The organism is Ruegeria sp. CDSB013, assembly GCF_059611165.1.
Window position 1 is genome coordinate 1 of the sequence record NZ_JBXWPA010000013.1, and the last position, 113,923, is coordinate 113,923.

The window sequence follows — 113,923 nt, forward strand, 5'->3', positions numbered from 1 at the left end:
AAAACGGCCTGCGTTTCGCCATCCGCGAAGGCGGCCGCACCGTCGGCGCCGGCGTCGTGTCGAAAATCGTCGAGTAATCGCTCTCGAGATATCAAACGAAAAGGGCGTCCCTCGGGACGCCCTTTTTTGTTTGCATTCCTGCTATGGTCAGCACGCGTTGCGCGGACAGCAATTAATCGTAGGCCGCGTCGACGATGAATTCCACCTTCAGCTCGGCACGCGCCAATTTGGCTTCGCCGCAAGCCCGCGCTGGGGCATGGCCCTTTGGAACCCAGGCATTCCAGACCTCGTTCAATCCGGCAAAATCTTTCATGTCCGCCAGCCAGATCGTCACGCGCAGCATCTTTTCGCGCGATGAGCCAGCCTGTTCGAGAAGGGCGTCAATCTTCTCGAGGCAAATCCGGACTTGTTCCTGAATAGTCTCGCCCTCGGCGACTTGCCCGGTCAGGTAGGCCACGCCGTTGTGTTTCACAATTTTTGAGGACCGTTCGCCGGTGTCGATGCGTTCAATCATGGGGGTATTCTCGTTTTTTGGTGTCGGATACGGTCGTTCATGGTCACAAACCACCCAGTATGGCAAACGGAAACCGTTTGAGTGCGTTTCAGAGAAGTTTAATACGCAGAAAAAACGTGATCAGAAAGCGCGTGGGTCTATCTCGCATTCGTGCCGCCTCGAGTGCTTGTTTTTGCCTCCTTCCGTTCAAACGCGAACGGGCTTTTCCATCCCGGCGCTGAGTGGCCTCGGCGTGGATTGTAGAAGCCGTTGATACCGAAAACAAAATTGCCAGCGCCAACCCCGCAGCCCTTCCGCATGTTCTCTGAAAATCTGCAGGCGATTACTTTCGGCACACAGGCGAAGTATTTGGCCGCGTCAACCGGGGCGGCCTTTTTCTTTTCACAATTGTCAGTATTCTGGCGGTAGACATTCAGATTTTCGATAACATGATAAAATCGTTAACTAAATTCACCGGGTTTTCCCTAGCAGCAATGATCGCAGTCGCTGGCGTAGGGCAGGCCAAGCCTTTGCTTACGAATTCACAGGAAACCTATGTTTCCGCCTGCCTGGATCAGAGTGACACGCCAGAGCGTATCATCGAAATCTGCCAACACGGGCTGGGTGGTGTCGGTGCGTCTGATCGGCAGCGTATTGAGATGTTGGATAAGCTGGCATGGGCCTATTATGATCTCGATGATATGGATCAGGCCGATGACGCGTTTGCCGAAATTCTGGCCTTGAATCCCGATGCCGAGCTTGGGCTGCAGGGGCGAGCGTGGGTGCATTACAATCGCGATGATTACGCGGCTGCGAGTGCGTTGTTTAGGCAAGCCGTATCGCGCAAGCCTAATGCAAGCAACATGGCTGGTCTGGCCGCCAGCGCGCGCCGGGCCGGAGAGATGGATTTTGCCGAATTCGAAGAGATGATGCAAACCGCTCTGGCCCTGAACCCCGAATACACTTGGGCGATGCGGGAGCTGGCCTGGAAATTGGTGGACCATCACCGGCAGGACGAAGCACTGAGCTTGTTCAGAACCGCCAGCGAACTGGATCCATATGACCCGTATGCGGAATACGGCGTCGCCTTTCTGTTGTCCGAGCAGAACGATTGGGAAGCCGCGTTTGACCATGTAAGCCGGGCGTTGGAACTGAAACCGGATTTTGTGACCGCACTATCGCGCCGGTCCCTTATCCTGCTGATGCTGGATCGACCCAAGCAGGCATTGAAAGATGCCGAAGCGGTGATTGAGGCCAATCCTGATGACACGGACGGCTATGTGCGAAAGGCGCGGGCGCTGTCAGACTTAGGCCAAAGATCACAGGCGCATGAGGTGTTAGAGCTGGCGGAAAGTCGGGTGGGGCCGGGCAGCTATCTACTTTATTGGCGGGCCAGCCTGTTGGCGGACGACTTCGAGTATGAAGCCGCTCTTTTTCACATTCGACGCAGTGTTGCGCTTGAGGGCGCCGACCGTTTTGACCACCGCCTGCATGCGGATATTGCGTTAGGTCTGGGTTATACGGATGAAGCCCGAGATGCCATTGATCAGGCGCTTGGACTCTTTCCCGATGGAGAGTTTGAGCAGTATACGAATGCGCTGGTGATGCTGGGCGAAGACAGGTTCGATGCAGCAGAAAGCATGTTCGATTCTGCCACTGCCGCCGGTCTGCATCAGGACTTTTTGGGCGATTTTCTGGCCGCTTTGGTGGCCGAGGGACGGTTCATGCAAGCGATCAAGATGCGTGCTCGGTACAAAAACCGCCAACCGGATGCGACAAGTGACGCGCAACGTTCGAACTAGCGCGTCACTTCGAATGCAGTGATATTTACGACGTCGCCGATTCCGCCGCGCTACGCACCGCTTTGATGTTTGCGCCGTAGACGTCCGGGTTATCGACCGAACCGCCCTTGAATACGGCGGAACCTGCGACCAGCACATCCGCACCAGCTGCGGCCACCAACGGGGCGGTCTTGGGGTCGACGCCACCGTCAATCTCGATATGGATCGGGCGGTCTCCGATCATCGACCGCAGCCTGCGAATCTTGCTGGTCATGTCGATGAATTTCTGGCCACCAAAGCCGGGGTTCACTGTCATGACGCAAACCAGATCGGTCAGGTCCAGCAGATGTCCAACCGCGTCGGCCGGAGTGCCGGGGTTCAACGCAACGCCCGCCTTCATGCCAGCGGCGCGAATCGCCTGCAACGTACGGTGGGTATGGGCCCCGGCCTCGACATGTGCAGTCAGGATATCGGCGCCTGCATCCGCGTAGGCCTGAATGTAGGGATCAACCGGCGTGATCATCAGATGCACGTCCATGACCGTTTTGACATGGGGGCGGAACGCTTTGACGGCGGGCGGGCCAAAGGTCAGGTTGGGCACAAAATGGCCGTCCATTACGTCGATATGGACCCAATCCGCCCCCTGGGCTTCGATTGCCTGAATCTCGGCACCGAAATTGGCGAAATCTGCGGACAGGATCGACGGGGCGATCTTGATGCTGCGGTCAAAGCTCATGAATGGCCTCATATGGATAGCGTGTTGGCACAGCGTATAGCGGCGATGCGTGCCAATGGGTAGGCCCTCGGTGCGCAGGGGTGTTTACAAAACTTTCACTGTGCCGACACAAAGCCGTTGAATCCCGCCTGTAGCTGGTCGCCAACACGAATTGGGGGTGGCACGTGCTGCGGATAGAAAAACTGACCAAGCGCTTTGGCGACAACGTGGCCGTTGATGCAGCGACGCTGGATGTAGACAAGCCATGCATGATTGGCATCATCGGGCGGTCCGGCGCGGGCAAGTCGACGTTGTTGCGGATGATCAATCGTCTGACGGATGCAAGCGGCGGCGAGATCCTGTTTCAAGGTCGTGATATCACCAAGCTGAAAGGCCGTGATAAACGCGCATGGCAGGCTGATTGCGCGATGATCTTTCAGCAGTTCAATCTGGTGCCGCGCATGGATGTGGTGTCGAACGTGCTGCATGGCACGTTGAACCGCCACTCGACACTGGCGACCATGTTTAACCTGTTCCCGATGGAAGATATCCACCGTGCGATTGATATTCTGGATCGCCTCGGCATCGCCGCGCACGCGCCCAAACGCGCCGAAGCGCTGTCGGGTGGTCAGCAACAGCGCGTCGCCATCGCGCGCGCCCTGATGCAGGACCCTAAGATCATTCTGGCGGACGAACCCATCGCCTCGCTGGACCCGATGAACGCGCAGGTGGTGATGCAGGCGCTGCGCCGCATCCATGAAGAAGACGGCCGCACCGTCATCGCCAACCTGCATACGCTGGATACCGCCCGCCGCTATTGTGACCGGGTCGTCGGTATGCGCGACGGACGTATCGTTTTCGACGGGTTGCCCGAGCAACTGACAACTGGCGTGGCCCGCGAAATTTACGGCGCCGACGCCAGCTTCTCGGAAGAGGCAACTTCGACCCAGATTGAAACACTCGACGCGACCTCAAAAGCGTTGATGGAAGCCGAGGCGACCATCTAGGCCCAATTCACCCCTTTCATCGACCGGCCGATGAAAGGCCGGCATATCAAACCGGAGAGAGACAGATGAAAAAACTGATTGCCGCCCTGGTGGCCACAACTGCGATAGCCGCGCCAGCCATGGCGCAAGATATTTCCGAATTCCGCATTGGTATTCTGGGCGGAGAAAACGCACAGGACCGTCTGAGCAAGCAGGAATGCCTGCGCGAGCAGACCCAGGAATTGCTGGGTGTTGAAACCAAACTGTTTGCACCGGCGGACTATAACGGCGTCATTCAAGGGCTGCTTGGCGGCACTATCGACATGGCTTGGCTGGGTGCATCAGGGTACGCCAAAACCTACCTGAGCGATCCTGAGGCGGTCGAGCCTGTTCTGGTCAAAGTCAACACGGATGGTAGCTATGGCTACTATTCGATCGGATTTGCCCGCAAGGATAGTGGCATTGCCTCGTTGGAAGACATGAAGGATAAGACCTTTGGCTTCGGCGACCCCAATTCGACCTCGGGCTTCCTTATCCCGTCGATCGAAATTCCGCAGGCAACCGGTGCAACCATGACCTCGGGTGATTATTTTGGTGAAGTCAAATTCACCGGTGGTCATGAGCAGACCATTGTGGCCGTAAACAACGGTGATGTCGACGGTGGCGTGACATGGGCCGACGGCCTTGGGGACTGGGAAGACGGTTATCAGTCCGGCGCGCTGCGCCGTGCCGTGGATGCCGGTCTGGTCGACATGAACGATCTGGTCGAGATTTGGAAATCCGCTCCGATCCCTGAAGGCCCGTTTGTTCTGCGCACCGAACTGCCTGAGGATGTCAAAATCAAGATGACAGGTATGCTGGCCTCGATGAACTCGATTGATCCGGACTGCATGTACAACGTTCTGGGCGGTGAATCCAAAGGCCTTATGCCGATCACCCACGACGCCTACGAAATCATCATCGAAGCGCGCAAGCTGAAGTCCAACTAATCTTGCACCTCCAATGATCGGGGTCCGGTGGCAAACCGGACCTCTTTTTTGCCACTCAGGAGCATTCCATGACAGACCTGACTGTAGGGTCCCCCAGTGTCGACCAGATCCGGGCCGACTATTCCGAGATGACACGACGCAAGCGGGTCTATGGTGGTATCCTTCTGATCGTATTCGTGGCGATGATGGCCGCGGGTTTCCGCACTGCCGACGACCGTAATGCCGGTAGCTTTGTCGACGGCTGGCACCGTATCCTCGACTACCCGACCGAGGTTATGTCGGAAGCATGGGAAAAGATCGGTGCGATGCCGGAGAACCTTGTGAAGTTTTTCCCGGCTCTGGTCGAGACACTCAATATCGCTGCGGCCTCGACGCTGATAGGGGCCATCGCCGGGACGTTTCTGGCGCTGATGTCCACGCGTGGTATGGCATTGTGGCCCGCGCTTATCCCGCTGTTTCGTCGCATTGCTGATATCTTTCGCGCGGTGCCTGAAATCGTTATCGCTTTGGTTTTGATCTTTGTGCTGGGCGGTGGTCCGGTGCCCGCAATGATAGCCATTGCCATTCATACGGCGGGTGCGCTTGGCAAGCTTTTCTCGGAAGTGAACGAAAATGCCTCGCTGAAACCGGTCGAAGGGCTGCATTCCGTCGGCGCGAACTGGTCTCAGCGGATGTATCTTGGCGTGATCCCACAGGTTGGACCGAACTATGTCAGCTATGCGCTGCTTCGGTTCGAGATCAACATTCGCGCCTCGGCCATTCTGGGTTTTGTTGGCGCCGGCGGGCTGGGATATGAGCTGCGCAACGCGATGTCCTGGGGGCAGGGGCGATATGACGAAGCTGCCGCCATCTTCCTTCTGCTGTTCGCCACGATTGTTGTTGTCGATCAGATATCGGGTCTGCTGCGTGAGCGCCTGACCCACGGTTCCGAGAAAGGAGCACGGGCATGAGCACTTTTGCCACCGACCTGACCGCCGATGAGTTGAAGGCTGAGGCTGCCCGTTTGTTCAACCGCAAACGGCTGACCAACTTTGGATTGCCCGCGCTTGTTTTTGTCTATCTGATTTACGTGTTCTTTGCTTTCGACGTGTCTGGAATGGCCGAGCGTGCGAACTGGGAGAACGGCAAAACGCTGATTGCAGACAGCTACAGCTACAAAACGCATGTTTCGCGTGACAATCGCACCGGTGAGGTTTCCACCGCCATCGAAGGTGAACGCAAGGGTCGCTACCCCGACGGTGAGGCTCCGGGCTGGGTGAGTTTAGGCGAGACTACGGTCATTGATCTGGAAGACGGCCACATCGTCCGCTTTGGCCCCGAGACAGTGGAATACGATATCCCCGGCTATGGCACCGTCCGCGCGACACCGACCCGTTCTGCAGGTGTTCAGGCTGAACTGCCCGCGGGCGAGGTGCCGGATTGGATCAACGTCTCAAAAAACCGCATGGCGATTACAACGGATGCGGGGCGCCTGACCGTGACCCGCAACCGGTCCGAGGTCTTCCGCTATTTCAATGGGTGGGAGCTGTTCTGGTTCACGCTTGATAGCCCTTACTATGGTAAGTCGTTCCCTGAATTGGCCGGTCTGGCTGCGCAAGGCGAGGCCAGAGCGATCTTGAATGACTTCTGGACCAACAAGATGTGGCGGCATCAGGATGTTGTCTGGGCCATTTTTGAAACCATCCTGATGGCATTTCTCGGCACGTTAGGCGCAGGTATGATCGCATTGCCTTTGGCGTTTCTCGCCACGCGAAATTTCAACCCGCTCAAATCCGTCCGGTTTCTGACACGGCGTGTGTTCGACTTTGTGCGCGGTGTGGACGCGCTGATCTGGACGGTTGTGTTGGCGCGTGCCTTTGGACCTGGTCCACTCACCGGCGCGCTGGCCATTCTGGTGACCGATACCGGCACCTTTGGCAAGATCTTCTCGGAAGCGCTGGAAAATGTGGACCAGAAACAGATCGAGGGCGTGCAGTCCACAGGGGCCAATGCACCGCAACGCTATCGTTATGGTGTGATCCCACAGGTGACGCCGGTGCTGCTAAGTCAGTTGCTCTACTTCCTTGAATCAAACACCCGCAGCGCCACGGTGATCGGTGCGATCACCGGCGGTGGCATCGGTCTGTTGCTGACGCAAGCGATCATCACCCAGAAGGATTGGGAAGAGGTCGCCTATTACATCGTTCTGATCATCCTGATGGTGATGCTGATGGACTGGTTCTCGGGCTGGCTGCGCCGACGGCTTATCCAGGGAGAGACAAGCAAGATACGCAAAGCACGGGACACAAAGGCAAAGTCATTCTTTTTGCCGTGACTCATGACCAAGAACCACAAAACCATGGCACGACTGCGTTCTGACCAACCGTTTATCCATCCTGATTGCCAAATCTCGGGTAGTTCCTTCGGTGAATTTGTCGAAATTGGTGCGGCAAGCCGCGTTGTGAATTCAGTCTTCGGTGACTATTCGTATTGCGACCGGACCTGTGACGTTGCCAATGCCGAGATCGGGAAGTTCGCCAATATCGCCAGTTTCACTCGGATCGGCGCAACGGATCATCCGATGGAAAAGGCATCATTGCATCACTTCCTGTATCGCTCGGCAGATTACTGGGATGATGCCGAGGATGATGCGGATTGGTTCAATCATCGCGCCAGTCGCGTCGCCCGGATCGGCCATGATACCTGGATTGGGCATGCGGCAATTATCAAACCTGAAGTGACCATCGGGCACGGTGCGGTGGTTGCCTCGGGGTCTGTCGTCACCAAGGATGTCGCGCCTTACACAATTGTAGGCGGTGTGACGGCCAAACCGATCCGCAACCGTTATCCGGTTGGCGTGGCCGAGCGGATGATGGATTTGGCGTGGTGGGATTGGGACAATGACCGTCTGCGCGCGGCCCTGCCGGATTTCCGAACATTGAGCGCCGAGGCTTTCCTGGAAAAATACGAACCGATTTGAATAGGCAAGAGCTGAAATCTCCCGCGCCTGCACTTGCATCGGCTTTGCAGATATAGGCTGGCGGCCTTGGGCATAGCGCCGCGTTTTACGCGGCGCTATGCCCAACGGGATATGACCACCGTCAGGAGGTCGAAGACGGGCGGGAGGGCGCTGCGGCCTAGTCCTCGTTCAGGGTCAGGGTGACCCGATCTCCGGCAAATACGGTTCGCCCGAATTCAACCGGCAGACCATTGGGATCTGCGTTTATGCCGACGGAATACAGAACAGGCGCACCTTCGGTCAGTCGCAGGTGCAGGGCCTGTGTTGCCGTCGCCGCGCGCGCAGTCAGGCGCGTCGAGACGCGGGTATAGTCCTTAACACCGCAGTGCTGCAAAGCTTTCGTTACTGATTGTGTTTCGGACAGCGCCTCAAGAATGCCGGGCAAGCGGTCCGCGGGAAAGACACTTTGGAATAGCCCGATCGGCTGCCCATCCGCCAGAGACAGCCCATCATAAACGTGCACCTGATCGCCTGAAGCGATCTCCAGGGCCTCTGCTTCTGTTTCATCTGCGGCGCGCGTTGTGAGTGTCAGGATCTTTTTGCCGGGGATTTTACCGCTGGCCGAGATGCTCTTGTGGTATCGGACGCGCTTGCCGATGGCATAATCGGTCGGACGTGCCGCCACAAAGACACCGGCGCCGCGACGGGCATGCACCAGACCTTGGTCTGCCAGATCCGACAGTGCACGCCGTACCGTGTGGCGGTTGACCCCGTGTTTTGCTGCCAGTTGTGCCTCGGTCGGCAGGCGGTCGCCGGTGTCGTACCGACCCTCTGCAATGTCCGATGTCAGATTCAGCGCGATGCCTTTCCAGACGGGTGTTTTTCTCATGTCACCAAAACTTCACAAGGTTGCGGATTGCCAGATGTGGTGGCGGGATGTAATATTTGTCTAGTTGTATAGTTCAGATAGACAACCCGGCCAAGAGGCTTTGATGGCAGATCAAACAAATATTTCGAATGCGGCGCGGCAGGATTGGATGAGCCTGTTGGCGCGGGCACCTGAAGGCGCATTGATGAAGCTTTGGGGTGGCTACGAAGACCGCCCGGACTTTGAATGGCTGCGCAGCCCCGAAGTAGGCGGTGTCATGATGCGCGGGCGCACGGGTGGCACGGGTGCCCGGTTCAATCTTGGCGAAATGACCGTCACGCGGTGTTCGCTGGTGTTGCAGGACGGAACGATTGGGCATGGATACGTGCAGGGCCGGTCCAAGCCCAAGGCCGAAACGGCCGCCTTGATTGATGCGCTGATGCAGACCCCTGCTGCGGATGCGATCCAGGATCAGGTGATTGCGCCGCTCAAAAAGCAGATGCAAGCCGCCAGAACAGACCGCGCTGCCAAAGCCGCCGCGACAAAGGTCGAGTTCTTCACATTGGTAAGGGGAGAAGATTGATGACGGCACAGCTTCAGTATTCCGGTGGATTTCAGAACGCACCAGTGCAGGCTGCACATGCGTTCCGTGCCGCGATGACCGTGATGGCCCGGCCCGGCGAAATCCGTGAATTGAAAGGCGTGCAGCCGCCGAAACCCTTGTCGATCGCAGCAGGAACGCTTTTGCTGACGTTGTGTGACCCCGAGACAAAGGTCCATCTGGCTGGCACTTTCAACACCGATGCGGTGCGCGCATGGCTAACCTTTCACACTGGAGCGCCCCTGTCACAGGCAGCTGACGCGGATTTTGCTGTTGGGACATGGACCCAGCTTGGGCCGTTGGGCACATACCGCATCGGAACAGCAGAGTACCCGGATCGCTCGACCACCTTGATTGTTGAATGTGACGCGCTGCAACAGGCGGGTGTCACACTGAGCGGCCCGGGAATCAAAGACACCGCGTGCCTGTCCTTGCCGGATGATTCGGCGTTGCAGGCCAACGCAGCTCTGTACCCGCTTGGATGTGATTTCTTTTTCACGTGCGGTGACCGGGTTGCGGCCCTGCCTCGCAGTACTCAGATCAGCACGGAGACCTAAGCTATGTATGTTGCAGTCAAGGGTGGCGAAAAAGCCATCGAAAACGCGCATTCTTGGTTGGCAGAAGAGCGGCGCGGCGCATCCGACATTGCCGAACTGAGTATCGCCCAAATCCGCGAACAGCTGAGCCTTGCGGTCAACCGGGTGATGGCCGAGGGGTCCCTTTACGACCCCGATCTGGCAGCCTTGGCAATCAAACAGTCGCGCGGCGATCTGATCGAGGCGATCTTTCTTATCCGAGCCTACCGGACGACATTGCCGCGATTTGGCTATTCGAACCCGGTTAAGACTGATGAGATGGCGTGTGATCGCCGGATTTCGGCCACGTTCAAGGATGCGCCGGGCGGGCAGGTGCTGGGGCCAACCTTTGATTACACGCACCGCTTGTTGGACTTCAAATTGGCCGCCGAAGGCGAGGTTCCGGCTGCGCCTACGGCGCAACCCCGCACCGAGGCGACGCCCCATATCACTGAATTCCTTAAGGGTGAGGACATCATTCAGGATGAACCCGTGAGTGACACCAACCCGGGTGATCTGACCCGCGAACCGATGGAATTTCCGTCGAACCGCCCCCTGCGTCTGCAATCCCTGACCCGCGGGGATGAGGGGTTTGTGCTGGGCATGGCCTATTCAACCCAACGTGGCTACGCCCGTAACCATGCATTCGTCGGTGAGTTGCGGATCGGCAAGGTCTCGGTCGAAATGGAGATCCCGGAACTGGGTTTCGCCATCGACATCGGCGATATCGAGCTGACCGAATGCGAGACGGTGAACCAGTTCAAAGGGTCCAAGACTGAACCGCCGCAATTCACCCGTGGCTATGGTTTGGTTTTTGGTCAGTCTGAACGGAAGTCCATTGCGATGGCCTTGGTGGACCGCGCATTGCGTTGGGAAGAGTTGGGCGAAGATAATCTGGGTGCCCCCGCGCAAGATGAGGAATTCGTCTTAAGCCACGCGGACAGCATTCAGGCGACCGGGTTCCTCGAACATATCAAGCTGCCGCATTACGTAGACTTCCAGTCCGAGTTGGAACTGGTCCGCAAACTGCGCCGTGAAGCCGAAGAGCGGATCACGCCAAAAGAGGCTGCAGAATGATGGCCGCCGTGTTCGATATCGGTGATCTGTCGCTCGACTGGCCGCCCCACGCACGGGTCAAGGCGTTGGCGGTCGAGCATTGTGTAAGGGGTCGCTAATGAGCTGGACTGCGTTTGCATCCCCACTGGGGCACACCAGGATGACGAACTGCCAAACCCGCCTTACGGGCGTCGCAGGTTTCTATGGGGCGGCGAGTCCGTGCGCGCGCCAACCGAACTCCATTCTCCAATTGAATCCCGCTTTTGCGCACGACGTCGTCGCTTCGCATGACGAGAGTGAAAGAAAAGATACACCAATAGCGCCAATAACAGTGCGCCCAACAGAAATACGTCCACAAAAACACCAAAAACAAAGTGATACATCAAAATGAATGAGTATAACTTCGCATATTTGGACGAACAAACCAAGCGAATGATCCGACGCGCCATTCTGAAAGGTCTGGCTGTGCCCGGTTATCAGGTGCCATTTGCCAGCCGCGAGATGCCGATGCCATATGGCTGGGGCACCGGTGGGGTGCAGGTTTCAGCCGCTACATTGACACCCGAGGACACGTTTAAAGTGATCGATCAGGGTGCCGATGACACCACCAATGCTGTGTCGATCCGAAAGTTCTTTGAGAACACGGCAGGTGTGGAAACGACCGAGGAAACCGAAAAGGCCACAGTCATCCAGACCCGCCACCGCATCCCCGAGGCGAAGCTGCGCGAGGATCAGATTATCGTCTATCAGGTGCCGATCCCCGAACCTCTGCGCTTTCTGGAGCCGCGTGAGACCGAGACACGCAAGATGCACAGCCTTGAAGAATATGGGCTGATGCATGTGAAGCTGTACGAGGACATCAGCCAGCACGGGGCGATTTCGACCGCGTATGCCTATCCGGTGAAAGTGTCGGACCGCTATGTGATGGATCCGTCGCCGATCCCGAAATTCGACAACCCAAAACTTGAGATGGACGCGATCCAGCTGTTTGGTGCGGGACGTGAACAGCGGATTTACGCGGTTCCGCCGCATACCAAGGTCGTCAGTCTGGATTTCGAGGATTACCCGTTTGAGGCCACCAAAGCCGATCACCCATGCGATCTTTGTGGGGCAGAGGATAGCTATCTCGACGAAGTGATCATGGATGATGCAGGCAACCGGATGTTCGTCTGTTCCGACACCGATTATTGCCGGTCACGCCGCGAAGCGGGCCACAAGGGCCGACTGGCCGAGGAGAATGCGGCATGACCCCCTTATTGCAGGTCAAAAGCATCGAAAAGCGCTATGGCGCGCGGATCGGGTGCTCGGATGTGAGTTTTGATCTCTTCCCCGGAGAAGTAATGGGGATCGTGGGTGAAAGCGGATCGGGCAAGTCGACGCTGTTGAATTGCATGGCCGGTCACCTTGAGCCCGACGCCGGACAGGTGATCTTTAACACTCGCACCGATGGTCCGGTGGATACAGTCACCATGTCCGAACCGGAACGTCGGATGCTGAGCCGTACGGACTGGGCCTTTGTGCATCAGCATGCGCGCGACGGCTTGCGGATGTCGGTCAGTGCTGGCGGCAATATCGGTGAGCGTCTGATGGCGGTGGGGGATCGTCACTATGGCGACATCCGGGACCGTGCGATCGACTGGCTGGGCCGGGTTGAGATTGAGGAATCTCGTGTGGATGACCGTCCGTCGGCCTTTTCTGGCGGGATGCAGCAGAGGTTGCAGATCGCCCGCAATCTGGTCACAGGGCCGCGCCTGGTGTTCATGGATGAACCGACCGGCGGACTGGATGTTTCCGTTCAGGCGCGTCTGCTGGATCTGCTGCGCGGGTTGGTGCGTGAGATGGGGTTGAGCGCGATCATCGTCACCCATGACCTCGCCGTCGTACGCCTGCTGGCGGATCGACTGATGGTGATGAAAAGCGGTCAAGTGGTTGAGGCCGGGTTGACCGATCAGGTTCTGGACGATCCGCAACATGCCTACACGCAGTTGCTCGTGTCCAGCGTTCTGCAGGTTTGAGTATTTGGAAAAAGATGAAGTGCTATGATTGAGCTTATCAATGTCAGCAAAAGCTTTACTCTGCACAATCAGGGTAGTGCCGTAATTCCGGTGATGCAGGGTGCATCTCTGAATGTCGCCGCAGGTGAATGCGTCGCCCTGACCGGGGCTTCAGGCGCAGGGAAATCAACACTGATGCGGGTGGTCTATGGAAATTATCTGGCCGCATCAGGCCGGGTCCTTGTCGGTGGTCTGGACGTCGCCAAGGCCGAACCGCGCGAAATTCTGACTTTGCGGCGCGAGACGCTCGGCTATGTCAGTCAGTTCTTGCGTGTGGTCCCCAGAGTGCCGACGCTTGAGGTGGTGGCCGAGCCGCTGTTGGCCGTTGGCTGCGACAAGCAAGCGGCGCTGGACAAGGCGGCGGGTTTGTTGCGGCGGTTGAACATTCCCGAAAGGCTATGGAGCCTGAGCCCGACCACTTTTTCGGGTGGTGAGCAGCAGCGGGTGAACATCGCACGTGGATTTGCGCATGATTACCCTGCAATGCTGTTGGATGAACCGACGGCCTCACTGGATGCGCAAAATCGCGAAACGGTGCTGTCTTTGATCGAAGAGGCCAAAGAACGCGGCGCGGCGATTGTTGGCATTTTCCACGATATCGAAGCGCGCAACCGGGTCTGTGATCGCGAGATCAACGTGTCTGAATTCACCCCGGGGATGGTCGCGTGAGCCTTGCGCCGGTCATAGCCGTTGTTGGTCCGTCAGGTGTCGGCAAAGACAGCGTCATGGAGGCGTTGGTCGCGGCGTCGTCAGGTATCCTGCGGGTTCGCCGGGTGATAACCCGCCCCGAAGGCGAAGAAGGCGAAGATTTTGATCGCGTGTCGATTGAAATCTTCGAGCAGATGGTGCTGGACGGAGCCTTTGCGTTGCACTGGAGCGCGCATGGGCTGCACTACGGCATCCCGATTGAAATCGAAGACCAACGGCAAACGGCGAATGCGCTGTTGGTCAATCTGTCCCGTTCGGTTTTGTTGAACGCGCAGGTGGTTTTTGGCGACCTGATCGTGATTTCGCTGACAGCGGACCCTGAGGTGTTGGCGCAGCGCCTCTTTGCGCGCGGGCGGGAAAGCGCCTCTGATCAGGCGCGTCGTCTGGGACGGGCTGGCACGCCCCTGCCGGACGGGCTGAACCGCGTGATCGAAGTTGATAATTCCGGGCCGCTGGAAGTCACGATTGATGCGATCCTTGCCGGGCTTCAACCGGAAAGGGCGTAGCGATGGATCAGATGAAACCTCCCATCTTCGGCTTCGCCCATAAGCGCCAAATCCTTAATCTGAAACGGCGCGGGAAGCAGGGGGACCAGATGGCCCTCCAATGCGACCTGCACGGTTTTCAGCGTGGGTTTGTCCAGTTTTCCGCTGAGGGTGATGTGAAAGCGGAACGTGTCCATCACGTAAGGGTAACCCCAACGCAGCAGGTTGGCGTCCTGTTCCGGCGTCAGTCCCGAGGCACGTCGGCGGTCCAGTTCCGCGGCGGACGCGGGGGCGCGAAAGCTGTCAAGTTCGCGGACGCAAGCCGTTGCCAGCGCGTTCAGAGCGTCGGTATCGCCCAAGGGCCGCAGGGCCAGAAAACGACCCAGCCGGGCGATCTCGAACCCGTCCAGCGTGACGGGCGGTTGCGTTCCGGCCAACCGTTTGCAGGCATCTTGCAAGTCGGTCAGAGATTGCCCCTTGTTCAGGCGAAACGGCGGCTTCAACGTCGCGTGAAGACCGTATTTTCGCGGGACATCGGTCGCGGCTCCGACGTCCACGCCGTTAATGACAGGATGCGCAACTTCAGTTCCAGTATCCATGTCCCAGCCCAACCATTGGGTCGCAAAGATTGTCCATTCGGCCTGAGCCGGTGGCGCAAAATAGATCGCGTATCGCGTGAATGTCACATTGGCCTCCTATGCGTGGCCTTTCCAATTGCTCCAACCTTGTGAAGTTCAGATGACAGAAGAAATGATACTTGCCAATGCCACGCTTGTTCTTCCCGATGAGACGGTCGTGGGCAACCTTCGGTTTGTGGGGGATACGATTGCTGAGGTCGCGACCGGCGCAACTGTTCCCGCTGGTGCAATTGACTGTGAAGGCGATTATGTCTGCCCCGGTCTGGTGGAACTTCACACCGATAATCTTGAGCGTCACATCCAGCCGCGGCCCAAGGTCGACTGGCCACATGCCGCCGCAATTCTGGCCCATGATGCCGAATTGGCCAGTACCGGGATCACGACCGTTTTCGACGCGATGCGGATAGGCTCGATCCCGTCCGGGCAGCGCTATGTCAAATACGCGCGCGGTCTGTCGCGTGAGCTGTGGCAGTTGCGGGAACAGGATGCGCTGAAGATCAGCCATTTTCTGCATTTGCGGGCCGAGGTCTGCTCGGAAACCCTGGCCGAAGAATTAAACGAATTTGGGCCCGAAGACCGTGTTGGCCTGGTCTCCCTCATGGATCACACCCCCGGACAAAGGCAGTTCCGCGATATGTCGAAACTGGAAGCGTATCTGAAAGGCAAACTGGGGCTGGAGGGCGATGGATTTCTGCAACACGTGGCCGACCTTAAGGCTATGCGCGACCGCTATGGTGATCTGCACGAGGTTGAGACGGTAAAAGCGGCCAAACGGTTTGGTGCTATGCTGGCCAGCCATGACGACACGACGGACGAACAGGTGCGCGTATCGGCCGGTCACGGGATCACCCTTGCCGAATTCCCGACCACGGTCGAGGCTGCGCGATCCTGTCATGATCATGGTATCAGGGTGATGATGGGCGCACCCAATGTGATCCGGGGCGGGTCGCATTCCGGCAATGTCGCTGCGCATGAATTGGCGCAGCTGGGCCATCTCGACATACTGTCCTCGGACTATGTGCCATCCGCATTGTTGCTGTCTGCTGTGAAACTGGGCGAGATGTGGGGTGATTTCGCCCGCGGTCTGAAAACCGTGACAAAGACACCGGCAGAGGTCGTTGGGCTGGATGATCGTGGTGAGCTACGGGCGGGTGCACGTGCAGACGTCATCCGGTTCCGGATGCGCGAAGGCACCCCTGCGTTGAATGGCGTTTGGTCGCGTGGACGGCGCGTGGCCTGATCAGGCCCTGTAGAACAAGTAACGGTCCGGCGCGATTGTGTCCGGGCCGCTTATCTGTTCAAAGCCAACCAAAGGTTGGCCCGAGATTAGCAGACCACCGGGCACCATCACCTGCGCAATCAGTGGGCTGAGACGCGAGGCTTCGGCGACGTCCTCTTCCTTGACACCTCGCCCGAAATCGTAGTGACCGAAAGCGATCCTGGGTCCACCTTCTGCCAGCTTCTGCAGCATCGGCTCGGCCTCACCCTGCAAAAAATCCTCTGCTGGCGGTGTGCTGGACGGATGGCACTGCAGCACCCGGTCCATGACCCAGATCCTCCGATCCGGCAGAATTTCCCGCAGGTGATCATAAGTGCGCCCGTTTCCAAGGCCCATATCCAGCACGTCGCCCGCAGTGTCTGAGATCTGATCGACAGCCCAATTCAAACCGTCACGTTGTGCGGTCAGTCGGCGCAGCATGGAATCCAGTCGGCTCATTCAGATCTCCGTTTTCAATCGGCTTGGGGGCAGACCAGACAAAGCCCGGCCCGTTCAGCAGCCGGTGCAGCAGGTCGTGGGTAAAGGCCCAGATGTCCTCATCATGAACCAGATGGTGGGTCAAGATGCCAAAGGGTTCGGCGTTGTCTGCGCGACCCTCGCGGCGATCTTGCAGCAGTTGAGTGGTTTTGACGATCAACATGTCGGGGTCGGCCAGTCCGCGTGATCCGCGCCAGTCGATTGGATCAAGATGCGTGTTGATCTGGGCCAATCCGGGTGCCGCCTGCGGGCTGTATCGTGGCGTGGCGGTCGATAAGATGCGATACCCTGCCGCGGGCAATTCCTGCACCACCTCTGGCGCTATGCGGTTCCATGGCGGCACGAACATCGGGCACAATCGATCTGCAAACAGGGTGCGCAGCCGCGATATCCCCGAGCCGATATCCCCAGTGATATCGTCCATGGGCCGGTGCAGGCGGAATTCGGATTTCTTTTCATCTGGTGGTGCGTGGTTCTGATGGGCCCATCCGTGCACGACTGGGATCAGGTTTGGCCGGGCGGCAACATATTCGATCAGCATTTCTTGGGCATTACGGGGGATGATAGCCAAATGGACGGGCACCCCAAGGAGGTCTGACATCGTGGACAACCGGTCGAGTTGCGGCGTTGTGGAAACCGCGTCATCGTCACGCCACCACAAAGGCAGCGCCAGTTCTTGTTGACGCCAGAGTTCTAGCTCATCTGTCAAAACGCTCCAGTCAACACTCATCCGCGGCGCTCCAAAAGTTCTTTGGCGATGCGTACGGATTGTGCTGCGCCATCGAACCCCTGATCTGAGACTGGACGGGGTTCCGATGAAATCACACGGCCCACAGCCTCGGCCAACAGATCTCCGTTCAAATCTTTGCTTGGGATGACATCTATGGCGGGCATTTCCGCAAGGGTGCGGGCGCGCAGGCTCTGCTCGACCTCATTGCCTTCATCAAATGGGATAAACACGGCAGCGGTTCCTGCCTGCAGAATGTCCAATGCTGTATTGTAGCCACACATGCTGACCGAAGCCGCCGCGTGGGGCAGCATCTGGCGAAAATCGGGCCGCACCGGTTCCAAAGTGACAGGGGCACTCTCCACATGCTTCTGCAGCTCTGTAATGCGCGTCTTTGCGTCTTGCCCGCCGACCAACAGGCGCCAGCGCCTGTTGGACATCTTTTGGGCGGCCTCGATGGCCGCGTGAAAGATCGGTTGCCCAACCGAACCGCCGCCTGCGCTGACAAGCACCTCGCCTTTGCCGGTTGCATCCTTGTGCGGTGCTGGGGCCAGTGGAGCCACGAAACCCGTGTAAAACAGGCGGCCCTCCAGTTGCTCAGACACAGGCCAACTGACGTTCAACGGGACAACGCTCTGGTCCGAATGGACAAGGATGCCGTCGTAATGCTCTGCGATAATCTGCTCCGCCCGCTCTGCCTTTGAGGGTTTTGACGGCGGTGCCAGAATGTCACGGATCGATCCCAGAATTATCGGGCGCGGGCGTATTTCACGAGCGGTCTCCAACGCGGCTGAAAATTCACCTGCCAGAGACCTGCGGCCAAACGGATAAAGCTCGGTGATCAGAACATCCGGTGCAAAGCTGCGAATTGCTTCAACCAGAGCAGTCTTGCGCGCCGCGAAATACCCCTCATCCGCCACCGTTCCGGCTTGTGTCAAAAGACGGGTGAAATCAGTGCCATCCGAGCGCAAAGGGGGCAGTCCCAACAACGTCATTCCGGACGTGTCCAATTGAGGAGCAGGCATCCCGCCAGAGACCACGAAGGTATCATGCCCATCCGCGACAAAGGCCCGGCCCAGCGTCAACGCTCGGCTCAGGTGCCCGGTGCCCAACAGGTGGGTGACAACAATCATGACCTTCATAAGCGGGGGCCTTGTCGCAACAGGCGAACCGGTTCGGGTTGCGGCTGAAAATTATCCAGATCAATGACGTAAAGGCGGTTTCGCTTGATCTTGAATGGGGCGGTGCCGTCAAAGTCCCATCCCCAGGCCGAGGCCAGAATGACGCGCATGATCCCAATGTGACACACGGCGACGGTGTCGCCCTGCAAACTGCCCAGCCAGGGTTGCAATCGCGCCCGCACGTCCGCCGGGCTTTCGCCGTTTGGTGGGCAATAGTCCCAGCCCCAATCCTCGATATGGCGATATCCGCTGTCTGCGTCTGCAATCAGGTCAACGCCGCGCTTGCCTTCCCAATCGCCCCAGTTCATCTCGGTCAGGGCTTCGGACACCATAGGCTCTCGCCCCGCGACCAATGCGGCGGTTTCGCTGGCGCGCTGCAGGGGGCTGGACCAGAGCGCTGCCTTTTTCCACGACTCGGGCAATTCATATCCGGCCAGTTCGGTGCGCGCGTCATCGTCCAGCGGGATGTCACTGCGGCCCTGAATACGGCCAGCGCGGTTCCAATGGGTGTGGCCGTGGCGCAAAAGAGCAAGTTGGCTCATGCGGTGCCTCCGATCAAAGGCCGCGCAGCCTGCCAGAACCGTTCGGTTGCTGCGGGCATCAGGTGGCGGTTGGACATGTATTCCCGGGCTGTCGTACCAAGCGAACGACGCAGGGCAGGGTCGCCAATCAGCGTCTGTAGCCTGACGGCAAGCGCTTCGGGTCCTGCTTCGACCTCGGGGTAGTCGGCCGGCGCCAGAACATCGCGGACACCGGGCCTGTTCTGCGCAACAACCGGAACTCCGCTGGCCTGCGCTTCAAGGTAAATCATGCCATATGCCTCATTCACGCCGGGCCACACTAAGATGGACGCATTTGCGTATAAGTTTTGCAAGGCGTCGCGATCCAGTTGCCCCAGAATCCGCACCTTCGAGCCAAACGGCACCATTAGGTCTTTGATCTCAGCCCGCGCAGGTCCATCCCCTGCAATATCCAAAGCCCAATCCCCGTTTAAATGCGACAGGGCCTGCGCCAGCAGTTGGTACGACGCCAGTTTGTCGCCATGCCGCATCATTCCCACCGCCAGCATTGGCCCGTCACATGAGGAAGCGGGCGGCAGGCTCGAGATTGGCAAAAAGGGCGGCAATTCGACCAGACGCTGATCCTCGAATTTTTCACGTTCCAGCGTGATTAGATCGTTGGCCGTGTGGTAAAAAATGACGTTCGCCGCGTCGCAGGCTTCATGTGCGGCTTGTGCAAAGCCGGACCATGGGCCGCGTAACCTGCTGGTTGCACGGGTACTTTCCAATTGCACATAAGGGATGCCTCGAGCGGCGCACACTTTAGGGCCCAGCAGATCGGGGGCCTTGTAGTAGTTGTGATAGGTCACCCACAAATCCGTGTCGTGGATCATGTCCGCGATCAGTCGCCGGGATTCGGCATCGGCGTCAGAGCAGAGACGTTGTTGAACCGCCGGATCGCCCGTTTTGTCATAAATGCGCAATTCCGAGACGAGATTGACCTCATCGCCCTGTGCCCCGATCGCCCTGATCAGATTGCGCGCCATTTCCCTGTCTCCCGACGGCACCGGGCTGTCCGGTGATTTCATCGGTGAGAAAAAGGCGACGCGGGCCATCAGTCTTTGCCCGCGCCCAACGCGCTGAGCCTTTTGGACAACAGGGCTATGCCGGGGTTCATACGGAACTCGGCGATCAAGCGGGAATAGGCAGCGTTGGCCATAGATGCAGTACGCTCAGGAGCGGCGGCCAATTCGGTGATCGCGCTGGCAAGTGCGGCCGGGTTGTCATCGGACAAAACGCCATGCGTCCCGGTTTCTATGAATTCCGGAATGGCGGAAACCGGTGTCGACAGGATCGGCAACAGCTGCGACGCAGCCTCCATCAGAACATTTGGCAACCCGTCGCGATCTCCGTCAGCCGCGATCCGGCTGGGCAGCACGAACAGATCAGAGCCGCGCATCGCCTCGATCACTTCGGGCTGGTCACAGGCCCCCTTCCAGGTGATCCGGTCTGCGATACCTTGGGCCTCAGCCCGTTCGCGCAGCGCATCACCAAGCGCACCGCCACCAATATGCGTCCAGTGCCAATCCAGCGAATTGCGTAGCATGGCGAACGCATCGATCAGGCGATCAAAGCCCTTTTTCTCGACCAGACGGCCGACTGAGAGCATGTGAAACGGCCCGTCCGGTGCCCGAGCTGCGCGGATCGGCGGGTCAGGAAAACGGTTCAGGTCCAAGCCATGATAGATCAGATCGACCCGAGCCGGATCATCGGCCAAACTGCGCAAGTGTTCGGCCCCGATTGCAGTACAGGTTGCGCCAAAAGCGGCCCCATGTGTGCTGGCCTGCAATTTTTCGGCTTTCTCCCAGTCGGGTGACGTCCAGATGTCTTTGGCGTGTGCCGAAAAGCTCCAGGGCAGGCCTCGCATGATGGCGGCATAGCGTGCGACCGACGACGGCGTGTGCATGAAATGCGCATACATCACCTGCGTTTCCTCGGGCAACTCGGCGGCCAGAACACAGGCCTGCCCGAAACGCCGGATGCGGTTATGTGTCGGGTCGCGCCGCAGATCAGAGCGCCAGACCTTATAAGCCTCGGTATAGCCGGGTAGGGTCTGCGCGAGGTGGCGCGCGGCCCAGACGCGATCAGGTTCTTCGTACAGGTACTCGGGCAGGTAGTGGACCTGCCCCTTAAACCGATCATGCAGCGGGTGGCGTTTGATGTCGGTCGGGTGGCGCAGGGACCAGATGTCAAAGCTGTGGCCCGCGTCCTGCAAGGCGACCAGTTCCTGTGCAATAAACGTCTCTGAAAGGCGCGGCCATCCTTTGACCAGCACCGCGAGCTTGGGTTTTCCTGACGTCATCCGGTGGCTCGTTCCCGTTCCCCACCAAGCAGCGCGTCCACGCGGCTTGTGACATAGTCCAGACCATCAAGCAGGCCGTCGCGGATTGCCTGAGAAGGCAAGGGCTGATCGGGCAGATTGCGAATAGCCTCAATCATCGCGTCCGCCGTCAACCCGTCACGGTTTTCGTCCAGCATTCTGACAAGACCCAGACCTTCGGCGCGTGAGGCGCGGATCCACTGCTCCAGCCGCGGAGTCGTGCGCGGAACGATGACGGCGCGTTTGTCGAACGAGAGCACCTCGCAGAACGTGTTGTAGCCGCCCATGCAGACCACACCTGCAGCGCCGGCAAACAGCGTTTCGATCTGCGATTCAAAGCCAACGGCCGTGACCCGACCATTCAGCGCAGCAACGCGGGTTTCGAAATCGTCGCGCAGCTCGCCCGACAGGAAGGGGCCGTAGACAAGGACAGCGCGCGGTGACAGGTTGGGGTCTTTTTCATAGGCGCACAAAACCTGGTTCACCATGGCTTTGCCGTCTCCGCCGCCACCCGGGGTAATCAGGATGTAGGGTTGTTCAGGCGGATCGCCTATCGGCCCAAGATCGCGGCGCAAATAACCAGTCCAATGGATACGCGACTGCGCGGCAGGGCTGAGCGGCAGGCCCTCGGTCGGATCATAGATCGAGCGTAGCCCGTAAACCCAGATTTCGTCGTAGAACCTTTCGGTCGCTGCAATTGCTTCTTTCCGCTCCCACTCTGCGGCCAGCACTTCGGGTTCATCCAGAACATCCCGCAGGCCCAGGACCATTTTGGTGCGGCGGGACCGCAGCAAATTTTCCAGGGTGGGCAACAGCTCGCTGCGGAAACCGGTTGGTTCCTTGTCGACGATAAGGACGTCAGGATCGAATTGCTGAACCGCCGTCTGGATCAGACCCGCCCGCAACTCCGTCACTTCCTCGATGCCCATGCCAATTGTCTGGGATGCATAAGATCCATCGGCGCGTTTGGTCACACCTGGCAAACGCACGTGGTCGACGCGACGCGGAAAGGTGAACCGCCCGGCCACGGGTGACCCGGTCAGGATCAGCGCCGATGCCGATGGGTCAGCCTGCGTCATCGCACCAGCCAGTGCACGGGATCGGCGCAAGTGACCCAACCCGAACGTATCGTGGCTGTAGAACAAGATGCGCGGCGCACGGCCGGTTGTATCGTTTTGTCTTCCTAGGCTCATGCCTTTGCCCAATTCAGTGTTCCGGTGCAACTCCGCGCGCTTGCACCCGTATCGTATATATTTTTTTTGGCCGCGTGCAAAATCACTGATCCCACCAGTCGTTACCGGCTTGTTTCGGTTTTAGCCGTGGGTTTCGCATCTGCGCCCTGTTCTATATCAAATTTCCTGCCCATCCGTCATGATGACAGCGTCAGGTTGGTCATATTCAGTTTTTTCCGGGTTGCAAACACTTCTGTTCATAGCATGGTGCGGGGAACACGGCTTGATAAGATGTTGAGGCTGCGGGGGTTGAATATTTGAACCCGCCACCGGGCTTCGATAACCTGTGTTACGAATGGCGAACTGGAAAAATATCCGATGACACGAACATTGCTGGCTGGATTAACGTTTGTAATCTGGTCCCTTACTTTGGCGCTGGTCACTGGTGCAGTTGCGCAGACCTCTCTGATACCGGGGTATCCCTCAGCCGGGGGCAGCAGTTCGGACACAGCCAGCGACAGCGATCTGGCTACGGCGATCCGTTCCGCGACCGAAGCCGGGGCCAGTGTGATCGTCATCGACAGCGCCGGGCAAATCGTGTCTTCCGGCCAGCAAAACAGCGCCACCCCCGAGGCTGCACCCGGGGATCCGATGGGCGACGGTTCGCAGCTCATGAAAGCGCAGGAGCGGTTTTCGAGATTTCGCGACTCGATGAATTCACGGCTTCAGGCGCTGCCTTATTCGATCTTCGAGGTGCAATACATCCTGCGTCAGACCAGCCCGGATGGTCGAATACAGACCTATGTCGAGGTCCTGTTCTGGAACGTTCTCTTCCTTTTGATCGGACGATGGTTGTCGATTGAAATCTACGGCAAGCGTATCGCAAAGCGAATCGTCGTCGCGCGATCCAAGGAAGATCCGCAAGGCTATCGCGAGAAGATGCCGTTTTTGGTGTTCCGATTCCTGATGGGGATAGGCGCCACGATTTTCGCCATGGTGATGGCGCTTATCGTCGGTTTCGTGTTTTTCGGTGAGGCTGAGGACATCTCGATCCAGTTCACGGTCACAGCAATTTTTACCGCCTTCTTCCTGTCGCGTACCGTGTCTGATCTGTGGCGCATGGTTCTATCCCCGTATCTAAGCCAATATCGCTTGCCGCCTTTCTCAGATCGTGACGCCAAACGCCTGTATATCTGGGCTTCGGCGCTGGCGACCTACGACATTACCGTGGTGCTTTTTGCCACTTGGGTCGCTGATTTTGGGCTGAACTATAACGTCTACGCCTTGGTCTATGGCGGCCTGACCATGTTTGGTGCGATCGGCAATGTCCTGATGATCCTGTTCAATGCCCGCGCCATTTCGAACGCTATTCGCGGCGGGCGAACTCCGGATCAGGTGTCGTGGATTCTGCGCCTGATCTCGTTCGCATGGGCGCCGGTGCTGATCCTGTACATGGTGTTCAGCTGGTTCAAACTGGCCGTCGACCTGGTGCTGGAAAATCAAAACTCAATCCCGATCGTGGCCAGCAGCTATGCCATCTTCATGTCGGTCGTGGTTGCCTATGGGGCCATGAATTATCTTCTGGAACGGTATTTCAATCGCAACAACCAGCTGGACGCGATGAATGCCGATGGTGATGAGGCGGATGCCGAGGTTGAAGCGATCGAAACGCCGCAGGCCGAGATGCGTAAGCACTCGATCCTGACCTACGAAGATCTGGCGCGGCGGGTTGCCGGTATTCTGGCTTTTGTCGTCGGTCTATATGCGCTGGTGGTCATCTGGAATCCGGATGCCAGCTGGAGCGAGGACCTGCCGATCGAGCGGGCGCTGGACGTGATGGTGATCCTCTTCATGGGTTATATCCTGTTCCATTTCTTCCGCATCGGGATCGACTCGAAGATCGCGCAGGAGATTGACGACGGCGGTGGTGAGGCTGAGCTTGGCGATGAAGGCGGAGAAGGTGGGCAGAGCCGGCTAGCGACACTGTTGCCCTTGTTCCGCGGGGCCATTCTAGCTGTAGTTGTTGTGACCATAGCGCTGATTGCCCTGATGGAATTGGGTATCAATGTCAGTCCGCTATTCGCGGGTGCTGGTGTCGTGGGTCTGGCCGTGGGCTTTGGATCGCAGACATTGGTCCGCGATATCTTTTCGGGGGCGTTCTTCCTGATGGATGACGCGTTCCGCAAGGGTGAATACATCGACATCGGCGACGTGAAGGGAACGGTCGAAAAGATCTCGGTCCGGTCGTTCCAATTGCGTCACCATCTGGGCGCGCTGAACACCATCCCCTTTGGTGAGATCAAGGTTCTGACCAACTATTCCCGCGACTGGGTGATCATGAAACTGCCGTTACGGGTGACGTATGACACCGATGTCGAGAAGGTGCGCAAGCTGATCAAGAAGTTGGGTCAAGAGTTGTTGAGCGACCCGGTGATTGGCGACAACTTTATCCAACCGCTGAAGTCGCAGGGCGTGATCGAAATGCAGGACTCTGCAATGATCATTCGGGTCAAGTTCATGACCAAGCCGGGGGATCAATGGTTGGTGCGCAAGAAAGTCTATCAGGATATCCGCGAATTGTTCGCCCGCGAAGGCATCAAGTTCGCACACCGTGAGGTCACCGTGCGCCTGGCCGAAGGCAAGGACCCCGAGGATCTGACACCCAAGCAGCGCGAAGCTGTTACGGGTGCGGTCCAGGCGGCGATTGACGAGGATTATCTGGACGATATCGGTCCGGGTGGGGACGATCGCTGACGGGGTCTCCCGCCCCTTTGGGTGACGTCTTTGGCGAGACGTGACCCAAAGCGTTGGGCCGGGCCGCGCGTACCGCGCGGCGGTTGGCTCAGGTGATGGCCGTGGCCCAGACCGGAGCCGACGTGCCTAGTCTAGGTGCAGGCTTGTCCCAGAACATCTTGGCCTCGCCAACGGTCAGAGCAGGTTTCAGCCGGTGACCAGAGCCCCAGCCAGAGTCTTCGAGAGCTTGGCTGTAGTCTGACGGGCTGGCACCGGTGATGACTTCTTTCGCGTCGGACTTGCCGAGAATGGCCAACAACTCGGCCGTGCGTGCGAGCGAGAGCTGGCCCAGCATGATCGCGTTGCCCGAGGCGGCCTCAGCCAAGGCGGATAGCACGGCGGCGGCCATCAGATAGCCGGTTGCATGATCCAGCGCCTGAACCGGCAATGGTGTTGGTTTATCCGCATTTGCCCAGTCACGGCCCGCATCCGCTATACCCGCGCTCATCTGAACGAGGCTGTCGAACCCGCGCCGCGCGGCCCATGGGCCCTGCCAGCCATAAGCGTCCAATGTGACTTCGACCCGGTTTGGGGCCAATTCATCGCGCTTGGCCCTGGTCAGGCCGAGCGCATCCAAAGCACCGGGGCGATACCCGTGGACGAACACATCGGCCTGAGACAACAACTCTTGCAGCTTTTCCAAACCTGAGGGCGATTTCAGATCGAGGTAAGTGCAGGATTTACCCAATGAGATGTCGGGTATGACACCGGGTTCGTCCCAACCGGGCGGGTCGACACGCAGAACGTCAGCGCCAAAACCGGCGAGGGTTCGCGTTGAAACCGGCCCAGCCAGCACGCGCGTCAGGTCGAGGACGCGCAGCCCTGCCAAAGGGCGCTCAACCGTGGCCTCGGATCGATCTCGCAGTTTGATCTGTCGCGGGCTGTGCCAACCGATCAGTGGATCGCGGGACACGGCCCGACCTTGCGGATGCTCTAACCACACTGCCCGGCTGCGCATGGCCGCGGAAACGCCACCCTGGGCCACGATTGCCGATTCCAGCTCGCTGGCGGACCATCGCCGCACCGCCTGAGAGACCGCGTCCCGATCTGCTTTGACCTCAAGGACCTTAAGTGCCGCCGCCCGGTGGCGGGGCAGGTTAGTGTGCAGCCTGATCCAACCATCCGCAGTCTGGTAATCCCCCGCGACCGCATCCCAGAGACTAGGCATCTCCCAACCATTGGGCTTGAAGGAGTATTGATACCAAAGCGAGGCCAGCCGGTGATCCACAGACACATCCGGGGCACTGGGCGACAGGTTCAGCGCCGTCATCAGACGAGCCAGTTCCTGACCCACCGCGCCAAAGGTTGCCGTCGCCAGTTCAGACACCGCGTAGACGCTGGACCAAGCCCCGGCGCCCGTTTTGCGGTATCCGTCGGTTGCAGGAAGGGCTGAAATCAAGCTCATTGCTGGTATGGATCCAGACTGTCACGCAGCCCGTCACCCAGAAAATTGAATGCCAGCACGATCACGATAATCGGTAGCATCGGGATTGCCGTCCAGGGGTATATCTCGATCGAGGCCAGGTTCTGCGCATCGTTCAACATCACACCCCAACTGACGGCCGGGGCCCGCAGGCCAAGACCCAGGAAGCTGAGCGCGGTTTCCCCGAGGATCATGGCCGGTATTGACAATGTGGCCGAGGCAATCAGGTGAGACATAAAGTTCGGCAGCAAGTGCTTACGGATGACACGGCCCGAACTTGCACCCATCATCTCGGCGGCGCGGACGTATTCCTCTTCCCTGAGGGACAGGAATTTTGCGCGTACCGAACGGGCGAGGCCGGGCCAATCGAGAATCCCGAGGATGATCGAGATGATGAAGAAAACAGCAACCGGGCTCCAGTTTGAGGGCACCGCCGCCGATAGAGCAAGCCACAGCGGCAGTTCAGGTAGCGAGCGCAATACCTCGATCACGCGGTTGATGACCCAATCGATCTTGCCGCCGAAATACCCCGCGATTGATCCAAAAAAGATGCCAAGGGTGAACGATACCGAAATGCCGATCAGGCCGACAGTCAGCGACAGCTGCGCACCGTACAGAATGCGGCTGAACACATCGCGGCCCAGACGATCGGATCCCCAAAGGAACAGTGTCGCGCCCTCTGGCGCGCAGAACAGGTGGGTGTCCGATTTTACAAGCCCAGCAAGCCTGTACTCGGCTCCCTCGCAGAAAAAGCGGATCGGGCGAGGGTCTTCTGTGTCGGGCACGAATTTCCACTGAAAGGTCTCAAGATCAGCTTCGGCCACGATCGGATAGACATGCGGGCCGATGAAGGAGCCATCGTGGAACCAATTGATGCTTTGTGGTGGGGCGTAAAGGTGTTCACCGTTTCGTTCATTCGGACCGTAGGGGGCGATGAATCCAGCAAAGGGCAGCATCAGGTAGCAGAACAGCAGGAAAACGCCTGAAATCAAACCCAGCTTATGGGTTTTGAACTTCCGCCAGACCAGAACCCAGTTGGGTGCGTCCAGATCGGCGCGCTCTAACTGCTGTAAGGCGGCATCCGCGTCGAAAGGTGCATCGTCGACAAAGCGACCGTCGGTGTGTTTGGTCACGCTTCACGCCCCTCGTACCGAATGCGCGGGTCCAACATGACCAGCAAGATATCAGAGATCATGGTGCCGATCAGGGTCAGCAAGGCCACGAACATCAAAATGAAGGCAGACAGAAATTGGTCCTGGGTTTTGAGTGCCGTCAGCAAGGTCGGGCCGATGGTTTGCAGGCCAAGCACGACCGAAACCAGAACCGATCCGGATACCATCGACGGCAGCAGGTTCCCGATATCCGCAACAAAGGGGTTGAACGCCACGCGCAGCGGGTACTTTGTCAACATCCGCGACGGGGCCATGCCCTTGGCGATGGCCGTCTCAACATAAGGCTTGCCGAGCTCATCCAGCATGTTCGCGCGCAGGCGTTGCATCATGGCTGATGCGCCAGATGTGCCAATGACGAAAGTCGGCACGATCAGGTGGACAAGAATGGACTTCAGCTTTTCCCAGCTCATGGCCTGGCCTTCGAACGATGGGTCCATCAGGCCGCCGATGGGCAGGTTGAAGTAACGGTGGCCGTAGTAGAACAGGATTAACGCCAGCAGGAAATTGGGCGTCGCCAGACCAAGATAGCCAACAAAGGCCGACGTATAGTCGATCCAGGTCCGCGATTTTGCTGCAGCGAGGACACCCAGCGGCAGGGCAACGGCGTAAACAAACAGGATAGCGGCCAGATTGACCACAACCGTCAGCCACAAAGTATCACCAACGATTTCGGCCACGGGGCGGTCGAATTCAAAGGACCAGCCGTAGTTGCCTTGCAGCAGGCCTTCGAACCCGTGCGGACCGGGCCAGAACCCCATCCAGATCAGGTATTGCTCCCATACGGGGCGATCCAGAGCGTACTCCGCGCGCAGGAACTCGGCCTTGGCCACCCCGGCGGACTGGCCGGATGCCTGCAATTCCGCGATCTGATTGCTCAGATAATCGCCGGGTGGAAGGTTGATGATCACGAAGATCAGAACCGACACCACCAGCAAAGTCAGCAGCATCGTGAAAAAGCGATACACCGCATAGCGCAGCATTACCATTTAGCTGCTCCTGATTAGTCGGCGAAAAAGAATTCGTCGGGGCGGTGAATGCCAAAATGTGCGCCGGGCTCCCATGCCCACATGCCTTGCTCGGGCACGTTGCGCAGACGGTTGGACACTACGATAGGCTGCGGTGCGCCGTTCAGAATTCCGATGGCGAAAAGCTGGTCAGCGTGGATTTTCAACATCTCGGTCCAGACTGCCTTGCGCTCTTCGTCGGTGGTGGCAACCTCCCAATCATGTGCCAGTTGCATCAAACGCTCGGCCTCGGGCATGTCAGGCGCTTCACCAACGTCGCCGCCGGTCTGGTAAAATTGTCCCCATTTGGGCCAGGCCAGAAACACCTGATCCGTGGGGGCCAAATAAGCAGGGGATGTGTGCGCCTGCGGTATACCGTCATCCCAGCCGAACCAAACTGAGGCCATGGTGTTGCCTGAAAATACGCGGTTGCGCAGAATGTCCCGGTCCAGTGGGCGCATGATCAGGTCCACACCGATTTCACGCCATGTATCGGTGACGATCTGAAGCGCGTTCTCAACTTCTTGCCTTTCACCGGCGGTTTCGATGATCAGTTCCATCGGGCGGCCATCCGGCAGCAGGCGAATGCCGTTTTTATTGCGCTCGGCCAGGCCAGCCTCGTCCAGAAGGGCATTGGCCATCTCAACGTCGTACTGCGCCCAGGCCTTTGCGTTTTCCTCGTCATAGAACGGAGACGCGGGTAAAACGGACATCGCACCGGGATGGGCCAGCTTGAAATACAGCGCTTGATTGATGGTTTTGCGGTCGATAGCCAGGGACAGCGCCCGCCGAACACGAACATCGCGCAGAACGTCGCGCCAGATCTCATCCGAGTAGTTCAGGTTCGGGTAGATCGCGATTTGCGATGCGACACCGGTTTTCCACAACAAGGTTTTGTAGTCTCCGCCGGCTTCGCCCTTTTTCAGGATAGATGCATCGCGAAACGCCAGACCGCGCCCCTGCAGATCAGTCTCGCCAGCGTTGGTCTTGGCCGCGACCAAGCCAGCCGCGACGATTTCCATTTCGACGACGTCGATATAGGGCAACTGAATGCCGTTGGAATCGATGCGGTGATAATATGGGTTGCGAACGAAATTGTGGCGGATCTTCTTGCCCGAACTTGCATTCAGCCAAGGCTGCAGCGTCGGGAGTTCGTGGTTGTCGAACTTGTAGAGGTTGTCCAGCTTGTTGTGCAGCGCCGCCCAGCTTTTGACCCGTGCGTCTTCGACCTGAAAGGCGAGGTCTTCAGCATCTGCAAACTTCTCGTGATACTGTTTGAGGAATTCAGACGGTCGGTAAATGAATGGCGGGCGCGCTTGGGCCAGCGATTGCAGGAAATCAGGATTTGGGTCTTCCCACGCAAAGACAATAGTCGTCTCGTCCGGGAAGGTCACGGTTGGCGTTTTGCCTTCAACAATAAGGAAATCCGGTGGGCCAGACGGGCTGAGCATTTCATTGTTGGCAACGTCTTCCCACCAATAACGAAAGTCTTCGGATGTGAACGGCGATCCATCGGACCACTTGTGCCCGTCACGCAGATGCAGTGTGAACTTTCGATTGCCTTCGTTTTCATAGGACTCCAGCAGATCAGGGACGATTTCGTAGTTTTCGTCAAACCCAACCAATCGCGCATACCCGTAAACGACCATCTGGCGGATGTCTTTTGACCGGGTCACCATTGTGCGAAGCGTGCCGCCAGGGGCACCAAACTCGCGGCCTTTGGCTGCCAGATCCACGATCAGAGGTTCGGCTGGCAGGCGCTCTGCGACCGGTGGCAGGTTCCCGGCGTTTACTTCGGCTTTCCAGAATTCGCTTTCTTGAGGGGTCGGTGTTCCTGCCGTGGCGGGCAGGACCAAAGTGGCAGCCAACGTGGCAGCCAGAATAAGCGGGCGAGTGGTTTTAAACATGGCATCGTACCTTATGGCCGGGCTCCATCTCTACCAGTGAGGGTATCACGGAGTCCGTAAATCGGAAGGTGTCATCCCAACTGTCTGGTGAACCAGCGCCCAACGCAACCAGTTTAAGGTCGATGGGCCGGTTGATGTCGGGTTCTGGTTGGGCGGCAATCAGCGCCTTGGTGTAAGGGTGTCGGGGGTTATAAAACAGTGTCTCGGGCGGGGCCTGTTCGACGACAAGACCCCGGCGCATCACGGCCACTTCGTCGGCAATGCGCGCCACAACCGCAAGGTCGTGCGAGATGAACAGGTAGGACAGGTTCAACCGGTCCTGCAGGTTTTCCAGCAAGGTCAGGATCTGTTCCTGAACCGATACATCCAGTGCCGATGTCGGTTCGTCACAGACAATCAGCTGCGGGTCCAGCATCATCGCCCGCGCAATCGACAGGCGTTGCCGTTGTCCGCCGGAAAAGGCGTGTGGGTAGCGTTTGAGCATATCACCATTCAGTCCCACACGCTGCAGCATCTCGACCGCTTTGTCCCGCTGTTCGGCGGTCGAACCAATGGAGTGGATTTCCAAAGGCTCGGTCAGCGCGTCTTGAATGCGCATCCGCGGACTGAGCGAGCTGTACGGGTCCTGAAACACCATCTGCGCCTTGCGTTGAAAGGCCGTGCGCTGAGAGCGGTTCATGTGGTGCACGGTGATCGGGTCTTCGCCTGGCGAGGTGCGAAACAGAACCTCGCCACCCGGATCGGGCAGTTCCGCGCCAAGGGCGATCCGCGCCGCCGTTGTTTTGCCCGAGCCACTTTCGCCGACGATTGCCAGTGTTTTGCCGCGGGCCAGATTCAGGTCCACACCTCGGCAGGCATAGATCAGCTTGTCCCCCTGCCAGCCCCTGCTGGACCGCATAGTGTAGGTCTTGGACACCCCCTTCATCTGTAGAATGAGGTCCTCATCCGGCATCGGCAGCCCGACCGAATCTTCGTCTGGAATCGCAGGGGCCGCGTTGAACAATTGTTGTGTGTAGGGGTGCGCTGGGGCGCTGAGGATTGGCGCGGCGGCACCAGCTTCCATCACCCGGCCTTTGTGCATGACGACAACCTGTTCCGCCATATTGGCAACAACCCCAAGGTCGTGTGTCACAAGGATCAGGGCCATGCCCGTCTCGCGCTGCAACTCCTTAATCAGCCCCAGGACCTGCGCTTGTGTCGTTACGTCCAGCGCGGTCGTCGGCTCATCTGCGATCAGCAGTTCCGGCTTGGAAACCATTGCCATCGCAATCATGGCGCGCTGGCGCATGCCGCCCGACAACTCGAACGGGTAAGAATCATACGCACGCTGCGGATCAGGAAAGCCCACGCGTTCGAATTGGGTCAGGACCTCTTTGCGGGCTTGCGCCTCGGACGCGCTCCGATGCAGCCACAAGACCTCGCTGACCTGATTGCCGATCTTGTGCAACGGGGATAGTGATCGCATCGGTTCTTGAAAAATCATCGAAACCCGATTGCCGCGAATGTCGCGCATCTGGCGTTCGCTGATCTTGGTCAGATCCTCGAAGCCTTTTGAATCGTTCAGGGTTATCGTGCCACTGCGGATTTGCGCGGCACGTGGCAGAATACGCAAGGCCGCCCGGCACGAGATGGTTTTTCCCGATCCGGATTCACCGACCAGAGCCAATGTCTGCCCAGCCTCGACATCAAAGTTGACACCTTTGACAACTGAGTCGCCCGCACCAAAACCGATGCTGAGGTCTCTGACGGACAACAACGCAGTCATGCGGGTTTTCCACCCGTTCGTCCGTGGTTCGACATCGGCGTATTCAACTCCCTGTGTTTTTTGACTTAGTCTCGCGCGGTTGTGCCTGTGTAGTCAAACCCGTTCTTGGGCCGAATTGTCGCGAAAATGTGAAACTTAGGCCAATTTACCTACACAAATCCTTGAGGATTTGTCATCACATGCGGTGTCGGCCCCAAATCATGAGCTGACTGATATCAAGGAGAGATTTCCCCGTGCCCGACAACCAAAGCCGCCTGGATCTGTTCATCGACCGTATGGTGTCCCAACGGGCCTGTCTGGATTTCGCCATCTCTGAAACCAAAGGAATGCCTGGGCCAGTGTTCGAACTGGGGTTGGGCAACGGGCGCACCTATCATCACATGGTGCAATATATTTCAGGTCGACCTGTTTATGTGTTCGAGCGCGCCGTGGCGTCGCATCCGGATTCCACGCCGCCCGCAGATCGGGTGATTTTGGGGGATGTGCGAGAAACACTACCGGCCTCGGTGGATCGGTTCGGAGCCACGGCCAGTCTGATCCACGCGGACTTGGGCGGTCACAACCGCAAAAAGAACGACGACTTCGCCAGATTTGTCTCACCATTGATCGAGCCGCTATTAGCCGAGGGTGGTTTGATGGTGTCCAGCGACCGGATGTATTTTGATACCTTGACCGAAGTGTCCCTTCCTGAAGGGGCCGTCGAGGGGCGCTGTTTCATTTATCGCCGCTGACAGGGTGGGAGAACCTGATGCTTTTTTATGATTGTTCCACGGCCCCCAACCCGCGGCGCGCGCGCATGTTCATTGCCGAAAAGGGTTTGGATATCGAAACCCGAGAAATCTCGATCGGCAAAGGCGAGCAACTCAGCGACGAATTTCGCGCGGTGAACCCGAACGCAACTGTCCCCGTGTTGGTGACGGATGAGGGCAGCACGCTAACCGAGAATCTCGGGATCGCCGCTTATCTTGAGGCGCGGTTTCCTGAGCCACCTTTGATGGGCCGCACTCCGGATGAAAAGGGGCAGGTTCTGATGTGGAACAGCATTGTCGAACAACAGGGCGGCATGCCTGTTGCCGAGGCCTTGCGCAACACGCATCCGGCCTTTGCCGACAGGGCGATTCCGGGTCCAGTGAATCACCAGCAAATTCCGGAACTGGCTCAGCGAGGGTCCGCGCGGGTTGATCATTTCTTTTCGCTGCTCGAACAGCGGCTGGGCGAAAGCCCGTTTATCGCAGGTGCCGACTTCACTCTGGCGGACATTTCCACCTTTGTCTTTGTGGACTTTGCCCGCGTGATCAAGAAACGGATTCCACAAGAAAATACTGCCACTTTAGCATGGTTCGACAAGGTCGCATCCCGTCCCAGCGCTCAGCTCTAGAAACTGCTGATCCGAGGCCGTTTCTTCGCTTGCGCGGAACTGTACAGAAATGTCTAGACAGAAGTGAACAGTGCCACTAGCGTCCTTCCTTAGTCATGCAGTGGAGGACGGGATGAAATCTCAGTATCGCGTTGTGGTCATCGGGGGCGGCGTCGTGGGCGCCTCGGTTCTGTATCATCTGGCCAAGTTTGGCTGGACGGATGTGGTTATGCTGGAACGGCGGCGGCTGGCGTCCGGCTCGTCCTGGCATGCGGCTGGCGGCATTCACGCTCTGAATGCGGACCCAAACATGGCATCCTTGCAGGCGTATACTATCGACCTGCTCAGCGAGATCGAAAAGGAATCCGGCCAGAATATCGGTCTGCACATGACCGGTGGTCTGACGTTAGCGGGAACGCCAGAGCGTTGGGAGTGGTTGCAAGCAAACTATCGCATTTTCCAGTCTATCGGCATTGACGACTGCGAATTGCTTTCTCCGGAGGAGGCGCAAAGGCGCTGCCCGATCATGTCGACCGACGGCGTATTGGGCGCGATGTGGGCTGACCGCGAGGGCTATATCGACACGACCGGTACGGTGCAGGCCTATGCAACAGCGGCCAAGAAACGCGGCGCGGAATATTATGAAGAAACCAAGGTCGAGGAACTGATCCAAACCGACGATGGCTGGCAGGTTGTCACCGACAACGGCACGATCACTTGTGAACACGTGGTTAACGCTGCTGGCCTCTGGGCCAAGCAGGTGGGGCGCATGGCGGGGGTGGAACTGCCGGTGTCTCCGCTGAAGCACCACTACTTGATCACCGATACAGTGCCTGAGGTCGCTGAGGCCAAATTCGAGATGCCAATGACCGTCGATCTCGAAGGGTTCACCTATATGCGGCAGGACCAAAAAGGCGTTCTGGTCGGGATTTATGAGGTCGATCATGAACACTGGGCGATGGACGGCGCGCCGTGGAGCTATGGTGAAGAGCTGTTTCAGGAACAGCTCGACCGGATCGAGAATGAGCTGACGCTTGGCTTTGAACGTTATCCGTCGATCCAGAACGTGGGCATCAAGACTTGGGTAAACGGTGCCTTCACCTTTGCCCCCGATGGCAATCCGCTGGTCGGTCCGGTGCCGGGCAAGCGCGGCTACTGGTCGGCCTGCGCGGTTATGGCAGGTTTCCTGCAGGGCGGGGGCGTCGGCAAGACACTGGCCGAATGGATGATCCATGGCGAGCCCGAGGCGGATGCCTGGCCGATGGATGTGGCACGCTTTGGCGATTTTGCACAGAACAAGCGATACATCCGTGAAACCACGGGCCAGTTTTATTCCCGTCGCTTTGTTATGACCTACCCGAACGAGCAATTGCCCGCGGGTCGACCGCTAAAGATGGCCCCGGCGCACGACGCGATGACGGATGCGGGTTGCAAATGGGGCGTCAGTTGGGATCTTGAAGTGCCGCTGTATTTCGCGCCGAAAGGGTTCGAGGAAACACCGACGCTCAAGCGCTCGAACGCGCATGACATCGTCGCCGAGGAATGCAAGGTGATCCGCGAAGGTGCTGGTTTGTTGGACATCTCGGGCTTTTCGCGGTTCGAGGTCTCGGGACCAAATGCAGAAGTGTGGCTCGACAAAGTCATGGCCTCGAAACTACCTGCGCCGGGTCGCGCAAAGCTGGCGCCTATGCTGGGTGAAAATGGGCGGCTCAAGGGGGACTTGACCGTTCTGAACTGGGGCGATGGTACCTGGTGGATCATGGGCAGCTATTACCTGCGGGCTTGGCACATGCGCTGGTTTGACGATCACATGATCGACGGCGTTACTGTCCGGGATCTGGGCGAGGAATATTGCGGTTTCGCCGTAGTCGGTCCCAAATCGCAAGCGGTTGTGGAAAAACTGGCCGAACAGGACATCTCGGACCTCAAATTCATGGGCTGCGGTGATTTCGACATCGGGCTCGTTCGCGCACGTGTTGCCCGCATGTCTGTGACCGGCGAGAAAGGATACGAGATCAACTGCCGCTACGGAGACCACATCAAGCTACGCCGTATGTTGCTGGAGGCCGGGGCAGATGAAGGTGTTCGCGAATGTGGCTTCAACGCGATGCTGTCAACGCGGCTGGAAAAGAGTTTTGGCATCTGGTCTGCAGAATTCACGCAGCTCTACACTCCGGGCATGACCGGAATGGATCGCTGGATCGACTGGGACAAGGATTTTGTCGGAAAGGATGCGGCAGTCGCAGAACGTGACGGCAATGGTCCGGCGCAGGTTCAGGTAACACTGGAAGTGGACGCCGCAGACGCGGACGCCAGCGGATACGAACCCGTTTGGGCAGGCGATGAGCGCGTGGGCTTCGTCACTTCGGGCGGGTATGGACACTACACTGGAAAGTCGCTGGCAATGGCGTTAGTCAACCGCGAAAAGGCCGAGCCGGGGACAGAATTGTCGGTGCACGTAGTTGGCGTTGAGCGCTCGGCGCGGGTCATCCCACCTTCGCCTTACGATCCTCAAGGCAAAGCGATGAGGGGCTGACGATGATGTCGCAAACACCTGAACGCGGGCGACGAAGGCGCGGACGTGGAGCCGATGTCGCCAGTGGCCCGACACGCGATGTGAACTACCGACAACTCAAAAATCCGTTTCCTTTGATGGAGGTTTTCCCGGCGGATCAGATTGCGGAAATGCACGAGACAGCACTGCGGACACTGCAAGAGCTAGGGGTCAAATGTCTGTTGCTTGAAGCGCGGCGCATATTTGAAAAGGCTGGCGCGCGTGCAGATGAAGATACCGAGATGGTCTTCATCGGCCGCGACATTGTTGAGGCGGCCGTCGCATCGGCGCCAAAGTCGATTGCGTGCAATGCTGGCACGCGGCACAGGGACTTCACACTTGAGCTGGGCAGCCTGGTGTTTCAACCGGGGGCGGGGGCACCGAACGCGACGGACCTTGAACGCGGGCGTCGCCCGGCCACTGGACAGGACTATCTGGAGTTCCTCAAGCTGACGCACCATTTCGATGTGTTCCAGATGATCTCGCCTCAGGTCGAGCCGCAGGATGTTCCAACCCATCTGCGCCACTACTTCACGACGCAGGCGCAGATGGAGCTGACCGACAAGTTCCCGTTCTTTTTCTCACGCGGGACGCCGCAGGTGATGGATTGCTTTGAAATGCTTTCTATCGCGCGTGGTCTGTCGGACGATGAGTTTCAGGCGGGCGCGCATTGCTATACGATCATCAATACGAACAGCCCGCGCACGCTGGATATTCCAATGGCGCAGGGGCTGATTGATTTCGCTCGCAATGGACAGATGTCGATCATCACGCCGTTCACCCTGATGGGCGCGATGGCCCCGATTACAGTGGCCGGGGCAATAACGCTTTCACATGCTGAGGCGTTAGCGGCGCTGACGCTGACACAGCTGACCAAACCGGGTGCGCCGGTGTGTTATGGCACGTTCACCAGCAACGTAGATATGAAATCGGGTGCGCCCGCATTTGGAACACCCTCACATTTCCAGGCTTCGCTTGCCGCAGGCCAGTTGGCGCGGCACCTTGGGCTGCCTTGGCGGTCAGCTGCCGGATCAGCGTCGAACATCAACGATGTACAGGCAGCGAATGAAAACCAGTTTGGTCTTTGGGGCTGTCTAATGGCAGGGGCGACGGTAATCATTCACTCAGCTGGTTGGCTCGAGGGTGGCTTGACCGTTTCTTTTGAGAAAATGATCTGTGACGCCGAGGTCCTGAACATGGTCGCCGAACTGTGCGCGGGGGCGCAGGCGGGCAAAGCTGAGATCGGTTTCGATACAGCGCTGAGCGAGGTCGAACCAAGCGGGCACTTCTTTGCCTCGAGCCAGACGATGGAGCGGTACAACACCGAATTCTATGAGCCGCATCTGCACGATTACGCAAATTTCGGAACCTGGACGGAACGCGGGTCAGTGGATGCCAATCATCGCGCAACCAGGGTTTGGAAAGGCATTGTGAATGACTTTAAGGCCCCGCCCACAGACAGTGACCGCATTGGTGCCTTGCGAGACTATATTACGCGCCGTACGGCTGACGGCGGCGCACCGCCGGAGAGTTGAATGAGCACAAAACCCATCCTGCACCGGGATGACCCCGAAGCGGAACCCTTGGTTGGTAACATCAAGGTCACGCGTGACGACTGGCTGAACGTGGCTATGGATGTGCTGATCTCGGACGGTGTAGATCAGATCAAGGTCCTGAACCTGGCTGAACGGATGGCCGTGTCGCGGTCGTCTTTCTATTGGTACTTCAAATCCCGGCAAGAGCTTTTGGATGCCCTGCTAGCGCGCTGGCATGCGACGAATACAGCGGCTTTGGTTGCGCAGGCCAAGGCCCCAGCGGATACGATAACCGCAGCCGTCTGCAACGTGCATCGTTGCGTGGTGAACACCGAATTGTTCGATACCGCGCTGGATTTTGCCGTCCGGGATTGGGCGCGCAAATCGGGGAAAGTACGCCGGGCGCTCGATCAGTCGGATGCGCGCAGGCTCGAAGCGCTTCACGACATGTTCGCGCGGTACGGCTATTCCGAAGTTGAGGCCGAAACCCGCGCGCGCGTTCTGTACTACATGCAGATCGGGTACGATCTGGCCCAGTTGAACGAACCAATGTCCACGCGGATCGCAATGGTTCCGCATTACCTTTATGTCTTCACCGGGGTTGAGCCCAAGCCCGAAGAAGTTGAAGAATTCAGCGCCTATTCAACGCGCTATTGGAAGGGAGAAGCCTCATGAGTCAACCTGACGCAATCATCATCGGAACCGGTGTGATCGGCGCGGCCATCGCCTTTGAAATGGCGAAAGCGGGCTGGAAAACCCTGTCGCTGGACCGAAACAGTCAGGTCGGTCACGGCTCGACTGCCGGATCCTGCGCCATTATCCGCATGCATTATTCGACCTTCGACGGAACGGCATTTGCGTGGGAAGGCTACCATTACTGGCGCGATTGGGCCGACTACCTCGGCCTGCCCGAGGATGCTAATCTGGCGCAATTCCGCGAGACCGGCTGTCTAGTGATGAAGACTGATGCCAATGGCTTGCTTGAAAAGCACATGAAGAACAGCGCCGATCTGGATTGCCCGTTCGAAGAATGGTCACCTGATAAAGTCAGTGAGCGCCTGCCGATCTACTCGCAGGACAGTTTCACACCGGCGCGCCGGATGGATGATCCGGAATTCGGGCACCCGAACGGGCGCAAGATGCAGGGCGGTGTGTTCTGGCCGCAGGCGGGATACGTCACGGACCCGGCTTTGTCGGCGCAGAACTTGGTGGATGCTGCCAAGCTGCATGGCGCAGAAGTGCGCACTGGTGCCGAAGTGGTCGAGATATTGTCCAGCGACGGTCGGGTTTCGGGTGTCAAACTTGCCTCGGGCGAAGAAATCTACGCGAAAGTCGTCGTGAACGTCGCGGGCCCCGGCTCGGCGATCATCAATAAGATGGCGGGTGTTCTGGATGACATGACGATCGAAACCCGCCCCTTGCGGCAAGAGGTTGTGCACGTCCCCGCACCCGAGGGGTTTGATTTCGAAAACGACGGAACGATTGTCTCGGACAGCGATATTGCCTGCTATTGCCGACCCGAGCACGGCAACCACATTCTGGTTGGCTCGGAAGACCCCGAATGCGATCCGCATCAATGGTGCGAAGACGATGTGAACTATAATCACGATTTCACCGACCAGTGGACAACGCAGGCCATGCGGTATGCACAGCGCGTCCCAAGTCTTGGCATCCCGTCTAAAACACGCGGAGTTGTGGACCTGTATGACGCATCCACAGACTGGATTCCGATCTACGACAAATCCAGCCTGCCGGGGTTCTACATGGCCTGCGGGACCAGCGGGAACCAGTACAAGAATGCTCCGATTGCGGGCAGGATGATGACCGCCCTGATCGCGTATTGCGAAGGTGGCGCGGATCACGATGCGCAGCCGCTGCAATACGAACTTCCCTATATCGGGCGGAGCATTGATGTCGGGTTCTATTCCCGCAAGCGACCCATCAACGAAGAAAGCAGTTTTTCTGTACTGGGGTAGTTAAGGAAAAAAATCGCCCTATCCTTCCAGGGAACTGAAAAAAGACAGGACCCAGGATGGCCGAGCTGACACATCGCGTTCTGATACTAGGCAGTGCACCGGCCGCCGCTGCAGCTCGGGAGTGGTCGCGGGATCCGTTTACCCACATCGTTGCAATCAACAACGCCTGGCGTATCCGCGACGATTGGGATTTCCTCATCCATCCCGAGGACTTCCCTATCTGCAATCGTCCGGACGAACTGGTCCGCAGCCAAAGCATCGTCGAGGCGGATGAATACGTTCCGCATCAAAACAAGTTTGGCGGATTTGTTTATGCCGGTGGCACGATGGCGTTTACGGCTGGTTATTGGGCCTTGGCCGCGCTGCAGCCAGCCGTCTTGGCCTTTTTTGGCTGTGACATGATTTACCCGAATTCCGGCCAGACCCACTTTTACGGCAACGGAGCAGCCGACCCTTTGCGCGCTGATGTGACGCTGCGATCGCTTGAGGCGAAATCCGCCCGGTTGGCTTTGTTCGGTGCCGCGCAGAACTGCCGCGTGGTTCGCCTGTCGCAGGGTGAAAGCCGGCTGGTCTTTCCTTCTGTGACGACTGACACCCTAATGTCTGACAGGCTGCTTTCGACAAAGGGTATGCAAGCGGTACTGCAGGCAGAGGCACAGTTGAATTACTTCGTTTCGTCTGGTCGCTATTGGGAGGAAGAAGAACGTTTCGACGCCGCTAGAATCGACCATTTGGATCGAATGTGGCTGGACGCGTATTGTCCGCAATCCCTGGAAAACGTCGCCTGAAGCAATCGCTGATCAGGTCGCGAATTCAGCCCAGGCCCAGACCATGGCGATGTAAGTCAGGTTGTGCAGGCACTGGTCCAGTCCAGCCGCGCGCCAAAACGCGGCTTGCGTTGGCATCAGTTGTTTTTTGTCCGAATAGCTGGCCTTGGCAAAATCAATATTGAAATGAACAATCCATTCCAGCGCCGCAATGATCAATATAAAAGACCACGGCGCGCCAAAAATCAAAAAGACGATCACTGACCCGATGACATGCACACCCGCATGCTGCGCGCGGCCCAGGTGGAAATACTCACCGCGCCCTGCCAACATTTTCGGAGTCTGGAGAAAAAAATCCGCAAACATATGTTTGATCTGCAACAAGCAGAGCATCAATAGCACTGCGCCTATACTGGCAGTCAAATGAGTCCTCCCGATATCGTCCCAGACAGAGTCTAGGCACTAATCTGTGGTTGCGCAAATGAACTTGTTCACACTTGGCAATTAACTGTTCAAACTGGAAACTATTTGCCTCTTTTGGCTGGACTAACGTAAATTCACAGTGTTGGATTTACTGCACTTTCGTCAAGACTGTTTCAGTGATCCGTAGTAGGGGCAGGTTCCATAGAACGTTCAATTTTCCAGTTTATTTGGAAATACTCGAAGCGCGACCAGTTGATTCTGCTGGCCGTGACGTCCACGTTGTTTCCACTACTCTATCTGACGCTCGAACTTCCCAAACGCATCATCAACGATGCAATAGGTGCTGCCAGTCCGATTGTGGATGTTTGGGGCTATAGCCTGCCGCAGACCACATTTCTGATTGTTCTGTGCATCGGGTTCCTGATTGCGGTGCTGGCGCATGGCCTGATGAAAATGCGCATCAACACCATGAAAGGCGTGCTGAGCGAGCGTATGTTGCGCCGGTTCCGGTACGTGCTGATCAGCCGCGCGTTGCGTTTCCCTCAACCCTATTTCGAACGCGTCAGCCAAGGCGAGCTGGTGTCGATGGTCACCGCCGAAAGCGAGCCGATGGGCGGGCTAATGGGTGATGCTATCAGCCAGCCGGTTCTGCAGGCGGGTCAGATGATCACCATCCTGTCCTTCTTGTTTCTGCAAAGTTTCTGGTTTGGGTTGGCGGCAGTTGCGCTGATCCCGCTGCAGGCCTGGTTGATTCCGAAACTGCAGCGTCAGATCAACCTTCTGAACAAAAAACGCATTCAAGAGGTTCGGTTGCTGGCCGCCCAGATTGGCGAGAACGCGGCGGGCGCGTCCACGTTGCGAGCCAATGGCGGCTGGCGATACCGCCGGGCGATGGTGTCCGATCAATTGGGCCGCCTGTTTGGTATCCGGTTCGAGATCTACCAGAAAAAGTTCTTTATGAAGTTCCTCAACAACTTCATCTCGCAGTTGACACCGTTCCTGTTCTATCTGGTTGGGGGTCTTCTTGTCTTGCAGGGATCGGTTTCGCTGGGTGCGCTGGTTGCGGCCCTGGCTGCATATAAGGACCTCAGCTCGCCGTGGAAGGAACTGCTGACCTATTATAACCAGACACAGGATATGTCGCTGCGCTGGGACGTGGTGACGGAACGGTTTGCACCTGCCGGAATGCATGAGGAAAAACTGTTCGATGGCGAACCCGAGACCACGCCAAGGCTGAACGGTGACATAGTGCTCGACCATGTCTCGGTTCGCGATATGGACGGTAACCAGGTTCTGGATGATTTGGATCTGTCCTTTCCCAGCGGGAAAATCATCGGGATCGCGGCCCCCAGCGAAGAAGATCGCCGCGCGATGGCCGAGTTGCTGACACGGGAAATTCTGCCCAGCTCGGGCCGGGTGCAGATCGGTGGTATCCGTTTGTCAGAGCTGCATCAAAGCGTCGTGGCCGCCCGTATTGGGTATGCTTCGTCACGGCCTGTGATGTTCCAGGGCACGCTGGGCGACAACGTCATGATGCCGATGCGGTTCAAGCCGCAAACAACCGAAACAAACGACCCTGGATATGATGAGACGTTGCGGGCCGGCAATAGCTCGGACCCCTTCAGGGCAAATTGGCTGGACCCGACGACTGCGGGATTGGACAGCGCCGAAGAGGTACGCGACTGGTGGTTGAAACTGATTGACGGGATGGGTTCCGGCGCGGCGCTGTTTTTGCGCGGGGCCGAACAGGTCTTCGATGCCGCCGAGCATCCCGAGCTGGCCGACAAACTGGTCGAACTGCGACCTTTGGTTCAGGATGCGGTGAAAGCATCAGGGCTGGAGCAACAGGCCCTGATCTTTGATCGCAACAGCTATAACCCTGCCTTGCCAGTTGCGGAGAACTTGCTGTTCGCCACGCCCAAAGTGCCGGTCACGCAGGAGCTTTTGGCGCAGCAGACCGTGTTCCTTGAGCAATTGCGCGAATTTGGTCTGGATGAGACTCTGGTGAGCCTGACACGCGATGTGATTGAGATGCTGCGCCAGATTTTCGGCCTGGACGGCACCGATCACCCGCTGTTTCGAAAACTGGGACTAGAGGCGCAAACGTACGAGGCTGCGGTCGAGCTGGTCGAAAAGACCCGGAACGAGGGCGTATCGGGGCTGAATGATGAACAGCTGGCAAACCTGTTGGCCGTTCCGTTCGTGATTTCGGCGGAACAGATTGGACCAGCCTTCACCGACGACCTCAAAGACCGCATTCTTGAGTTGCGGCATAGCCATTCCGAAAAGCTGTTGGAACGGTTGCTCGATGTATTTGTCCCGTTAGACAAAACGAAGTTCGCGCCTGGCTTGACGGTTCTGGAAAACGCTTTGTTCGGAAAGGTCAGTCAGATCGGCGGCGCCCGTTCGGACGAGGCGCGCAAACTGATCGTGGATGTATTGAACGAAAACGGTGCGCGCCCGTTGGTGGTCGAACTGATCTATGACGTGCCGGTGGCGCTTGGCGGTCAAAACCTGCCCGCGGTTTTTGCTGAACCTCTGTCATTTACGCGCGCGACGATCAAGAAACCGGATATCCTGATCCTTGAGGATGCGCTGGCCAGTTATGACATGGCCTCGAAAGTGGCCGTGTACAAAAATCTACGCGCTTTGCTGCCGGATACCACGGTGATCTACCTGAACGACCAGTTCGAAAACCCGAGCGTGTTCGACATGTATGTGGAAATCAGGCAAGGTCGGGTCGTCTCGGACGAAGGACCTGCGGACGTGGAAGAAGACAGTGCCGCCTCAGCTGACCTTTCGCGCAAGCTGCGCGCGCTGGAACAGACACCGCTGTTTTCCGGGCTGGACCGTCGACAGCTGCGCCTGCTGGCCTTTGGTGCGCGCTGGTTCGATGCCAAAGCAGGAGAGGTTGTTTTCCTTAAGGACGATCAGCCAACCGACGGCGCCTATGTGGTGCTGGACGGGGAAGCCGGGCTGTACCTTCCGCAAACCGACGGAGTGGATCAGTTGATTGCCACGGTCGGCCCCGGTGCCCTGGTCGGAGAGTTGGGCCTGATCCGCAAGGAACCTAGGGCGCTGAGCATGATCGCCGAGACGGAATTGTCGTGCCTGCGTATTGGTGAAGAGGAATTCCTGGCCGTGGTCGAAAATGATGCCGCAACCGCGTTCAAACTGTTGCAGGTGATAGCGGGCTATGTATCGAACTAAGGGTTATTCGCTGTCGGGGCCGCAGAACATATCGTAAAGAACGGCGATCACCTGCGCCGCGCCGTCGTTGTTCAGCGAGTAATAGATGGACTTTCCGTCCCTGCGCGTTGCAACAATGTTTTCAGCGCGCAGGCGCGCCAGCATCTGACTGACTGCAGCTTGACGGATATGCAGCAAGGCCTCCAACTCACCCACGGATTTTTCGCTGTCGGCCAGATGGCACAAGATCATCAACCGACCCTCATGCGCGAGCGTTTTCAGAAACGCAGAGGCCCGAGCCGCGCTTTCTTTCATTTCAGATAGCGCGGCTTCGGTTTGTTGGGTTTGGTCGTCTTCAAGTGTCACGTGTGGCCTTTTTAACGCCCATTGGTTGGGTCAATGTGCCCCAAGACCTATTGGGTTGTCACCCCTCGGTTGCAGGGGCACCACCTTGAAAGGCGTTTCCGTTCACGTAATCACAGGGCTCTTCCTGCATCTGCAGATGCAAGCCATCACCGTTAAAAGGGTGCGCCCGGGCAAGATCTTCGTTCACCTCGATGCCAAGGCCGGGTGCGGTCGGCGCAGGGACAAATCCGGCCTCAACCTGCAATGAGTTGTTAATGAGTTGATCGTGGAACGGCGTGTCTATGGTCTCAAGCAGCAGCAGGTTGGGGATGGACGCGGCCAGATGGATATTCGCGGCCCATTCAACCGGACCGGCATACAAATGTGGGGCCATCTGGGCGTTGAAGACTTCAGCGATGGCCGCGACTTTCTTCATCTCCCAAATCCCGCCGGCACGACCCAGCGCGGGTTGAAGGATTTCTGCCGCCCCAGCCCGCAAAACGGCCGCGAATTCGGCCTTAGTGGTCATGCGTTCACCGGTCGCGACCGGAATCCGAACATTTCGCGCGACACGAGCCATGTCTTCGATCATGTCGGGGGGGGTGGGTTCCTCGAACCAAAGCGGTGAATAGGGCTCGAGCGCTTGACCCAGACGAATTGCGCCCGCGGTGTTGAACTGGCCGTGGGTGCCGAACAGCAGATCGGCTTTGTCGCCCACGGCCTCTCGGATCGCTTTGCAGAACGCAACAGACATCGAGATATCGGACATCGCAGGCATGTGCCCGCCCCGAACAGTGTAAGGCCCGGCGGGGTCAAACTTGACGGCTGTGAACCCGCGCCGGACCATTTCGGCGGCACATTCGCCAGCTTGTTCAGGCGACGTCCAGAAATCGTTCAGGTTATGTTGGGGCAGAGGGTACAGATAGGTGTAGGCCCTTATGCGTTCGTTCACCAATCCCCCTAGCAAGGCATAGACCGGGCGATCGCGATCCTTGCCCAGAATATCCCAACACGCGATTTCCAGTCCGGAAAAGGCGCCCATGACCGTCAGATCAGGACGCTGTGTAAATCCGCTGGAGTATGTTCGGCGGAACATCAGTTCGATGTTTTCGGGGTTCTCGCCCTGCATGTGCCGTTCGAACACGTCTTGAATGACATAGCGCATTGCCTCGGGTCCAACTGAGGATGCATAGCATTCGCCCCAGCCGGTGATCCCGGTATCGGTCGTGACTTTGACCAGTATCCAATACCGCCCGCCCCAACCAGGCGCAGGAGGGGCTGTGACGATGATGTCGAGGTCTTGCAGCTTCATCAGGTGATCTCCTGCCCTGCTGGGTTAAGCCCTGTCGAAAACGATCACGTTTCGCTTGGCAGATCCGGTTTTGGTGTCCTCGATCGCTTCGTTGATCTGCGATAGCGACCATCGGCCCGAAATCAGTTCATCCAGTTTCAGGCGACCTTGATCGTAAAGGTCGATCATCCATGGAATATCGCGCTGAATGACAACATCGCCCATTTTCGACCCGATCAAACCCTGACCCAGTGCAGCCAGAACGACCGGTTCGTAACTTGCCATACCCCCTGAGTGGGGCATTCCGATCATAATCGCCTTGCCACCGGGGCCCAAGTAACGAGGGGCCTGATCATAGGCAGGGATTGCTCCGACAGTAATCAACACAGCGTCTGCGCCACGACCACCAAGTGCTTTGTAAGCGGCCTTCCAGGGGGCTTTCTGATCGGCCAATACGCCGTGGGTCGCGCCGAATTCCTTGGCAATGGTCAGCTTCTCTTCGGTCATGTCCACGGCCACAATACGTCGTGCACCGGCGATGCGGGCGCCCTGAATTGCGTTCAGCCCGACACCTCCGGCACCGATCACCACCACATCCTGTCCGGGCCGCAGCCCGGCGGCGTTGACGGCGGCGCCGACGCCCGTGATCACGCCGCAGGACAGCAGGCTGGCAATGTCTTTGGGCATCGACTGTGGAATTTTGACAATCTGCCGGTGGCTGACCACAACCTTCTCTGCAAAAGCTCCGCAGGCCATTGCCTGCTCCAGTGGTCCGCCATCTGCTGTGCGCAACGGCCCGTTGACCTTATCATAAGGCGTTTCGCAGACAGTTGGTTTCCCCCCCGCGCAAGAGGGGCACGAGCCACATGCCCGGATCAGGGTAACGACAACCGGGTCCCCAACCTGAAATTCGCCTGCCGAGTCGCCAACCGCAGTGATAATGCCCGCTGCTTCGTGCCCGTAGACGGCAGGAAGATGCCCGCCCCACGCACCACCGGCAAATGAAATGTCCGAATGGCAAATTGCCACCGCATCCAGTGTCACCTCGACCTCATCTGACTTGGGCGGTGCGATCTGAATATCTTCGATGACCAGAGGTTCACCGAACGCCCGGCAAACGGCGGCTTTGATGGTTTGCATGCTGTCCCTCTCTCACTTTGCGCTACGGTGGCGCGCTTATCGGGACGCTGCAAGGCGGAATCCGTCAAAGGGATGTCGTAGTTATGCCATGACCCCACGTGAACGGGAAAACACAAGAAGACAGATCACCATCATGACGAATGCCAAGAGGAATGGTGCGCCCGGCAAGTAGATCGCCGCGTCGGGCTTGATGAACTGAGCGAACACGCTGGTCATGAGCAACGGTGCGATGACCATCGACAAAGCGTGCAAGGATGTCAGTACACCCTGCAGTTCACCCTGTTGCGAGTCGGGCGTCTTGCGCGACATCAGGGCCTGCAGGGCAGGGGTCACAACCGCTCCGATGGCGGTGATCGGGATCAGCATCAAGGCAATGATCCCATTGGTCAGGAAGGCCAGAAGAAAAAAGCTAAACAGCTCGAACCCCATGCCGTAGATGATTGTAACGCGTTCCCCCAGATACTTGGTTGCGGGACGGATCAGGCCGCCCTGAACAGCCGCCATGCCGATCCCGTAGACGCCCAGTGACAGGCCGATCATTTGTGGTGACCAGCCGAACCGTTCGGTTGTGAAATACGCCCAAATTGCCGGGTAGACATATATCGAGATGGAGTACAGGAGATAGACCCACAGCATCGGCCGGATACCGGGCAACGACGCAATCGCGCGCAGCGAGTTCACTGGGTTTGCGCGCCGCAGGCTGAAGGCCCGGCGCGTCTTGTCGGTGACCGTCTCGGGCATGACGAAAACACCGATAACAAAGGCCAGAGCAGACAAACCAGCTGCCGCCCAAAACGGCGCACGCGTACCATATTCGCTCAGTAGCCCGCCAAGTACCGGACCGAACACAAACCCCACCCCAAACGCGGCACCCAGCAAACCGAAATTCGCTGCTTTTTCATGAGGTTTGGACACATCCGCCATAAAGGCTGCTGCCGTCGCATGCGTGGCCGCTGTAATGCCTCCGACGATGCGGCCAACCAACAGTAACCAGATGCTGCCTGCAAGCGCCATGACGACGTAATCCAGTGACATGACGAACAGCGAGACCAGCAAGACCGTCCGTCGCCCATACGCATCTGAAAGGTTGCCCAGAACCGGGCCGAACACGAACTGCATTGCGGCAAACGCGGTGCTTAAAATACCGCCCCAGATCGCAGCCGTCGCCAACGTGCCGCCCTGAACCTCGACGATCAGTTCCGGCATGATAGGCAAGACAAGGCCGATGCCCATAGCGTCGATCATGACCGTGAGAAGGACGAAGAAAAAGGGAAGGCGCATTTGAACCGCAAGGATGAGAATTTGGGCGGACCTTATCCGCAGAAAATGCAGGTTGAAAGGGACACGCTCAGACTTGTGATCCTGGCAGGTCTTTTGCGATTTTGTCCAACAATTCAGCCAGTTTTTGCGGTTGTGCAAAGAATGGGGAATGCGACGTGTCAATCGTATGACGCATCGCCTCGGGGGCGCTGTGGCTCATCTGTTCCTGGTATTCGGTCGGGATCGTCCGGTCATCGGTCGCCCGGATATATGCCTTGGGAACCCGGTCGAAATTGCCGGTCAGGTGCAGGGGGGTGTCCTGTGGCGCGATGGCTTGCGGGCACAAGCGTGCAAATGCGAATGGCACGGTTTCGGGCGGGCAATCGTGATAGAACAGGTCATGCACCTTGCTTGGTATCACCGTATACGAGAGGCCATCGGTTGATTTTTCAACCGCATCTTGGATCGTTTGCCGGGGCGACCGTTTGCGCATTTCCACCATCGAAAGACCATCCTGCGGGACGTAGGCGGCAAGAAAAACAAGGGCGCGCATGGCCTCCGGCGCGGCTTCGGCCGCAGCACTGATTGGGTACCCACCCCAGGAATGCCCGACAATGATTGTATTGCGCGAGGTCGCATCCAAAATTGTGTTGCGACAGCTGTCCAGCGTCACATCGGCAACGGGCGTCGAATCCGATCCGTGGCTGGGCATGTCAATGGCGCGTACCTCGTGCCCCAGCGCTTCCAACGCCGGGATGAGGTCGCGCCAACACCAGGCACCGTGACAGGATCCGTGGACTAACAGAAGATCGGCCAAACCAATTCTCCTTCACACATGTCCGATATCAGTCAGAAAGCTGTGGAGTAGTGCCGCGTATTCTGCCGGTTGTTCCACACAAGGCAAGTGCCCAACGCGCCGCATCAGTTCGAATCGGGAACCGGGGATCAGGTCAACGGTTTCCCGCACAAGATCCGGTGGGGTCGATCCGTCCTCGCTGCCGGCGATGCCGAGTGTCGGCAGACGCAGGCCGCTGGTGGGGGTGTAGAAGTCCGTACCTGAGATTGCCGCGCAGCAGCCCAAATAGCCGTCAACCGGCTGGCGCACCATCATGTTGCGCCACAGTAGATGTTCGGTTGACGCGCGGAATGCCTTGGAAAACCAACGCTCCATGGTGGCATCAGCCAGGGCCTCGATCCCACCCTTTTGTACCGCGTCCATGCGGTCCTGCCAGATCGAGGGTATGCCGATCTTGGCTGCGGTGTTGGACAGCACCAAGGCGCGGACCTGATCCAGACGTTTGACAGCCAGTCCTTGCCCGATCAGCCCGCCGATCGAAAGGCCGACAAATACACAATCGCGCACTTCAAGAAAATCAAGTAATCCTTCCACGTCCCGCACAAGCGCACCCATCGAATAGGGGGCCGGGGGTTGCGACGAAAGACCGTGCCCGCGCTTGTCAAAGCGGATCACACGCAGTCCTGCGGGCAGGTGCGGCAACACATCGTCCCAAAGCCGCAGATCGGTTCCTAAAGAATTGGCAAACACAATTGGTGCGCCGGCTGGATCACCATCGATCCGGTAGTGGATTTGAATGTTTCCAATGTCTGCGATCTGCACGACTCAATCCCCTGGCGTCACACGCCCACATGTCAGGTTGCCCCAGCCTAAACGACTTGTCAGGTCAGGTATTCCAGCGCTTTTCCAAAGACTTCGGGGTCGGCGTTGCCACCCGATGCTACCACGATCACTGCTTCGCCTTCGATTTCGTCCGCGCGGTGCAGGGCCGAGGCAAGCGACACCGCCCCGCCCGGTTCCAGAACGATTTTGAGGCGCAAAAACGCATGCGCCATGGCGCGCAGGGCGTCTTCCTCGGACACCGACAAGCCCGGACCGCACAGCCGGTTCAGAATCGGAAATGTGATCTGGCCCGGTTGCGGCGTCAGGATAGCATCGCAAATATTGCCCGATGCGGCGTTGTTGCTTTGGATATGCCCCATGGCCAAAGACCGTTTGACGTCGTCGAACCCCTGAGGTTCGCACGGGCGGGCCCGCAGCCCCGGCGCGTGACCTTCCAGTGCCAGCGCAATGCCCGAGGTCAACCCGCCGCCGCCGCAGCACACCAGAACATCCGCCTTCTCGATACCCAAATCGGCCGTCTGTCGCGCCAGTTCCAGCCCGACGGTGCCTTGACCTGCGATGACCAAAGGTTCGTCGTAAGGCCGGATCAGGGTCAGGCCGCGTTGGGACGCCAACGCCTCACCAATCTCTTCGCGGCTTTCGTTCGCGCGGTCGTACAAGACAACCTCACCCCCCAGCGCCCGGGTGTTGTTGATCTTTAGCTGCGGTGCGTCAGAGGGCATGACGATGACCGACGAAATCCCATGCTGAGCTGCAGCAAAGGCCACGCCCTGCGCGTGATTGCCCGAAGAATAGGCAATCACGCCGCGTTGTCGTTGCGCGTCGCTGAGCGCCGAAATGGCCGACCAGGCACCGCGAAACTTGAAGCTGCCGGTGTGTTGCAGGCACTCGGGTTTCACCAGCACGCGTCGGCCCGCGATTTCGTCCAGAAACGGCGAGGTTAGAATCGGTGTTTCGCGAACATGCCCTCTGAGGCGCTCGGCGGCGGCCTCGATCATTTCAAGTGTGCTCATGCGGTGACCAGTACCTTGCGAATGAGTTCTACCGACTGTGGTTCATCCAGAAACGGGGGATGACCACGGTCGGGTATTTCTGCCGATATAAGATCGGGGTGGCGATTGTGCATTTCAGTCAGCGTGTCTTTGCCCAAAACGTCCGAATTCTCGCCGCGCAGGACGCCTGCCGGAATGCCCTGCAGCGCGTCAAAGAGCGGCCATAGGTCCGGGGCAGGTCCAGAAGCGGCCTGTTCCAGAAGCGCGGTGCGCAGCGCGGGGTCATAGCTGAGTGTCAGGCCATCAGCCGTTTCATCGAACTGGAATTCAGCCTGCTGCCGCCAACGCTCAAGTGGTACACCGGGGAACTGAGGTTCCATGACATGTTGCAGCGCACGTGCCGCCAGATCGTATGTTTTGGACACGGGCTGCTTGCCGACATATTCCATGATCTTGGTGATGCCCGATGGTTCCAGCACTGGGCCGACATCGTTCAGGACAACACTCAACAGTCGTTCGTGATGGCTGGCGGCAAGCGCCATGGCGATCAGCCCGCCACGAGACGTCCCGACCACGTTCACCCGGTCCAAGCCAAGATGGTCCAACAATTCGGTCGCGTCCTGAGCTTCGCGAAGGACGTTGTAGTTCATGAAATCCGGGTCATGCTCCGAGCGCCCGCGCCCGCGGTAATCCATCGCGATCATCCGCATATCGCCCAGATGCGGCCCGAGGAACGAAAAATCCTTGCTGTTGCGGGTTAACCCGGCAAGGCAAAGCACCGGCGTACCAGATCCAGAGTCCTCAAAGTAAAGACGTCTGTCATCAGAAGTTGTGAAAAATGCCATTAAAGTCCAGCCAGTTGCGGAATCGTCGTTAGGTCGGACAGTACATGCGCAGGCTTCCATGGCAAGCGGTCCATCGGTTCCCCGGCGCGATTGACCCAGGCGGTGACAAAGCCGTACCCGCTGGCCCCAGCCGCATCCCAGCCATTCGAGCTGACGAACAGAACCTCGTTCCGGGCACAGCAGAACCGTTCCTGCACAAGGTCATAGACCCGCGAATCCGGCTTGAAGACTCCGACGCTTTCCACGGACAACACGTCGTCCAAAACGTCCCCGATACCCGCTGACTGAACCGCGCCATCAAGCATCGGTGGCGAGCCATTTGACAAGATCGCTGTTTGCAACTCACCCGCTTTTAGTGCGCGCAGCATTTCTGGAACTTCGGGATAGGCCTGCAATTCCCAGTACAGATCCAGAAGCCGTTGTCGCAGTGTTGCGTCGCCGTCCAGGCCGGTCGCCTCAAGCGCCCAGTCGAGGCCATCCTGTGTAACATCCCAGAAATCCGCATGAGCATCCGTGACCGCGCGCAGCCAGGTGTATTGCAGCTGTTTCAGGCGCCAATGATTGGCCAGTTCGGGCCACTTTTGCTGCAGTTTCTCAAAGCCCGGTTCCCCGGCTGCTTGCCGCGCGGCGGCGGCCACGTCAAACAGCGTTCCATACGCATCAAAAATGCAGGTTGTGATTGGCATCCGGTCCCCTCCTGATCGTCCGGGGCAGGTTTGCACAACAATAACGGGCATGAAAGAGGGCGGGGTTTACAATGTCGTGTTACCTCCTAGGCTTGGCCGCTAAACCCCAAATGAGGCCGGAGACCAATATGACCGAAATCAAACAAGGCGACACGGTTCGCATCCATTACACAGGAACGCTGTTGGACGGAAACGTCTTTGACAGTTCCGAAGGACGTGACCCGCTGGAATTCGTCGTTGGCACGGGCCAGATTATCCCGGGTTTGGATTCGGCGATGCCGGGTTTGAACATTGGGGACAAAAAGCGGGTCGAGATCGCCTGCGTTGACGCCTATGGCCCTATTAACCCCGCGGCGCGCCAGCAAATCCCGCGCGAAGGCATTCCGGACGATATTCCGTTGGATCCCGGCACCCAATTGCAGATGCAAACGCCGGATGGACAGGCCGTTCCGGTAACGGTGGTAGAGGTCGACGAAGCAACCGTCACGCTGGATGCCAACCACCCATTGGCCGGTCAGGATCTGATTTTCGATATCGAGGTCGTTTCGATCAACTGACCCATGAAACGAGTCGGATCAGCCTGATATGAGGCTGATCCAGGCTTTAACGGTTTCCTGCATTTGCGGCTGTGTGAAAAACACAAACAACAATAGGGTGGTCAGGGCCAATAGCGCGACGAGACCGCGCGTGCCCAGAAACCCGGATCTGCGGCGTGACCGGATGCTGCGAGTGTTGCTGGTAAGGATATGTTCGGCTTTGCTCATGCCGATATCCCTGCCCGTGAAAGATGGTGAAATCTTGGCACCGGCAGGGAAAGATCGGGTCACATGTGATCTGGCTGCGGCATACCCAGAACGTGGAAGCCGCCATCGACGCGAATGATCTCACCCGACGTGCAAGCCCCCGCGTCTGAAGTGAGGTAAACGGCCGTGCCGCCAACAGCCTCGAGCGTTGCGTTCGAGCGCATCGGCGCATTCTGGTCGCAGAACTTGTAAGTCTTGCGGGCACCGCCGATTGCAGCACCTGCCAGCGTCTTCATTGGGCCGGGCGAGATCGCATTGACGCGAATGCCTTCCGGGCCCAGATCGTTGGCCAGATAGCGGGTCGCCGATTCCAGCGCGGCCTTGGCCACACCCATGACGTTATAGTTCGGTACAACCTTGTTCGATCCCTGATACGTCAGGGTCAGCAGCGTGCCGCCATTCTCTTGCATCAGGGGATAGGCGCGGCGCGCGACCTCGATGAAGGAATACGCCGACACGTCCATCGAGTGTTTGAAGTTGGCCCGCGTTGTGTTCAGGAAACGACCCGTCAGTTCGGACTTGTCCGAATAGGCAATGGCGTGGACAACGAAGTCGATGGTGGGCCAGCGCGCGCCAAGCTCTTCGAATGCGCGATCAAGTGAGGCGTCATCCGTGACGTCCGCGTCCACCATGAAATCACTGCCCAGGCTTTGGGCCAACGGCTCAAGGCGCTTTCCGAAGGCTTCGCCCTGATAGGTGAATGCCAGTTCAGCACCGGCCTCATGCATGGCTTTGGCAATGCCCCACGCGATCGAGCGGTCATTGGCCACGCCCATGATCAGGCCGCGTTTACCTTTTAGAAGATCCGACATTACATTCACCCGTTATACTTCGACAGGATCATGGACCCGTTGGTGCCGCCAAAGCCGAAGCTGTTGGTCATCACACTGTCCAATCCTGCGTTTTCAACTACTTGAGTTGCAATTTCACCGGGCAAGATGCCTTCGGCAAGCGTGTCGACATTGATCGACGGCGTAATAAAATCATTGTCCAGCATCAGCAGGCAGAAGATCGTCTCAAGCGCGCCTGCCGCACCCTGTGCGTGTCCGGTCATCGACTTGGTCGATGAGATCGGGGGCACATTGCCTTCACCAAAGATGCGGCGCACGGCTTCAACTTCGCCAACGTCTCCGACCGGGGTCGAGGTGCCATGGGCGTTGATATAGCCGACTTTGCGCCCTTCGGGCATGGTCGACAGAGCCAGACGCATCGCGCGCTCTCCACCTTCACCGGACGGGGCCACCATGTCGTGGCCATCCGATGTGGCCGCATACCCGGTCACTTCGGCGTAAATCTTTGCGCCGCGGGCCAGCGCGTGTTCCAGATCCTCTAGAACGACGATCCCGCCACCGCCCGAGATGACGAATCCATCACGGTCCTGGTCAAACGCACGCGAGGCTTTGTCCGGCGTGTCATTGTATTTGGATGACATCGCACCCATTGCGTCGAACAGGCAGGACAGTGTCCAGTCCAGCTCTTCTCCGCCGCCAGCGAACATGACGTCCTGCTTGCCCAGCATGATCTGTTCGGCCGCGTTACCAATGCAATGCAGCGAGGTCGAGCAGGCCGAGGTGATCGAGTAGTTGATGCCCTTGATCTTGAATGCGGTCGCAAGGTTGGCCGAAATCGTCGAACACATGCATTTTGGCACTGCGAACGGGCCGATACGCTTAGTCGCACCAGTTTTCAGAACTGTCTGATGCGCTGTCAGCATTGCGCTGGTTGACGGACCACCGGAACCGGCAACCAAACCGGTACGCGGGTTCACGACCTGGTCTTCTGTCAAGCCCGCGTCGGCGATAGCCTGGTTCATGGCGATATGTGCGTATGCTGCACCAGGACCCATGAAGCGAAGGGTACGCTTGTCTACATGCTCAGCCGGATCAATCTTAAGCGTTCCGGCGATTTGGCTGCGAAAGCCGTGTTCGACCATCTGCTCGTTGGCCTCGATGCCGGACTTTCCGGCCTTGAGAGAGGCCATTACTTCCTGGGCATTGTTCCCGATGGAGGACACGACCCCCAAACCGGTGACAACTACTCGACGCATGTGCGTGCTCCTTATTTCGGGCCGGTCAGGCTCAGGCTTCGGACAGAACGACTTTCATGTCTTTGACATCGTAAATCATTTCACCGTCCGCTTCGACGATACCATCCGCCACACCCATGGTCAGGCGGCGGGTCTGGATCGCTTTTTTGAAGTCGATCTTGTAGGTCAGCATCTTGCGGTCAGGGCGGACCATGCCGGTCAGTTTGACCTCGCCTACGCCTACGGCCATGCCGCGTCCCTGCCAGCCACGCCAGCCCAGGTTGAAACCGGTCAACTGCCATAGGCCGTCCAGTCCAAGACAGCCGGGCATGATGGGGTTGCCGGGGAAGTGGCAATCAAAGAACCACAGGTCAGGGGTGATGTCGAATTCGGCCAGTATGTGGCCTTTGCCATGCGCGCCACCATCGGCCGAGACGTCGGTGATCCGATCCATCATCAGCATCGGAGGTGCAGGCAATTGCGCATTACCGGGGCCGAATAATTCGCCACGGGCGCATTTCAGCAGATCGTCCTTGTCAAAGCTGCTCGGGAATTGGGCCATTCTGCCGCCTCTCCTGCCAGGGGTCCGTTCGTTATATCTGGCCTCGTCTAGCACCCGTATGCAAGGTCCTGCAAGAGCAGCACGTCACATCCTGTTGTGCAGACGGCATTCTTTGCGAATGAATTTCATTTGAAATTACCCGAACACAGCACCTATATATGGTTCAGCAACAATTGGGTTTCGGATTGATGACACCTCAGAGCCAGAACAGAGCCACAGATTGGTTGGTTGACGCGGGGCTGCGCCCAACGCGCCAGCGTGTCGCTTTGGCCGAGCTTTTAGTCGGCGATGGTCGCCATCGGCATGTCACTGCCGAAAGCCTGTTTGAGGCGGCCAAAAAGAATGGGGACGCCGTATCTCTGGCAACGGTCTACAACACGCTGCGCGCGTTTTGTGAGGCCGGGGTTCTGCAGGAGATCACGGTTGATGGCTCGAAAAGCTATTTCGATACCAATACCCACGATCATCCGCATTTTTTCTGGGAAGACGAAAGCCGCCTGAGTGATGCGCCGTCGGATCAATTGGTGATTCAACGCCTGCCCGAAGCGCCCGAGGGCGTTGAAATCGCGTCGGTCGACGTAGTGATCCGTCTGCGGAAAAAGTAACTCAGGCCAACAACTCCATCAGAATCTGTTCCGCCTGCGCGATGTGCGGCTCTGTAGGGCCGATGCCGTGGCGGGCCAGAACCACAGGTTCCGCAGCGATGTCATCCAGGATTCGGCGACTGACCAGGGGGATTCCGTCATAGCTGACGTTCGAGGGCGGGGTGGCATAGCTGATCGCGACCCCCTCATGATGAGCGGCAAGACTGCGCTGGATTTCCAGCGTTGCCGCCCGGTGTGCCACTGAAGGCCGCAATCCGATCTGCCGAAACAGTCCAAGCACGTGCTGTGATGAGAGGCCTTCGTTTGACAGGATCAGCGGATGGGCGGCCAGCTCGCTCAGCGAAACAGACGGCGCTTGCGCCAATGGGTGATCCGGGGCCATGATGGCATTTGGCCTGCTGGGGAAAAGGGTCTGCTGTCGAAATCCGGTATCCATGCTCAAGCCGTATGTCAGCGCCAAATCTATGGCCCCGTCGATCAGGCCGGTTATCAGCCCTTCGAACCCGTCCACTTTGTACGAAATGGTCAAATCCGGCAGTGCCGCACGCAGAGGGTGCAGCGCCTTGGCCAGCAAAAACGGGGCCAAATCCACGAAACACCCCAATCGCAACTGTGCCCTGGTTGCGCTGACCTGATCCGCTTTCTCAAGCCGGGCCGCATTGGTCAGCAAGTTTTCCGCGTCTTCGATAAATCTGCGTCCTTGCGGGGTCAGCGCCAGCGCGGCCCCGCGTTTTCGCGAAAATAACGGATGGCCAAGATGCGATTCGACGCGCGTCAGAGCGGTGGACAGCGCAGGTTGTGAGACATTCAGCTGTTGCGCCGCGGCAGACAAGCTGCCGAAGCGGCCGATAGCACAGACATATTCGTATTGGCGAAGTGAAATATATAACATGAAATTAAACCTATCTTAGAAAGATATTATTTGAACAGAGGGGTCATCCATGTGCAGATCGTCCTACCACCGACACGGAGACAGACATGACGCACCCCTTGGTTACTCACGAAATGATCGACACCTATCAACGGGACGGCGTTGTCCTGATCAAAGGGCTATTTGCCGATCACGTTGAGGCCCTGCGCGAAGGGGTGGCAGCGAATATGGCGGATCCCGGGCCGTATGCTTCCGAGAACAAGAAAGAAGGCCAGACGGGTCGGTTTTTCGACGATTATTGCAATTGGTCGCGCATTGAACAATTTCAGACGGTCATTCACGAATCCCCGGCGGCAGAAGTCGCGGCAGATTTGATGCAGTCGGATACAGTGCAGATGTTCCACGACCACGTTTTGGTCAAAGAGCCCGGAACCTCGATGGCGACGCCGTGGCATCAGGATGGGCCCTATTACTTTGTTGAAGGGCAGCAAACGATCAGCTTTTGGTCGCCGCTTGATCCGGTCACGCAAGCCACACTGCGCTGTGTGGCAGGCTCGCACCGGTGGGAGAAAGAGGTCTTGCCGACCCGCTGGGTTTCGGAAGACGGGTTCTTTCCCGACGAAGGCCAGTACATCCCGGCCCCGGACCCGGATGCCGAAGGGATGCGGGTTGTCGAGTTCGAGATGGAGCCGGGCGACGCGGTTGCTTTCAACTATCGCACGCTTCACGGCGCGCGAGGAAATCAATCCGACAGCCGCCGCCGCGCATTTTCACTGCGTTTGGTTGGTGACGATGCGCGATATGTCGAGCGGCCAGGCCGGACATCGCCGCCGTTTCCGGGGCATGACATGATTCCAGGCCAGCGCTTGCGCGAGGATTGGTTTCCGATGTTGCTGCGGCGGTGATCAGACACCGAAGAGGTCAAAGAGGCGGGTCAGAACCACTGGCCCGTTTCGATCAACCCCATCTCAAGCAACTGGTTTGACGACCATTCGAACGGGATCGAATTGCGCCAGCGGAATGTTGGAATGTCGAAGGTAGATCCTGCGTTGGTTTTCAAGGCTTTGGCTGCCCGGAACGAGCACACCGCAGCAGTCAAATTGTGGTGCCACGGGCAAGAATACGTATTGTATTCTTCGTCGTTAAACGTGTGATCCGGCCGCAATAACAATCCACTTTTGGATTTGAACAGGGCGATCCGGTCAATTCGGCGGTTTTGTGCGGGAACGTGTTCTTCGAACCGCCATCGTAAACCACCAGACATATCCAGCTGGCGCTCCTTCGGGTGCTTCATTGAATCCAGACGCGCCTGGGCAAAATACCCTGTGCGATCCATCATCGCGCGTTGAGGTGCGACGCCATTCGGGAATTCGTTCAGATCCTCGGCATACAGATCGACAACATGGCTCAGCATCGAGTCGCGGCGCTCTTCAGTGTGAAACGCCAGCATCTCTCCGATTGAACGCGTCTCGCAAAAGGGAAAGAAGAGGTACTCGGCGTTAAAGCAGTAATACATCCACAAACCTGGTGCCGCCTGAATGATCTTGTTGATCGTCTCAAACACGATGGTGCGGGGAACGCAGCTGAGAGTGACGCGGTGAACTTGATCCCCAAGTTCGGGGTCCAGCACAAATTCCTGCGGCATGAATACGATCAAAGACTCAAAGCCCAGATTCAGATGGTGACGGATGGTGCTATCAATTTCGACGTCATCTTCGACGAAAACCAACGCGAGGGGTCCCTTTGCCAAAGCGGCCTTGCCCGTTTGCAAAAAAGAGTCGAGAGATTCGTATTGCATTGCCTGTCCGCTGCCGCCTTGCTGGAGTTTCGGGTCAAAATCAGGTAATCGCGTCGCCATTGCAAGCGGCGTTCGTTGGGTATAGACGACGCCGATCCCGCGAATGCAAAGGCCGTTTTCATGTCAGAACCCAAAAAGCTGTACATCAAGACCTATGGTTGCCAGATGAACGTATACGACAGCGAGCGTATGGCGGAAACGCTGGGCGGTCAGGGTTACGTGGAAACCAAAAGCCCCGATGATGCGGATATGATCCTGCTGAACACCTGCCATATTCGGGAAAAAGCCGCGGAAAAAATCTATTCCGAGCTTGGCCGGTTCAAAGGTTTGAAGACTGAAAAGCCCGACCTCAAGATCGGTGTTGCGGGATGTGTTGCGCAGGCGGAAGGCGAAGAGATCATGCGTCGCCAGCCGATGGTCGACCTTGTTGTTGGCCCGCAAAGCTATCACCGCCTGCCCGAGATGGAGGCGAAGACGCGCACCGGTGCCAAGGCACTGGACACGGATTTCCCCGAAGAGGACAAGTTTGAGAAACTCAAAGGCCGACCAAAGGCCAAACGTGGTCCGACTGCGTTTCTGACGGTGCAAGAGGGCTGCGACAAGTTCTGCGCCTTCTGCGTGGTGCCTTATACGCGCGGGGCCGAAGTCAGCCGTCCCGCTGATCGTATCCTGCGTGAGGCGAACGATCTGGTCGAACGCGGGGTGCGCGAGATCACTCTGCTGGGCCAGAACGTCAACGCCTATCACGGCGCTGGTCCGAATGGTGACATGACGCTGGCCGGTCTGATCTGGGAGCTGAACAAGGTCGACGGGCTGGAGCGGATCCGGTTCACCACCTCACACCCCAACGACATGGCCGACGACCTGATCGAGGCGCACGGGACGTGCGACAAGCTGATGCCTTATCTGCACCTGCCGGTTCAGTCGGGTTCGGATCGCATCCTCAAGCGAATGAACCGCAGCCACACCGCCGAGAGCTATCTGCGCCTGATAGAGCGCATTCGCGCCGCGCGCCCGGATATCGTGATGTCCGGCGACTTCATCGTCGGCTTCCCTGAAGAGACCGAAGAGGATTTTCAGGCCACCATGGATTTGGTGGAAGAGGTCAAATACGGATATGCGTATTCGTTCAAGTACTCGACCCGCCCCGGAACACCGGCGGCTGAGCGGTCTCAGGTTGATCCCAAGGCTGCGGACGACCGTCTGCAGCGGCTTCAGGGGCTGATTACCCGTCACCAGCGCGAGATTCAGGACGCGATGGTTGGCCGGGACGTGAAAGTGCTGTTTGAAAAACCGGGTCGTCTGCCAGGTCAGATGGTCGGAAAATCCGAGTATCTTCATTCGGTTCACGTGTCCGACGCTGATGTCGCGGTGGGCGAATTGCGCGATGTCCGGATTATGTCCTCGGGTGCAAATTCACTGGCGGGTGCGTTGCGGTAACGCGTCCGTTATTTGGATTTTGGAAACCATACGGTTTTGTTAATTCCAAATTTACCCTTGATTTATTACTCGGAATTATGTTCCGAGAAAAATCAGGTTGCCTAGGGGGCGAGTGTTTTGCGCCTTTGGGAAACCTCATCTCTTGCCGGCGGGATGAGCAGGTCGGTGAATGGAAAGGGTACGAGTGAAGACTTTGAAACGTTTTTCAGGGCGGCTGTTGAAATCCGCTCTTACCACCGCGATCGCTATTACGGCGCTTCCCGGTGTGACCGCTGCAGGCAATCTGGATCAAGGTCTCTCTGACCCTCCTGTCGTCAACCCCAAACGGTTCGGCAGTGACGTCAGCGCCTTTTACCTGGGTGCTACGGGCGCGTACGCTTTCGGAGGCGACGATCGATTTGGACTGACTGGACCCGGCGGAACCTCGGCAGTAGGTGACCTGGACCTGAGCGGTTCGTTGGGTGGCGTACGGGCCGGGTGGCGCGGCGTTTTGCCAGCGCGCGGTGGGCGCGACTATGTGTATGGGTTTGAGCTTGGATACGAGTTCGGCTCGCTTAGCGATGACGCCTCCAACCAGATCAACGGCCAGACAGTCACGGGCGGGTCTGAAATATCTGACGTGTTCTCGATTCGGCTGCGCAATGGTCTGACCAACAAAAGCGGTACAGTGTTGTATTTTGTGTCGGCTGGATATGTGAATGGCGACATCAACACAACAAGCAGACAGGCCGTCCAGGGGGGGTCTCAATTCTTCGAAAGTGGCGGCCGACGCAGCGGCTTTACCGCCAGCATCGGGGCCGAACATAACCTGACCGACCAATGGTCGATCACGGGTGAGTTCGAATACGTTCAATTCAGCGCGGAAAACGTGGATTTCGGCAATGGAACGTCGACCAGATCGACGCCGAAGTATCGCGGTCTGAAGTTGGGTTTGAATTATCGGTTCTGACACGCCGACTGAAACAGCGGCACCAACAGGAGCCGCGCACGGGCCGGGCGCATTGGCGGTTTTGCCATTTGGGCGGAAAAAATGAAACTGTGGCTTGCGCCCACCAAGACTTCCTGTCTACGCTCAAGGTGAAACGCCAAGACAGGAGAGCGGATTGGCCATCGGTGCCCTAAACCCACCGCAAGATGAAATGCCTCAGCGCGAAGCGTTTGTTGAGTTTCCAGACAACCGATTATTAATTGACCTGTGCGGGGAATATGACCGCAATCTGACAGATATTGAGCAAAAGTTATCTGTTCAAATTGTACGTCGCGGGAATCAGCTGGCTGTGATGGGTGACGAAGACGCCCAAAAGCAGGCCATTGAGGTTTTGCAGGCACTGTACACGCGCCTGGAAGGTGGGCGTGACGTCGAAGCGGCCGATGTGGATCGCGAGCTGCGGATGGGGGGCTCCGAGACGGGAACCGGCAGCCGCGACGGTGATCAGCTTGAGATGTTCAGAGGCGGCACGGTCGAAATCAAGACGCGCAAGAAACTGGTCGAGCCGCGCACGGATGCGCAAAAGGCATACGTCCAATCCTTGTTTCAGAACGAACTGGCCTTTGGGATTGGCCCTGCCGGTACGGGTAAGACCTATCTTGCCGTAGCCGCTGGCGTATCGATGTTTATCGGTGGCCATGTAGATCGGATCATTCTCAGCCGCCCTGCAGTCGAAGCTGGCGAAAAGCTGGGCTATCTGCCCGGTGACATGAAAGACAAGGTCGATCCGTACATGCAGCCGTTGTACGATGCCTTGAATGATTTTCTGCCGGGCAAGCAACTGGCCAAACTGATTGAAGAAAAGCGAATCGAAATCGCGCCGCTGGCCTTTATGCGGGGACGCACCTTGGCGAATGCGTTTGTTGTGCTGGATGAAGCTCAGAACGCCACGACCATGCAGATGAAAATGTTTCTGACGCGTCTGGGTGAAGGAAGTCGAATGGTGATCACCGGTGACCGCTCGCAGGTTGACCTGCCGCGCGGTGTTCAGTCAGGGCTGGCCGATGCCGAGCGTTTGTTGAGCACGATCCCGAATATCAGCTTCAACTATTTCACGTCCAAGGATGTTGTGCGCCATCCGCTTGTCGCCGCCATTATCGAAGCGTATGAGGCCGACTCGGGCCGCGAGAAAGCATAGTCGGCCCGGGTGCGGCCACAGGGCTTTGGACACGGTGAGATGAACCTGGAAGTGACGATCGAAGATGCGCGCTGGCAACAGCTTGAACCGTTGGCCGCGCGCGCGACAAAGGCTGTATTGGACTTTTGCGATCTGGACGCCGAGCTGTGCGAAGTCAGCCTGCTGGCCTGCGATGATGCGCGAATTGCTGATCTGAACGCGGAATTTAGGGAAAAGCCCACTCCGACCAATGTGCTGAGTTGGCCTGCCGAAGATCTGGCCGCTGATGAAGCGGGGCAGAGACCTGCCCGACCCGCGCCAGACTTTACGGGCGAAATCGCGCTGGGCGACATTGCGATTTCCTTTGACACTTGCGCACGCGAAGCGGCCGACGCCAACAAAACTATGGACGATCACGTCACGCATCTGATCGTTCACGGAGTGTTGCACTTGCTGGGCTATGATCACATTCGTGACCCCGACGCCACTTTGATGGAAGGGGTCGAGGTCGAGATACTTGGCAAAATGGGTATAGATGACCCATATAGTATGTAATAGTGGCCGCATTGGCCGATCATTTGGAACAGGATTATGGGCGATACAGACGGCAGTTCTATGGCGGCGCAGAGCGCGCAACCGAAGGACAGCGGTGAAAATGCCAGCGAAAAAACTGGCTTCTTTTCTCGAATAGTGGACGCGTTCTCGCCGCAGAGCGACGAAGAGGTCAACGCGACCAATGGACATGAGGTCGACATGGTTCAGCCTCGCGGCATGATCAACCTGCGGCGAATGCGGGTCGAAGATGTGGCTATTCCCACGGCGGAAATCGTGTCCGTGCCATCAACGATCAGCAAAGATGAACTGGCCCAGGTTTTCCGCGACAGCGGCCTGTCCCGTATCCCGGTCTACGAAGGAACACTTGATACTCCTTTGGGGTTTGTGCACCTCAAAGACTTTGCTCTGACACATGGTTTTAATGGCACCGGGTCTGAATTTGATCTGGTCTCGATGCTGCGGACGTTGCTGTTTGTGCCGCCGTCGATGCCGATTGGCGTGTTGTTGACGAAGATGCAGACCGAACGCCGCCACATGGCGCTGGTGATTGACGAATACGGCGGTGTTGATGGTCTTGTGTCGATCGAGGATCTGATCGAACAGGTGGTCGGTGAGATCGCCGATGAGCACGATGCCGACGAAGGTCAGCTTTGGATTCAGGACAAGCCCGGTTGCTATGTCGTGCAGGCGCGCGTTCCGCTAGAAGATTTCGAGGCCGAGATCGGGCGTTCTCTGACAAGTCACGAAGACGTGGACGAGGAAGAAATCGACACGTTGGGCGGATTGGTCTTCATGCTGTCTGGTCGCGTCCCCGCACGAGGCGAGGTCGTGTTGCATCCCGAAGGTCCCGAGTTCGAGGTGATCGACGCCGACCCGCGCCGGATCAAACGTCTGCGTGTCATGTTGCCGGATCGCGTTGAATGAACCCTGCACAGGGCTGGCCGTTTTGGCTTCGGTTAATATCCGCAGCTCTGCTGGGCGCGATCGCGGCGTTTGGGCTTGCTCCGTTCGGCATTTGGCCGGCAACAGTGATCGCATTGGTCCTGCTGTCGCCTCTGTTTCTAACGACTGAGACGCGGGTGAAGGCGGCCTGGTTGGGCTGGGCCTTTGCGACCGGATATTTCGCGCATGCGCTCAGTTGGATTGTCGAGCCGTTCCTTGTTGATGTCCAACGTCACGGATGGATGGCGCCTTTTGCCCTAACATTCATGGCAGGCGGCCTCGCGCTGTTTTGGGCGCTAGCTTTTTGGCTGGTGCGGCGTCCCGACAGCGATGGCGTATCACAGGCCGTGTTTCTGGCGATTTCAATCTCATTGCTGGAATTTGCGCGAGGCTATGTTCTGACGGGGTTTCCCTGGGCGGGGCTGGCGCAGGTCTGGGTGGACACACAGGGCGCACAGCTTTTGTCTCTGTTCGGTCCATATGGGCTGGGCGCGGTGACTTTGCTGGCGACTTTGCCGCTTGGGGCCGCGCTGTCGCAGCGCGATGGCTATGTGGTTCCGTTAGTCCTAACTGTTGGAACCGCGTGTTTCGCATTGATTTATGCCGCATCGCGCCCGGCCATTGCGGACACTGAGAATGTTGTTCGCCTCATTCAACCAAATGCGCCCCAGCATCAGAAATGGGATCCGGATTACGCCCCGCTGTTTTTTACCCGTCAACTAGAGTTCACGGCGGCGTCACCGCGACCAGATTTGATTGTCTGGCCGGAAACCTCGGTTCCTGCATGGCTGGGCAGTGCGCAGCCTTATCTGACCGCAATCGCCGATGCCGCGCAGGGGACGCCCGTATTTCTGGGTATTCAGAGAGGGGACGGCCCGCGCATTTTCAATTCGATGATCTATCTGGATGAAGATGGCCGGCAGCAGGGGCTTTATGACAAGCATCACTTGGCGCCCTTTGGCGAATATGTCCCGTTTGGTGAGATTCTGGCCCAGTTCGGAGTTTACGGAATGGCTGCCACCACCGGTAATGGCTTTAGCGCGGGACCGGGGGCTTCGCTGATGGACGCTGGCAAGCTGGGAAAAGCTTTGCCGCTTATTTGCTATGAGGCGGTTTTTACCCAAGACGTCTTGTCAGCACCGGGTCGTGCCGATTTTCTTTTGCAGATCACCAACGACGCGTGGTTCGGAACGCGCTCGGGGCCGTATCAGCATCTGGCCCAGGCGCAAATGCGCGCCATCGAGCAGGGGTTGCCGATGATGCGGTCGGCCAATACCGGAGTATCAGCGATGATTGACCCGCTGGGTCGGGTTACCGAGGCATTGCCCCTGGGCCAGGCCGGTTTTGTCGATGCGAGATTGCCCAATGCGCTGGCTCCGACTGTGTACGCCCGGCTGGGTGATGCACCGGTCTTTGTCGCGCTGTTGGCGTTTTTTGCGCTGCTTTGGCGCAACGCCAGAGTACAGCAATAGTATTTTCGGATTGACGCTGTGTTTCATGGTGCGTATCGGGTTGCATGCTCATCACAACGGCTTCCTGGCGTGATGGAAAAATTCAATGGAGCACTTTCATGTCCCGACAGAACTATACATTTACATCGGAATCCGTTTCCGAAGGGCACCCGGATAAGGTTTGTGACCGGATTTCCGATGCCGTGCTTGACGCCTTTCTGAATGAAGAACCCGAAGCGCGCGTAGCGTGTGAAACCTTTGCTACGACCGACCGGGTCGTCATCGGTGGCGAAGTAGGTTTGTCTGATCAGGAAAAGCTGCACGATTACATGGGCCGCATCGACGAAATTGCGCGCGCCTGTATCAAAGACATCGGGTACGAGCAGGACAAGTTCCACCACGAAACCGTTGAGGTAACGAACCTGCTGCACGAACAGTCCGCGCATATCGCCCAAGGTGTGGATGCCGCCGCAGACAAGGACGAAGGTGCCGGTGACCAGGGCATCATGTTCGGTTATGCGACCACGGAAACGCCTGCGTTGATGCCGGCACCGATCCAGTATTCACACGCGATCCTGCGCCGTCTTGCCGAAGTGCGCAAGAATGGCAGCGAGCCGGCGCTTGGTCCCGACGCGAAATCGCAGTTGTCGGTCGTTTACCGTGACGGCAAACCTGTGGGTGTCAGCTCGATCGTGTTGTCGACACAACACCTGGACGAAGCGCTGAGTTCCGCCGACATCCGCGCGATTGTTGAGCCTTACATTCGTGAAACACTGCCCGAAGGGTGGTTGAGCAACGAAACCGAGTGGCACGTGAACCCCACTGGCAAATTCGTGATCGGTGGCCCGGATGGTGACGCAGGTCTGACCGGGCGCAAGATCATCGTAGACACTTATGGTGGCGCAGCCCCGCACGGCGGCGGCGCGTTCTCGGGTAAGGACCCGACCAAGGTGGACCGTTCGGCCGCGTATGCCGCGCGTTACCTAGCCAAGAACGTTGTGGCCGCCGGAATGGCAGAACGCTGCACGATCCAGCTAAGCTATGCGATTGGTGTTTCCAAGCCGCTGTCTATCTATGCCGACACTCACGGCACTGGTGAAATCCCGGACGCAGAAATCGAAAAGGCTGTTGGCCAGGTCATGGATCTAACCCCGCGCGGTATCCGGCAGCACCTGCAGATGAACAAGCCTATCTATCAGCGCACGGCGGCTTACGGCCACTTTGGCCGCGAACCCGAGGCGGATGGCGGTTTTAGCTGGGAACGCACCGATCTGGTCGACGCTTTGAAAGCAGCGGTGTGATCCAAATTAATCGAAGCGCGCCGTAACCGGCGCGCTTTTTCGTTCAGGCATCGGGGTTGCAACACTTCGACCAGCGCATTATGGGCACCGCCATGAGCACCCAGACCCCACAACGCCCGCGCAGAAACTTTTATGGCCGCTTTAAGGGAAAGACCTTGAAGCAGAGTCAAAAGACGTATCTGAACGAAGACCTTGACGCCCTGTCGCCGGGTGCTGTCGACTGGGAAACCAACCCCGAGCGGCATCCGCTGGACCTGCAGGCGCTGTTCGGCGGCAAGAATGTCTGGCTCGAGGTCGGCTTCGGCGGCGGTGAACATCTGGTGCATCAGGCTGCGAGCAACCCTGATATCGGCATTATTGGGGCCGAGCCCTACATCAACGGCGTCGCCATGCTGTTGGGAAAAATCCGTAAAGCCGGGGTCGGAAACCTGGCCGTGCATCCAGGCGATGCGCGTGACCTGTTCGACGTTCTGCCCGAGGCCAGTATCTCTCGAGCCTTTCTTCTGTATCCCGACCCGTGGCCCAAGACGCGGCATCACCGCCGCCGCTTTGTGACTCAGGAGCATCTGGAGCCTTTGGCCCGCGCCCTGAAACCCGGCTCAATCTTTCGCGTCGCGACGGACATTCCCGACTATGTGCGCCAGACGCTGGAAGAAGTGCCCCGCGCCGGTTTTGAATGGCTGGCCGAGCGTCCCACAGACTGGCGCGAACCGTGGGATGACTGGATTTCCACCCGCTATGAACAAAAGGCCCTGCGTGAAGGCCGTACGCCACACTATCTGACCTTCCGCCGCAAAGACTGATTGCGGCTGGACCAATCGGCCCCAATTCGCTAATCCGCCTTGAACTGATAGCGAAAACAGGAGCCCCCATGTCCGGACACGGCACGCCCATCCCGATGACCTCGCATCCTTGCGGCCCGCTGACCGGAACGGCAGAGGTGCCCGGTGACAAGTCAATCTCGCATCGGTCGTTGATCCTGGGCGCGATGGCCGTGGGCGAGACCCGGATCTCGGGCCTGTTGGAAGGCGAAGATGTTCTGGACACCGCCAAGGCCATGCGCGCCTTCGGGGCCGAGGTCACCGATCACGGTGGCGGCGAATGGACCGTGCACGGCGTGGGCGTCGGTGGCTTTGCCGAACCCGATCAGGTGATCGATTGCGGCAACTCGGGTACCGGCGTTCGGCTGATCATGGGCGCGATGGCTACCTGTCCGATCACGGCGACTTTTACTGGCGACGCCAGCCTGAACAAACGCCCCATGGCGCGGGTCACAGATCCGCTGGCGCTGTTTGGAACACAATCGGTGGGCCGTTCAGGGGGGCGCTTGCCGATGACTATCGTCGGCGCGGCTGACTCCACGCCGGTGCGATACGAGGTGCCGGTGCCTTCGGCCCAGGTGAAATCTGCGGTGCTGCTGGCTGGCCTCAATGCTCCCGGCAAAACTGTGGTGATCGAGAAAGAGGCCACACGCGACCATTCCGAGCGTATGCTGGCGGGCTTTGGCGCGGAAATCACCGTTGAGGACACTGATGAAGGCCGAGTTATCACCCTGACCGGTCGCCCCGAGTTGAAACCGCAGGTCATCGCCGTTCCGCGCGATCCGTCCAGCGCGGCCTTTCCGGTCTGCGCGGCGCTGCTCACGCCTGGGTCGGACGTTCTGGTGCCGGGCATCGGCCTGAACCCCACTCGTGCGGGGTTGTTCACTACGCTGCGCGAGATGGGTGCAGAACTGTCCTATGAGAATGAGCGCGAAGAGGGCGGCGAACCTGTCGCCGATCTGCGCGCAAAGTACTCGCCGAATATGAAGGGGATCGATGTTCCACCCGAACGCGCGGCCTCGATGATTGATGAATACCCGGTTTTGTCCGTGATTGCGGCAAATGCCACCGGCGTCACGATGATGGGCGGCGTAAAAGAACTGCGCGTAAAGGAAAGCGACCGGATCGACGCAATGGCTCGGGGCCTGCGCGCCAATGGTGTAACTGTCGAAGAAGGTGATGAATGGTGGTCGGTTGAAGGGCTGGGCATCGGCAACGTCTCCGGTGGCGGCACCTGCGAAAGCTTTCTGGACCACCGGATCGCCATGTCGTTCATGATTTTGGGGATGGGGGCCAAAAAGGGTGTAACCGTCGACGACGCGGGCCCGATCGCCACGTCGTTCCCAATTTTTGAACCTTTGATGGCCACGTTGGGTGCGAAACTGCAACGAAATAATCGGTAGGTTTGATGTCGGATTCACAATTCACTATCGCCATTGATGGACCAGCTGCGGCAGGGAAGGGCACGATCTCAAAGGCGGTCGCGGCCCGGTTTGGCTTCGCGCATCTGGACACCGGGCTTTTGTACCGCGCGGTCGGCAGGCGGACTTTGCAGGGACTCGAGCCGATTGCGGCAGCGCACGCCCTGACCCCCGAAGAGTTGGAGCAGGGCGATTTGCGTACGGCCGAGATTGCGCAAGCAGCCTCAAAAGTAGCCGTGATCCCCGAGGTTCGGGCCGCGTTGGTTGACTTTCAGCGGGCGTTTGCGCGCCGCAGCGGGGGCGCGGTGCTGGATGGTCGGGACATCGGTACTGTGATTTGTCCCGAGGCCGAGGTGAAACTGTTCGTCACCGCCAGCCCCGAAGTTCGGGCCGAGCGTCGGTTTCTTGAGCTCACCGCGAAGGGCAATGATATCTCGCGGGAACAGGTGCTGTCGGACGTAAAAGAGCGCGACGCGCGGGATACGGAACGCAGCACCGCGCCCATGAAGCCAGCAGAGGATGCAGTCCTGCTGGACACGTCAGATCTGAGCATCGAAGCCGCCTTAGCAAAGGCTGTCGAGGTCATCGAGAAGGCAAGGCCCGCAAAATCGTAACTTCGCGGGCCTTTGGCTGTTAGATTACAGCTCTCCGACCGCGATGCTTTTGATCTTGGACCACTGATTGTCAGCGGTTTCAGATGTGGCAGAGACATCTTCAAGGAACGCCGCGCGGGTATCTGCGTTCAGGAACAGATACAGCTTTCCGTCAGCCACCAGGTATTGATCCGGATCGCCGTCGAATTTTTTGCCGACAGAAACGCCGAACGAACAGAACCCGCCATGTTGTGGCAGGTAGGCCGCCGGGTTGGCCTCGAACGCTTCGCGGTTGGCGGCGCTGGTGAAGTAATAAGATGCGCCGTCGTAAGTGGCCGAGTGTGTGGCAAAGCCATCGACCGGGTTGCCGTCGTTAACGAGTGTCACCAGATCGACCCCATGCGCGGCAAGCGGCGCACCGGCGGCAGAAATACCGTTTGATACGTTGATTTCATCCGCAGCAAAGGCCGGGGCCGCGATCAGGGGCAATGTGGCGATCAGGGTGGTAAGAACGATAGATTTCATTTGTGTTTCCTTTCCGGTTCAGAGTCCGGCCAGCAGGTCTGCCAGCCGCTGAACCAAAGCTAGGAACTCGGTTCTGAACGAGCTATCGCAGAAAGCCCCGAGTATCTTGCAGATCGTTCAAAGCTGTCAGTGCCTTCGAAATACTGTTCACCAAGCTTTGTTTGGTCAGGTCTGCGCCCCGACCCTATTGTCGGTCTATAGCCTGCAGGAGCGATGCCATGATCCGACTAGCCTTTTTGATGTTTTTCCTTGCCGGAGGTGCGTTGGCTCAAGAGACGGCTGAGCCGGAACCCCCAATGACGTATGAGCGGTTGGGAAAGATCATCTTTGCGCTCGATCCTGACGCGAAACCGTTTGGACCGGGGTTTGAGCTGAAGGTTGCGGACGTAACGGTGCTGGTCGTTACGGATATCAATGCAGACCGGATGCGGGCCATGGTCGCGATTGGTAGCGCCGAAGATTTGTCGCCCGCTGACCTTGAACGCGTGATGCAGGCGAATTTTGACAGTACGCTGGACGCGCGTTACGCGATTGCGAATGATATTTTGTGGGCTGCGTACATCCATCCGCTATCCCGGCTGGACAAGAACCAGCTGATCTCGGGGCTGGCCCAGACAGTGAACATCGCCAAGACCTATGGCACCTTGTACACCGGCGGCGCGGCGGAGTTTGGAGGGGGCGACAGCCAGGATCTGCGGCGCGATCTGATCGAAGAACTTCTGAAAAAAGGCGAGGAAATCTGACACGCGCCCAGGAATTACGTTTGCTCTGATTTCAAGTTGCCTCGCAGAAGCTTCGGTGCATTGGCGGCCCGGTTTGCCTTTAACGCATCGCGGTTAAGTGTACTGCCCAGGGCAGGGTGCCGTGACCGAGCGTCGCTTGCCGAAAGAAGGAAAGTACATTGAGGTCAGGGCGCGCTAGACCCTAGCTGGACGCAGGAAACCTGCTATGCTTTGCCCATGCCAGAAGGGAAGGCTGCCATACAATCCTCAAAAACAAAAAGGGGAAGCAGCCAAGAAATCCCTCAAGCCAACAGGGACAGAACAATATGAATAATCGTTTGCGTAAGATCACTATCGTGGGTGGTGGCACGGCGGGTTGGATGACCGCGCTGATACTGGACATGGTGTTTTCACGCACCTCGGCCCCCAAGGTTCGCCCGCGCATCTGCCTGATCGAAAGCCCCAATATCGCCACCGTTGGCGTTGGTGAGGCCACGGTGCCGCGCATGCCGGTCACTCTGCGTCAGGCGGGCATTTCCGAGCGGGATTTTTTTCGCGAGACAAATGCATCGTTCAAGCTGGGCGTGAAGTTCTGCAATTGGAACAAGGACGCAAAGGGCAATCGCATCGATTATGTGAACCCCTTTGCCCACGGTCAGTTGTTGGAAGGGTTGGAAGCCGCCGAGTATTTCTTGCGCTTTGGCAATGGCGATCGGGACTTTACGCAATCCATCTCGCCGCATGACGATCTGGCCCGCCTGTGCAAGGGGGGGCGACCACTGGGTCAGCCCGAGTTCGAGCAACGGTTTGGCTATGCATATCATCTGGATGCTGTGAAATTTGCGGGCATGCTGACCAAAGTCTGCACCAAGCGCGGTGTTGAGCATATCCAGGATGAGGTGCAGGCGGTTGAGCTGGATGAACAGGGTAATGTCAGCCATCTGATGCTAGAGCGTAAGGGTCGCCACGACATCGAGATGGTCATAGATTGCACCGGGTTCCGCGGTTTGATCATCAACAAAGCACTGGGTGAGCCGTTTATGGATTACTCGGATTACCTGCCCAACGACCGCGCCATGGCGTTGCAGATTGAACATCCCGACCCAGAGAAAATCGAAAGCGTCACCCGGTCTACCGCGCTGGGCGCCGGTTGGACATGGCGGGTGCCGCTCTACAACCGTGTGGGCACAGGATATGTGTATTCATCGGCGCATCGCACGGATGATCAGGCGGCAGATGAATATCTCGAATGGCTAGGCGACAGCGGCAAAGGTTTGACACCGCGCGTGATCCCGATGCGCATCGGGCGCGTGCGCAATGCCTGGGTCAAGAACTGTCTGGCAATCGGTTTGTCTGGCGGGTTCATTGAACCGTTGGAAAGTACCGCAATCCATATGGTTGATCACGCGGTGCGCTGGTTCGCAGAACACCTGCCTACACGCGACATCGAACCATCGCTGCGGGCAAGATATAACCGGCAAATGAACCAGATGTATGATGAGGTCCTAGATTTCATCTGTCTGCACTATCGCCTGGGCAACCGCACGGATGATCAATATTGGATCGATGCGCGCACAGAGATGAAGATACCGGATCGTTTGGCCGAAAACCTGGAATTGTGGCAGCACCGCCTGCCCATGGAACACGATATCGAATTCGCCACACTGTTTAATTTCCGCGTTTATCAGACGGTTCTTTTGGGCAAGCAGGTCTATGACACCGGCTATGGGACCGGCATCCGTGATCGTCTGCGGCCGTTGAAGAAACCGATTTGGTTCCAGTGGTGGAAGGGCGCGAAGGTGGATCTTGCGCAGATCCTCAAGGCGATGCCGGATCACAAAACACTGTTGCGCGATATCCGAGGAGAGCTGGAGCAGCCCCCAGCCTTTGGTATGGCGGCTGCGATGCAACCGACCGTCGCGATGCCGGGCGAACAACTTGCACCCGTGGCAATCCAGAACATGCCGAACCTTGCCGAAATCCAAAGCGGCAAGAAGGACCTGCAACTGTTCTAGAAGGTCCTAGCGCTCGGCGCAGCTTTGCGGTGGTGGCAGCATTGAACTGCGCTGCGCGGACCGAGGACCCACTGGAGAAATGCAAAATACCTGCGCTAAAGCGCGGGTCCTTCACGCAGCTTTTCCTGCTCGGACGGGGTCGGCGTGTGATTGAAGACAAAGGCCGTGCGGCAGGCTTCTTCTCCGCCTAGGTCTTCGATTTTCTTGCGTTGATCGGCAAAGGCGCAGGAGTTGACCTCTTCGGGGTCGCAGATTTCTCGCAGACGGCGTTCCCCTTCGACCAGCGCAGCCTGAACCTGCGGGTCATTTACCCGATCCAGCGCGCGGTTGGTCTGTTCTTGAGGATCGGTTGACAGGTCGAACAATTGCGGGGGCTGTCCGACATAATAGACGTATTTCCATTCGTCCCATCGCACCATGAAACTGCCGGTTCTTGACCCACCATCGTGGTATTCGCTGAAGCCGGTTCGGTCGGGGTCGTCCGGCGCATTTGCCAACTCGATCAGAGACAAGCCGGGTTGACCCGCGTTGCCCTCGTCGGCTTCGACGCCGCAGATGTCCCGGGCGGTTGCAGCGATATCGGTCAGATTGGTACATGTGGTGACGCGTCGCCCCGACGGGATACCCGGGCCGGCCGCGATCATCGGAATTCCTGCACTGGCCTCATACATTACCTGTTTGGTCCAAAACCCCTGATCCCCCATCATGTCACCGTGGTCGGATACATAGATCACGACCGTATTTTCAGCATGACCACTGTCGGACAAGGCTTTCAGGATGCGCCCCACGCAATCATCCATCAGTGAGGTCAGGCCATAATAAGCCGCCTTGGCTTCGCACATTTTCTGTTCGTCAAAATAGTCATCGTAGTTGAAGAACGCGGCGATGTTGCGAAGCTCTTCATGATCCGGCAGCCCTTTGCCATACCCGACCGGCAAATCCATCTGAGCAGGGTCGTAAAGGTCGTACCATTCCTTGGGACAGGTCAGGGGATAGTGCGGACTGACCAGCGACACAAATGCTGCCCAGGGTTTGTCCTGGCGGGTGGGATCGGCCAGCCAGGCCTCGGCTGCTGCGGTAATGTCCAGATCGTAATCGGTGTAGGTGCTGGGCCCGACGCCCACATCGCCTGCCAGCTCGGATGCCGAATCATAGTCTGGTGGGTTTTCGCGCAAAAGCCCAACGGCCCAGCCGACACCTCCGACCACGTGCATCGGCAGGATCTCCTCGGAGAAGCCATTGTCGTCTTGGTTGGACCTGAAGTGCAGTTTTCCAATAGCGACGACCTCGCGCCCGGCGTCGCGCACCTGCCTCATCCAGCTGCGCGGGTGCCCGTCATAGGGGGTTGCGCTGTCCCAGTTTCCTGTCGTGTGAACCCAGTCTCCGGTCGCAAGCGCCGCCCGTGTGGGTACGCACATGGGTGAGGGTGTGTAGGCGGACTGAAACATCGTACCGCGCGTGGCCAGTGCATCCAGATTGGGCGTTTTGACAATCGGATGGCCCGCGCATCCCATCGCGTCTTTGCGGTGTTCGTCTGAAATGATGACGAGAAAGTTCAGGTCTTGACGCATGAAATCCTCCGACTTTTTCAAAGCTTCGCAATTGGCGCAGACTTTGCTGTTCGAAACACGACATTCTTCGCAGGAATCGGGAGTTGCGCCTAACGAGGGCGGTTGTATACGGATAATAATAATGTAATAACATATCAAAATTTTCGAGCGAGCATGACGACCCACTGACACCTGAAAGCCTAGGTTCGTGCGAGCCGATGAAAGGAGCGCACAATGACTGACCGCCGAAAGAACCGAAACCTGCGCAGCCGGATCAAACGCCGCCGACGGACGGGATCGCAAATGCAGGCCTATGACGCGTTGCCTGCCGAATTGCGATTGTGGCTTGCCTCGGCTTGTTTGCCGTGGAGCCCGGCCTCGGCGTTGCGCATTTGGGATAAGGTAGGCGGAGCGAATGATCCCGATGATGCCTATTTGCGTTTGAATGCGATTGAGCAATCCATGTTGCAACGGGACCGGCGCGTTTGGGACATGGCGTGCCTGGTGTGACGGCGGCCGATGCCCTGTATTTCAGGGCTTTCCTCTTGCACATGTCGGGAATTCCGCATATACGCGCGCTGTCAACACAAGGGCGGTCAACGTCCGGATGACGTTACTGAGCAGGGCCGGGTCACCTCGGCCCTTTGTGTTTGTTTGCTCAGGGGCGCACCGGATCACGTCCGATGACACCATGAAACAAGACCGGCGGAGACAACCGCTCGGCCAGTAAAAACGTATGTAAAGGAAAACACTGCCAGATGGCTGATACAACCATGGAGGAATTCGAAGCCCTCCTGAACGAAAGCTTCGAAATGGACACGCCCGAAGAGGGTTCTGTTGTCAAAGGCAAGGTACTGGCGATCGAAGCCGGCCAAGCCATCATCGACGTCGGCTACAAAATGGAAGGCCGCGTTGATCTGAAAGAATTCGCGAATCCCGGCGAAGCTCCTGAAATCGCTGTTGGTGACGAGGTCGAAGTCTACCTGCGTGCCGCAGAGAACGCCCGTGGCGAAGCTGTCATCTCGCGCGAGATGGCCCGCCGTGAAGAGGCATGGGACCGTCTGGAAAAAGCATATGCCGACGACCAGCGCGTCGAAGGTGCAATCTTTGGCCGCGTCAAAGGTGGCTTCACCGTCGATCTGGGTGGCGCAGTTGCGTTCCTGCCCGGCTCGCAGGTTGACGTTCGCCCCGTGCGCGACGCCGGCCCGCTGATGGGTCTGAAGCAGCCGTTCCAGATTCTGAAAATGGACCGCCGCCGTGGCAACATCGTTGTTTCGCGTCGCGCTATCCTGGAAGAATCGCGTGCCGAACAGCGTGCCGAAGTCATTGGCAACCTGACCGAAGGTCAGACCGTCGAAGGCGTGGTCAAGAACATCACCGAATACGGTGCATTTGTTGACCTGGGCGGCGTTGACGGCCTGCTGCACGTCACCGACATGGCATGGCGCCGTGTGAACCACCCGTCCGAGATCCTGACGATCGGCGAAACCATCAAGGTTCAGGTCATCAAGATCAACAAAGAGACCCACCGCATCAGCCTGGGCATGAAGCAGCTGCAGGAAGATCCATGGGATCTGGTTGCTGCCAAGTACCCGCTGGGCTCGGTCCATCAGGGTCGCGTCACCAACATCACCGACTACGGCGCGTTCGTCGAGCTGGAAGCCGGTGTCGAAGGTCTGGTGCACGTGTCCGAGATGTCCTGGACCAAGAAAAACGTCCACCCCGGCAAGATCGTTTCGACCAGCCAGGAAGTCGACGTCATGGTTCTGGAAATCGACGGCGCCAAGCGTCGTGTGTCTCTGGGCCTGAAGCAGACCATGCGCAACCCGTGGGAAGTGTTTGCAGAAACACACCCCGAGGGCACCGAGGTCGAAGGCGAAGTCAAGAACATCACCGAATTCGGTCTGTTCATTGGCCTCGAAGGCGACATCGACGGCATGGTTCACCTGTCCGACCTGTCGTGGGACGAACGTGGCGAAGACGCGATCCAGAACTACCGCAAAGGCGACATGGTTTCGGCCGTTGTCTCGGAAGTTGATGTTGAGAAAGAGCGTATCTCGCTGTCGATCAAAGCCCTGGGCGGTGACAAGTTCGCCGAAGCCGTGGGCGGCGTGAAGCGTGGCTCGATCATCACCGTTGGGGTCACCGCGATCGAAGATGGCGGCATCGAGGTGGAATACGAAGGCATGAAGTCCTTCATCCGCCGTTCCGACCTGTCGCGTGACCGTGCAGAGCAGCGCCCCGAGCGTTTCTCGGTCAGCGACAAGATCGACGTCCGCGTCACCAACGTCGACAGCAAGACACGTCGTCTGGGTCTGTCGATCAAGGCACGTGAGATCGCCGAAGAGAAAGAGGCCGTGGAACAGTACGGTTCTTCCGACTCGGGCGCATCGCTGGGCGACATCTTGGGTGCAGCGCTGAAATCCGGCGACTAAGCTCAGGCTGGATTTTCAGCCGAATTTACGGCCCCGTGCAGACGCGCGGGGCCGTTTTTGTTGCGAATCAATATGTTCCGAATTTTGGGCTTATTGCGGCTGTCGTTCACGCTTTAGGAGTGGATTTTGCCTCAACAAGCAAAAAATCGCGCGACTTTGCTGTAAAATGAATGCTTTGCACACAGAGTTTACGTTCCCCCGATCACGGTTTTTTCCTATACTGTCCAGAAGTATAGACATGGTTAACCGGTCGCCTGGGAGGGTAACACTCATGATCCGTTCAGAACTGATTCAGAAAATCGCCGACGAAAACCCACATCTCTATCAGCGTGATGTCGAGCGGATTGTGAATACCGTGTTCGAAGAAGTGACAGATGCCATGGCGCGTGGCGACCGTGTGGAACTGCGCGGCTTCGGTGCGTTCTCGGTCAAACAACGGGACGCGCGTGTTGGCCGCAATCCTCGTACGGGTGAGACCGTGCAGGTCGAAGAAAAATGTGTTCCATTCTTTAAAACTGGCAAGTTGCTAAGGGACCGATTGAACGGTAAAGCCTGACACCATGATGCGTTACCTTCGATATGCTTTCCTGGCGATCCTCGGGATCGTTCTTGTGTCGATCTCGCTGGCCAATCGCCAGATGGTCGAGTTGAAACTGATGCCGGATGCCTTGGCCGAACTGCTGGGTTTAAACCTCGCGACGACCCTGCCTTTGTTCCTTGTGGTGCTGGGCGGCGTTGTAGCCGGGTTGATCATCGGGTTCCTGTGGGAATGGCTGCGCGAGCACAAACACCGCCGCGACGCCTCGACCAAGACCGGAGAGGTGCGCAAGCTTGAGCGCGAGGTCAAAAAGCTCAAGAAAAAGCAGAATGAGGGCAAGGACGACGTTCTGGCTCTGCTGGACGAAGCCAGCTAAGGCACCTTTATATGACCGATGTAGCTGTAAAAATCTGCGGGCTAACCGCACCCGATCACGTGCGCGCTGCGGCTGATGCCGGTGCACGCTACGTCGGCTTTGTCTTTTTCTCAAAATCGCCACGGCATCTGGACCTTGATGCCGCGGCAGGGCTGTCGCAGCTTGTTCCTGCAGGCGTGGCCAAGGTCGCGCTGACCGTGAATGCGACGGACGAAGAACTGGACCGTATCGTCGCACGCGTGCCCTTGGACATGTTGCAATTGCATGGAAAGGAAACACCCCAGCGGGTTTCAGAAGTACGCGACAGGTTTGGCCTGCCGGTAATGAAGGCAATCGGCATCGCCGAGGCTGAGGATCTGAGCGCGATTGATCTGTATTCTGAAGTGGCTGATCAATTGCTGATCGACGCGAAGCCGCCGCGCACCTCCGAACTGCCGGGCGGCAACGGGCTTGCCTTTGACTGGAGATTGCTCGCAGGCCGGAAATACTGGCGAAAGCCGTGGATGCTGGCCGGCGGACTGACGCCGGACAACGTCGCCGAGGCGATCCGTATGACCGGCGCAAAACAGGTTGATGTGTCTTCCGGCGTCGAAAGTTCGCCCGGAGTTAAAGACTCCATTAAGATTTCTGAATTCGTTTCCGCCGCCCATTGATCTGCTTGCTGACCTCCCCCGTATATAACGTCGGGGAGGAACAAAGATGCTTGCGGCGATTGGCGGGGTTACCCTGAACCATTGGTACAACGCGCCAGAGTTCTTTTGGCGTGCGGGACAGGCATTGAAGCAGGCGCGCGGAGACCCATTATGCGAGTATGCGCAGATGTTCCCTCACGGTGGGCTCTACTTTTCACTCAGTGTTTGGCAAGACGCCGAGGCCATGCTGACATTTGCCCATTCGGGACCACACAGGCGCGTTCTTGCGGTGTCAGACCGGTTGTCCATCACGCACGAGTTCCACCATTTCTCATGCATCGCGGTGCCGACCGAAGAGCAGGCCCTGCGGATCTGGAAGCATCGATACAGGCCCACAAAATGATGCGTTTTGCCATGGCAAAACCTGTCAGCACCTCCTATGAACAACGGGTACGACGAGGGAGACACCCATGGCCAACGATCTATTCAATTCCTTCATGTCCGGTCCCGACGAACAGGGCCGCTTTGGCATCTTCGGCGGACGGTTTGTCAGCGAAACGCTGATGCCGCTGATTCTGTCGCTGGAAGAGGAATATGAGAAGGCCAAGGATGATCCGACTTTCTGGGCTGAAATGGACGATCTGTGGGCGAACTACGTGGGTCGCCCCTCGCCGCTGTACTACGCGGAACGCCTGACTGAGCACCTGGGCGGCGCGAAGATCTATCTCAAGCGCGATGAGCTGAACCACACCGGCGCACACAAGATCAACAATGTTCTGGGCCAGATCATTCTGGCGCGGCGCATGGGTAAAACCCGAATTATTGCGGAAACCGGGGCAGGGCAACACGGCGTGGCCACCGCCACCGTCTGCGCCAAGTTTGGCCTTAAGTGTGTGGTCTACATGGGCGCGCATGACGTACAGCGTCAAGCGCCCAACGTGTTCCGTATGCGTTTGCTGGGTGCCGAAGTGATTCCGGTGACGAGCGGCAGAGGCACGCTGAAAGACGCGATGAACGACGCGCTACGTGACTGGGTGACCAATGTGCGCGACACGTTCTACTGCATCGGCACTGTGGCGGGCCCGCACCCGTATCCGGCGATGGTGCGTGACTTCCAGTCGATCATCGGCAAGGAAGCTAAGGAGCAGATGCAAAAGGCCGAAGGCCGATTGCCCGATACGCTTATCGCCGCCATCGGCGGTGGGTCGAATGCGATGGGTCTGTTCTACCCGTTCCTTGACGACAAGAGCGTCAACATCATCGGTGTTGAGGCGGGCGGCAAAGGTGTGAACGAAAAGATGGAGCATTGCGCTTCGCTGACCGGCGGTCGCCCTGGTGTGCTGCACGGTAATCGCACGTACCTGCTGCAGGATGATGACGGCCAGATCCTTGAAGGCTATTCGATCTCGGCCGGTCTGGATTACCCCGGCATCGGGCCTGAGCATTCCTGGCTGAATGACATCGGTCGCGCGAACTATGTCTCGATCACCGACAAAGAGGCGCTGGAAGCGTTCCAGCTGTGCTGTGCAACCGAAGGCATTATCCCCGCGTTGGAACCCAGCCACGCGCTGGCACATGTTATGAAGATCGCGCCAGAGCTGCCCAAGGATCACCTGATCTGCATGAACATGTGCGGGCGCGGCGATAAGGACGTTCAGACTGTGGCCAAATACCTGAACTTCGACATGTCCGATACCGAAGGACGTACGGCTGGCTAACTATCGCCCGGGGCTTTGAGTCCCGGGTGTTTCATGCCACGCTGGTGGGCATGCAGGACGCGTCCAGTTCAGATAGACTCGATCAAAAATACGATGCCGCGGCACCCGGCTGGGCGGATAAAATGCGTTTGCTGGGCTATTTCGACGCCTATCTGGGATTTCTGTCGACTGGTTCAGCAGATGATTTAGGCCGGAACGGGCTGGATGTCGGGTGCGGGACCGGCGCTTTTGCCGAGGCACGTGCAGTCATTCAACCCAAAGGTAGGGTCACTCTACTCGAGCCATCCGGGAAAATGCTGAAACAGGCCGAGGGTGCATTGGCCCAAAGGGGCGTTACGACCCAGACTGCCCGATCACGGTTGGAGAAATTTCACCCAGCCGAGCCATTTGATTGCATTCTCGCCGCCCATGTCCTTGAACATTGCAGCGACCCCACCGATGCCCTACACCACATGCGCAGGCAGGCCACGCCAGCGGCAAAGCTATGGCTGGTCGTTAGCAAACCGCACTGGTGCAACGCGATTATCTGGCTTCAATGGCGTCACCGGTCCTACAGGCCGCAACAGGTGGCCAAGATGCTAAAGGATGCGGGGTGGCTGCTGGAGGCGGAGCACAGTTTTCCAACTGGTCCGCCCTCGCGCACATCGCGTGGCTATCTGGCGCGCGCCGTGTAAACATCAATCCGGTGTTGGCGACATGGATTGATCAGTTCTGATGCAAAACCGTTTCGAACCCCTCGAACTGAGGTGGGCCCACAAGAGCCGACTGCGTCTTGCCGTTGCCAGCGTTTTTGTGCGCATCCCGGAATTGTTGGGACTTGGTCCAGGCTTCGAAATCGCTGCGACTGTCCCAGATCACATGGCTGGAATACAGCCGATATCCGTCGCCTTCGGGGCCTTTCAGAAGGCGAAACTCCTGAAACCCTTGCAGTTCTTTCAAGCGGCTTTCGCGGTCTTTCCAAACGGATTCGAAATCGGCTTCGCTGCCCAAACGGACTTTGAAGCGGTTTATGGCGATAAAGCTCATAGCCTACCTCGTTTTTAACGGTTTTGCGCTTGCTAAACAAAGTGTCGGCTGGCGGGTTTCTTTGATGTGTTTTTGTCCCCGAGGTCAATCGGGTTTCGCGGCGTATTCGCGTAAGATTCCAATAGGGACGATGTCCAGCGCCCGCTGATGCGTGGCCTCAAGGTCGGCCTGGGGCGCGCAGCCCTCGTCATGGGCCTGCAGGAAACGCCCGGCACAAAGGCACCATTTGTCACCGGGTTTGAGACCGGGAAAGTCGAATTCAGGGCGCGGTGTGCTCAGGTCATTGCCGACATATTTGGAATAGGCCAAAAACTCGGCCGTCATGACCGCGCAGACCGTGTGACTGCCCTGATCTTCGGCGCAGGTGTTACAGGCCCCGTCCCGAAAAAACCCGGTCTGTGGATCGCGGGAGCAGGGGGCAAGGACGCCCCCCAGAACGTTTATGCTGTCCAGTTTTTGCATGAGCACACCTTACAGGCTTTGAGCGATCGTGCGGAACATTTCTATGTTCGCCTCGTTGACACCATCGTCGCGGAAATTGCGATCAGCCCCGGTTGCGACGATAACAACACCGCGCGGTTGGTCGAAATAGATGTACTGGCCATATACGCCACGGGCCAGAAACTCACCTTCATGCGCGCCAAGGGGGATCCACCACTGATAGCCATAGCCGATCTCTCCGGCCTTGGTGGGGGCGCTTGGAAAAACGGATTCCGCAATCCAATCGGCGGGTACAATCTGCTGACCGTTATGCTCGCCGTTTTGCAGGATCATCTGTCCAAACCGGGCAAAGTCGCGAGTGGTGAAGTTCAACCCGCCCAGGACGAAAGCCACGCCGGCACCATCGGTGACATAGTAACCGTCGCGTTCAAGGCCCAGAGGTTCAATGATCTTTTCGGTCAGCAAATCAGCCACAGATCGGTCCGTCGCACCGCGAACAATCATGCCGATAACGTGGGTGTCGATCGAGACATATTGCCATGTCTCGCCGGGCTCGACGAACGTTTCGTTCAGCGAGGCGGCAAAGTCATCCAGCTCTCCACCCAGGGCGACGACGCGACCCATTCGGTTGATGTCGGAGTTGTAGTCCAGATAGTCCTCGTCGAAGGTCACACCGCTGGCCATGTTCAGAACATTGCGGATCGTTGCGCCGTCATAAGCGGTGCCCTGCAGTTTCGGGGCGTATTTGACCACCGGATCGTCCAGCGAGTCGATGGCGCCTTCGGCCATCAGGATGCCGAACAGGGCGGACAGATAGCTTTTGGCGACCGACCAGGATATCCGGCGATCCTCGGGGGCGGTCCCCAAATAGTATTCTTCGAACCTGATCTGCCCGTCCTGCATCACCAGCAAAGAGGTTACGGCCCGGTCTTCGACCCATTTGTCCGTGCCCTCGGGCAGGTCAAAACCGGGGCCGTAGGGCAGTTCGAATGTCGCACCTTCCCCCCTTGGCAGGTCGACAGTCAGGAAGGCGTCATCCATGTGAGAGAAGTTGTAAATGATCTTTTCTTCGGAAAACAAAGAGTTCACTGCCATCAGGCGCTGAATCTCTTCGCGTTTCCAAACGCCAACGACCACCGCTGCCAGCACCAACATCAAAACGATGCGCAGCACCCATTTCATCAGGGTTCGCATATGTTACCTCCCGCTTTTGGTGTGCATTGGAGCGCGGACTGGCGCAGTTCGCAATTGAGACGTAGCGGCACCATCGTTGGCCTTACTTGAACTTGTCCATCAGTTTTTGCATGGCGGACCTGGTGTCCGCCTCGGGTTCAGGCGTAGCTGCAGCGACCGATTTCGAGGAGGCCGCAGCGGTTTTTGATGACCGTGGCGGTGCGGTGCGCAATGCGACCGCGTTCATGAATCTGCCACCATCGCCATCTGCCAAATGACCGGCACCGTCGGAAACCCCCCGCAAGACGTCTTCCAGCCAATCCGAATCTGCCTTGGCAAAGTCACTCAGGACATAAGGCGAGACCAGTTCTTTGCGGCCCGGATGCCCAATGCCCAGACGAACTCGATCATAGGCCGGGCTGATATGGTCATGGATCGACCGCAGACCGTTATGCCCGGCGTGACCTCCACCTGCTTTCGCACGCACCTTACCGGGCGCAAGATCCAGCTCGTCGTGAAAAACGGTCACATCTGTCGAGTCCAGCTTATAGAAGCGCATGGCCTCACCCACGGATTGACCCGAGCGGTTCATGAAGGTTTGTGGCTTGATCAGCAGCACCTTTTCCGAGCCCAACCGCCCCTCGGCGATTTCTGCCTGGAACTTTGATTTCCACGGGCCGAAACCGTGATCGTCGGCAATCCTGTCCAGTGCCATGAACCCGATATTGTGCCGGTTCCGGGCGTATTTCTGCCCCGGATTTCCCAGTCCGACAAAAAGTTTCATGACTCTGCTCTGCGCCTCCTAGTAGGACTTGCCCCTCATGCCCCGAAATGGATCGAAAATCCAGTGATGGCAAGGTGCAAAAGACGAGCTTCAGCCTTTGGGCGTGTACCAGATCGGAGAGGTATAGGCGCGTTCGGTTGTGGTCATCGGCACGTCGGCATCCATCTGGACGTTGAACCTTTTGGCCTCATAGGCCGTCCAGCGCGGCGTCGGGATTTCGATGACGCGGACATAGTAGAAGGCCCGCTGCGACGGGTCGAAATCCGGGTCCTGCCAATAGGTGATCAATTCCGGTGCACCAATTGTGTTGGTCCAAGTCGCGTTTCCCACATCGACCGTGTTCCCGACCAAAGGCAATTTTCCGTCTGCGTCGGGCACACGATCTCCGCCCCATGCCACGTCATAGACCTTTTCTCCGCGCGTCCCGTCTGCGTTCAGCCACCCTTTGATGACCTGTACACGGTCGAGATTGCCGCTATAGGGGTCTTTCAGCGCTGCGATCAGGAAATTCGGTGCACCGTCGCCGGTTCTGGCGGGTAGATCCGAACCCATCGGTACGCCCTTAGCGTAGCCAAGATCGGCAGGCAGGCGAGACAGAGCATCTTCTTCTGCAAAATCCCAGCCGCCGAAGAACCGCACCAGCATACGCGAACCGGTGGTGCCGTAGACTTCGCGCCGCTCGAGCGCGTCAAAGATCGCCTCGCGGGTATTCTCCATGGCCCAAACAGCAGCATATCCACCCGAGGCCTGTTTCCAGCCATAGATTGAGAACTCGGGGTCGGGGGCTTCGATAACCAAATGTTCCCAGCGGTTTGGCTCCGGTTCCACGCCGGAATGCTTGCCAAAGAAGTTCTCCTCTTCCACGGCTGCCATGCCAGTATGCGCGTCAGTCGAACCAATCTGACCGACCTTGTAGGGGTTGATGCCCAGTTGTTCTTCCAGCATCAGACCGGTTTTGTAAGCCTCGCGGGAATACTCGTATTGCAACATGTCCTGAGTTTTGGCTTCGGTCCCGTTCAGGTTTGACGCGTCCCACGTGTCAAAATCCGCGAATTCGTCATCGGGCTGAGAAACGGATGCGCTTCACTGTCACCTTTGATCTGCGTAGTTTCGATGACCGGTTCGAACCGTGCACGCAGGCGCGCGTTTTCTTCCGATAAGGGCGTCCCGTCAAAGTTCGAAACTGAAAACAAGCGACCATTGGACAGGTTGCCATTATGGGGAATTGCAAGCACGTCACCGCCTGTCCGATCCTCATAGTCGGCCAGGTGTGCCCATAGGTCTTCAGGGTTCTTACTGTCGAATTGCGAGAACGGAAGTACCTGATTGGCGTTGGCCGCAGCATCCCGGAAGATCACGTTGCGGTGGATGTTGTCTCCGCCCTCAGACGTCCACTCGTAACCGATTAGAGCGGTAAAGACGCCGGGCTCGTTGTACTGGTCCGCAAGGGCCGTATAGTTCTGCCAAGCGTCCTTGATGGCTTTGGGATTGTCGATCGGGGGCTCATTCCCGGACAACGACGCCACGATTTCCATAGCGGTGGCAAAGACAATGTCGTTGTCGTTGCTGGTAAGCGCGTTGTACCAGGCTTTGCCTTGCGGGGTCGACAGAACATTCTGATCCCCGCCAAGTAACTGGGGCATTAGCCCATACATTTCGGCATGGTCCGAGACTACAAGCCAATCCAGTGGTTGGGAAAGCTTTGCCTGCAATCCATGCGTCGTAGTGACTTCGTGGCCTCGCGCGAACCGAAACGCGTCCTCTTGGCTAAGACGGGTCATGGTTCCGGCGTCAACGGACACCTGGGTATGAAGATGTGTGTCACCCCAAAGCGGTCGGGTCGGAAAGTTTCTACCGGCATATGGCGAGAAATGATCAGACGTGAAACGTTCAGCAACGTCATCCTTACTGGGCAGAGTGTCCTGCACTTGCGCAGTGACCGAAGATCCGAAACCGACGCTGACGGCCATTGAAATTAGGGCTGGTAGAAAATTTGATTGGGGTCTCATGATCGCGTGCTACGCTGAACTATTCGATGAGCTGGTGGCATTCCAATTGGGCCACTGGCAGCGAACTTAGCACAGTCTGCGATCAAATGCGAAAATGTGCATTTGAAAAAAACGGGGCTCCGATGGAACCCCGTTTCATTTCCAGTACAGTTAAGCCTGAACTTACTCTTCGGCTTCCTGACCGACGACTTCAACTTCGTCTGCGGCCACTTCACCTTCTTCACCCTCTTCGTCGTCGCTTGTCGACAAACCAGTCGGTGCCGAGATGTTCGCGATCACGAAGTCACGGTCGATTGTCGGCTTGGTGCCTTCGGGCAGGTCGACCGACGAAATGGTGGCAACGTCGTTGATGTTCATGCCGGTCACGTCAACAGTGATCTTCTCAGGAATATCACCAGCGGTGCACAGCAGTTCGACTTCCGGACGGACAACCGTCAAAACGCCGCCCTTTTTGATGCCGGGTGCTTCTTCCTCGTTGATGAACTCAACCGGGATGAACAGCGCGATCTTAGTGGTCCGACGCAGGCGCATCAGATCCAGGTGGGTCGGAAGGTCTTTGACGACGTCACGCTGAACGTCGCGGCAGATGACGCGAACGTCTTCCTGGCCTTCAACTTTCAGGTTCCACAGGGTCGACTTGAACCGGCCAGCTTTCAGGCGCTTGAACAGTTCGTTGAACGGGATCTGAATCGGCAGCGGTTCTTTGTCGCCACCAAATACAATGCCCGGAACCATGCCGTCGCGGCGTGCCTGACGAGCGGCGCCCTTGCCTGTCCCCGTCCGTTCCAGAGCTACGAGATCAGGAATCTCTCCAGCCATGATAATTCTCCAATGTTAGGGCGGGCATCCTCCAAGGCTGTATGCCCGCGTGAAGCCGCGTCCTTAGCTTGAATTGTCAGGTTTGAAAAGGGGTTTTTAGCGGTCTTCATACTTTGCGAGGCTCTGCCTCGCGCTCCGGGATATTTGGGGCCAGATGAAGATCGGATCCCCTGCTTCATCTGGCAGAAAATATCCCGGGGGAATCGCAGCTTGCTGCGGTGGGGGCAGAGCCCCCTTTAACAAGGTTTGCTGGAAGGTCTTGCGAGATCAGGCTTGCCATCGGCCGCCGAAATCCTCGGGGATCAGCAGGTTGTGACGACCCAGACTGCTCACATCCCGCTCGCCGCACAGGGCCATCGTGGTGTCCAGCTCTTTGTGGATAATGTCCAGCGCAGTCGTGACACCTTGTTGGCCCATCGCACCCAGCCCATAGACAAAAGCGCGACCGATGTAAGTGCCCTTGGCCCCAAGTGCCAGCGCTTTGAGAACGTCCTGCCCGGACCGGATGCCGCTGTCCAGATGGACTTCGACGTCACCACCAACTGCGTCCATGATTTCAGGCAAAACACGGATCGAACTGAGCGCTCCATCCAACTGTCGCCCGCCGTGGTTTGAAACAACGATGGCATCTGCGCCCAGTTTAGCTGCCATCCTGGCGTCCTCGGCATCCAGAATGCCCTTCAGGATCACCTTGCCGCCCCACTGTTCCATCAGCTTTTCGACCTTCTTCCAGTCGAGGCTGGGGTCGAATTGTTCTGCCGTCCACGCGCCCAACGATGAGGCGTCAGAGACGCCCTCGGCATGGCCAACGATATTGCCAAATTCGCGCCGATGTGCACCCAGCATTTCGATCCCCCAAGCCCATTTGGTCATGAGGTTTGCAATTGTCTTGGCGGTCAGTTTCGGCGGCGCGGACAAGCCATTTTTCAAATCCTTGTGGCGCTGCCCCAGAATTTGCAGGTCCAAGGTGATGACCAATGCCGAACATTTGGCATCCTTGGCGCGCTGGATCAGGCGACCGACGTAATCCTGATCCTTCATTGCATAAAGCTGAAACCAAAAGGGTTTGCTTGTATGCCCTGCGACATCCTCGATCGAGTTGATCGACATGGTTGACAGGGTGAAGGGCACGCCGAATTCCTCGGCAGCCTTTGCGGCCTTCATCTCACCGTCCGCGTGCTGCATGCCTGTCAGGCCAACGGGGGCCAGAGCCACCGGCATCGCAACATCCTGTCCGATCATCTGCGATGCGGTCGAGCGCCTGTCCATGTCCACGGCGACCCGCTGGCGCAGCCTGATATCTTCGAAATCCGAGCTGTTCTCGCGGAAGGTTTGTTCGGTCCAGCTGCCGCTTTCGGCGTAGTCGAAAAACATGCGTGGCACGCGCCGTTCGTAGATGCGTTTCAGGTCTTCGATATTGGTAATAACGGGCATATTTTTCGGCCTTCGCAGGATTGGTTCTTTTTGTTTACCAACCATTTGAGGCCCTCGCAACGCCGAGACTTTGCGATGCGACGCCATGTATTACGGGCAAGAAAAAAACGCGGCCGGACAGGGCCGACCGCGTTGAAAATTGATCAGGTCTCGATCAGGCTGAGTGTGCGCCGTCAGCCAGAGATTTCACGAAATCCAATACTTCGCCGGTGGGCTTGCCCGCAGCGATCTGGCTGACGATAGCAGAGCCGACCACTGCACCATCAGCAACAGTTGCGATTGCCTGTGATTTTTCAGGTGTATTGATTCCGAACCCGACGATCACTGGTAAATCGGTTGCGGATTTGATGCGGGCGACCTCGGGGCCAACATTTGTAGCTTGGGCTTCGGCCGCACCGGTAATGCCGGTGATTGACACGTAATACACAAAACCCGATGTGTTCTGCAGAACGCGCGGCAGGCGTTTGTCATCGGTTGTTGGCGTGGCCAGACGGATAAAGTTCAGACCTGCAGCTTGTGCGGGCAGGCATAGCTCTTCATCTTCTTCTGGTGGCAGGTCGACGACGATCAGACCGTCAATGCCGACCTCTTTGGCATCTGCAAGGAACTTATCGACGCCGCGGTTATAGATCGGGTTGTAGTAGCCCATCAGCACAATCGGAGTGGTATCGTCGGTCTCGCGGAAGGCGCGGGCCAGATCCAAGGTTCGCTGCAAGGTCATTCCACCGTCCAGTGCGCGTTGACCGGCGGCTTGGATCGTCGGGCCGTCTGCCATTGGATCGGTAAAGGGCAGGCCCAGTTCGATGACATCGACACCTGCGCCGGGCAGGCCCTTTACGATCTCAAGCGAAGTCTCAAAATCTGGGTCTCCGGCCATGATGTAGGCGACGAACGCCTTCTTTCCCTGTTCTTTCAGAGAGGCGAACTTGGCGTCGATACGGGTCATAAGCTGTCCTTGCAATCAGGTTCAGACCTGATGTGCAGAAACTTTGAAAAGAAATCAATCCCGGTTCGCTGCGAAGCCCCTAGAACGCAAGGTGGTATCGCAGCAGCACAGAATTGACGCCCGGGTTTTCCTGTTGCGTGCTTGCATTCGATTTATGCGTAATCGCAAGAGAGACTTTGTTGCCGCTGTTCAGCGTATAACCGACGCCCAACAGGCTGCGGATCTGGAAACTGCCGCCGAGGTCGTTCAGTTCCTCTGATTCAGAGAAATAGCCGGGCATGACGCTGCCCTCTACGAACCAGCGTTCCGCGAAGCTATATGTACCGATAAGGCCAGCGCCCACATGGACGTCACCGGCTTCGTCCACGGTCAGCGCACCGCCCCATGTCGCGGACAGGCGCGTTGCCTCGTAGAAAGGGCGATGATGGTATTCGACCGAAAAGGCGGCCTGGTCTTTTGCGTCACTTTCGGAAAAATCTGCATATCCGGCACCGAAGACAACTGATTGTGCGTGTGCGGAGGTCGTGGCGAAAAGAACCCCAAGGGCAAGAACGAAAGATCTCATGTCAGCATTCACTATTCAATTTTTCTAGATTGCTAATTGGTGATTCTAGTGCTCTCGTTTCAATGTGCGCAAGCGCACAAAGCCGTGACAATCAATTGTGTTGTCAAAACGCTCTTGCGTACCTAATGCGCCCGCTGGCTTGCGCATTGTGCCCGACCTGCATAGAAGCTGCGCTCGAATGCTATGCAGGAGGCCGTCATGGGCTTTAAAATGGGAATCGTGGGTCTGCCGAATGTGGGTAAGTCGACCCTCTTCAATGCGCTGACCAAAACCGCAGCTGCGCAGGCGGCGAATTTCCCGTTCTGCACGATCGAACCCAATGTGGGCGATGTGGCCGTCCCCGACGACCGGCTGGACAAGCTGGCCACTATCGCAAGCTCCAAGCAAATCATTCCGACGCGCATGACCTTTGTGGATATTGCGGGTCTGGTGAAGGGTGCCTCGAAAGGTGAAGGGCTGGGCAACCAGTTTCTGGCGAACATCCGTGAAACCGACGCCATTGCCCACGTGCTGCGCTGTTTCGAAGATGGCGATGTGACCCACGTGGACGGCCGCGTTGATCCTGTGGCCGATGCCGACACCATCGAGACCGAACTGATGCTGGCCGATCTGGAGAGCATCGAAAAGCGCCGCGCCAATCTGGTGCGCAAGCTGAAAGGCAATGACAAAGAGGCGCAGCAGCAGGAACGCTTGCTGGCCGAGGCGCAAGCGATGCTGGAAAACGGCAAACCCGCGCGTCTGGTCGAAGTTTCCGACGAAGACGCCAAAGCATGGACGATGCTGCAGCTGCTGACCACAAAACCGGTTCTCTATGTTTGCAACGTGTCCGAAGAAGAAGCGGCCGACGGCAATGAATACTCCGCCAAAGTGGCTAAAATGGCCGCTGCTCAAGGCAATTCACACGTCATCATCAGTGCCAAGATCGAAGAAGAGATCAGCCTTCTGGAAGAAGACGAGGCACAGATGTTCCTGGAAGAAATGGGTCTGGAAGAGCCCGGCCTCGACCGTCTGATCCGTGCCGGCTATGACCTGCTCAAGCTGGAAACCTATTTCACCGTTGGCCCGAAAGAGGCCCGCGCCTGGACCATTCGCACGGGCACCGCCGCGCCGCAGGCCGCTGGTGTGATCCATGGGGATTTCGAAAAAGGTTTCATTCGCGCTGAGACGATCGCCTATGACGACTATATCGCTGCCAATGGTGAACAAGGCGCAAAGGAAGCAGGCAAGATGCGGGCCGAGGGTAAGGGCTACATCGTCAAAGACGGCGATGTGATGCACTTTTTGTTCAATACCTGAGTGCCGATTGACCCTGCGTGAAGCGGACCATTCAGATGCGTCAAGCATCGCTGCGATCTCGATTGAAGTCTGGATTGGCACCTATCTCAAACGCGGGGTTAGCGGTTTTTTCGCGGATTACGCGCTGACCGAGTTCACGCCAGCGCGTATCGGTGCCCTGATCAGCGATCCGGAAGAGTTCATTCTGGTGTCGAATAATACACAGGGGATCGACGGGTTCATTCGCGTCTCTCCGGTCTGTGATGCCCCTGTCGTGGGGTGGTCGGGTATGGAAATTTCGACGTTCTATGTTCAGCCGCGTCATCACGGCAAAGGGATCGGCACGCGCCTGCTTGCGGCAGCGCTGACGCATTGCCGAGAGAAACGGGCCGATTCCGTCTGGTTGACCACCAATGCAGAAAACGATCCGGCCATCGCCTTCTATCTGGCCAATGGGTTTGTACAGATTGGCGAGACCCAGTTCCGGATTGCAGACCAGGGCTATCTCAACAATGTCTATGCCTTGTCTTTGACCTGAACGCATCGCTTTCCCCCAACGTAAAAGCCGCTAATCTGGGTTTCTGGCCTCACCTTGGGATACCGAAACATGATCGAAATCCGCGACCTGCAATTGCTTAGCGCCTTGGCCCGGCATCGCCATTTTGCCAAAGCGGCCGAGGAATGCGGAATTTCTCAGCCAGCGTTTTCCATGCGTATTCGGAATCTCGAGGACCGGCTGGGTGTCTCAATCGTGCGCCGCGCCAACAGGTTTCAGGGCCTGACTGAAGAAGGCGAGATGATCGTCCAGCGCGCGCGGCGCATTCTGGATGAGACAAAGGCGCTGGAACAGCAGGTTCTGGCCTCGAAGGGAGAGATTACCGGGACACTCAAACTGGGTGTAATCCCAACCGCGATTGCCTTTACCGGACGGCTGATCAAGCGGCTGCATCAGGCGCATCCGCGCGTTGTCACACGGATCGAAACCATGTCGGCCTCGTCCATTCAGCACCGGTTGGATGAGGGTAGTCTGGATGCGGGTATCACTTATGGCGACAGCATTGGCACCGACTTGCGGCAGGTTCAGCCGTTGTACGAAGAGACTTACGTGCTGTTGATACCGTCGCATATGACCGAAGAAACCGGGCCGATCCCGTGGACACAGGTCGCCGAGTTTCCACTCAGCCTGCTTGAGCCGCAGATGCAGAATCGTCGCATACTGGACCGCATCTTCGCTGAGCAGGGTCTCCACCCCCAAGTGGTCGCTGAAACCAGTGGCTTTACTGCCTCAATGGTCATGGCGCGTGAAGGGCTGGCAGCCACAGTTGTCCCCCGCGTTCTGGTGCGTGCGCTGGGTGATCTTAAGGGGACGCGTGTGCTGCCTCTGGTCGATCCTGTTGTAAGTAAACCGATTTGTCTGGCCACCTTAAGCCGAGACCCGGAATTGCCGACGGTCGGGGCTTTGCGCGCTGTTGTGACGTCTTTGCGGTGATAAGGTGTCGTTATCGTGCGATAGCGATAAGCGATTTGACGATATACTATTCTGATGAGACACGGAGCCTTAATCGGAGGGCATCATGGCACCATTAGATACCAAGCCATCAGGCGCACCCAAGGGCGTCTGGAAGTCAGGTAAAGGCAAAGGGCGGCATACGCCCAAAGGCCGTCAGTTCACGGATGAGGCGCAGGCCGAGATTGCGCGCCTACTGGGCGACCGCCCGCGTCGTCGCGATCTGTTGATCGAATTCCTGCATTTGATCCAGGATGAGCACGGCCATATCAGCGCCGACCATATCGCCGCGCTGGCGGTTGAGATGCGGATCGGTCAGGCCGAGATCTATGAGACCGCGACGTTTTATGCCCATTTCGACGTGGTGAAAGAAGGCGAGGTGCCGCCGCCTGCGTTGACGATCCGTGTCTGTGACTCTCTCTCCTGCGAAATGGCCGGTGCCCAGCAGTTGCAGAAGGCGCTGGAAGATGGCTTGGATGTATCCGAAGTGCGTGTGGTGCGCGCGCCTTGCATGGGGCGTTGCGATACGGCCCCGGTGCTTGAGATTGGTCACAACCACATCGATCATGCGACCCCTGAAAAGGTGCAGGCCGCAATTGCCGCCGGTGATACTCACGCCCATCTGCCCGATTACGAAACCTTTGGTGCCTATGCGGCAAACGGTGGCTACGCCAAGCTGAAAGAGCTGCGCGAGAGCGGCGACTGGGAGAAAGTACAAGAAGACGTTCTGTCCTCAGGCCTGCGCGGTCTGGGTGGTGCTGGCTTCCCGTCCGGCAAGAAATGGGGCTTTGTTCGCATGAACGAAGGCACCCGCTATCTGGCCGTGAACGGTGACGAGGGCGAACCCGGCACGTTCAAGGACCGTTACTATCTGGAGCGCACGCCGCATGTCTTCCTCGAGGGCATGCTGATCGCCGCTTGGGCGGTCGAGGCAGAGACCTGCTTTATCTACATGCGTGATGAATACCCGGCGGTGCTGGAAATCCTCGCCCGCGAGATCGCTGCGTTGGAAGAGGCCGGGATCGTTGAGCCGGGTTACATCGACCTGCGCCGGGGTGCTGGCGCTTACATCTGCGGTGAAGAATCCGCGATGATCGAGTCGATCGAGGGCAAGAAGGGCCTGCCGCGTCACCGTCCTCCGTTTGTGGCGCAGGTTGGGGTCTTTAATCGTCCGACATTGGTGCACAATGTCGAGACGCTGTATTGGGTTTCTAAAATCTGCCGCGAAGGTCCGCAGATTCTGAGTTCCGTAGAAAAGAATGGCCGTAAGGGTCTGCGCAGCTACTCAATCTCGGGTCGCGTAGCCAAGCCGGGTGTTTACCTGTTGCCGGCGGGTTCTACCATTCTCGATGTGATCGAGGCCGCCGGTGGTATGACTGAAGGCCACGTGTTCAAGGCATATCAACCGGGCGGGCCGTCTTCGGGTCTGCTGCCTGCATCCATCGATGACGTCCCGCTGGACTTTGACACGCTGCAGCCGCTGGGCACCTTCATCGGGTCCGCCGCCGTGGTGGTTCTCTCCGATCAGGACACCGCACGTGATGCGGCACTGAACATGCTGCGCTTCTTCGAGGATGAAAGCTGCGGCCAGTGCACGCCCTGCCGGGCAGGCTGCGAAAAGGCCGTGAAGCTGATGCAGGCCGACAAGTGGGATCAGGACCTGCTGGAAGACCTGTGCCAGGTCTTGGGCGATGCCTCGATCTGCGGTCTGGGGCAGGCGGCCCCGAACCCGATCCGCCTGGTCATGAAACATTTCGCTGACGAAATCTGAGGGAGACAGAGCCATGCTTGATGCAAGCCCAACCAAGACCGTCACCTTCAACCTGAACGGCGATGATGTCACCGTGCCCGAGGGCTGGACCATCTGGGAAGCCGCCAAGGGGCAGGGGTTCACCATTCCGCACTTATGTCACAAGCCTCAACCCGGCTATAAACCGGATGGCAACTGTCGCGCCTGTATGGTCGAGGTGGAGGGCGAGCGCACTCTGGTCGCCTCGTGCATCCGTCCGGCTGCGGACGGAATGGTGGTAATAACCGATAGCGAACGGGCCGAGAAATCGCGCGCCATGGTTATGGAATTGCTGGTCGCCGACCAACCCGAAGAGGCGCACGATAAATCCAGCCATTTCTGGGATATGGCCAAGCTGAACGATGTCAGCGACAGCCGTTTCCCGGCGAAAGAGGCCGACAAAATACCGTTGCTAGATGACAGCCACGTTGCGATGCGCGTCAATCTGGATGCGTGCATTAACTGCAACCTCTGCGTCCGTGCTTGTCGCGACGTGCAGGTGAATGACGTGATCGGCATGGCCGGTCGTGGACACACCGCGCAGGTGGTGTTTGACCAGAACGACCCGATGGGGGATTCGACCTGTGTGGCCTGTGGCGAATGTGTTCAGGCCTGCCCGACTGGTGCGCTGATGCCAGCCACTGTGTTGGACGAAAAGCAGCAGGGCGACAGCAAAGACTACGATTCCGAGACCGAAAGCGTCTGCCCGTTCTGCGGCGTCGGCTGTAAGGTCTCGCTGAAGGTCAAGGACGGCAAGGTCAAGTATGTCGAAGGCATTAACGGCCCGGCAAACGAAGGCCGCTTGTGTGTCAAAGGTCGCTTTGGCTTTGACTATATCCACCACCCACACCGCCTGACCAAACCTCTGATCCGGCGTGAGGATGCGCCTGAGAAGGGCCTGAACGTCGATCCGGGTAATCTGTCGACCCATTTCCGCGAGGCGACTTGGGAAGAGGCAATGGATCTGGCAGCCTCCAAACTGAAGGCGCTGCGTGATCAAGATCCGCGCAACGTCGCTGGCTTTGGTTCGGCCAAATGCACCAACGAAGAAGCCTATCTTTTCCAGAAGTTCATTCGTCAGGGCTTCAAGCACAACAACGTCGACCACTGCACCCGTCTGTGCCATGCCTCGTCCGTGGCGGCGCTGATCGAGAACGTGGGCTCAGGCGCGGTGACCGCCACCTTTAACGAGGTCGAGAACTCGGATGTGGTTATCATCATCGGCGCGAACCCGATTGAGAACCACCCCGTGGCAGCAACATACTTCAAGCAGTTCACCAAGCGCGGTGGCAAGCTGATCGTGATGGACCCGCGCGGCGTCGGTATGCGCAAGTTCGCGGACGAGATGCTGCAGTTCCGTCCGGGTGCTGATGTCTCGATGCTCAACGCGATCATGAACGTGATCGTCGAGGAAGAGCTGTACGACAGCCAGTACATCCACCGCTGGACCGAGAACTGGGAAGCCGAAAAAGAGCATCTGCGCGCCTTCACGCCCGAGGCAATGGCGCCCATTTGTGGCATTGAGCCAGAACAGCTGCGCCGTGTCGCGCGTACCTTCGCGCAGGCCAAGGCTGGTCTGATCTTCTGGGGTATGGGCGTCAGTCAGCACATTCACGGCACCGATAACTCGCGATGCCTGATCTCGCTGGCATTGATGACCGGCAATGTTGGAAAACCCGGCGCGGGTCTGCACCCGCTGCGTGGCCAGAACAACGTGCAGGGCGCGTCTGACGCGGGTCTGATCCCGATGTTCCTGCCGGATTATCAGTCGGTTATGGATGACGGCATTCGAGCCAAGTTCAACAACGTCTGGAACTCGGACGACTTCTCTAACGAGAAGGGCCTGACCGTGACCGAGATCATCGATCAGGCCTATGCGGGTAACATCAAGGGCATGTATATTCAGGGTGAAAACCCGGCTATGTCCGACCCTGATGTCGGTCACGCACGGGAAGCGTTGGCCAAGCTGGAACTGATGATTGTGCAGGATATCTTCCTGACCGAAACGGCCAACTATGCCGACATCATCCTGCCCGCCTCGGCGCTGTATGAAAAGAACGGCACCGTGTCGAACACCAACCGTCAGGTTCAGCGTGTGCGTCCGGCTGTGGCACCTCCGGGTGAGGCGCGTGAGGACTGGAAAATCACCGTTGAGCTGGCGCAGCGGATCGGTCTGAACTGGGATTACACGGATGTGTCTCAGGTCTTTGCCGAGATGAAGCTGACCATGGCGTCACTCGACAACATCACCTGGGAGCGGCTTGAGACCGAGACGATCACCTATCCGTCGCTCAGTGAAACCGATCCGGGACAGGCGATCGTGTTCGGTGATGGCTTCCCGCGGACAGACGGACGGGCCAAGTTCACCCCGGCCAGTGTCATTCCGCCGGATGAAGCGCCGGATGAGGAATACCCGATGATTGCAACAACCGGCCGTCAGCTGGAACACTGGCACACCGGGTCGATGACCCGCCGGTCCAACGTTCTGGATGCTGTGGAACCGGAAGCAAACTGTTCGATGAACCCGCGCCAGCTGAAACTGATGGGGATCGAGCCGGGCGAAATGATCCGTCTCACCACGCGGCGCGGCTCGATCGAAATCATGGTTCGAGCCGACCGGGCGATCGCCGAAGATATGGTGTTCATTCCGTTCGCCTATGTCGAGGCGGCAGCGAATATCCTAACCAACTCGGCCATCGATCCGTACGGCAAGATCCCCGAGTTCAAGTTCTCGGCCATTCGCGTCGAAAAGATCGAAGACGCCATCGCGGCGGAGTAAATCCGTCACATACAGTATTGGAAGGGCGGCCCATTGGGTCGCCTTTTTCTTTCCTTGACAGCAGCTTACCTGCGGCCAACCCTGTCACCGTTCTTGGTGGAGGAGATTTACATGGCACGCCGTTTCGTCGATTTATCCGTTCCGTTGGAAACCGGGATTGTGTCCGATCCGCCGATCATGCTGCCGGAAATCGAATATCTGGCCCATGACCAGACCGCCGAACAAGTCATGTCCTTCTTTCCGGGCCTGCAGAAAGATGATCTGCCCGGCGGCGAGGGCTGGGCCATCGAACGCCTTAAGATCGCCACGCACAATGGCACCCATCTGGACGCGCCCTACCATCATCACTCGACCATGAACAAAGGCGAGCGCGCGATCACCATTGACGAGGTGCCGCTGGAATGGTGCATGAACCCCGGCGTGAAACTGGATTTTCGCCATTTCGACGATGGTTATGTGGCGACCGCCGCCGATGTCGAAGCCGAGTTGAAACGGATTGGTCACGAATTGCAGCCGTTGGATATCGTCGTCGTGAATACCTCGGCCGGCACGCGTTATGGGCATCCGGACTATCTGGCCAAAGGATGCGGCATAGGGCGCGAGGCAACGCTGTATCTGACTAAACGCGGGGTGCGCGTGACAGGAACCGACGCCTGGAGCTGGGACGCACCGTTTCCCTTGACCGCTCAGGAGTATGCTGAGACGCAAGATGCATCGATTATTTGGGAAGGGCACCGGGCCTCGATGGAGGTTGGCTATTGTCACATGGAAAAACTGACGAACCTTGAAACCTTGCCGCCAACTGGGTTCGAGATTTCCTGTTTCCCCTTCAAGATAAAAGGGGCCTCAGCCGGATTTATCCGCGCGGTCGCAATCTTTGAGACCCAAGAAGGAGCACTTGATGCAACTGACGCCTGAAACGCTGGCCGGGCATGACGGACCTTATGATGCCCCGCTTGAATTCCGTTGGTTCAAGGCGCGCCCCGAGTGGATTGACTATAACGGTCACATGAACGTGGGCTACTACGGCGTCGCCTTCGACAATGCGCTGGAGCTGTTGATGGTAGATCACCTTGGGTTGGGTGAGGCGCAGGTCAATGCGATGGGGCAGGGGCCCTATATTTTGCAATCCCACATGAATTTCCTGCGCGAAATACTTGAGGGTGAGGCCTTTAGCATCCGGTTTCGGATGCTGGACGCAGATCACAAACGCGGCCACTATTTCGCACAGATGGTGTCTGAAAAAGACGGTACTATCTGCGCCACTCAGGAAGCGTTGTTCATGAATGTCAGCCATACGACCGGCCGGTCGGTTCCCTATCCGGACTGGGCCGTCGCGCGTCTTCAGAGCATGGTGAGGGATCATGCGGCGATCGACCCGGCCCCAGAGGTCGGACACCCGATCGGCATCCGCAGAAAGTGAACTGAGGCCTGCTTAGTAGTCGCGCGAAAAAAAGACCCCAACACCAGTCTCACCCCGTCCATCTACGGTGCCTTTCACAGTGAAACTGTCGGTAACGTCCAGGTTCAGGTTCACCTCGGTGTCGCCTTCTGTGTTGACGGTGAAATCGGTGTAGAGGTTGTCGCTCAGATACGCTCCGGCGCCGAGCCGGCCCGCGCCACCGTCGGACACGCCGATGTCCACGGTGTCGACGCCCGTTGACTCGCGCAGGCCTTTGGTCGCGTCGCCGCCAGCGCCGCTGAGTTGCGCCAGCGAGGCCGCCATCTGAGCGATTACGAACGGTGACAACTCTGAGAAGCGATTACCGAACAACAGCATTGCCAGCGCTTCCTCCGCCGGGCGCTCGGGGTCGGAAAAGACGTTGACCTCGGGCGAATCCAGTGGCCCGGCGATCTCGATCGTTGCGGTGCCGTCAGAGGTGCTGGTCGAGGACTCGAACTCGATATAGGGCGTCAGGTCCCCCTGCAACGTAACAATGCCTTTGGTCAGTGCCAGTCTGCGGCCAAGAATGTCAAAATTACCACGGATCAGCTCGATCTGACCGGATGGAATGACCGAGGTAGTGGTGCCGCCGATGTGGATTTTTCCTCCCAACTCTGCGTTGACACCACGCCCGCGGACAAACACGGCCTTGGGCGCCAAAAGACTGACGTCCAGCGCGATACGTGAAGCGCTTTTGCCTGCGCCTTCTTTTTCGACCAGACCAGCGCGCTCACGGGTGACATAGCCCGCCTGACTTTCGTTTACGTGCACGATGTCCGGAATGGGTGCCGCCCCCACGGCACCTGATGCAGCCGCGAGGTTGATATTGGTTTCGCCAAACGTGATCTGTCCAGCGATCGAGCTGTTACCCGCCAGCGCCCCGGTCATAGCAATTTGTCCGTTCAGCGTGGTTTCATAAAGCAACTGATCGGTCAGTACGAGGCTGTTAAGGGCAGTCGTGATATTGGCATTGAATGGTGGCGTAAGGTCTACTGGCCCACTGACGGCAAAATTGCCGCCTGCTCGTGGTCCGCCACTCAGGGAAATAGTGGCGCGGCTGTTTGCAAGTTGGACCGATCCGCTGATGCCTGTGATCGTTTGTCCCGCGCCGGGAATTGCCAGCGACGTACCGGAAGTGGTGATCGAACCGGACAGAGATTCCAGCGCGGGTTTACCCGACAATGTCAGGTCATAACGGGCGCTGCCTTCGATCTTGTTGGGCGTGATAAAGATGTTGGCGATGCCAAGATTGACGCCGCCGACTGCCTTCATGTCGGCTTCACCGGTGCTTTCGTCAAACGTTCCCGAGACGTTGCTTTTGATATCTGCGGGTCCGTCGGCCGTTGCGTCGATTGTCCAAACACCCTTGTTGCGCTTGGCGCTGCCATTGGCGGCTACGGTACCGGGAAATTCAGGCAAAAAACGCTCGATCCGGTTGAACTTGGCGTCAAAATCCAGATCCGCCGATCCATCGCTGTCCACCGTCCCGGCAAGTTTGGCGAACGAACTGTCGGGACCATTCAGGTTGACCGTGCCTTCTACGCCCGAAGATGTCGGGGCCACGTTTCCGTCCAGAGTCAGCGGACCAGACATTGTGTTCATCACCCGTGCCAGATCGTCCAGCTTGACCGAGAAATCCAAGCCACCCGACTGACGATCCAGCGTTCCCGATGCTGTGGCAGTTATGGCCGTTCCGTTCAGGCGGAATGTTTGGATGCTAAGGCCATCTTCTCCGTTCTGAGCATCAACCGACAGCGTCGTCTGACCCTGGATCAACTTGTCCACGGCGTCGATACCGGTTTGAATATCGTTCGCGTCTAGTTTGCCCTTCAGTTCGAATGCTCGGGTGGCCAATGTGCCATTGCCTTGCACGTTCGCAGCGACAGAACCCGCCAGGTCACGCCCGGCCAAACCGGAAAACAACGAAAGGTTTGGCACGCTCATCTGCGCTTGACCATCAGCCGACAGATCGCCGGAGGGATCGTCTATGGTCGCCTGAACCTGCGCGCTCAGGGCGCGACCGTTCACGGTTGCGTTGCGGATTTCGATACTGTCTGCGGTTCTGGCACCGTCCCATTCAATCTCGGTTCTGCCGGTAAGCAACGGGTCAATATCAGACATTCCTGTTTTGATGTTCTGACCAATCACACTGGCTGTACCATCAAACTCCAGCGTTTGTACCGTGCCTTTGCCGTTTACGGTCGCCTGCAGCGCACCGCCCAGATCGCGTTTTGCCAAGCCCGAGAAAACAGACAAATCTGACGCGTTGACCCGAGCCTGGCCGTCAATGGTCAGGTTGCCGTCCGGGGTTGTCACAACGCCGCTGGCTACGGCCTTGGCAGCCTCGCTGTCCAGATCAAACTCGCGGATGGTAATGCCGTCTGTGCCGCGGCTTGCGTCCAGTGTGATCGTGGTCTCTCCGGTGATCACCGGGTCGATATCGTCACGGCCAGTAGACAAGTCGCGGCCCTGGACGACGACTTTGCCGTCGAAGCTGCGTTCCAGCGGTGAACCTTTTCCGGTCACACTGGCCGACACCTGCCCGCCAAGATCCAGCTTGGCGAGGTCCGAAAAGCGCGACAAATCAGTCGCGTCCAGCTTGGCCGTCCCGTCGACCGTCAAGCCGCTGGTCAAACCGGCAATCAGCGCGTCCAGCGCCAGAGTGTAGTCAGAGCCCACAAGCTCAAACCCAGACAGTTTCAGGGACTGGTCGCTGCTGTAGTCGAACTGGCCATCAAGCGTGATGCGATCGCCCAAGGCCGTGGTCAGCGCGTCATCGGCCATATCTATCCCGCCGACCGCGATTTGTACGTCGCCATCGACAGTCAGAACCTCGCCCTGATCCAGGGTGCCTTGTGCGGTGATCCGGGCATCACCGAGCTTGGCCTGCGGAGACGCGAATTCGTTGGCCGTCAGGCTCAGATCCCAAAGGTTGCCGTTCTGGCGGTCAAACAGGGCCGAAATTTGTGCCGCCTTGAGCGATGTGTCGCCTCCTGCTACCGGCAGTACGACGGCTTCCCCATCTGTCGGGGTGATGCGCCCTTGCAGCGCGGCCAGTTGCAAAGTGCCGCCTTCAGCCAGTTGCAATTCACCTTTCAGATCCAGCGCCTGCGTGGTGAGTTCCAGATCCGAGATGTCCAGCGCGCCTTCGGGCTTGGTCTGGCCGTCCACATAAAGCCGTGATTTTGGGCCGAAGAACGGATCGACGTCCTCGCCCAGAAAGGGTGTCAGATCGCCATTCAGATCCGCGGTGAACGCAATACCGTCCGCTGCGCCGCCCTCGGCCGCCTGAAGCTGAACCTGTCCTGTGACGCGCATCTGGTTGTCGCTGCTCAGCCCGATATCCGCGGTAAAGTCCGACAGCGGACCCGCGCCCTTGGCCGTCAGGCCAATCGGTGGACTGTCAGGGATCTTCAGCGCGGTTGATATCAGACCGCCAGAGGCTTCGTTCACCTGTAAATCCAGATTGATCTCACTTGATGAGTTCTGGAAACCAGCCGCCAGCTTGATCTCATCCCCTGCGCGATCAAGTCGGATTACATCCAGATTGGTGTCCAGCGCCCCATCTGCCAGCGTCAGGTTGCCCGTGACGCTGAGGTCGGCGGCGACACCGATCAGCGGTTCACCAAGCGAGAGGTCATCCACCCGAATTTCACCGATTTCGATGGAAACCGGCAGTTCGGGCAGTTGAAACGGTTGCGTTTCCGCCGAAGCGGGCGGTTCTTCCTTGGTCGTTGTGCCCGGCGCACGGGCAATATCGATTTCCTGCGCGGTCAGAGAGTTGACCGAAAATCGGCCGCGGATCAGCGCCAGACGGTTCCAGTCAAGTTCGGCGTCCTTGATGGTCAGCCAAACACCTTCATCATCGGCAACTGTGATCTCTTCAATTGTCGCGCGGGCGCTCAGCGCGCCCTGCAGGCCCTTAACAGTCACGTTTTGGTCGTCGCCAGAGAGCGTATCCTGCAGGAAGTTCTCCAGCATGCTGCCGCCTTCCTCCTGCGCGGCAAGTGGTAGAGGGGCAGACAGCATCAGCCCCGAGATCAATAACGGATATGCGCGACGTCCAATCAAAATGCTTGTCCGATCCCGATGTAAAACTGCAGCCCGTCGCCCGTGTCACCTTGAACAGGTACAGCAAGGTCCAGCCGCAGTGGACCGAACCCGCCCAGATCATAGCGCACACCAAGACCGGCACCGGCGTGATATTCTGCACCGCTGCCAATGAATGAGGATGTGTCCACCGTACCGTAGTCATAAAACCCGACCAGCGATATGGCTTCGGTGACTTTGCCGCGCACCTCGGCGGAAAGACCTAGGAAGGATTTGCCACCTGCAATACCGGTGCCGACGGGGATGCCCAGGCTTTCGTAAGGTTGGCCGCGAACCGTTCCGGCACCGCCCGAGAAAAACAGGAAGTCTGGCGTTACACCGTCCGGCGACGGCCCGAGCACTGATCCCAGCTGTACGCGCCCAGCCAGAACCAGCCGTCCGCCGGTGCCGAGGCTGGTGTAGCCGCGCCCGTCAAAAAACATGCGTATGCCGCTTTCGGTTTCGGACAGACCAGCAAAGGGCGTGATCTGCGCGTCCAGAAAAAAGCCGCGCGTTGCGCTGACCTTACTGTCGCGCTCGTCCCATTCCGACCGCAATGGAAGGATGAAATAACGGAACCTGCGGTCATCGCCATAGGCGTCATCCGCGCTGGACCACTGAAACCCGGCTGAGGCCTCGGCATAAAGCCGATCAGAAAACGTGCGCCGGGCACCATAGGCCAGTGACGCAACGGTGACATTGTAATTTTCGGTATTTCGCCGTTCCAGCAGCGCGTTCCAGAATGTGTTGTCATCGGGGCCAAGCCTGTCGGGCTGATCCAGACGCAGGCCGATCCGGCCGTCGATATCCTCGGCACCGCCGATATTACGGACTGCTGCCTCGAACCGCAGGCGTTCGGCACGCCGAAACACGTTGCGATGCGTCCAGGTCGCGGTCAAGTCTACCCCGTCGCGCGACGCGATCTCGGCGCCAAAGGTCAGTCGGCGCTTGGGTAAATCTTCAAACGTCGCGTCGAAATCCAATGTGCCGTCCGGGTTCGGAGTGTCCCTCTCTTCAATCGAAACAACGTTGAAGGTCCCGGTCCGCCGCAACCGTGTGCCGACCTTCTGGATTTTCTCTGGCGAATATACTTCGCCTGCCGGAAACCCGGCGATCTTTTCTATTGACCGGTGGCGCACATCGGTGTCGCCCTTAATGATCATTTTGCCAAATCTCAGGCGCGGGCCGGGGGTAAGGTCGATCTCGGCATCCAGCTTGGCCTCGGCATGGCGGGCAATGACTTTCTGGCCTTCGACTTCGGCCTTGGCATGACCCGCATTGCGCCAACCCTGCACGCCAGCGGACGCAGCTTGTTGGATCGCGCCGGTGGTCGCGAGTTTGCCGACCGCAAACTCCTCGGGCAGAACTGTTTCGGGCGTGATCGGTTGTACGATGGCTTCGCCAAAGGTGAACTTGGGGCCGGTGTTGACCGTGATAACCGCGCTATTGATCTGCGCCGGTACGCTGAGCGAGCTGATCTCAGCTGCTTCTTTTCCGTCCAGTTTGATGCTTACGACTGGGCTGAAATACCCTTCGTCATAAAGAATCTGGACGAGAGTGCGATAATCCGAAAGCGCGGCCGACAAGATCTCAAGCGGCGTGTCCAGCCCGCGAGATTCGGCCGTCGTAACCGAGGAGGTTTCCTCCATCCGCTCGACAAGCTCTTTTGAAGCACCCGGAGCTGTTAAGGTGGTTTCCAGCGCGGCCAATGCGGTCGGCAGGGTCATTGCAATCGCGCCGAGAAGGCATCTCTTCAAAAAGGCGCGCGGCCTGCTCCCCGGCATCTGATAGCTCCAACTGCCCCAACTCGAAATCACATTTGCCGTTTTTTGCAAATCAACGGCTGATTACATTCATGTTAGAGCATCAGAGTCCTTGCAGGAAAAGACTAAATCCAGCGTCGCCTGAATTTTGCGACCTGTGTGATTGATCGGTCTCGGGATCAGGAACCTGCGTTGCGAAACCAGCGGATGATTGCTTCTCGGTCCTCGGGCTCCATGTAGGTGACGTTTGCGGGGGGCATCGCATGGCTGACCCCCTCCTGCAGATAGATTTGCTGGGCGTTGCGGGCAATGTCGCCTTCAGTTTCCAGCAATACGCCCTTTGGCGCCCACAAAATGCCCTCCCACACCGGTTCGCGTGCGTGGCACATTGAACAGCGACCCAGAACGATGTCATGGGCCTCTTCAAATCCATCGGCGGCGGCATATTTCTGTTCAAATGGTGTCAGCGGCTGTGCTTCGGCCTCCTCCAGAGGTTTGTACATAGGGGCGGTAGACAACCACATGATAGCGATGAACAACAGTGCTGTGACCAGCCACGTCCAGGTCGGATCGCCTGCCCGTGCGTGGCGTGTGTTGAAATAGTGCCGGATGGTCACGCCCATCAGGAAGACCAGCGCCGCGATGATCCAGTTGTATTCCGTCGCAAAGGCCAGCGGGTAATGGTTCGACAGCATCAGGAACACGACCGGCAAAGTCAGATAGTTGTTATGCGTCGACCGTAGCTTGGCGATTTTGCCGTATTTTGGATCAGGTGTGCGGCCGTTCTTCAGATCGTCGACCACGATGCGTTGGTTCGGCATGATGATGAAGAACACATTGGCTGTCATGATCGTAGCAGTGAATGCCCCCAGATGCAGCATCATGGCGCGACCGGTGAAAACCTGATTGTAACCCCAGCCCATAACAACCAGCAGCACGAACAGAAGCACCATCAGAAGGGTCGGACGTTCACCCAGACCTGATTTGCACAGGAAATCATAGATCAGCCAACCAACTGTTAGCGAGGCGGCCGAGATCAGGATGCCTTGCCACAACGCAAGATCGGCTTTCTGCGCGTCGATCAGATACAATTCTCCACCGACCCAGTACACGATCATCAGCAATCCGGCCCCGCTGAGCCAGGTCGCGTAGCTTTCCCATTTGAACCAAACCAGGTGTTCCGGCATCCGTTCGGGCGCAACTAGGTATTTCTGAATGTGGTAAAAGCCGCCGCCATGTACTTGCCATTCCTCGCCATCCGCCGGGCCGGGGATGTCGCGGTTCAGACCAAGGTCCAGTGCGATGAAATAAAATGAGGATCCGATCCAGGCAATGGCGGTAATAACGTGCAGCCAGCGCACGGCAAAAGCCATCCAGTCCCAGAACACGGCGAAGTCGTACATGAGAAAGCTCTCCGATTGGTTGCCGTCACACTAGGCAAAGGGCACTTTCTTCGGTATTCCCTGATATTGTCAAACTGTATCAAAAAAAACGAAAAGATGTCCTATCTAGACAACATCCGCACCTTTGTCAGGGTTTACGACCTTGGCAGCATGTCCGCTGCAGGGCGAGACTTGCGAATCTCGCCAGCGGTGACGTCGGCGCGGATATCTCAGCTGGAAGATCATCTGGGCGTGCGCCTGTTTCAAAGAACGACGCGCAACCTCAGCCCGACAGAGCAGGGGCGGGCATTCTATCCCGGTGCCGTGGCTGTTCTGGATGCGGTGGACGATGCCGAAGCGCAGGTCGTCCACCTGACCGAAGCGCCGCGTGGATCGTTGTTTGTGGCTGCTCCACTAGGGGTCGGGCGCAGGGTTTTGGCGCCACACGTACCTGATTTCCTTGCGGAATATCCCGAGATCGACGTACGCTTGCGGTTGACGGACAGATCCGTTGACCTGACGACCGAAGGTTTGGACCTGGCCTTTTTCATCGGCCAGCCTGAAGATAGTACTCTGCGTATTCGAAAGATCGCCGACTGCCAGCGCGTGCTTTGTGCCGCTCCGGCCTATGTTGAACGCAGGGGCATGCCTGCAACGGGCACGGACCTCGTTTCCCAGCGCCATGAATGCCTGAACCTGAGGTTTCCCGGCGCGACCGAGTTTCAGTGGCAATTGGAAACGCCCGACGGTCCCAAGCGGTTCGCAGTCTCTGGCCGGTTCGAATGTGACGACGGTGATGTGCTGACCGACTGGGCGCTGTCGGGGCAAGGGATTGCTATGAAACCGGTTTTTGAAGTGGCCGAACACCTCAGTTCGGGGCGTCTGGTCCCCGTTGCGGTCGAAACGCCGCCGGTGTCTGTTCAAATGGCCTGCCTGTACACCCATCGCCGCCATCAGGACCCTAAGGCGCGTTTGTTCATGGATTTCATGATTGCGCGGATCGGCAAGGTCGTGCGTGGGTCGGAAACTGCTGACACATAAAGCTGCCGCTTAGCGGCAACCCCATCCCGCGGTTCAACTGCCCCGGTAGGTCGAATAGCCGTAAGGGGAAAGCAGCAGAGGCACGTGATAATGTGCGTCGGCATCAGACATGCCAAACCGGAGCGGCACCTGATCAAGAAACAGCGGGTCCTCAGCAGCTTGACCTGAGGCGCGCAGATAGTCTCCTGCGAAGAAAACCAGCTCGTAAGTGCCAGTTTTGAACGAGTCTTGTGGCAAGATTGGGCTGTCTGTGCGCCCGTCCGAATTGGTCTCCATCTCGGCGATTTTGCGATGGGAGTTCCCCGACACCCGATAGAGTGCGATTTTCAACCCTTCAGCCGGGCAGCCGCGTGCAGTGTCCAGAACATGGGTTGTCAGATAGCCAGCCACAGGTCTCTCCTTTGATTTGTCTTTTGCTTTGTCACAGTGTGGCGCAAAGTCCGAAACAGTGGAAATGCCGAAAGAACCGGAAACAGCGTTCGGATTGATTTGATAATCATCGGCGTGTTTCTGAGGTAAAGCTATTCAAAAGTTCAAGAATGGAAGATGCCATGCAGCCCCCTCGCTATCCTCGTGACATGATTGGCTACGGTGCCAACCCGCCAGACGCCCAATGGCCAGGCGGTGCAAAGCTGGCCGTTCAGATCGTGCTGAACTACGAAGAGGGCGGCGAGAACTGTGTTCTGCACGGCGATGCAGCGTCCGAGGCGTTTCTGTCCGAAATCGTGGGGGCCGCGCAATGGCCAGGCCAGCGCCATTGGAACATGGAGTCGATCTATGAGTACGGCGCGCGCGCCGGATTCTGGAGGTTGCACCGGTTGATGCAGGATCTGCCGATCACGGTCTACGGTGTCGCGACTGCTCTGGCCCGCTCGCCGGATCAGGTGGCCGCGATGAAGGCTGCGGGCTGGGAGATTGCCAGCCACGGCCTGAAATGGGTCGAACACAAAGACATGCCCGAAGACGAAGAGCGCGCACAGATTGCCGAGGCGATCCGCCTACATACCGAAGTCGTCGGGGAACGTCCGCGCGGTTGGTACACGGGGCGCTGTTCGGAAAACACCGCTCGTCTGGTGGCAGAAGAGGGTGGTTTTGCCTATGTGGCCGACACATATGCGGACGACTTGCCGTACTGGATGCAGACCGGTGGGCGGGATCAGTTGATCGTGCCCTATACACTGGATTGCAACGACATGCGCTTTGCCACGCCGCAAGGCTTCAACGCGGGTGACCAGTTCTATTCTTACCTCAAGGACAGCTTTGACGCGCTTTACGCCGAAGGCGAGGGCGGAGCGCCCAAGATGCTGTCGATTGGCTTGCACTGCCGCCTGATCGGACGACCGGGCCGGGTGATGGCGTTGAAACGGTTTCTGGAATACGCGCGCGGCTTTTCCGATGTCTGGTTTGCGACACGGTTGCAGATCGCCGAGCACTGGGCCGAACACCATCCGGCGGTGCCGCATCCGAAAACTGCCCAGATGAATCGCGATGCGTTCGTGGCGGCGTATGGTGGCATCTTCGAGCATTCCGCCTGGATTGCCGAACGGGCGTATGAGTTGGAATTGGGGCCGGCGCATGACACGGCCGGAGGGCTGCACAGTGCATTGACCCGCATGTTCCGCTCCGCCTCTGCGGACGAAAGGATGGGTGTCCTGATCGCGCACCCGGATCTGGCCGGAAAGCTGGCGCAGGCAAAGCGGCTGACGCAGGAAAGCACGTCCGAGCAGGCTTCGGCCGGGTTGGATGCTCTGACAGATGATGAGCGTGCGATGTTCACGGGCTTGAACAAGAAATACACCGAGAAATTCGGTTTTCCGTTTATCATCGCCGTGCGTGATCACGACAAAGCGTCCATCCTCCAGGCGTTTCAACGGCGGATCGATCAGGATAAAGACACCGAATTCGCAGAGGCTTGCCGTCAGGTCGAGCGGATCGCCGAATTCCGGTTGCGGGACATTTTACCCTCATGAGCGCGCAAGTCGGGACTGCGCCTTTGACGGCCAAGGCATTTGCCCCATTCGGTGATGTCATCGAAGTGACCGGTGATCCGGACAAGATCATCAATCAAGGGCAATGTGGTCGCTACCATGATCTGGCGCGACTGGATTTCACAGACGGGCGCGCCGGTATCAGCCTGTTCAACGCCAATCCGCGATCCTTGCCCTATCAACTGGATATGGTAGAGCGTCACCCCGAGGGTAGTCAGGCTTTCATCCCAATGACACATCAGCCTTTTCTGGTTGTCGTGGCCCCGGATGAGGGCGGGCGGCCCGGACATCCGCAGGCATTTGTGACCAAGCCCGGACAGGGTGTGAACTATTTTCGCGGCACTTGGCATGGGGTGCTGACCCCATTGTACGGACCCGGCTTATTCGCTGTGATTGATCGGATTGGTGGGGGGGCTAATCTGGAGGAGTTCTGGTTTGACGCGCCGTTCGAGATCATAGGTGGATAGGGTTCTCCCGCCCGGTCAATGCGCATCAAAGATGCTTGTGACCCGTTGGGCCAAGCAGCGCGCGGGCAAGCCCGCCCGCTGCGCCCGCGCACATTCAGCCATCTGTCATAAGGCGGGCAACATCCAACATGCGTGCCGAAAATCCCCATTCGTTGTCATACCAGCCGAAAACACGGACCTGATGTTCACCGACCATACGTGTCTCGGGTCCTGCGATAACCAGTGACTCTGGGCGTGTACGCAGGTCTGACGAGACCAGAGGGTGATCTGTCCAACCCAGCACGGGCGATGTCTGGACGGCTGCGCGCAGTTCGGCTTCGAACAAGTCGGGTGACATTCCGCGATCCAGCGTCACCACCAGATCAATGGCGGATACACTGGCCGTCGGGACCCGAACAGCAGCGCCCGAGATGCGCCCGGCCAGATGCGGCATGACGTCGTCGATCAGGTGGGTGGCGCTGGATGTGGTGGGCACCATAGACAGCGCGCCGGCGCGCGAACGGGCCAGATCGCCGCGTGGTGCGTCCACCATTGGTTGGCTGTTCGTATAGCAGTGAATCGTTGTCATATGGGCTGACGCGATCCCGCCAATCTGGTCCAACACTTTGACCAAGGGCGCAAGCCCGTTGGTTGTGCAAGACGCGTTGGACACGATGCGAGCGTTGCCCAACTGATCTTCGTTGGCCCCCAGAACGATTGTGATTTCGGTCGCGGGCGAGGGGCCAGAGATCAGCACCTTGCGAGCCCCGGCGGTCAGGCCCTGACTGGCCACATCCGAGGTACGGGCAACGCCGGTGCAATCCATCAGAACGTCGACACCGGCCAGATCGACATGTGCCAGATTGGGGCTGTGCGTCATGGGGATTGTGCGCCCATCGACGACGATCGCCGCGTCGCCCTGTTCTACTGTGCCGGGGTAGGGGCCAAAGGTGCTGTCATATTTGAACAGGTATGCGCAAGTCTCAAGCGGGGCGATGTCGTTGATCAGAACCAGCTCGATATCCGTGTCCTGCGGCAAAGCCAGCAGCTGCCGCAGGATTGTGCGGCCAATACGGCCGAATCCGTTGATTGCAAGTTTCATGCGCAAGCTATGGCAGCGCGCTGCCAATAGCTCAATGCCCGTTGTGACTTATGGTCAGTTGCAACTAACCTGCGAAAAGAACTGACCCGAAATGTTCTGATACATGCTGGCCACGATCGGTCTGCACCCGGTCGCTTGCTGAAAGGCGGCCATGGCCTGAATGGTGCGCAGGCGCGGCGGTGGGCCAAAGGGGTTCAGGTTGTTGTTGTCGCGCGTCGCGCGGTACACGACCGGAGCGTCCGAGACCTGTGTCACCGCCCAGGTGCGGCTCATGACAAAAACCTGCTTGGTTTCTTCCTTTGCGGCGACAGGCGTTGCATCAAATGCTGTCAAACCAATCGCAGCAGCCAGTGCCAGCATCGTTACACGCAGTACCATTGAACAATCTCCAGTGCTAAAATCCGCTATCATTTCACCAGATTCACGCGCTTCTGTGAACCCCTGACCGAAAAAAGCGTTTAATAGCCTAGCGTTTGGACAACATAAGCGGCATGTGCCGGTTCACATCCTTGTAAAGCAGATAGCGAAAGCGCCCAGGTCCGCCTGCATAGCAGGCCTGCGGGCAAAAGGCGCGCAACCACATGTAATCGCCGGCCTCTACCTCGACCCAATCCTGGTTCAGCCGATAGACCGCCTTGCCTTCCAGCACGTACAACCCGTGTTCCATGACATGGGTTTCGGCAAAGGGAATCACGCCGCCAGGTTCGAAGTTGACGATGTTGACGTGCATGTCATGACGCAGATCCTGCGGATCGGTGAATCGGGTCGTGGACCAGCGCCCCTCAGTTCCGGGCATCTCGACGGGCGATACATCACGTTCGTTGGTGATGATCGGATCTGGAGCAGGCAGGCCGGGAACGGCTTCATAGGCTTTGCGAACCCAGTGGAATCGGGCGGTTTTTTCGGCGCTGTTGTGCAGTGTCCAATCCGATCCGGGCGGGATATAGGCGTATCCGCCGGTTTCGAGGACATGGACAGCACCGCCTAATGTCAGGGTCACCTCACCTTCGACAACAAAGAGAACGCCCTGCGCCTGAGGGTCAGTTTCAGGGTGGTCGCTGCCGCCGCCGGGCTGAACTTCCATGATGTATTGCGAAAACGTCTCGGCAAATCCGCTGAGGGGGCGGGACAGAACCCAAAGCCGGGTGCCTTCCCAGAACGGTAGGTTGCTGGTGACGATGTCGCGCATGGTGCCTTTGGGGATAACCGCATAGGCGTCGGTAAACATGGCGCGGTCGGTCAACAGCTGGTCTTGTCCGGGGTGTCCGCCTGTGGGCGCGTAATAGGTGGGCTGTGCCATTTCATGCCTCTGGTTCGTGTTTGAGGCACTATGAGGCGATTGGCGCGGCGGTCCTAGCACTCGAGTCGCGATAGGTTTGTTCGGTATTATTTGAAGGTCGGCCAGCGGGGCTTGGCCCCCGTGCCCCGGCGGTATAGTCTTGTGACCAAACTTATTTCAGCAAGGCGAGAAGATCATGAAAGCCTGGATTTCACCCTTTTTTGCAGCAGCCGTTGTGATCGGCGCGGTTTCACTGGCACAGGCCAAGCCACTTTCGAGAATCATCGCTGAAATGGGGTTGAGCCCCGAGGACTACAGTGTCGTCAACGCCACGACCAATGCGATGTTGGCAGATGGAACGCCTCAGGTCGGAACCGAACGTAACTGGTCGAACGACGACACCGGATCAAAAGGTACTGTCCGGGTGCGCGAGGTTCGGGACAATTGCGTGCATCTTCAGCATTTCATTGTGCCTGCCGGGGCCGAACAATCACGCGAAGTCAGAACCCGCAACTGCCGGGACGCCGGCGGGAACTGGGTTCTGACGCCCTGATTTCGACTCAGTAGCCGCGTGTGCGGTCGACTTCGTGCAGTAAGGGCTTCCCTGCGGACAACCGTTGGAAATTCTCTGCAACGTCCGCCAATGCTTCGCCTAAGTGCCAGCCAGAAACATGCGGAGTGATTGTGACGCCAAGGTGTGCCCAGAGCGGACTGTCTGAGGGCAAGGGTTCTGTACTGGTTACGTCCAGAACGGCGTGGCCCGGCGTTCCACGGTCCAAGGCTTCGATCAGCGCATTTTCGTCAATCAGATCACCACGCCCCGCATTCAACAGCTGACTTCCGGGCTTCATGGCGGCCAGCATCTGCGCGTCGAACAAGCCGACGGTTTGCGGCGTGGACGGCAGAATGGCGCAAACGTGGTCGCATTGGCCTAGCAACGTCGGCAGCGCATCCTCGCCATGTAGGCAAGTGACACCCTCGATCTCTTTCGGGGATCGGCTCCACCCCATGACCTGAAAACCGATGGCGCGCAGCATCCTGGCGCTGCGGGCGCCGATATGGCCCAGGCCCAGAACGCCCACTACTGTGTCCGGCGTGAATATCGGGGCTTTGGGCACCCATTCTGCCTTGCGCTGGGCAGCTTCGTGAAATGCCATGTTCCGTTGATGGTGAAGGACATAAGCGACAAACCATTCGGCAATACCTTGCGCGGGCGCATCGGGCTTGAGCCGTGCGATACGGACATGATCGGGCAGGCTCGGGTTGCCAACAATCGTTTCAACGCCCGCGCCCAGTTTCTGGACCAGTTGCAGGTTCGGCAGCCGTTTGGGGTGGTCGTTGTTCAGGCCGACAACAGCGACCATGGTGATTTCGCTTGCATCTCCAATCGTTTCCCGGGTTCGCACATCCGCGCCGGGGTTTATGTTTCGGATCGTTTTGGCGATGTCATCATCGCTTATCCAGTCGGTCAGACCGGTTTCGATCAGTAGCGCCATGAATCACCCTCGCAATTTCATTTTGATTGAGTTGACGTTCCGTCACACAGCTAGACATTCCATCGGCAGCTAAGTCATTCTCTGTTCAAAGGTAAAGCCCGCTCTTTGGGCCTGAGGAGGAAAGCTCATGAACATGTCATTCGGTCTGCGCGAAGAAAATCGCGCACTGCTACAACGTGTGGCAGATATGATCCGGGATGAGATCATGCCGCTGGAAGAAGAATACCAGGCCGAAATCGATAAGGGCGACCGCTGGCAATACACCGAACGTCAGGCTGAAATCCTCGAAGGGTTGAAAGCCAAAGCCAAGGCTGCCGGACTTTGGAACTTTTGGTTGACAGACAGCGACAAGGGCTTTGGCTTGACCACGGTCGAGTATGCTTACTTCGCCGAAGAGATGGGCAAAACGCCTCTTGGGGCCGAGGTGTTCAACTGTTCGGCCCCCGATACCGGTAATATGGAAGTGTTCGAGCGCTATGGCACGGACGAGATGAAAGAGCAGTGGCTGAAACCCCTGCTGAACGGCGATATCCGGTCCGCGTATTTGATGACAGAGCCGGACGTGGCGTCATCGGATGCTACGAATGTATCGATGTCCTGTGTGCGGGACGGGGACGATTATGTACTGAACGGTGAAAAATGGTGGTCATCTGGGGCGGGTGATCCACGGTGCAAGGTCTATATCGTCATGGTCAAGACGGCAGGTGACGAGCAACCCAAACACAAGCGGCAGTCGATGATTGTTGTGCCTGCCGATGCGCCAGGGATCGAGGTTCTGCGACCGATGCAGGTTTACGGCCACGATGATGCCCCGCACGGCCACATGCACATTCGCTTTACCAACGTTCGGGTTCCCGCCGAGAATATCCTGCTGG

Annotated in this window: 109 protein-coding genes, 1 pseudogene and 1 riboswitch (1 of these 111 cut by a window edge); of the genes and pseudogenes, 59 read left to right on the forward strand and 51 right to left on the reverse strand. The window is 57.9% G+C overall.

Annotated elements, in window-relative coordinates:
• The coding region (locus tag AC2FJF_RS19105; RefSeq protein WP_211198660.1) for an EF-Tu C-terminal domain-related protein at positions 1–77 on the forward strand (77 nt) is incomplete at its 5' end.
• A 95-nt stretch (positions 78–172) separates the two neighbouring features.
• Here the strand turns inward: AC2FJF_RS19105 and AC2FJF_RS19110 are convergent.
• On the reverse strand, positions 173–514 hold the full coding sequence (locus AC2FJF_RS19110; protein ID WP_282120772.1) for a RidA family protein: 342 nt from the start codon (positions 512–514) through the stop codon (positions 173–175).
• A gap of 473 nt (positions 515–987) precedes the next feature.
• Between AC2FJF_RS19110 and AC2FJF_RS19115 the strand changes: the two genes are divergently transcribed.
• Entirely contained in the window at positions 988–2,295 is a 1,308-nt protein-coding gene (locus tag AC2FJF_RS19115) for a tetratricopeptide repeat protein (RefSeq protein WP_496726758.1), read from the forward strand.
• 25 nt (positions 2,296–2,320) lie between these two features.
• Here the strand turns inward: AC2FJF_RS19115 and rpe are convergent, their stop codons facing one another.
• Positions 2,321–3,010 carry a ribulose-phosphate 3-epimerase gene (rpe, locus tag AC2FJF_RS19120; RefSeq protein WP_496726759.1) on the reverse strand — a complete coding sequence of 230 codons (690 nt, stop codon included), beginning with the start codon at positions 3,008–3,010 and terminating at the stop codon, positions 2,321–2,323.
• 164 nt (positions 3,011–3,174) lie between these two features.
• Here rpe and phnC point away from each other — a divergent pair, with 164 nt between their 5' ends.
• From phnC to AC2FJF_RS19145, 5 genes are all read left to right on the forward strand, one after another.
• The gene (gene phnC / locus AC2FJF_RS19125) at positions 3,175–3,996 is read left to right on the forward strand and encodes a phosphonate ABC transporter ATP-binding protein (protein ID WP_496726760.1); all 822 of its coding nucleotides are present in this window, start codon (positions 3,175–3,177) and stop codon (positions 3,994–3,996) included.
• A 65-nt stretch (positions 3,997–4,061) separates the two neighbouring features.
• Complete coding sequence (phnD, locus tag AC2FJF_RS19130) at positions 4,062–4,964, forward strand: phosphonate ABC transporter substrate-binding protein (RefSeq protein WP_496726761.1); 903 nt, start codon at positions 4,062–4,064, stop codon at positions 4,962–4,964.
• Positions 4,965–5,032: 68 nt separating this feature from the next.
• The gene (gene phnE / locus AC2FJF_RS19135; RefSeq protein WP_496726762.1) at positions 5,033–5,914 is read left to right on the forward strand and encodes a phosphonate ABC transporter, permease protein PhnE; all 882 of its coding nucleotides are present in this window, start codon (positions 5,033–5,035) and stop codon (positions 5,912–5,914) included.
• The gene (gene phnE / locus AC2FJF_RS19140; RefSeq protein WP_496726763.1) at positions 5,911–7,278 is read left to right on the forward strand and encodes a phosphonate ABC transporter, permease protein PhnE; all 1,368 of its coding nucleotides are present in this window, start codon (positions 5,911–5,913) and stop codon (positions 7,276–7,278) included. Before phnE (AC2FJF_RS19135) ends, phnE (AC2FJF_RS19140) begins: the two co-directional genes overlap by 4 nt.
• Positions 7,279–7,302: 24 nt before the next feature.
• A complete protein-coding gene (locus AC2FJF_RS19145) occupies positions 7,303–7,923 on the forward strand; it encodes an LbetaH domain-containing protein (protein ID WP_496726878.1) in 621 nt (206 codons plus the stop codon).
• 157 nt (positions 7,924–8,080) lie between these two features.
• Here AC2FJF_RS19145 and phnF read toward each other — a convergent pair whose 3' ends face one another.
• The gene (gene phnF / locus AC2FJF_RS19150; RefSeq protein WP_496726764.1) at positions 8,081–8,791 is read right to left on the reverse strand and encodes a phosphonate metabolism transcriptional regulator PhnF; all 711 of its coding nucleotides are present in this window, start codon (positions 8,789–8,791) and stop codon (positions 8,081–8,083) included.
• 103 nt (positions 8,792–8,894) lie between these two features.
• Between phnF and phnG the strand changes: the two genes are divergently transcribed.
• The 7 genes from phnG (at position 8,895) to AC2FJF_RS19185 (ending at position 14,270) form a co-directional block, all read left to right on the forward strand.
• Positions 8,895–9,353: a phosphonate C-P lyase system protein PhnG gene (gene phnG / locus AC2FJF_RS19155; RefSeq protein ID WP_496726765.1), complete on the forward strand. Its 459-nt coding sequence runs from the start codon at positions 8,895–8,897 to the stop codon at positions 9,351–9,353.
• Positions 9,353–9,928 (forward strand): phosphonate C-P lyase system protein PhnH, encoded by a 576-nt coding sequence (phnH, locus tag AC2FJF_RS19160; protein ID WP_496726766.1) that lies wholly within the window; start codon positions 9,353–9,355, stop codon positions 9,926–9,928. The genes phnG and phnH overlap by 1 nt, the downstream gene beginning before the upstream one ends.
• A 3-nt stretch (positions 9,929–9,931) precedes the next feature.
• Positions 9,932–11,023 (forward strand): carbon-phosphorus lyase complex subunit, encoded by a 1,092-nt coding sequence (locus tag AC2FJF_RS19165; protein ID WP_496726767.1) that lies wholly within the window; start codon positions 9,932–9,934, stop codon positions 11,021–11,023.
• Positions 11,024–11,389: 366 nt separating this feature from the next.
• Complete coding sequence (locus AC2FJF_RS19170; RefSeq protein ID WP_496726768.1) at positions 11,390–12,250, forward strand: alpha-D-ribose 1-methylphosphonate 5-phosphate C-P-lyase PhnJ; 861 nt, start codon at positions 11,390–11,392, stop codon at positions 12,248–12,250.
• Complete coding sequence (phnK, locus tag AC2FJF_RS19175; protein ID WP_496726769.1) at positions 12,247–13,017, forward strand: phosphonate C-P lyase system protein PhnK; 771 nt, start codon at positions 12,247–12,249, stop codon at positions 13,015–13,017. The genes AC2FJF_RS19170 and phnK overlap by 4 nt, the downstream gene beginning before the upstream one ends.
• A 24-nt stretch (positions 13,018–13,041) precedes the next feature.
• Positions 13,042–13,725, forward strand: coding sequence for a phosphonate C-P lyase system protein PhnL (gene phnL / locus AC2FJF_RS19180; protein ID WP_496726770.1), 684 nt, complete (start codon positions 13,042–13,044; stop codon positions 13,723–13,725).
• A complete protein-coding gene (locus AC2FJF_RS19185; protein ID WP_496726771.1) occupies positions 13,722–14,270 on the forward strand; it encodes a ribose 1,5-bisphosphate phosphokinase PhnN in 549 nt (182 codons plus the stop codon). The genes phnL and AC2FJF_RS19185 overlap by 4 nt, the downstream gene beginning before the upstream one ends.
• On the opposite strand, the gene AC2FJF_RS19190 is transcribed toward AC2FJF_RS19185, so the two are convergent.
• Positions 14,252–14,935 (reverse strand): DUF1045 domain-containing protein, encoded by a 684-nt coding sequence (locus AC2FJF_RS19190; protein ID WP_496726772.1) that lies wholly within the window; start codon positions 14,933–14,935, stop codon positions 14,252–14,254. The genes AC2FJF_RS19185 and AC2FJF_RS19190 overlap by 19 nt on opposite strands.
• A gap of 52 nt (positions 14,936–14,987) precedes the next feature.
• Here AC2FJF_RS19190 and AC2FJF_RS19195 point away from each other — a divergent pair, with 52 nt between their 5' ends.
• Positions 14,988–16,127, forward strand: coding sequence for an alpha-D-ribose 1-methylphosphonate 5-triphosphate diphosphatase (locus AC2FJF_RS19195; protein WP_496726773.1), 1,140 nt, complete (start codon positions 14,988–14,990; stop codon positions 16,125–16,127).
• On the opposite strand, the gene AC2FJF_RS19200 is transcribed toward AC2FJF_RS19195, so the two are convergent.
• Genes AC2FJF_RS19200 through AC2FJF_RS19230 form a run of 7 tightly spaced genes read right to left on the reverse strand, consistent with a single transcriptional unit; the run spans position 16,128 to position 22,624 of the window.
• Positions 16,128–16,604, reverse strand: a complete 477-nt coding sequence (locus AC2FJF_RS19200; RefSeq protein WP_496726774.1) for a class I SAM-dependent methyltransferase — start codon at positions 16,602–16,604, stop codon at positions 16,128–16,130.
• Complete coding sequence (locus AC2FJF_RS19205; protein WP_496726775.1) at positions 16,558–17,373, reverse strand: polysaccharide deacetylase family protein; 816 nt, start codon at positions 17,371–17,373, stop codon at positions 16,558–16,560. Before AC2FJF_RS19205 ends, AC2FJF_RS19200 begins: the two co-directional genes overlap by 47 nt.
• The gene (locus tag AC2FJF_RS19210) at positions 17,370–18,512 is read right to left on the reverse strand and encodes a glycosyltransferase family protein (protein WP_496726776.1); all 1,143 of its coding nucleotides are present in this window, start codon (positions 18,510–18,512) and stop codon (positions 17,370–17,372) included. Before AC2FJF_RS19210 ends, AC2FJF_RS19205 begins: the two co-directional genes overlap by 4 nt.
• The gene (locus tag AC2FJF_RS19215) at positions 18,509–19,093 is read right to left on the reverse strand and encodes a histidine phosphatase family protein (RefSeq protein WP_496726777.1); all 585 of its coding nucleotides are present in this window, start codon (positions 19,091–19,093) and stop codon (positions 18,509–18,511) included. Before AC2FJF_RS19215 ends, AC2FJF_RS19210 begins: the two co-directional genes overlap by 4 nt.
• The gene (locus AC2FJF_RS19220) at positions 19,090–20,166 is read right to left on the reverse strand and encodes a glycosyltransferase family 4 protein (protein ID WP_496726778.1); all 1,077 of its coding nucleotides are present in this window, start codon (positions 20,164–20,166) and stop codon (positions 19,090–19,092) included. The genes AC2FJF_RS19215 and AC2FJF_RS19220 overlap by 4 nt, the downstream gene beginning before the upstream one ends.
• Positions 20,166–21,413, reverse strand: a complete 1,248-nt coding sequence (locus tag AC2FJF_RS19225) for a glycosyltransferase family 4 protein (protein ID WP_496726779.1) — start codon at positions 21,411–21,413, stop codon at positions 20,166–20,168. Before AC2FJF_RS19225 ends, AC2FJF_RS19220 begins: the two co-directional genes overlap by 1 nt.
• Entirely contained in the window at positions 21,410–22,624 is a 1,215-nt protein-coding gene (locus tag AC2FJF_RS19230; RefSeq protein WP_282152654.1) for a glycosyltransferase family protein, read from the reverse strand. Before AC2FJF_RS19230 ends, AC2FJF_RS19225 begins: the two co-directional genes overlap by 4 nt.
• A gap of 357 nt (positions 22,625–22,981) precedes the next feature.
• Here AC2FJF_RS19230 and AC2FJF_RS19235 point away from each other — a divergent pair, with 357 nt between their 5' ends.
• Positions 22,982–25,357 (forward strand): mechanosensitive ion channel domain-containing protein, encoded by a 2,376-nt coding sequence (locus AC2FJF_RS19235; protein ID WP_496726780.1) that lies wholly within the window; start codon positions 22,982–22,984, stop codon positions 25,355–25,357.
• 88 nt (positions 25,358–25,445) lie between these two features.
• On the opposite strand, the gene AC2FJF_RS19240 is transcribed toward AC2FJF_RS19235, so the two are convergent.
• Genes AC2FJF_RS19240 through AC2FJF_RS19260 form a run of 5 tightly spaced genes read right to left on the reverse strand, consistent with a single transcriptional unit; the run spans position 25,446 to position 32,667 of the window.
• Positions 25,446–26,801 (reverse strand): CoA transferase, encoded by a 1,356-nt coding sequence (locus AC2FJF_RS19240; RefSeq protein WP_496726781.1) that lies wholly within the window; start codon positions 26,799–26,801, stop codon positions 25,446–25,448.
• The gene (locus AC2FJF_RS19245) at positions 26,798–27,952 is read right to left on the reverse strand and encodes an ABC transporter permease (RefSeq protein WP_496726782.1); all 1,155 of its coding nucleotides are present in this window, start codon (positions 27,950–27,952) and stop codon (positions 26,798–26,800) included. Before AC2FJF_RS19245 ends, AC2FJF_RS19240 begins: the two co-directional genes overlap by 4 nt.
• The gene (locus tag AC2FJF_RS19250) at positions 27,949–28,977 is read right to left on the reverse strand and encodes an ABC transporter permease (RefSeq protein WP_496726783.1); all 1,029 of its coding nucleotides are present in this window, start codon (positions 28,975–28,977) and stop codon (positions 27,949–27,951) included. The genes AC2FJF_RS19245 and AC2FJF_RS19250 overlap by 4 nt, the downstream gene beginning before the upstream one ends.
• 14 nt (positions 28,978–28,991) lie before the next feature.
• Complete coding sequence (locus tag AC2FJF_RS19255) at positions 28,992–30,902, reverse strand: ABC transporter substrate-binding protein (protein WP_496726784.1); 1,911 nt, start codon at positions 30,900–30,902, stop codon at positions 28,992–28,994.
• Positions 30,895–32,667, reverse strand: a complete 1,773-nt coding sequence (locus AC2FJF_RS19260) for an ABC transporter ATP-binding protein (RefSeq protein ID WP_496726786.1) — start codon at positions 32,665–32,667, stop codon at positions 30,895–30,897. The genes AC2FJF_RS19255 and AC2FJF_RS19260 overlap by 8 nt, the downstream gene beginning before the upstream one ends.
• Before the next feature lie 233 nt (positions 32,668–32,900).
• On the opposite strand from AC2FJF_RS19260, the gene AC2FJF_RS19265 reads away from it, so the two are divergent.
• The 7 genes from AC2FJF_RS19265 to AC2FJF_RS19295 all read left to right on the forward strand — a co-directional run bounded on the left by AC2FJF_RS19265 (position 32,901) and on the right by AC2FJF_RS19295 (position 40,877).
• On the forward strand, positions 32,901–33,398 hold the full coding sequence (locus AC2FJF_RS19265; protein WP_082649262.1) for a class I SAM-dependent methyltransferase: 498 nt from the start codon (positions 32,901–32,903) through the stop codon (positions 33,396–33,398).
• A 17-nt stretch (positions 33,399–33,415) separates the two neighbouring features.
• On the forward strand, positions 33,416–34,045 hold the full coding sequence (locus AC2FJF_RS19270; protein WP_496726787.1) for a glutathione S-transferase family protein: 630 nt from the start codon (positions 33,416–33,418) through the stop codon (positions 34,043–34,045).
• Between the two features lie 112 nt (positions 34,046–34,157).
• Positions 34,158–36,560: a GcvT family protein gene (locus AC2FJF_RS19275; RefSeq protein WP_496726788.1), complete on the forward strand. Its 2,403-nt coding sequence runs from the start codon at positions 34,158–34,160 to the stop codon at positions 36,558–36,560.
• A 5-nt stretch (positions 36,561–36,565) separates the two neighbouring features.
• On the forward strand, positions 36,566–38,113 hold the full coding sequence (locus AC2FJF_RS19280) for a trimethylamine methyltransferase family protein (protein WP_496726879.1): 1,548 nt from the start codon (positions 36,566–36,568) through the stop codon (positions 38,111–38,113).
• Entirely contained in the window at positions 38,114–38,788 is a 675-nt protein-coding gene (locus tag AC2FJF_RS19285; protein ID WP_282120739.1) for a TetR/AcrR family transcriptional regulator, read from the forward strand.
• Positions 38,785–40,089, forward strand: a complete 1,305-nt coding sequence (locus tag AC2FJF_RS19290) for an NAD(P)/FAD-dependent oxidoreductase (protein WP_496726789.1) — start codon at positions 38,785–38,787, stop codon at positions 40,087–40,089. Before AC2FJF_RS19285 ends, AC2FJF_RS19290 begins: the two co-directional genes overlap by 4 nt.
• Before the next feature lie 56 nt (positions 40,090–40,145).
• On the forward strand, positions 40,146–40,877 hold the full coding sequence (locus tag AC2FJF_RS19295; RefSeq protein WP_496726790.1) for a hypothetical protein: 732 nt from the start codon (positions 40,146–40,148) through the stop codon (positions 40,875–40,877).
• 12 nt (positions 40,878–40,889) lie between these two features.
• Here the strand turns inward: AC2FJF_RS19295 and AC2FJF_RS19300 are convergent, their stop codons facing one another.
• The gene (locus AC2FJF_RS19300) at positions 40,890–41,249 is read right to left on the reverse strand and encodes a DUF3307 domain-containing protein (RefSeq protein WP_496726880.1); all 360 of its coding nucleotides are present in this window, start codon (positions 41,247–41,249) and stop codon (positions 40,890–40,892) included.
• Between the two features lie 243 nt (positions 41,250–41,492).
• Between AC2FJF_RS19300 and AC2FJF_RS19305 the strand changes: the two genes are divergently transcribed.
• Complete coding sequence (locus tag AC2FJF_RS19305) at positions 41,493–44,489, forward strand: cyclic nucleotide-binding domain-containing protein (protein WP_496726881.1); 2,997 nt, start codon at positions 41,493–41,495, stop codon at positions 44,487–44,489.
• 3 nt (positions 44,490–44,492) lie between these two features.
• Here the strand turns inward: AC2FJF_RS19305 and AC2FJF_RS19310 are convergent, their stop codons facing one another.
• From AC2FJF_RS19310 to AC2FJF_RS19350, 9 genes are all read right to left on the reverse strand, one after another.
• Positions 44,493–44,783, reverse strand: a complete 291-nt coding sequence (locus AC2FJF_RS19310; protein WP_496726882.1) for an ArsR/SmtB family transcription factor — start codon at positions 44,781–44,783, stop codon at positions 44,493–44,495.
• A 109-nt stretch (positions 44,784–44,892) separates the two neighbouring features.
• Positions 44,893–46,125, reverse strand: coding sequence for a mandelate racemase/muconate lactonizing enzyme family protein (locus tag AC2FJF_RS19315; RefSeq protein ID WP_496726791.1), 1,233 nt, complete (start codon positions 46,123–46,125; stop codon positions 44,893–44,895).
• Positions 46,126–46,149: 24 nt separating this feature from the next.
• Positions 46,150–47,244 carry a Zn-dependent alcohol dehydrogenase gene (locus tag AC2FJF_RS19320; RefSeq protein ID WP_496726792.1) on the reverse strand — a complete coding sequence of 365 codons (1,095 nt, stop codon included), beginning with the start codon at positions 47,242–47,244 and terminating at the stop codon, positions 46,150–46,152.
• Between the two features lie 81 nt (positions 47,245–47,325).
• On the reverse strand, positions 47,326–48,525 hold the full coding sequence (locus tag AC2FJF_RS19325) for a TCR/Tet family MFS transporter (protein ID WP_496726793.1): 1,200 nt from the start codon (positions 48,523–48,525) through the stop codon (positions 47,326–47,328).
• 67 nt (positions 48,526–48,592) lie between these two features.
• On the reverse strand, positions 48,593–49,321 hold the full coding sequence (locus AC2FJF_RS19330) for an alpha/beta fold hydrolase (RefSeq protein ID WP_496726794.1): 729 nt from the start codon (positions 49,319–49,321) through the stop codon (positions 48,593–48,595).
• Positions 49,322–49,333: 12 nt separating this feature from the next.
• Positions 49,334–50,122, reverse strand: coding sequence for a 3-oxoadipate enol-lactonase (gene pcaD / locus AC2FJF_RS19335; RefSeq protein WP_496726795.1), 789 nt, complete (start codon positions 50,120–50,122; stop codon positions 49,334–49,336).
• A gap of 59 nt (positions 50,123–50,181) precedes the next feature.
• On the reverse strand, positions 50,182–51,156 hold the full coding sequence (locus tag AC2FJF_RS19340) for a threonine ammonia-lyase (protein WP_496726796.1): 975 nt from the start codon (positions 51,154–51,156) through the stop codon (positions 50,182–50,184).
• The gene (locus tag AC2FJF_RS19345) at positions 51,153–51,980 is read right to left on the reverse strand and encodes an alpha/beta fold hydrolase (RefSeq protein ID WP_496726797.1); all 828 of its coding nucleotides are present in this window, start codon (positions 51,978–51,980) and stop codon (positions 51,153–51,155) included. Before AC2FJF_RS19345 ends, AC2FJF_RS19340 begins: the two co-directional genes overlap by 4 nt.
• On the reverse strand, positions 51,980–52,666 hold the full coding sequence (locus tag AC2FJF_RS19350) for a haloacid dehalogenase type II (protein WP_472724300.1): 687 nt from the start codon (positions 52,664–52,666) through the stop codon (positions 51,980–51,982). Before AC2FJF_RS19350 ends, AC2FJF_RS19345 begins: the two co-directional genes overlap by 1 nt.
• A 128-nt stretch (positions 52,667–52,794) precedes the next feature.
• On the opposite strand from AC2FJF_RS19350, the gene AC2FJF_RS19355 reads away from it, so the two are divergent.
• Positions 52,795–53,223 (forward strand): FKBP-type peptidyl-prolyl cis-trans isomerase, encoded by a 429-nt coding sequence (locus AC2FJF_RS19355; protein WP_058273150.1) that lies wholly within the window; start codon positions 52,795–52,797, stop codon positions 53,221–53,223.
• Between the two features lie 18 nt (positions 53,224–53,241).
• Here AC2FJF_RS19355 and AC2FJF_RS19360 read toward each other — a convergent pair whose 3' ends face one another.
• The 4 genes from AC2FJF_RS19360 to fabA are packed head-to-tail and all read right to left on the reverse strand — an operon-like array spanning position 53,242 to position 56,057.
• Positions 53,242–53,430, reverse strand: a complete 189-nt coding sequence (locus tag AC2FJF_RS19360) for a hypothetical protein (RefSeq protein ID WP_496726798.1) — start codon at positions 53,428–53,430, stop codon at positions 53,242–53,244.
• A gap of 59 nt (positions 53,431–53,489) precedes the next feature.
• Positions 53,490–54,281: an enoyl-ACP reductase FabI gene (locus AC2FJF_RS19365; protein WP_282120727.1), complete on the reverse strand. Its 792-nt coding sequence runs from the start codon at positions 54,279–54,281 to the stop codon at positions 53,490–53,492.
• Between the two features lie 5 nt (positions 54,282–54,286).
• On the reverse strand, positions 54,287–55,516 hold the full coding sequence (gene fabB, locus AC2FJF_RS19370; RefSeq protein WP_109312551.1) for a beta-ketoacyl-ACP synthase I: 1,230 nt from the start codon (positions 55,514–55,516) through the stop codon (positions 54,287–54,289).
• Between the two features lie 31 nt (positions 55,517–55,547).
• A complete protein-coding gene (fabA, locus tag AC2FJF_RS19375) occupies positions 55,548–56,057 on the reverse strand; it encodes a bifunctional 3-hydroxydecanoyl-ACP dehydratase/trans-2-decenoyl-ACP isomerase (RefSeq protein ID WP_282152633.1) in 510 nt (169 codons plus the stop codon).
• 188 nt (positions 56,058–56,245) lie between these two features.
• Here fabA and irrA point away from each other — a divergent pair, with 188 nt between their 5' ends.
• Positions 56,246–56,662 (forward strand): iron response transcriptional regulator IrrA, encoded by a 417-nt coding sequence (irrA, locus tag AC2FJF_RS19380; RefSeq protein ID WP_109312620.1) that lies wholly within the window; start codon positions 56,246–56,248, stop codon positions 56,660–56,662.
• 1 nt (position 56,663) lies between these two features.
• On the opposite strand, the gene AC2FJF_RS19385 is transcribed toward irrA, so the two are convergent.
• Positions 56,664–57,554, reverse strand: a complete 891-nt coding sequence (locus AC2FJF_RS19385; RefSeq protein WP_496726799.1) for a LysR family transcriptional regulator — start codon at positions 57,552–57,554, stop codon at positions 56,664–56,666.
• A gap of 86 nt (positions 57,555–57,640) precedes the next feature.
• On the opposite strand from AC2FJF_RS19385, the gene AC2FJF_RS19390 reads away from it, so the two are divergent.
• The gene (locus AC2FJF_RS19390) at positions 57,641–58,438 is read left to right on the forward strand and encodes a phytanoyl-CoA dioxygenase family protein (RefSeq protein ID WP_496726800.1); all 798 of its coding nucleotides are present in this window, start codon (positions 57,641–57,643) and stop codon (positions 58,436–58,438) included.
• Positions 58,439–58,467: 29 nt separating this feature from the next.
• Here the strand turns inward: AC2FJF_RS19390 and AC2FJF_RS19395 are convergent, their stop codons facing one another.
• The gene (locus AC2FJF_RS19395) at positions 58,468–59,331 is read right to left on the reverse strand and encodes a hypothetical protein (protein WP_496726801.1); all 864 of its coding nucleotides are present in this window, start codon (positions 59,329–59,331) and stop codon (positions 58,468–58,470) included.
• Positions 59,332–59,451: 120 nt separating this feature from the next.
• Between AC2FJF_RS19395 and miaB the strand changes: the two genes are divergently transcribed.
• From miaB to cmk, 10 genes are all read left to right on the forward strand, one after another.
• Positions 59,452–60,771 (forward strand): tRNA (N6-isopentenyl adenosine(37)-C2)-methylthiotransferase MiaB, encoded by a 1,320-nt coding sequence (miaB, locus tag AC2FJF_RS19400; RefSeq protein WP_496726802.1) that lies wholly within the window; start codon positions 59,452–59,454, stop codon positions 60,769–60,771.
• A gap of 184 nt (positions 60,772–60,955) precedes the next feature.
• A complete protein-coding gene (locus AC2FJF_RS19405) occupies positions 60,956–61,720 on the forward strand; it encodes an outer membrane protein (protein ID WP_496726803.1) in 765 nt (254 codons plus the stop codon).
• 154 nt (positions 61,721–61,874) lie between these two features.
• Positions 61,875–62,897: a PhoH family protein gene (locus tag AC2FJF_RS19410; RefSeq protein WP_496726804.1), complete on the forward strand. Its 1,023-nt coding sequence runs from the start codon at positions 61,875–61,877 to the stop codon at positions 62,895–62,897.
• 39 nt (positions 62,898–62,936) lie between these two features.
• The gene (gene ybeY, locus AC2FJF_RS19415; protein ID WP_496726805.1) at positions 62,937–63,431 is read left to right on the forward strand and encodes an rRNA maturation RNase YbeY; all 495 of its coding nucleotides are present in this window, start codon (positions 62,937–62,939) and stop codon (positions 63,429–63,431) included.
• Positions 63,432–63,467: 36 nt separating this feature from the next.
• Positions 63,468–64,355, forward strand: coding sequence for a hemolysin family protein (locus tag AC2FJF_RS19420; protein WP_496726806.1), 888 nt, complete (start codon positions 63,468–63,470; stop codon positions 64,353–64,355).
• Positions 64,352–65,845 carry an apolipoprotein N-acyltransferase gene (gene lnt / locus AC2FJF_RS19425; protein ID WP_496726807.1) on the forward strand — a complete coding sequence of 498 codons (1,494 nt, stop codon included), beginning with the start codon at positions 64,352–64,354 and terminating at the stop codon, positions 65,843–65,845. The genes AC2FJF_RS19420 and lnt overlap by 4 nt, the downstream gene beginning before the upstream one ends.
• Positions 65,846–65,890: 45 nt before the next feature.
• Positions 65,891–65,938: riboswitch (SAM-SAH riboswitch) on the forward strand.
• 5 nt (positions 65,939–65,943) lie between these two features.
• Positions 65,944–67,125 (forward strand): methionine adenosyltransferase, encoded by a 1,182-nt coding sequence (gene metK, locus AC2FJF_RS19430; protein ID WP_496726808.1) that lies wholly within the window; start codon positions 65,944–65,946, stop codon positions 67,123–67,125.
• A gap of 92 nt (positions 67,126–67,217) precedes the next feature.
• Positions 67,218–67,928: a tRNA (guanine(46)-N(7))-methyltransferase TrmB gene (gene trmB, locus AC2FJF_RS19435; protein WP_496726809.1), complete on the forward strand. Its 711-nt coding sequence runs from the start codon at positions 67,218–67,220 to the stop codon at positions 67,926–67,928.
• Positions 67,929–67,996: 68 nt separating this feature from the next.
• Positions 67,997–69,349: a 3-phosphoshikimate 1-carboxyvinyltransferase gene (gene aroA, locus AC2FJF_RS19440; RefSeq protein ID WP_496726810.1), complete on the forward strand. Its 1,353-nt coding sequence runs from the start codon at positions 67,997–67,999 to the stop codon at positions 69,347–69,349.
• A gap of 5 nt (positions 69,350–69,354) precedes the next feature.
• Positions 69,355–69,981, forward strand: coding sequence for a (d)CMP kinase (gene cmk / locus AC2FJF_RS19445; protein WP_496726811.1), 627 nt, complete (start codon positions 69,355–69,357; stop codon positions 69,979–69,981).
• 24 nt (positions 69,982–70,005) lie between these two features.
• Here cmk and AC2FJF_RS19450 read toward each other — a convergent pair whose 3' ends face one another.
• Complete coding sequence (locus tag AC2FJF_RS19450) at positions 70,006–70,485, reverse strand: YHS domain-containing (seleno)protein (protein WP_496726812.1); 480 nt, start codon at positions 70,483–70,485, stop codon at positions 70,006–70,008.
• Between the two features lie 218 nt (positions 70,486–70,703).
• Between AC2FJF_RS19450 and AC2FJF_RS19455 the strand changes: the two genes are divergently transcribed.
• Entirely contained in the window at positions 70,704–71,228 is a 525-nt protein-coding gene (locus AC2FJF_RS19455) for a hypothetical protein (RefSeq protein ID WP_496726813.1), read from the forward strand.
• A 305-nt stretch (positions 71,229–71,533) separates the two neighbouring features.
• The gene (locus tag AC2FJF_RS19460) at positions 71,534–73,222 is read left to right on the forward strand and encodes a tryptophan halogenase family protein (protein WP_496726814.1); all 1,689 of its coding nucleotides are present in this window, start codon (positions 71,534–71,536) and stop codon (positions 73,220–73,222) included.
• A gap of 95 nt (positions 73,223–73,317) precedes the next feature.
• On the opposite strand, the gene AC2FJF_RS19465 is transcribed toward AC2FJF_RS19460, so the two are convergent.
• Positions 73,318–74,793 carry a sulfatase family protein gene (locus tag AC2FJF_RS19465; protein ID WP_496726815.1) on the reverse strand — a complete coding sequence of 492 codons (1,476 nt, stop codon included), beginning with the start codon at positions 74,791–74,793 and terminating at the stop codon, positions 73,318–73,320.
• Between the two features lie 213 nt (positions 74,794–75,006).
• On the opposite strand from AC2FJF_RS19465, the gene AC2FJF_RS19470 reads away from it, so the two are divergent.
• The 8 genes from AC2FJF_RS19470 (at position 75,007) to AC2FJF_RS19505 (ending at position 81,145) form a co-directional block, all read left to right on the forward strand.
• Complete coding sequence (locus tag AC2FJF_RS19470) at positions 75,007–75,282, forward strand: DUF6525 family protein (RefSeq protein ID WP_282120711.1); 276 nt, start codon at positions 75,007–75,009, stop codon at positions 75,280–75,282.
• A gap of 248 nt (positions 75,283–75,530) precedes the next feature.
• Positions 75,531–77,207, forward strand: coding sequence for a 30S ribosomal protein S1 (gene rpsA, locus AC2FJF_RS19475; RefSeq protein ID WP_496726816.1), 1,677 nt, complete (start codon positions 75,531–75,533; stop codon positions 77,205–77,207).
• Between the two features lie 271 nt (positions 77,208–77,478).
• Entirely contained in the window at positions 77,479–77,763 is a 285-nt protein-coding gene (ihfB, locus tag AC2FJF_RS19480) for an integration host factor subunit beta (RefSeq protein WP_037310872.1), read from the forward strand.
• A gap of 7 nt (positions 77,764–77,770) precedes the next feature.
• Positions 77,771–78,121 (forward strand): lipopolysaccharide assembly protein LapA domain-containing protein, encoded by a 351-nt coding sequence (locus AC2FJF_RS19485; RefSeq protein WP_496726817.1) that lies wholly within the window; start codon positions 77,771–77,773, stop codon positions 78,119–78,121.
• Positions 78,122–78,132: 11 nt separating this feature from the next.
• Positions 78,133–78,774: a phosphoribosylanthranilate isomerase gene (locus AC2FJF_RS19490; protein WP_496726818.1), complete on the forward strand. Its 642-nt coding sequence runs from the start codon at positions 78,133–78,135 to the stop codon at positions 78,772–78,774.
• Positions 78,775–78,820: 46 nt separating this feature from the next.
• The gene (locus AC2FJF_RS19495) at positions 78,821–79,156 is read left to right on the forward strand and encodes a hypothetical protein (protein WP_496726819.1); all 336 of its coding nucleotides are present in this window, start codon (positions 78,821–78,823) and stop codon (positions 79,154–79,156) included.
• 67 nt (positions 79,157–79,223) lie between these two features.
• Positions 79,224–80,471 (forward strand): tryptophan synthase subunit beta, encoded by a 1,248-nt coding sequence (gene trpB, locus AC2FJF_RS19500; protein ID WP_108860968.1) that lies wholly within the window; start codon positions 79,224–79,226, stop codon positions 80,469–80,471.
• A gap of 26 nt (positions 80,472–80,497) precedes the next feature.
• Positions 80,498–81,145, forward strand: coding sequence for a class I SAM-dependent methyltransferase (locus tag AC2FJF_RS19505; RefSeq protein ID WP_496726820.1), 648 nt, complete (start codon positions 80,498–80,500; stop codon positions 81,143–81,145).
• 31 nt (positions 81,146–81,176) lie between these two features.
• Here the strand turns inward: AC2FJF_RS19505 and hmuQ are convergent, their stop codons facing one another.
• From hmuQ to AC2FJF_RS19550, 9 genes and pseudogenes are all read right to left on the reverse strand, one after another.
• The gene (gene hmuQ / locus AC2FJF_RS19510) at positions 81,177–81,497 is read right to left on the reverse strand and encodes a heme-degrading protein HmuQ (RefSeq protein WP_496726821.1); all 321 of its coding nucleotides are present in this window, start codon (positions 81,495–81,497) and stop codon (positions 81,177–81,179) included.
• A gap of 84 nt (positions 81,498–81,581) precedes the next feature.
• Positions 81,582–81,959 (reverse strand): DUF2237 family protein, encoded by a 378-nt coding sequence (locus tag AC2FJF_RS19515; protein ID WP_496726822.1) that lies wholly within the window; start codon positions 81,957–81,959, stop codon positions 81,582–81,584.
• 9 nt (positions 81,960–81,968) lie between these two features.
• Positions 81,969–83,132: a serine hydrolase domain-containing protein gene (locus AC2FJF_RS19520; protein WP_496726823.1), complete on the reverse strand. Its 1,164-nt coding sequence runs from the start codon at positions 83,130–83,132 to the stop codon at positions 81,969–81,971.
• Between the two features lie 82 nt (positions 83,133–83,214).
• The gene (gene pth / locus AC2FJF_RS19525) at positions 83,215–83,895 is read right to left on the reverse strand and encodes an aminoacyl-tRNA hydrolase (protein WP_496726824.1); all 681 of its coding nucleotides are present in this window, start codon (positions 83,893–83,895) and stop codon (positions 83,215–83,217) included.
• A 90-nt stretch (positions 83,896–83,985) separates the two neighbouring features.
• Positions 83,986–85,904: pseudogene (locus AC2FJF_RS19530) on the reverse strand (DUF3604 domain-containing protein).
• Between the two features lie 162 nt (positions 85,905–86,066).
• Positions 86,067–86,723, reverse strand: a complete 657-nt coding sequence (locus AC2FJF_RS19535; RefSeq protein ID WP_496726825.1) for a 50S ribosomal protein L25/general stress protein Ctc — start codon at positions 86,721–86,723, stop codon at positions 86,067–86,069.
• Positions 86,724–86,990: 267 nt separating this feature from the next.
• Positions 86,991–88,157, reverse strand: a complete 1,167-nt coding sequence (locus AC2FJF_RS19540; RefSeq protein WP_496726826.1) for an alpha-hydroxy acid oxidase — start codon at positions 88,155–88,157, stop codon at positions 86,991–86,993.
• 154 nt (positions 88,158–88,311) lie between these two features.
• Positions 88,312–89,103: a tryptophan synthase subunit alpha gene (gene trpA / locus AC2FJF_RS19545; protein ID WP_496726827.1), complete on the reverse strand. Its 792-nt coding sequence runs from the start codon at positions 89,101–89,103 to the stop codon at positions 88,312–88,314.
• A gap of 79 nt (positions 89,104–89,182) precedes the next feature.
• Complete coding sequence (locus tag AC2FJF_RS19550) at positions 89,183–89,668, reverse strand: acyloxyacyl hydrolase (protein WP_496726828.1); 486 nt, start codon at positions 89,666–89,668, stop codon at positions 89,183–89,185.
• Positions 89,669–89,866: 198 nt separating this feature from the next.
• Between AC2FJF_RS19550 and ychF the strand changes: the two genes are divergently transcribed.
• From ychF to AC2FJF_RS19585, 7 genes are all read left to right on the forward strand, one after another.
• The gene (gene ychF / locus AC2FJF_RS19555) at positions 89,867–90,964 is read left to right on the forward strand and encodes a redox-regulated ATPase YchF (RefSeq protein WP_496726829.1); all 1,098 of its coding nucleotides are present in this window, start codon (positions 89,867–89,869) and stop codon (positions 90,962–90,964) included.
• Positions 90,965–90,971: 7 nt separating this feature from the next.
• Complete coding sequence (locus tag AC2FJF_RS19560) at positions 90,972–91,481, forward strand: GNAT family N-acetyltransferase (protein ID WP_496726830.1); 510 nt, start codon at positions 90,972–90,974, stop codon at positions 91,479–91,481.
• A gap of 69 nt (positions 91,482–91,550) precedes the next feature.
• On the forward strand, positions 91,551–92,432 hold the full coding sequence (locus tag AC2FJF_RS19565; protein ID WP_109312573.1) for a LysR family transcriptional regulator: 882 nt from the start codon (positions 91,551–91,553) through the stop codon (positions 92,430–92,432).
• Between the two features lie 85 nt (positions 92,433–92,517).
• Entirely contained in the window at positions 92,518–94,221 is a 1,704-nt protein-coding gene (locus AC2FJF_RS19570) for an NAD(P)H-dependent oxidoreductase subunit E (protein ID WP_496726831.1), read from the forward strand.
• A 13-nt stretch (positions 94,222–94,234) separates the two neighbouring features.
• The gene (fdhF, locus tag AC2FJF_RS19575) at positions 94,235–97,018 is read left to right on the forward strand and encodes a formate dehydrogenase subunit alpha (RefSeq protein WP_496726832.1); all 2,784 of its coding nucleotides are present in this window, start codon (positions 94,235–94,237) and stop codon (positions 97,016–97,018) included.
• Between the two features lie 111 nt (positions 97,019–97,129).
• On the forward strand, positions 97,130–97,936 hold the full coding sequence (locus AC2FJF_RS19580; protein ID WP_496726833.1) for a cyclase family protein: 807 nt from the start codon (positions 97,130–97,132) through the stop codon (positions 97,934–97,936).
• On the forward strand, positions 97,920–98,441 hold the full coding sequence (locus AC2FJF_RS19585) for a thioesterase family protein (RefSeq protein WP_496726834.1): 522 nt from the start codon (positions 97,920–97,922) through the stop codon (positions 98,439–98,441). Before AC2FJF_RS19580 ends, AC2FJF_RS19585 begins: the two co-directional genes overlap by 17 nt.
• A gap of 12 nt (positions 98,442–98,453) precedes the next feature.
• On the opposite strand, the gene AC2FJF_RS19590 is transcribed toward AC2FJF_RS19585, so the two are convergent.
• The 3 genes from AC2FJF_RS19590 to AC2FJF_RS19600 all read right to left on the reverse strand — a co-directional run bounded on the left by AC2FJF_RS19590 (position 98,454) and on the right by AC2FJF_RS19600 (position 105,717).
• Complete coding sequence (locus tag AC2FJF_RS19590; protein ID WP_496726835.1) at positions 98,454–102,533, reverse strand: translocation/assembly module TamB domain-containing protein; 4,080 nt, start codon at positions 102,531–102,533, stop codon at positions 98,454–98,456.
• On the reverse strand, positions 102,530–104,278 hold the full coding sequence (locus tag AC2FJF_RS19595; protein WP_496726836.1) for an autotransporter assembly complex protein TamA: 1,749 nt from the start codon (positions 104,276–104,278) through the stop codon (positions 102,530–102,532). Before AC2FJF_RS19595 ends, AC2FJF_RS19590 begins: the two co-directional genes overlap by 4 nt.
• A gap of 215 nt (positions 104,279–104,493) precedes the next feature.
• Positions 104,494–105,717, reverse strand: a complete 1,224-nt coding sequence (locus AC2FJF_RS19600) for a urate hydroxylase PuuD (protein ID WP_496726837.1) — start codon at positions 105,715–105,717, stop codon at positions 104,494–104,496.
• 96 nt (positions 105,718–105,813) lie between these two features.
• On the opposite strand from AC2FJF_RS19600, the gene AC2FJF_RS19605 reads away from it, so the two are divergent.
• Positions 105,814–106,737 (forward strand): LysR family transcriptional regulator, encoded by a 924-nt coding sequence (locus AC2FJF_RS19605; protein WP_496726838.1) that lies wholly within the window; start codon positions 105,814–105,816, stop codon positions 106,735–106,737.
• A 33-nt stretch (positions 106,738–106,770) separates the two neighbouring features.
• Here AC2FJF_RS19605 and uraH read toward each other — a convergent pair whose 3' ends face one another.
• A complete protein-coding gene (gene uraH / locus AC2FJF_RS19610; RefSeq protein WP_496726840.1) occupies positions 106,771–107,127 on the reverse strand; it encodes a hydroxyisourate hydrolase in 357 nt (118 codons plus the stop codon).
• A 161-nt stretch (positions 107,128–107,288) separates the two neighbouring features.
• Here uraH and puuE point away from each other — a divergent pair, with 161 nt between their 5' ends.
• The gene (gene puuE / locus AC2FJF_RS19615; protein ID WP_496726841.1) at positions 107,289–108,707 is read left to right on the forward strand and encodes an allantoinase PuuE; all 1,419 of its coding nucleotides are present in this window, start codon (positions 107,289–107,291) and stop codon (positions 108,705–108,707) included.
• Positions 108,704–109,192 carry an ureidoglycolate lyase gene (locus AC2FJF_RS19620; protein WP_496726842.1) on the forward strand — a complete coding sequence of 163 codons (489 nt, stop codon included), beginning with the start codon at positions 108,704–108,706 and terminating at the stop codon, positions 109,190–109,192. Before puuE ends, AC2FJF_RS19620 begins: the two co-directional genes overlap by 4 nt.
• A gap of 94 nt (positions 109,193–109,286) precedes the next feature.
• On the opposite strand, the gene AC2FJF_RS19625 is transcribed toward AC2FJF_RS19620, so the two are convergent.
• The 3 genes from AC2FJF_RS19625 to AC2FJF_RS19635 all read right to left on the reverse strand — a co-directional run bounded on the left by AC2FJF_RS19625 (position 109,287) and on the right by AC2FJF_RS19635 (position 111,573).
• Positions 109,287–110,273, reverse strand: a complete 987-nt coding sequence (locus tag AC2FJF_RS19625; protein ID WP_496726843.1) for a type I glyceraldehyde-3-phosphate dehydrogenase — start codon at positions 110,271–110,273, stop codon at positions 109,287–109,289.
• 54 nt (positions 110,274–110,327) lie between these two features.
• The gene (locus AC2FJF_RS19630; RefSeq protein ID WP_496726844.1) at positions 110,328–110,651 is read right to left on the reverse strand and encodes a hypothetical protein; all 324 of its coding nucleotides are present in this window, start codon (positions 110,649–110,651) and stop codon (positions 110,328–110,330) included.
• Between the two features lie 88 nt (positions 110,652–110,739).
• On the reverse strand, positions 110,740–111,573 hold the full coding sequence (locus AC2FJF_RS19635) for a bifunctional allantoicase/(S)-ureidoglycine aminohydrolase (protein ID WP_496726845.1): 834 nt from the start codon (positions 111,571–111,573) through the stop codon (positions 110,740–110,742).
• Between the two features lie 175 nt (positions 111,574–111,748).
• On the opposite strand from AC2FJF_RS19635, the gene AC2FJF_RS19640 reads away from it, so the two are divergent.
• Entirely contained in the window at positions 111,749–112,105 is a 357-nt protein-coding gene (locus AC2FJF_RS19640; RefSeq protein WP_282152597.1) for a hypothetical protein, read from the forward strand.
• Positions 112,106–112,112: 7 nt separating this feature from the next.
• Here the strand turns inward: AC2FJF_RS19640 and AC2FJF_RS19645 are convergent, their stop codons facing one another.
• On the reverse strand, positions 112,113–113,048 hold the full coding sequence (locus tag AC2FJF_RS19645) for a 2-hydroxyacid dehydrogenase (protein WP_496726846.1): 936 nt from the start codon (positions 113,046–113,048) through the stop codon (positions 112,113–112,115).
• A gap of 127 nt (positions 113,049–113,175) precedes the next feature.
• Here AC2FJF_RS19645 and AC2FJF_RS19650 point away from each other — a divergent pair, with 127 nt between their 5' ends.
• A protein-coding gene (locus tag AC2FJF_RS19650) for an acyl-CoA dehydrogenase family protein (protein WP_496726847.1) crosses the window boundary here: on the forward strand, positions 113,176–113,923 show its 5' portion. Its footprint extends 488 nt past the window's final position; the window shows 748 of its 1,236 coding nt (coding positions 1–748); the start codon lies at positions 113,176–113,178; the stop codon falls past the right edge of the window.

Bases quoted from the DNA above. Each gene is read 5' to 3' on its own strand.
- ychF (WP_496726829.1), top strand. From the start codon at position 89,867: ATGGGCTTTAAAATGGGAATCGTGGGTCTGCCGAATGTGGGTAAGTCG.
- phnD (WP_496726761.1), top strand. From the start codon at position 4,062: ATGAAAAAACTGATTGCCGCCCTGGTGGCCACAACTGCGATAGCCGCG.
- AC2FJF_RS19260 (WP_496726786.1), bottom strand. From the start codon at position 32,667: ATGACTGCGTTGTTGTCCGTCAGAGACCTCAGCATCGGTTTTGGTGCG.
- AC2FJF_RS19540 (WP_496726826.1), bottom strand. From the start codon at position 88,157: ATGCCCGTTATTACCAATATCGAAGACCTGAAACGCATCTACGAACGG.
- phnH (WP_496726766.1), top strand. From the start codon at position 9,353: ATGACGGCACAGCTTCAGTATTCCGGTGGATTTCAGAACGCACCAGTG.
- lnt (WP_496726807.1), top strand. From the start codon at position 64,352: ATGAACCCTGCACAGGGCTGGCCGTTTTGGCTTCGGTTAATATCCGCA.
- AC2FJF_RS19600 (WP_496726837.1), bottom strand. From the start codon at position 105,717: ATGTACGACTTCGCCGTGTTCTGGGACTGGATGGCTTTTGCCGTGCGC.
- ihfB (WP_037310872.1), top strand. From the start codon at position 77,479: ATGATCCGTTCAGAACTGATTCAGAAAATCGCCGACGAAAACCCACAT.
- AC2FJF_RS19470 (WP_282120711.1), top strand. From the start codon at position 75,007: ATGACTGACCGCCGAAAGAACCGAAACCTGCGCAGCCGGATCAAACGC.
- AC2FJF_RS19345 (WP_496726797.1), bottom strand. From the start codon at position 51,980: ATGGCATTTTTCACAACTTCTGATGACAGACGTCTTTACTTTGAGGAC.
- phnE (WP_496726762.1), top strand. From the start codon at position 5,033: ATGACAGACCTGACTGTAGGGTCCCCCAGTGTCGACCAGATCCGGGCC.
- AC2FJF_RS19390 (WP_496726800.1), top strand. From the start codon at position 57,641: ATGACGCACCCCTTGGTTACTCACGAAATGATCGACACCTATCAACGG.
- phnL (WP_496726770.1), top strand. From the start codon at position 13,042: ATGATTGAGCTTATCAATGTCAGCAAAAGCTTTACTCTGCACAATCAG.
- hmuQ (WP_496726821.1), bottom strand. From the start codon at position 81,497: ATGAGCTTTATCGCCATAAACCGCTTCAAAGTCCGTTTGGGCAGCGAA.
- AC2FJF_RS19290 (WP_496726789.1), top strand. From the start codon at position 38,785: ATGAGTCAACCTGACGCAATCATCATCGGAACCGGTGTGATCGGCGCG.
- rpe (WP_496726759.1), bottom strand. From the start codon at position 3,010: ATGAGCTTTGACCGCAGCATCAAGATCGCCCCGTCGATCCTGTCCGCA.
- rpsA (WP_496726816.1), top strand. From the start codon at position 75,531: ATGGCTGATACAACCATGGAGGAATTCGAAGCCCTCCTGAACGAAAGC.
- irrA (WP_109312620.1), top strand. From the start codon at position 56,246: ATGACACCTCAGAGCCAGAACAGAGCCACAGATTGGTTGGTTGACGCG.
- AC2FJF_RS19220 (WP_496726778.1), bottom strand. From the start codon at position 20,166: ATGGCCCGCGTCGCCTTTTTCTCACCGATGAAATCACCGGACAGCCCG.
- pth (WP_496726824.1), bottom strand. From the start codon at position 83,895: ATGAAACTTTTTGTCGGACTGGGAAATCCGGGGCAGAAATACGCCCGG.
- AC2FJF_RS19630 (WP_496726844.1), bottom strand. From the start codon at position 110,651: ATGGTACTGCGTGTAACGATGCTGGCACTGGCTGCTGCGATTGGTTTG.
- AC2FJF_RS19285 (WP_282120739.1), top strand. From the start codon at position 38,114: ATGAGCACAAAACCCATCCTGCACCGGGATGACCCCGAAGCGGAACCC.
- trpB (WP_108860968.1), top strand. From the start codon at position 79,224: ATGGCCAACGATCTATTCAATTCCTTCATGTCCGGTCCCGACGAACAG.
- AC2FJF_RS19115 (WP_496726758.1), top strand. From the start codon at position 988: ATGATCGCAGTCGCTGGCGTAGGGCAGGCCAAGCCTTTGCTTACGAAT.
- AC2FJF_RS19385 (WP_496726799.1), bottom strand. From the start codon at position 57,554: ATGTTATATATTTCACTTCGCCAATACGAATATGTCTGTGCTATCGGC.
- AC2FJF_RS19395 (WP_496726801.1), bottom strand. From the start codon at position 59,331: ATGCAATACGAATCTCTCGACTCTTTTTTGCAAACGGGCAAGGCCGCT.
- AC2FJF_RS19535 (WP_496726825.1), bottom strand. From the start codon at position 86,723: ATGGCTGGAGAGATTCCTGATCTCGTAGCTCTGGAACGGACGGGGACA.
- AC2FJF_RS19585 (WP_496726834.1), top strand. From the start codon at position 97,920: ATGCAACTGACGCCTGAAACGCTGGCCGGGCATGACGGACCTTATGAT.
- AC2FJF_RS19350 (WP_472724300.1), bottom strand. From the start codon at position 52,666: ATGCCAATCACAACCTGCATTTTTGATGCGTATGGAACGCTGTTTGAC.
- AC2FJF_RS19570 (WP_496726831.1), top strand. From the start codon at position 92,518: ATGGCACCATTAGATACCAAGCCATCAGGCGCACCCAAGGGCGTCTGG.
- ybeY (WP_496726805.1), top strand. From the start codon at position 62,937: ATGAACCTGGAAGTGACGATCGAAGATGCGCGCTGGCAACAGCTTGAA.
- AC2FJF_RS19145 (WP_496726878.1), top strand. From the start codon at position 7,303: ATGGCACGACTGCGTTCTGACCAACCGTTTATCCATCCTGATTGCCAA.
- AC2FJF_RS19580 (WP_496726833.1), top strand. From the start codon at position 97,130: ATGGCACGCCGTTTCGTCGATTTATCCGTTCCGTTGGAAACCGGGATT.
- cmk (WP_496726811.1), top strand. From the start codon at position 69,355: ATGTCGGATTCACAATTCACTATCGCCATTGATGGACCAGCTGCGGCA.
- AC2FJF_RS19625 (WP_496726843.1), bottom strand. From the start codon at position 110,273: ATGAAACTTGCAATCAACGGATTCGGCCGTATTGGCCGCACAATCCTG.
- AC2FJF_RS19320 (WP_496726792.1), bottom strand. From the start codon at position 47,244: ATGCAAACCATCAAAGCCGCCGTTTGCCGGGCGTTCGGTGAACCTCTG.
- AC2FJF_RS19515 (WP_496726822.1), bottom strand. From the start codon at position 81,959: ATGCAAAAACTGGACAGCATAAACGTTCTGGGGGGCGTCCTTGCCCCC.
- trpA (WP_496726827.1), bottom strand. From the start codon at position 89,103: ATGACCCGTATCGACGCCAAGTTCGCCTCTCTGAAAGAACAGGGAAAG.
- AC2FJF_RS19295 (WP_496726790.1), top strand. From the start codon at position 40,146: ATGGCCGAGCTGACACATCGCGTTCTGATACTAGGCAGTGCACCGGCC.
- AC2FJF_RS19495 (WP_496726819.1), top strand. From the start codon at position 78,821: ATGCTTGCGGCGATTGGCGGGGTTACCCTGAACCATTGGTACAACGCG.
- AC2FJF_RS19275 (WP_496726788.1), top strand. From the start codon at position 34,158: ATGAAATCTCAGTATCGCGTTGTGGTCATCGGGGGCGGCGTCGTGGGC.
- AC2FJF_RS19360 (WP_496726798.1), bottom strand. From the start codon at position 53,430: ATGAGCAAAGCCGAACATATCCTTACCAGCAACACTCGCAGCATCCGG.
- AC2FJF_RS19215 (WP_496726777.1), bottom strand. From the start codon at position 19,093: ATGAGCCAACTTGCTCTTTTGCGCCACGGCCACACCCATTGGAACCGC.
- AC2FJF_RS19230 (WP_282152654.1), bottom strand. From the start codon at position 22,624: ATGAGCCTAGGAAGACAAAACGATACAACCGGCCGTGCGCCGCGCATC.
- AC2FJF_RS19315 (WP_496726791.1), bottom strand. From the start codon at position 46,125: ATGAAGCTGCAAGACCTCGACATCATCGTCACAGCCCCTCCTGCGCCT.
- AC2FJF_RS19310 (WP_496726882.1), bottom strand. From the start codon at position 44,783: ATGAAAGAAAGCGCGGCTCGGGCCTCTGCGTTTCTGAAAACGCTCGCG.
- AC2FJF_RS19640 (WP_282152597.1), top strand. From the start codon at position 111,749: ATGAAAGCCTGGATTTCACCCTTTTTTGCAGCAGCCGTTGTGATCGGC.
- AC2FJF_RS19110 (WP_282120772.1), bottom strand. From the start codon at position 514: ATGATTGAACGCATCGACACCGGCGAACGGTCCTCAAAAATTGTGAAA.
- AC2FJF_RS19620 (WP_496726842.1), top strand. From the start codon at position 108,704: ATGAGCGCGCAAGTCGGGACTGCGCCTTTGACGGCCAAGGCATTTGCC.
- AC2FJF_RS19300 (WP_496726880.1), bottom strand. From the start codon at position 41,249: ATGCTCTGCTTGTTGCAGATCAAACATATGTTTGCGGATTTTTTTCTC.
- phnK (WP_496726769.1), top strand. From the start codon at position 12,247: ATGACCCCCTTATTGCAGGTCAAAAGCATCGAAAAGCGCTATGGCGCG.
- AC2FJF_RS19420 (WP_496726806.1), top strand. From the start codon at position 63,468: ATGGGCGATACAGACGGCAGTTCTATGGCGGCGCAGAGCGCGCAACCG.
- AC2FJF_RS19485 (WP_496726817.1), top strand. From the start codon at position 77,771: ATGCGTTACCTTCGATATGCTTTCCTGGCGATCCTCGGGATCGTTCTT.
- aroA (WP_496726810.1), top strand. From the start codon at position 67,997: ATGTCCGGACACGGCACGCCCATCCCGATGACCTCGCATCCTTGCGGC.
- AC2FJF_RS19490 (WP_496726818.1), top strand. From the start codon at position 78,133: ATGACCGATGTAGCTGTAAAAATCTGCGGGCTAACCGCACCCGATCAC.
- trmB (WP_496726809.1), top strand. From the start codon at position 67,218: ATGAGCACCCAGACCCCACAACGCCCGCGCAGAAACTTTTATGGCCGC.
- AC2FJF_RS19645 (WP_496726846.1), bottom strand. From the start codon at position 113,048: ATGGCGCTACTGATCGAAACCGGTCTGACCGACTGGATAAGCGATGAT.
- AC2FJF_RS19255 (WP_496726784.1), bottom strand. From the start codon at position 30,902: ATGTTTAAAACCACTCGCCCGCTTATTCTGGCTGCCACGTTGGCTGCC.
- AC2FJF_RS19595 (WP_496726836.1), bottom strand. From the start codon at position 104,278: ATGACCCTGCCGACCGCATTGGCCGCGCTGGAAACCACCTTAACAGCT.
- AC2FJF_RS19170 (WP_496726768.1), top strand. From the start codon at position 11,390: ATGAATGAGTATAACTTCGCATATTTGGACGAACAAACCAAGCGAATG.
- AC2FJF_RS19550 (WP_496726828.1), bottom strand. From the start codon at position 89,668: ATGAGATCTTTCGTTCTTGCCCTTGGGGTTCTTTTCGCCACGACCTCC.
- AC2FJF_RS19325 (WP_496726793.1), bottom strand. From the start codon at position 48,525: ATGCGCCTTCCCTTTTTCTTCGTCCTTCTCACGGTCATGATCGACGCT.
- AC2FJF_RS19520 (WP_496726823.1), bottom strand. From the start codon at position 83,132: ATGCGAACCCTGATGAAATGGGTGCTGCGCATCGTTTTGATGTTGGTG.
- AC2FJF_RS19240 (WP_496726781.1), bottom strand. From the start codon at position 26,801: ATGAGCTTGATTTCAGCCCTTCCTGCAACCGACGGATACCGCAAAACG.
- AC2FJF_RS19565 (WP_109312573.1), top strand. From the start codon at position 91,551: ATGATCGAAATCCGCGACCTGCAATTGCTTAGCGCCTTGGCCCGGCAT.
- phnF (WP_496726764.1), bottom strand. From the start codon at position 8,791: ATGAGAAAAACACCCGTCTGGAAAGGCATCGCGCTGAATCTGACATCG.
- fabA (WP_282152633.1), bottom strand. From the start codon at position 56,057: ATGGCCCAATTCCCGAGCAGCTTTGACAAGGACGATCTGCTGAAATGC.
- AC2FJF_RS19165 (WP_496726767.1), top strand. From the start codon at position 9,932: ATGTATGTTGCAGTCAAGGGTGGCGAAAAAGCCATCGAAAACGCGCAT.
- AC2FJF_RS19225 (WP_496726779.1), bottom strand. From the start codon at position 21,413: ATGACGTCAGGAAAACCCAAGCTCGCGGTGCTGGTCAAAGGATGGCCG.
- AC2FJF_RS19605 (WP_496726838.1), top strand. From the start codon at position 105,814: ATGTCCTATCTAGACAACATCCGCACCTTTGTCAGGGTTTACGACCTT.
- metK (WP_496726808.1), top strand. From the start codon at position 65,944: ATGTCCCGACAGAACTATACATTTACATCGGAATCCGTTTCCGAAGGG.
- AC2FJF_RS19340 (WP_496726796.1), bottom strand. From the start codon at position 51,156: ATGAGCACACTTGAAATGATCGAGGCCGCCGCCGAGCGCCTCAGAGGG.
- AC2FJF_RS19195 (WP_496726773.1), top strand. From the start codon at position 14,988: ATGACAGAAGAAATGATACTTGCCAATGCCACGCTTGTTCTTCCCGAT.
- fdhF (WP_496726832.1), top strand. From the start codon at position 94,235: ATGCTTGATGCAAGCCCAACCAAGACCGTCACCTTCAACCTGAACGGC.
- AC2FJF_RS19455 (WP_496726813.1), top strand. From the start codon at position 70,704: ATGATCCGACTAGCCTTTTTGATGTTTTTCCTTGCCGGAGGTGCGTTG.
- AC2FJF_RS19235 (WP_496726780.1), top strand. From the start codon at position 22,982: ATGACACGAACATTGCTGGCTGGATTAACGTTTGTAATCTGGTCCCTT.
- miaB (WP_496726802.1), top strand. From the start codon at position 59,452: ATGTCAGAACCCAAAAAGCTGTACATCAAGACCTATGGTTGCCAGATG.
- AC2FJF_RS19210 (WP_496726776.1), bottom strand. From the start codon at position 18,512: ATGAAGGTCATGATTGTTGTCACCCACCTGTTGGGCACCGGGCACCTG.
- AC2FJF_RS19635 (WP_496726845.1), bottom strand. From the start codon at position 111,573: ATGGCACAGCCCACCTATTACGCGCCCACAGGCGGACACCCCGGACAA.
- AC2FJF_RS19250 (WP_496726783.1), bottom strand. From the start codon at position 28,977: ATGGTAATGCTGCGCTATGCGGTGTATCGCTTTTTCACGATGCTGCTG.
- AC2FJF_RS19365 (WP_282120727.1), bottom strand. From the start codon at position 54,281: ATGTCGGATCTTCTAAAAGGTAAACGCGGCCTGATCATGGGCGTGGCC.
- AC2FJF_RS19355 (WP_058273150.1), top strand. From the start codon at position 52,795: ATGACCGAAATCAAACAAGGCGACACGGTTCGCATCCATTACACAGGA.
- phnG (WP_496726765.1), top strand. From the start codon at position 8,895: ATGGCAGATCAAACAAATATTTCGAATGCGGCGCGGCAGGATTGGATG.
- AC2FJF_RS19450 (WP_496726812.1), bottom strand. From the start codon at position 70,485: ATGAAATCTATCGTTCTTACCACCCTGATCGCCACATTGCCCCTGATC.
- AC2FJF_RS19460 (WP_496726814.1), top strand. From the start codon at position 71,534: ATGAATAATCGTTTGCGTAAGATCACTATCGTGGGTGGTGGCACGGCG.
- phnE (WP_496726763.1), top strand. From the start codon at position 5,911: ATGAGCACTTTTGCCACCGACCTGACCGCCGATGAGTTGAAGGCTGAG.
- AC2FJF_RS19200 (WP_496726774.1), bottom strand. From the start codon at position 16,604: ATGAGCCGACTGGATTCCATGCTGCGCCGACTGACCGCACAACGTGAC.
- AC2FJF_RS19465 (WP_496726815.1), bottom strand. From the start codon at position 74,793: ATGCGTCAAGACCTGAACTTTCTCGTCATCATTTCAGACGAACACCGC.
- fabB (WP_109312551.1), bottom strand. From the start codon at position 55,516: ATGCGTCGAGTAGTTGTCACCGGTTTGGGGGTCGTGTCCTCCATCGGG.
- puuE (WP_496726841.1), top strand. From the start codon at position 107,289: ATGCAGCCCCCTCGCTATCCTCGTGACATGATTGGCTACGGTGCCAAC.
- AC2FJF_RS19205 (WP_496726775.1), bottom strand. From the start codon at position 17,373: ATGAGTGTTGACTGGAGCGTTTTGACAGATGAGCTAGAACTCTGGCGT.
- AC2FJF_RS19270 (WP_496726787.1), top strand. From the start codon at position 33,416: ATGCTTTTTTATGATTGTTCCACGGCCCCCAACCCGCGGCGCGCGCGC.
- AC2FJF_RS19280 (WP_496726879.1), top strand. From the start codon at position 36,566: ATGTCGCAAACACCTGAACGCGGGCGACGAAGGCGCGGACGTGGAGCC.